Genomic DNA, 115,343 nt, shown 5'->3' with positions numbered 1-115,343 from the left:
TAAGGGTTTTAAAGAGGCGGGTGAGATTTCGGGGAGAGCTATATACCATTTCCGCCAGGTCATGGAGGGTTATTTTTTCAGACAGATGATGGGCAATATAGTCCTGCACCTGATGTACCTGGTGATTGATATGTTGCCTATGCTGCAGGTGCACACTTTGCTGCGTGGCCGTACCATCTCTGCGTATATAGATCACCATGTCTTTGGCCACTTTGTAAGCGAAAGCCGGGCCATGGTCTTGCTCCACTAAATTGAGCGCCAGGTCTATTCCTGTAGAAATCCCTGCGCTGGTAAAGATATTATCACTCTGTACAAACAGCCTGTTTTCTACTACCTGTGTTTTAGGAAAATGTTGCTGTAATGCAGCAGTGTAGCCCCAATGCGTGGTGCAGGAGCGCCCATCCAGCAGGCCGGCAACTGCCAGTGCAAAAGCGGCTGTACATACAGAGCAAACAATTGCTCCGGTGGCTGCCGCTGCCTGCACCCAGGGTATCCATTTGATATCGTCTGCACGGTTCCATTTACTGAGGTCCATGCCGGCTAGTATTAGTATATCTGTAGAGGTGATCGTTACCGCTTCCAGTGGCTCCAGGTTGGTGAATGCAAGTCCGCAAGACACGCCAGGCTGCTGATATGGCGATACATACCGGAGCTCATAAGGCTGTCCGCAGCAGCCAGATTCATAAAAAACGGTCACCGCCCCCGCCAGGTCCATCAAATGCACCTGGTCAAACAGAAAAAATATTACCCTCCTGGATTTCATAAGGCTAAGATAGTAAGTTAAATAGGTCTTAAATCATTCAACTGCATATTGGCTACATCCATTTTTAGCTTACTTTGCTTACATATTTATTTCCCCAATAACCCTGATATCAGTATTCACAACATTAATAACTGGTTTATGCGTTTCCTGGTTTTATTAATCAGCTTCCTAACCCTGGTCCGTTTTGCCAACGCACAACCCGCAACAGCGTATTACCAGCAGTTCAATGCTATCGAGCAACAACTGGACGATGCCTGGGCTACCCGCGATGTGGGTAAGATCATGAGCTTTTATACCTATAAAGCCGTCAGGATGCCGGAATACAGCCCTACGCTTTTGGGTCGCAGCGCAATTGAATCTTATATTAGGGCCTGGATGGATGCCGCTACTGTCAGCAATTGCAGCCATGAAATAAAAGATATACAGGTAATAAAAAATCATCTCATAGAAATAGGTACCGCCAAAGCAACTGTATTACTCGGAAAAAACCCTCCTTATCTCTACGAATCAAAATATTTGCATGTATGGGATATCTCCAATCCCCAACGGCCATTGCTCGTAGCTGAGATCCAGGGTTCTGTTAAAGATCTTGCCAGGAATATATTGCCAGTGATAGATATTCCGCAGAAAGCGACACCAACGCCTTCCCGGAGTAGCTTACTGCAACGCCTCAACGAAAAGAACGAAATCTTTGTGCATAATGTAATGACGGCCAACGGTGCGGCTATGGCAGCATTATATACGGCTGATGCCATCTATATGCCTTATTTCAGGGACCTGATAACAGGCAGAGAGGCTATCAACAAATACTATGTGGAACATGAAAGTCCGGCAGTGGCTAAAGATCCGGTAAAGATTAATATCTCTTCTCTCACAGACCTCGGCGATTTTGTGATCGTTAATGGCTTCTATCACGTGCACTGGAAAGACGGCGCCAATGAAGGAAATGTAGACGGAAAAAGTATTAATATCTGGAAAAAAGATGACAACGGCGATTATAAAATGTTCCGGCAAATGGTGGTACACGATTAATAGTGCTGGTACCGTTTTTTAGTTAATGGAATATGTAGAAAGTAATAAAACAGCGCCCCTCCAAAATAAGCTGCAACATCCAGCCAGTCGCCAGTATAAACGGCAGACACCCTTGGCAGGAAGCCTTCAAAAACTACCGAGGTATACAAGGCAATAAATAACAGATACCCCAGTGGATAATGATAATCCGTTCGCTTAACTACCACCCTCGCAATAAAGGCAGCACTGATATGTGCCATTACCGGTACAGCAATGAAGTCTGTCAGATGATCATTAAGCCATCCAAGGTGTATATGGGCCATGCGGCACCAATGGACGAGCATCCAGCAAAGTATATACCCCAGAAACATGGGATCTGTCAATCTCCTCATATCATAACACCAAAGCGATGGCGGTGACCAGTAGTAAACTAACACTTCCAAACATAATGGCAAATAGTACAAATCCTGAATTCTTCAGGGTACGGATCCATGCCGAATCCGTTTCTTTTACCGGCAGAACGCTGCTACGCAAGCGTTTCAGCAATGGCATTTCTTTCTCTGCGGTCTTTTCTGTTGATGTTTCCATCATCCTTCAATTTAATTTAGTACAAATGTACTAAATTTTATGCAGCATACAATTTTCTTGTACATGAAAAGAAAAACGAGGCTTTGCTTTATGACATTTTTTTCTTTTGCTTACTTTGGAATGCAAACCTCGTCCTTACGGCCACGCCTATATTAAAAAAACATTCTTTCAGCGAAAACAAACTAAAAAAAATTATTAAGGTGTTTGAATTTTAGTATCGAACGGAGTATCTTAGTAGTTGCCAGAAATTTGCTTGTAGACATTTGTAATCCGACTAATCTGTTGATGTTGATAAGGAATAAACCCTGCTGGAAGGGCGTTATGTACGCTTGATTACCTATGTGCCAATACCTGCTTATGTTTAAATTCTTTTGCTTGAGTAATAGAAAATTTTAAAAAGGGAGATATAAAAATAGCTGACTTAAAAAACCGTAATTCCTGAATCAGAAGTCCATTATTATTTGTCAGTAGCTGTAATTGACTGTAGCTGTAACAACGATAGTAGCGCTACGAATTCTCCTATGCTGATAAGTTTTAAACAGTAACCAATTATCACCAATTTCTAAAACGTTTACCATGAGAAAAAAACTCAGGTTATTAACGATCATGTCGTTAATAGTACTGCTGCTCCCACACCTGGTGTATGCCCAACAGGTGATTTCCGGCACAGTTACTTCCAGTGAAAGGGAAGCATTGCCCGGCGTTACCGTAAGGGTCAAAAGCAATAATGTCAACACCACCACGGATGCACAGGGACACTATTCTATTAAAGCAAATCCCGGCCAGGCGCTGGAATTCTCTTTCATCGGATTTAAAAATCAGACTGTCATTGTAGGCAGTACAAATAAAATCGATATTGTACTGGTATCTACAGAAACAGGCCTCAACGAAGTAGTAGTAACTGCCCTCGGCATCAAGAAAGAGCGTAAAGGACTGGGCTATGCCGTACAGGAAATCAAATCCACAGAACTGTTGAAAAACAAAGACCCCAACCTGATCAACTCCCTGAATGGTAAGATTGCAGGTGTCAACGTCACCAATTCCGGCGGCGCTCCTGGCTCTTCTGCTTCTATCATCATCCGTGGCGGCACCTCCCTGGAACGTAATAACCAGCCACTGTTCGTGATCGATGGTGTACCTATGAACAACTCCACCGGACAAGGCGATAACAGTGCTTTTGATGGTTCTGTCAATATCTCCACAACCAATAGTAACCGCGCTATGGATATCAACCCAGAAGATGTTGAGTCCATCTCTGTACTGAAAGGCCCTGCTGCGGCAGCATTGTATGGCCTTCAGGCAGCGGCAGGTGCAATTGTTATCACCACTAAAAAAGGAGTAGAAGGAAAAGCAGTTATTTCCGTAACACCAAGATTTACCACCAATGTTGTAAATAGATTACCTAAACAACAAAGCAAGTATAAACAAGGCTCCAACTACACAGGCGCTTTCACCGATCAAACCGGCCTTTCCTGGGGACCCGAATTTGCGCCAGGTGAAAAAGTATACAATAACATGGGTGACTTCTTCCAGGCTGCCCACGCGTTTGATAATAGCTTTAATATTTCTGGTGGTACCAAAAACAACAAATTTTTCCTCTCCGCCTCTAACCTGACCCAAACAGGTATCGTCCCTACCACTGGTTACGATCGCTCCTCCGTTCGCTTCAATGGCGAACAGGTATTGGGGCGCTTTACTTTTGGCGTAAATGCTACATACGCAGTAAGTTCAACGCAAAAAACCCTTACCGGTACCGGTCTTTGGGGTTCTAACGGAAGTGGATATATGGAAAGTATCATCGCATGGCCGCGCAGTGATAATATGAAAAACTGGCTCAACCCTGACGGCTCCAAACATCGCCTCATCCCCAACATACCACTGGACGATGATTCCGATAACCCGTATTGGCTTATTAATAAAAACCCTCAGTCTGACCAAACCAACCGCTTCATCGGTAGCATCTATACCAACGTAAAGGTTACTAATTGGTTAGACGCCACCTATCGCCTCGGCCTCGATAATTTCACTACCAACTTCAGAAGTCTCATCAGCCCAGGTTCTTCAGTGAAACTGGCATGGCAGAATGGTATGCTCTCCGAAACTAACAAACGTTACAATTTTGTCAACAGTAACTTCATGTTAAATTTCCATAAGCAAATCCAGGATTTTGACCTGAGCTTATTGCTGGGTCATACTACGGAAGATTACTATACTCGATCTACTTCCATCCGTGCTGAAAGCTTCATCATCCCTGGATTGATTTCCCTGAATAACGCCATCAATGCTAACCGTTATTCCAATGATAATATATATCGTCACAGGCTGATGGGCATGTATGGTGAATTCCGCGCAAGCTACAGAAGCCTGCTGTACCTAAGCGTTACTGGTCGTAACGACTGGAGTTCCACCTTACCGGTTGCCTATCGCTCCTTCTTCTACCCTAGCTTCAGTGGTAGCTTTGTCTTCTCTGAACTAATGAAAGATCACCCGGTATTATCCTTCGGTAAAGTGCGTGCATCATGGGCTGGTGTTGGTAAAGATACCGATCCATATGTAACACAAACAGGTCTGTTTGGCCCAGAGCTCACTATTGGTGGCGGCTTCCGTAACTACTGGCAACAGGGAAACCCTGCCCTTCGCCCAGAACATACCAACTCCTATGAGTTTGGTACCGAAATGCGCTTCCTTAATAATCGTATCGGATTCGACTTCACCTATTATACTATCCGCAGCGTAAACCAGATCCTCTCACCAAGAGTAAGTAACGCTACCGGCTATATCCTGAAATCTGTAAACGCAGGTCTGATCGAAAATAAAGGTATCGAATTGACTGTAACAGGAACGCCTATACGTACTTCAAAACTCAGCTGGGACGTAACCCTCAACTTATCTCACAATGCTGGCCGCGTAAAAGAGCTGCCTGGCGCAATTCCAATCCTCTATGTTACAGATGTACAGGTAGGTAATTCGAAAGCAGCATCCTTCGACAAAGGCGCATTCATGGGATTGAGCGGCTCCAAATGGGTGACTGATTCTGCCGGCCACCTCATCCTCGATGCCAAAACCGGCTTGCCTACACCTTCTACAGCCACCACTTCCTATGTAGGTAACAGAGAACCTAAGTTAATCGGCGGACTGAATAACAGTATCTCCTACAAAAATTTCAGCTTTAATATGCTATGGGATTTTCGTGTAGGCGGCGACGTATATAACGGTACGGAATGGCTGCTGACTTTCTATGGTTTAAGTGAGCAGACGCTGGATAGAGGCCAGACAACCACCTTCACCGGTGTGGCGCTCAATCAGACTACCGGCAAATATGAGCCTGTTACTAAAACAGTAGTGAAAGATGAGAAATATTACAGAGACTATTATTTGAAAAATGCGCCTTTCTTCATTCAATCTGTTAACTGGGTGCGTTTACGTTCTCTTTCGCTTACCTACGCCATGCCAGCAGAAAAACTGAAGCGTATGCCTTGGCTGAGAGGTGCTTCTGTGACCGTTTCCGGCACCAACCTCCTGTTGTTCACCAACTATAAAGGAATGGACCCTGAAACCAGTGCCGCAGGTGCGGGCGTAATCGGCTCAGGTTCTGTGGGCATCGACTATGCAGGCGTTCCTGCTACCAGAGGCTACGCTGTTGGCTTAAACTTCAAATTCTAAATCCAAGGGAATCATGAAAAAACTTATCATCATTATAGGCCTTGCCACCACTTTCACGTCCTGCAAAAAATGGCTGGACGTCAACGACAATCCAAATACGGCTACAACAGATGTACCCACCGCAGAAATGCGCCTGCCACCTTTGATCAGCCAATTTAATTACGCCTATGAAGCTGCCGGTACCAGGTCCGCATTTCTTACACAGCAATTGGCATATATTAACTCTCAAGGCGTCGCTAACTTTAAACTTACCACCTGGCTCTCTGAGTCCAGCGGTAGCGCCAACTACCCATGGCAAACCTGGTATGTGATGGCTGCAGTAAATGTTGATCCACTAATCACTGCTGCAAAAAAAGTAGAAGCCTGGCATTATATCGGCGCTGCAAAAATCATCAAAGCCTGGGGGTTTGCTACCATGAATGATTTCTATGGCATGGTAGTATACGACCAATTTGCTGATCCAAACACCTATACGCCGAGATTCGATGATGGCGCATATGTACAAACTAAAATCATGGCCCTCCTGGACGAGGCTATCGCTGACCTCCAGAAAACGCAGGGGCTTACCGCTCCTCCATTAGCCAAAGGCGATATCCTGAATAACGGTAACGTAGATACGTGGATTAAACTTGCCTACGGATTAAAAGCGAGACTCCTGAATCATCTCAGCAAAAAAACCGACTACAATCCACAAGCCATCCTGGATGCGTTGACAAAAGGCCCACAAGCCGATAATCAAAGCACTATCATGCAGTATGTCGATGAAGGCCCGGCCATTCCAGATGTATCTAAAGAAGCCCAACAATATGGCAATACCGGTCTCTCTACAAAATTTGCCAAACTATATGTTGACTACCTTAGCAATAACTATACTGGTGCACCTACCGGAGCCAATAATATGGAAGATCCCCGTATCGATACCATCTTGCCCAATATGTCTGTAGACAATGGCTGGGTGCGCACAAAAGGCGTAGATGTAAGCATCTCTGCCGGCCCTAATTCAGTAAGTTTCAACACTGCCACCAATAGCTTTACCGGCTCCCCACTCAGCGATTCTGCTTATATCACCCTGCGTAAAACACCGTATGCACCTACCGCCGGACAACGTATCCAGTCTACCGGTTCATGGTACACACGCAGAGGCGCTAAGGCATTACTCTTAACCAATGCCGAAATGCGCTTCATAGAAGCAGAAGTAAAATTCCGCATGAATAATAAAACAGAAGCATTGGCCGCGTACAAAGCAGGTATGCGCTCTCATATGAATCTGCTGGGCATCAAACCTACGGTTATCGATGCATTCCTCGCCAGCTCTTCTGTAATCCAGGACCCTGCCGCACTAACCATGAGCCATATCATGATACAGAAATTCATCGCCATGTCTTTCTCTCCTGAAAACTGGGTAGATATGCGTCGTATGGATTATTGTACTGCAAGTGGTGGCGTTTACAACGAAGCAGTAGGCATTTACAAAGGCTTCAAACGCCCGTTTGCGGTGAATGTGCAGGCATACCCTAATGCAACAGACTGGCCTCGCCGCTTTGCTGTAGCCAGCTACGAAATCAACTATAACATCGCAGAAGTACTGAAACTCGATCCTGATGCGGCAAAACCTACCTACCTCAACAAACCGGTTTGGTGGGATAAACCATAAACATCTTCATAAAAACAATAAGAAAGCCATCTCCCGAGAGATGGCTTTCTTATTATACAGAGCAATAACCGCCATCACTCAGAAATCCATAGAGATAGTTCCCGCAAATACATTATCTGAAGAAAAAGGATTAAATGCATATAATGTTCCGGTAAATCTTCCAAACAAATACTTTACCATAGGGCCTTTCTGAATATCTACAGCAGTATGATACAAGCGGGTATGTTGCCCGGATATACCCAGATATAAATTTCGTGTAACCTCATACGTTAGTTCATTCCAGGAATACAGATAACTCTCCTCCTTTCCGGTATAATTAATAATCAATTCCTGCTCTGCATAAAAATTCAACTTCCAGTAGGTAAGCGTAAACTCCAGCGCCGGCGCAAATGCATTCGTTTGTCCCATCACGAAGCCCAGCATAGGCGCAGCATCCAATCGAAGCTTGTTCCCTGCGCCCAGCCAATACCCTCCAAAAAAAGATACCGTCCGGATATCCTCATAGTTATAGCGTGTTTCCAGGTGCAGCCAATTATGATCGGCAGAAAAACCTGGCGATAATATCACATCAGTATGTGGTGTAACGGTAACAGATCCGGATACCGAAAAACTCCAGGAGCTATCAGCTTCCTCTTCCTGCGCCAGTAAAGGATTACAGGCACACAACAGCAGGCTTACTACCAGCAATATACGCAGTAATATAGTGGACAACCTAAACAACAGGGATTTTATCCACTTAAACCAATCAGCATAGCAGATTGTTTATTGCGGCTACACAGGAAAGACACCACTGCAAAAACCGCCCCGCCTAAACAATTGCGGCGAATAGGTGTAGTTTATATACCCCGTTAACTATTAAATGTTTGTTACTATGAAAATCCTACACCCATTACTGTTACTGTTGCTGATACTGTCCATTCGTACACAGGCACAGGAAGACCCGCTCCCCTCTTGGAACAACGGCCCCGTGAAAGAACATATCATTGCATTTGTAACGGCAGTATGCACCGTTGGTAGTCCTGATTTTGTACCGGTAGAAGATCGTATAGCCACCTTCGATAATGATGGTACATTATGGGCAGAAAAGCCACTCATACAAGGACTCTTCGCCATATTCCGTATTCATAGGATGGTACTGCAAAACCCTGCACTCAAAACTAAACAACCCTTCAAAGCAGTAATTGAACATAATAAAGAATATTTCGAAAAAGCAGGCATGCCGGAAATCATGAAACTCTTTGAAATCACACACTCCGGCATGACAGCCACCGAATTTAGAAATGAAGTCGCACTGTTCTTCCAAACCGTTAAACATCCAACCCTTAAAACACCACTCTATCAGTCCGTTTACAAACCCCAGCTGGAACTGCTGGAATACTTACGTATTCATGGTTTCAAAAACTTCATCTGCTCTGGCGGCACGGTAGATTTTATGCGTGTAGTTACAGACACGCTGTATAATATCCCTTCAGAACGTGTAATGGGATCTGAATTGAAGTACCAGTACATCGATAGCGCTGGTGTCAATGATATTATGAGACTGCCAGGCATGTTCGTATTCAATGACAAACAGGAAAAACCGGTGAGCATACAGTATCATATCGGTAAAAGGCCCATCCTCGCCTGCGGCAATGAAGGCGGCGCAGGAGATGTATATATGCTGCGCTTCTCACAAGGCAACCAGTACAAATCCCTGCAGCTCATCGTCAATCATGACGACGCTGAAAGAGAATTCTATTACCAGGAAAAAGATAATAAATCACTTAATATGGCACACCAATACAACTGGGAAATCATCAGTATGAAGAATGACTGGAACGTCATCTTTCCCTAATAAACACTAAGATCCGGCCTGCAACATTTTTTTCGTATACTCATAGCCGGTAGTATATATTTCATCAAATTTACTGAAATCAAACATACCAAATTTACCAAGTCCCGAAGGCTCTATAAACTCATGACACAGTGCTTTATTTTTAAGTACCGACTCCCGTATAGCCAGATGCAACGTACGTTCCAGGTTAAAAAGGAATCCGCCGGAGGTATTCAATGGCGTCAGTGGATTTACATGCACACCAATAATATTTTCATATTTTCCTTGTAAAGGCTCTATGGGCAAATTGCTGGATAAACCACCATCCACATACTGTACGCCATCCACTTCAATAGGCTGAAAAAGCATAGGTACAGAAGATGCCGCCAGCACCGCTGGTATCACTGCGCCTTTATCAAAAACTTTCTGGTCCCCGCTTCCAAAATTAGTAGCCGTGATATACAACGGCACTTTCAACTCCTCAAAATTTTTATGCCGCAAAGTCTGATGCAATACCTGCTCCAGCTTCTTCAGTGATAAAAAACCCAATTGCCAGTTCTTCCACTGCATTGATAGTCCCAGCTTAAATTCTTTGAAAATTGCCCTGATCTCATCTGTACTATAACCGTCGCAAATAAATGCTGCGGCTATAGATCCCGCGCTGGTAGCTGATATCGCCGATGGCAACACGCCCAGCTCTTCATAAGCTCTCAGCACCCCCAGGTGTGCGTAACCACGTGCACCCCCACCCGATAATACAAACGCCCGCTTTGTCGTCTCTCTGTTCATTGGTCAAATTTATCTTTTCTCCCATAAGATAATCAGATTATCGGTATCTTATATATCTACTACAGATTTCCTACAGGGATTATTAATACTTTTGTTACATGAAAGTGCTTATCATCGAAGATGAACCTGAGCTTAGGACGGCCATACAACAGTATCTGGAGCACCAGGGCTTTGTCTGTGAAATTGCTACGGATTTCAGGGATGCTATTAATAAAGTCAATGAGTTCGACTATGATTGTATCGTAGCCGATATTGGCCTGCCTTTCGGTAGTGGTCTGGATGTAGTGAAAGAATTGAAACAGATGAGCTCCAGCGCCGGCATCATTATCATATCTGCCAAAGATTCGCTGGAAGATAAACTACAAGGCCTGGAACTCGGGGCGGATGATTATCTCACCAAACCATTCCATCTTTCTGAGCTAAACGCCCGTATCAATGCCCTGTTACGTCGCAAAAACTTCGATGGTAATACGCTTATCCAGTTCAATGAAATCACGGTGAAGCCAGCCAGCAAAACAGTGCTGATCCATGATAAGTCCATCACACTTACCGGCAAGGAATACCAGCTGCTCATCTACCTGATCGCTAATCAACACCGGGTGATCACCAAATCGGCCCTGGCCGGGCACCTATGGGGCGATGCCTATGATCAGGCAGGATCCTACGATTTTATCTACACACATATAAAAAACTTACGCAAAAAAATGCTGGAAGCAGGCGGCGAAGACTATATCAAAACCGTCTATGGCACCGGATATCGCTTCGGCTGATCAATAGCTTATCATGAAACTACTGACTCGTTCTACACTCATCTTTCTCCTTATCATGTTGCCGATCTTTGCAGTCGGCGCCTTCTACCTGTTCACCAAATTCAACAAGGAAATAAAACATGAAACGGACGAAGAACTTGTGAACGACAAAATCCAGTGGCTTCGATACATCGACACCATCAGCGTCAACAACCCAATCCTGCAAGTACAGACACCGGAATTCAGTCTTACCCCCACCACCAAAGACATACAACCCAAACATAAGCTGAAAGGCATCAAACTTTATCAGGAGCCTGAAAACGCCTATGCGCCTTTCCGTCAGCTCACACAGGTAATCGACATCCATGGTCAGCACTATGAGCTGACCTTGCGCAAATCATTAATTGAGAAAGATGACCTGCTCAAAAACATTATTCATGTAATGCTGCTGGCCTTCGGCGGACTTCTCTTCTTCGTCATTCTTTCTAACTTCTTTATCAGCAGAAATATCTGGCGGCCTTTTTATCGCTCCATTGATAAACTACGTGGCCTCCAGCTTAGCCAGATGGATAGTCCACAGTTCCCCGCCTCTGATATCCATGAGTTCAATCAGCTCAATACTGTCCTAAACAGCATGACTACACGTATTTATCAGGATTATGTGAGTATGAAAGAATTAACGGAAGATGCAGCCCATGAGATGCAGACACCACTGGCCATCGTGCAAAGCAAGCTGGAATTGCTGATACAAGATGATACGCTCACTGAAGAACAGCTCAAGACCATCGCACAAAGCAGCGATGAGCTGCAACGCTTATCCCGCCTGAATCATAACCTGCTACTGCTGGCTAAAATAGAAAATCATCAGTTTACCACTACTGCATTAACAGATATTGCAGCCGTTGCAGATAAATACCTGCAATTGTTTGAAGAATTAATTAAAGAGAAACAATTGCATGTAGATGTTTCTATTGGCCCGGCACAATGGCAATTGCATCCGGCTCTCGCGGATATCCTGATCAGCAACCTCCTGGGCAATGCGATCAAATACAATAAAGAAGACGGTTGTATTAATATATTACTGCAGGAAGACAAGCTGGTCATCTCCAACACATCAGATTTCCCGGAAATACCAGCAGCCACTGTATTTCAGCGATTCAAAAAGAATAATCAGGGATATTCTAACTCTAATGGACTTGGCCTGGCCATCTCCAAAAAAATAACAGATACCTGTGGATTATCTTTACAATACAGTTATGAAGATGATCAACATATTTTCACGGTAACAGCTACACGTTAGCTGCTTCCACAGAATTACTCCAAAATCCCTTCCTTTCTTTGTATCCTAATAACTTATTTTCCTATGCGATTGCAAGCAATTTCGATGATAGGACTGACCTGTTTTTCGCTCACAGCAGCGGCCCAGCAGCCAGCGCCTAAACCTACAACTACCCCTGTTAAAGACACCATCACAAAAACTGTAGAACTGGATTCTGTTGTCATCAGCTCTACCCGTACCAACAGCCGGATTGAAAACCTGCCCATGAAAGTGGAAGTGCTGGGAAAAGAAGAAATGATAGAAGAAAGTAGCATCAAACCAGGCAATGTGGCCAGTATCCTTGGCGACCTGTCCGTCATTCACGTACAGAATACTTCGGCTATCAATGGCAACAATGCCATCCGCATGCAGGGCCTGGATGGAAAATATACCCAGCTACTCAGAGACGGATTACCCGTATATGAAGGACTTAGCGGCAACTTCGGTATACTGGCCATTCCACCGCTGGACCTCAAGCAAATCGAGATCATTAAAGGCTCTGTTTCTACCCTTTATGGCGGCGGCGCTATCGCCGGGATGATCAACTTCATCTCCAAAAATCCTGGTGCCAAGCCGGAACTCACCATATTGGCCAATACCACCACGTTGAAAGAAAATAACTTCAACGCCTATTACTCTCAGAAATGGGGCAAATTTGGTATGACCTTCTTCGGGGGCACCACCCTTCAAAATCCTGTAGACGTCAATAAAGACGGCTTCAGCGATGTACCACGCATACGCCAGTACGTAGTTCATCCCCGCCTCTTCTGGTACGCCAACCCTAATACCACTCTCCAACTGGGCTATACCGGCACCTTCGAAAAAAGAGAAGGCGGCGACATGCAAGTCCTCGACGGCCATGCAGACGCGACACACGTATATACGGAACTGAATGACAGTAAACGTAATAGCCTGGACCTCCAGTTGACACGCCGTAACCTCGGCGGTGGCGTGCTCACCATCAAAGGTAATGGCAGCTTCTATAACCTTACCAACAACGAAGGCAGCTTTATCCTCACCGGTAAACAAACCAACAGCTACGTAGAAGCTTCTTACAGCAAGGCCTCCGAGAAAAACGACTTCGTGGTTGGCATCAACAATACCTCCGAAAACTATCGCAGAGGCAATCCTGACAGCTCTCTCATCGGCAACTACTCCTATAACACCATAGGTGCTTTTGTCCAGGATGGATACCACTTCTCTGAAAAATTCCTGGCTGAAGCCGGCCTACGTACCGACTACCATAACGTTTTCGGCTGGTATGTATTACCACGACTCGCCCTCATGTACAAGCCTACAGATGATATCAACATCAGACTCAGTGCTGGTACCGGCTATAAATCACCAGCTATTTTTACCACACAAACCCAGACCATCGGCTACCGTTACGTACTACCACTGACCAACGGTATGCAATCCGAACGCAGCACCGGCGTTAACTTCGATGGCAACTGGCATACTGAAATCGATAAACTGGACATCACCCTGAACCAGGCGTTCTATTACACGCACATCAACAATCCTATCCTGCCTGTTCCAGACAAAACAAGACCAGATATGTATGTGCTGCAAAACCAACCATTTGCTACCAGGAGCCTGGGCACGGACACCTATATACGTCTCGAATACAACCATGTGGAATTATATCTCGGCTATAACCACACCTCTACCCGCTATACAGACGATCTGAAAACACATGTAGCCTTCGCCCCACAGGATAAATTTGCAGGCACCCTTGCCTATGAACTGAAGGAGAAATGGCGCTTTGGGATTGAAAACAGCTGGATAGGCAACCAATACGACTACAATAATCAGAAAACGCCAAACTACTGGTTCTGGGCCGCTATGATCTCCCGTAAAATCGGCGATCATGTCACCCTGGTATTAAATGGAGAAAACCTCTTTGATGCCCGCCAGGGTAAACACGAGCCACTGTATACCGGCACTGTGACCAATCCGCAGTTTGTACCATTATGGGGCCCTGTAGATGGCCGAGTTGTCAATTTCTCTGTAAAATTCGATCTGTAAAAAATTTAATCTTAATTTAATCCAACGGTGTACCTTCGCGCGGCAACTTTTTGAGCTAAAATGACACCTAATTTTAAAAGATATTCCGTTTTATTCGGTTATATCGCGCTATTCCTTGTACTGTCCACATTGGTCCGGGTGGCATTATTAGTATGGGCACTGCCCGACGCCGGCCTGAGTTTCGGAGGCATCATCAGCATTTTTGTGAAAGGCTTTGTATTCGACCTGGGCGTGTCCCTGTTCTTTACACTGCTGTATTCTCTGTACCTGTTAATACTACCACAAAGGCTTAACAACACTTTGTTCAATAGGATTTTCACTTACAGCGGATTTTTCCTCGCATTGCTGATCACTATATTTTCTTTTTTTGCAGAATTCACCTTCTGGGGAGAATATTCAGCCAGATTTGATTTTATCGCGGTAGACTACCTGCTGTATACCTACGAAGTAATCAGCAATATCAATCAGTCATACCCGTTACCATTGCTGATAGGCGGTGTTGTTGGATTCACCGCCCTGCTTACCTGGCTGCTGGCAAAAAGAGGCAATTTTAAAGCCAGCTTCCAATCCTATACGCCCTTCAAAAAAAGATTGCTGATGACCGCTATCCTTGCAGGTGCTAGTCTCCTCCATATTTACCTCGTCAGCAATACCTGGGCAGAAACCGGCAAAAACAGGTACCAGCAGGAATTATCCAAAGCAGGTATTTACTCTTTTGTTTCTGCTTATGTAAATAATGAACTGCCTTATGATAAATATTACCTGGAAACAGGCAATAATCAGGCATTTGCAGACATGCGTTCCTTATTGCAGACACCAGACACAAAGTTCCTGGAAGATGGCAACAGTATTTACAGAAAGATAACAGATACCGCCCAGGTAGTAGCCAGACCTAATATTATCATGGTTACTATCGAAAGCTTCAGCGCCGACTTCATGACACGTTTCGGGAACAAACAAGGAATTACACCTGTATTGGACAGTATCGCCAAACAAAGTATCCTGTTTACCAACCTGTATGCTACCGGCACCCGTACAGTAAGAGGCATGGAAGCCCTTACACTGGCAGTTCCGCCAACACCTGGGCAGAGTATCGTCAGAAGAAAAAATAATGAAGGCCTCTTTTCACTGAGTACCATCTTTGAACAGGCAGGCTACGACCGAACCTTCTTCTATGGCGGCGATGGCTACTTCGATAACATGAACCAGTTCTTTGGTAACAATGGTTTCGATGTGATGGACAGACTACGTCACCGCTTCGTAGGTGATCAATTCCCTACCAAACGTACCAACTACCCAGACAGCGCCGTTCATTTCGAAAATGCCTGGGGCATCTGTGATGAAGATATCTACACCGGCGTTATTAAAAATGCGGATGAAAAATATGCAGCAGGCAAGCCTTTCTTTGATTTCGTTATGACAGTATCTAACCACCGTCCGTTTACCTATCCGGAAGGTAAGATAGATATACCATCGCATACCAGCAGAGAAGGCGCCGTGAAATATACAGATTATGCTATTGGTGATTTCCTGAAACGTATCAAAGACAAACCATGGTTTAAAAATACCATCATTGTTTTTGTGGCCGACCATTGCGCCAGCAGTGCAGGTAAGAACGAAATAGAAGTGAGCAAATATCATATTCCGTGTATGCTGTATAACGTTCCGGAACAAACACCACGAGAAATCCCGGTAATGTGCTCCCAGCTGGATATATACCCTACCCTGTTAGGACTCCTGCACTGGTCTTATAATACAAACTTATACGGTCAGAACGTTTTGGCAGCAGATTATAAGCCAAGAGCCATGATCAGCACCTATCAACTGCTCGGTTACCTGGAACCAGGAAAGCTGGTAATCCTTAGTCCGCAACGCAAAGCGCAATCTTTCAATGTGAAAGATGAAACTAGTGATCTGCAAACCATCGCACCAGACAGCACCATGATCCATAAAGCAGTCGCTAACTACCAAACAGCCTATTCGCTGTTCAAAACTGGTGGCATGCGAAAAAAATAACATTACCAACTCTTAACATAAAAAGCTGGTCTCTATTGAATAGAGACCAGCTTTTTTTTGTTCTGTTACTTCTGCACATCTTACGCACCAGTTATGTGCAATAAAAAAAGTTGGAAGTGATTGTATTTTTAGTAAATTTATTCTCCCAAGGAAACCACAAGAATTTTTTGCAAAGGAAACCACAAGAATTTATTAAGGATACCACAGAACATTTAGCAAGGACACTAACCAATAATTCCCCGCATAACTAACTGCCTCCTTTCGGTGTATCAGAACTTGACATTTATCAATTTTCCCAGTGTTTAGGGCAAATATCACTATACGCTGCCATGCTGCGGCCGTGATTGCTTTTGAATGAAAAACCAGGCCTTAATTCAACTAAAACCAAATCGCTCATGCTGGCTTCAACCGTACCTGCATTGCTACCCATGGCTGTAGCGGAAGAAGAAATTTCTGACATTGCTGACCTACAGCTGAAGCTTACACAGCTTAACAGCATCATGTCCATGCTCTGTAGCATGCACCAAACCACGGCGCTCCACAGAAACCCCGGCGCCACCCTGGAAACATTTCTGTATAACCTGATGAGTCTTACCGGAAGCGAATGTGGTTTCGTAGGAGAAATAAAAACAGACGGCAGTCATTTCCCTTTTATTGTCACACATGCCATCAGTCATAACAACTGGGTGCGCGACATGAAAAAGAAATTTGGTAAAGAAAATGACAACGGCATTCGTTTCCTCCAAATGGAAAACTTAGCCAGGCAAGTCATTAAAACAGAACTGCCCATACTAAATAATAATCCACTCCCCGACGATCTGTTGTTGGAGTTTTCACACCATATACCGCGATTGCGGTCTTTTATTGGAATACCTGTTCTTTATGATCAACAGCTGATCGGTATCATAGGCCTTGGAAATAAGCCTGGAGGCTATTCTACTTGCACCTTTGATATTTTAAAGCCCCTAGTTCAAACCTATGCCACTTTACTTTTCGCTAATAACCAGGAAAAGGAACGCAACCGCATAGAAAAGGCCAACCGCCGCATGACCGCCGATCTGGAAGCACTCGTAAGCACTTTGGATGATATCGTGTTCGAACTCAATGAACATAAGATCTTTACCAAAGTATGGTGCAACGATGAGAAGTTTCTCTTTAAACCTAAAGACCAGGTACTGAACAGACCTATCTGTGATGTTATGGGCGAACTGGCCACCATCTTCGATTCCCTCGCAGATACCGTACTCGGTACCGGCGAACCATTAGAATATGAATACAAAGATATTCGACAGGATGTCAATCACTGGTATTGTATGAAGATGTCGCTCATCAAATCCGAACATCCTGAAGCCCCTAAACGATTGCTGATCCTCGTTAAAAATATCAGTCAACGTAAGATGGACGAACTGGCACTTCAACAGGCCAAATCCGAATTGGAAAGAAATAATCATCTCCTCAATATCAGCCAGCAAATGGGCGCCATCGGTGGGTGGGAATTCAATACCGCCACCAGTGAACTCTTCTGGACAAAACAGATATATGATCTCAGAGAAGTACCATATGACCACGACATTTCACTAGCCACCTGCTCCAAATACTACCATGCAGACGACAGGGCCGTCTTCGAAGAACATAGAAAAAATCTGTTTGAACATCATAAACCTTACTGTCTCGAATTACGACATCAATCTGCAAAAGGAACCCCTACATGGGTAAAAACAGTAGGCATGCCCATTTTTACCAATGGTAAAATATCGCACTTCAGGGGCATTATCATGGACATCACCAATCAGAAAATTACAGAACTTGAATTACTGAAAGCAAAAGAAGCAGCCGAAAAAGCAGCACATTCACGTAGTGAATTCCTCTCTGTGATGAGCCATGAAATCCGTACGCCCCTCAACGCGATCATCGGTATTGCAGGCATTCTGGAAGATAACCACCAGACAGATAATTCAGAGGTGGTACATAGCCTGCAGTTCTCCGCAAAACACCTCCTCGGACTTATCAACGACATACTCGATTTTAGTAAGATAGAAGCAGGAAAGATTGAACTGGAACATATTCCTATTAATCTACCGCAGTTGATACATGGCATTGCCAGCAATTATCAACCATTGGCAAAAGGCAAAGGCATCAAACTATTTACTGCACTGGACCACGAATTGCCACAGAATATAGTTGGTGATCCTGTAAGACTGGCGCAGATACTTAATAACCTGATCAACAATGCAATTAAATTTACTTCTAAAGGATCTGTTTGTGTAGAAGTTCACCAGGAAGAACGTCATGGCAACAGAACACATATATGCTTTACCGTTAGAGATACCGGCATCGGTATACCTGCAGAGCTGCACGACAGAGTGTTTGAAACCTTCTCTCAGGCAGATGCCGCCACTACCAGGCAGCATGGAGGTACAGGCCTTGGCCTTGCCATCACCAGGAAGCTGGTAGAATTACAACGCGGGCATATCACACTGGACAGCGCACCAGGCAAAGGAAGCTCCTTCGCCTTCACGCTGGGTTTCGATATCCCGGTTACGCATAGCATCGAACACAGATGCCAGCAATGGGCTCCCGGATTCCTACAGGATATGAACCTGCTGATAGTAGAAGATAATGTCATCAATATACGCATACTGGAAATGCAGCTGAAAAAATCAGGCGCTAAAGTAACTACTGCTACTAATGGCAAACAAGCTTTGGAAAGACTCAAAGAACAAACCTTTGATGGTATTATACTAGACCTGCATATGCCGGAAATGAATGGCTATGAGGCGATACCACATATCAAAATGATACAGCCCAATGCTTTCATTATTGTGCTTACAGCGGATATTATGCCGGAAGTTGCAGAGAAATTAGCTATGCTGCAGGTTACGGACTTGCTGCCTAAACCTTATGCAGCTTCAGATCTTTATAAAGCACTTGCACATCATTATGTATAAATAAAGCAAACCTTATTCTCATAAATGAAATCGGTCCACCAACGGTGGACCGATTTCATTTATGAGCGTAGCAAATGACAGACGCCATCAACGTCCGTCATTGCTGCTCAAGCCAGGGGCTGCATGCAAAAAGAATTACCGGCATATCCAAAAAATCCAAACCGGCACCCCCACCTTCCTCGCCCAGCACCTACCTTCGCCCCTCACCTAATTCCAACTTATGCAGCAAACATCTTTATCGGCGCGCGATCAACAGGTTATCTGGCATCCTTATACACAGATGCAGACAGCCCCGCCGCCTATTGCCATCATACGTGGAGAAGGCGCCCTCCTCTTCGATGAAGCGGGCAACAGCTATATAGACGCCACTGCTAGCTGGTGGGTCAATATTCATGGACATGCACATCCACATATTGCTGCAAAACTAGCCCAGCAAGCTTATGAATTGCAACATGTGATCTTTTCCGGATTTACGCATCCCGCAGCAGTAGAATTGGCAGAGCGCTTATTACCGATTCTTCCAGGACAGCAGCAACGTGTATTCTTTTCCGATAATGGCTCTACGGCCGTGGAAGTAGCGCTGAAAATGGCACTCCAATACTGGGATAACAAAGGCCAACGCAGGAATAAATTCCTCGCCTTCAAAAACGCCTACCACGGCGATACTTTCGGCGCCATGAGCGTTAGTGGAAGAAGTGTTTTTACAAGAGTATTCGATGAACTATTGTTTGAAGTAGCATTTATAGATCTGCCTACAGCAGATAATATCCAAGAAATAATACAGCAGATAGATACAGTAGGTGTTAATAATATTGCGGCCTTCATCTTTGAGCCGCTCATTCAGGGCGCTGGCGGCATGCTGATGTATGAAGCAGGCCCGCTCGATAAACTATTGCATCATTGTAAAGAGAAAAATATTTTATTGATAGCAGATGAAGTGATGACAGGCTTCGGGCGTACAGGCAAAAACTTCGCCATGGAAAATTGCAGCGCTACACCTGATATGATCTGCCTCTCCAAAGGCCTTACTGGCGGCAGTATGGCGCTGGGCGTTACCACATGTACCAGCGAAATTTACGAGGCCTTCTTATCCAATGATAAGCTGAAGACACTCTTCCATGGGCATTCTTTCACCGCCAACCCACTGGCATGCGCTGTGGCGCTGGCAAGCCTGGATCTGTTTACCGCACCTGAATGCATGATAAATCGTCAGCGCATAAATCTTGCTCATCAGCAGTTCATGCAGCAGCTGAAGGAATATCCACGCATTAAAAACGCGCGACTACAAGGAACTATTATTGCCTTTGACATTATCACAGATAACGCAGACGGCTATACGAATAATATCGCCGCCATGCTGCACACCTATTTCAGAGAATGCAGGGTAATGCTGCGGCCATTGGGAAACACGCTTTATATCCTGCCACCATACTGTATTACAGACCTTCAACTGGAAACAGTTTATCAATCGGTCATTACGCTGATAACATCTCACTTAAAATAAAATATAAAGCAGGTATCTATCCTTATGACAAAATAAAAAAGAGGATGTTTCTACTTAGTAGAGACATCCTCTTTTACGAACTTATTATCAGTACTTACTTTACGGGAATAGCTACTTTCGTTTCATCCCAGGCAATATCAACAGATTTAGCACCTACGGTGTAAGTCAGTTTTTCAACTGGTGCTTTCACTTTTTCAGCAGGAACCTTTACTTCCAGTACATTTTTGTCCTTGATTTTATCATAGCTGTACGCACCCCATTGTTTCAGGGTAGTGTTCAGGATGATAGTCCATTCTTTCTGTTCAGGAATGGTGAATAAGGTGTAAGTACCAGCTTTTACAGGTTTACCGCCAAAAGTAGCGTCCTTAGCAAAGGTGATTTCAGTAGCTTCATCAGCACCTGCACGCCATACCTGGCCAAAAGGTACCAGCTTACCAAAAATTTCTCTGCCATTTTTGGAAGGTTGACCGTAAACTACTTTTATATCTTTACTTTCTGCTGTAACGTGTGGGCTTTTACGCTGTTCCTGCTGAGCAAAAGCTACAGTAGCAGTTGCAGTGAAAAAAGCGGCCATTAATAATTTTTTCATTTGATTCGAGTTATTGTGGTTAGAATAAGAGGATGAACCAATTTAAATATTAATAAGATTAAATATCTGTCATTCTTGACTAATGGTAAAATAACTCCACCAATTTACTGGTTATTTTCCTTCACAAATCTGGCTAAGGGTGGTAAGTCCCTGGTCCATAGCAGGTCCAAAGATCTTATCTGCCATAAAGCCTCTCAATTTCCACCATGGTAGCATGCCCAGGTGGGTTTGCATATGCCAGAAGATGGCGGTTGCTTTCCCGTCGGCGGTAGGTTTCAGCTCAATGCCAGCATCTACTGGCTTCATATTTTTAACATCCATGGAATAGTGAATGCCTTTTTTAGGATCACTGTCGAGGATGGTGACTTTACCGCTGCTACGGCTGCCTTCCCAGGTATACCAGGCGCCAGTGCCACTGGTTTGCTGAGAAAACTGAAGCGTAGCTGTTGAATCAGGCTTAAACCAGGGATTCCATGGCTCCCAGGCTTTCAGGTCGCCAATATGTGCATAGACTACATCAAGAGGCGCCTGAATTACTCCTGTACGTTCTACAACAGCCGTTGTAGGCAGTAACAAGGAGCCGAGAAATATCAGGCCACCAAATACCACAACACTGATAATCCCTAACTTTAAAAATCTCATAATTTATTGTTTTGCTACTAATCTTGCGAGGTTGCTCAACCCTTTTTCAAAATCCTTTCCTATCCATTTGTCCAGCATCAGCCCTATCAGCTTGCGTACCGGGTGCTGGCCCATATCAGTTACAGAACTCCAGGTCACCAAGGTGCCACCAGGAGCAGGTTCGAACCGGAAATAGCCTTTGGCTACACCCATGTTCATGAAATCAGTTTCTGTGGAGATATATTGATTTTCTTTAGAAACGGTGATGACTACACTACCCTTTCCCACTTTCCGGTCTTTACTTTCCCAGCTGTAACCGGCACCTGCACCGCTGTCTTTTTCACCATAGGTGATCTTTACGTTCGGATCAATGTCTTTCCAGGGCGACCATAATTCCCAGTTCTTCATAATATTAACAAAGGGGAAAATGCGCTCCGGAGGTGCCGGGATAAGTAAAGCACGCTCGACTTTCACCGAAGATGATAATAGCATACTGAACACGAATAAGCCCAGTATCAGTACTATCAGCGCACCCAGGACAATAAAAAAAGCTTGCATCTGAAGGGTTTTAGTATAACAAAGCTAACAAAAGCCTGCTTACTCCCATCTAAATACTTTTACGGCTACCGCATATACGATAACTCCCCATAATGCCAGGATGCCGATATCGGCGCCTACATTCCACAGGTGCTTGCCTTCGTAGGCCACTTCACGTAGTGCATCAGCGAGGTAAGTTAGTGGCATGATCTTACAAATAGGCTGCAACCAGCCAGGGAATGAATCTATTGGGAAGAATGTACCCGCCAGCAAGAACTGCGGCAGGGTAATGATATTTGCGAATAAAGGAATGGTACTTTCTGTTCTGGCAATACCACTCACGATAAAGCCAAAGCCCAGGAATACAATCAGGCCAAAGGCCGACAGGGCCAGCATTTCCAGGAAGGTCACGAATCCGTTTACCAGTGTAAATCCAAATGCAAAGTGACCCAATCCGATGATTATCACAGAGCTAATCAGCTGAAACAACGTGCGGCTCAAGCCTTCCGCGAAAAGGATATAGCCTCTTTTAATAGGCGTTGCAAAGAAACGTTTCAGCACCAGCGTCTGACGCAGGCCATAAAACAGGAAAGCCGTTGTAAACACCGCACCGCTCATCAAAGCAAAGCCCAGCTGCCCCGGCAAAATGAAATCAATCGTTTTATAAATACGACCAGGCACCACTTCCGGAATAATAGCAGCCACTGATGGTCTTGGATATTCCTGGCTGTCCATACGGCCAGTAACGCCTCTCAGCGCCGACATCAGTATGTTGTTTTTATTCGCATCCGTAGCAGTGGACGTCTTTACATGCACATTATACTTCACATGCCCATCTGCACCTGTCTGGGACTCAATATTCAGAATAGCTACCAGGTTGCCTTTTTTAAGACTTTCCGCCATCTCCGCCTCACTATTATCAGTGATCAGCTTAATTGTTTTGTTGGTTTCCAACAACTTATAATATTCTGTATTGATATCCGTATGACGATCTACCCCTACTTTTATAGAAACCGTACTGTTTCCAATAAATCCAAACACAAGGATAAATACCAGCGGAAAAGCAAGACTGAATACCACGGACGACGGACTCCTGAAAGTAGCTCTCAGGCTTCCTTTTGTAATGGCAAACATGGCTCTCCACTGACTGTACTTAGCTCCATTCATCTGATCTGCATTTTTAAAAAATCGCGTAAAACTACATAAAAAAGAAATGGGAATTACGCTTCATTTCTCTGCGCAATTCCCATCTCCCTGGAGATATAATGTTTTTTTAGTAAAACTTATATTCAAAAGGCATTTTAGCCTGTACCTGACCATGCAACGCTTTCACGTCTTTGATTTGCTGGTAGATATCATAGCTTTCACCAAGTTCTTTTTTCACCATAGATGTACTTACCTTATTACCCATGCTACGCAGCACTTTGGAGATAGAAGGTTTTACTTCTGGATATTCCACCAATTGATAACTACTCAGTTTAGCCACTTTAGCGGCGCTGCTCAGTGCATCATTAATACCTCCCAGACGGTCTACCAGTCCGAGTTTTACAGCCTGCACACCACTCCATACGTGACCTTGCGCAATGCTGTCTACAATGGCTGGCGCCAGTTTCCTTCCAGCTACTACTCTTGATTTAAAAGTGGCGTAGGTAGAGTCCACACCATTCTGGATTAGGCGTTTTTCTGCGTCTGTCATTGGGCGGCCCATAGTACCCAGATCAGCATATTCGGCAGTTTTCACTCCGTCGAAAGTTACGCCCAGCTTATGATTGAAGAAATCCTGCAGATTAAACATCACACCAAATACACCGATAGAACCGGTGAGGGTGTTAGGTTGCGCAAAGATACTATCTGCCATACAGGAGATATAATAACCACCAGAAGCAGCATAGTCACCCATAGAAACAATGACAGGTTTTACTTTTTTGGTGAGCGACAGCTCGCGCCAGATAATCTCTGATGCCAACGCACTACCACCACCTGAGTTTACGCGGAAAACTACTGCTTTCACTTTTTTATCTTCACGGGCTTTGCGGATATCACGAATATAATTATCACTGGCAATGGTGCGATCACGCTCTGAATCGCCACTTACGATATCGCCTTCTGCATAGATCAAAGCAATTCTGCTATCGCCTGAGCCATCGTCTAAGGTAGTAGCATCATTATATTTAGAGAGCGACACATAACTGATCTTAGTATCTGCATTGATGTTCAGCTTAGATCTTAGCTCGGCCTGTACTTCATCGTCGTATTTAAGACCATCTACCAGTTTGTATTTCAGCGCATCGTCAGGTTCCTGAATCAAGGCCTGGTTGGCGTATCCGTGTAAGGTAGCGGTATCCAGTTTGCGATTAGCACCAATATCAGTCAGGAAGGTACCATACAGCTCACCCAGGAACTGAGTAGTTTGTGCACGGTTAGCTTCGGTCATCTGTGTTTCGCGTAATGGCTCTGTAGCGCTCTTGAATTTACCACAGTAAAAAATTTCCGGTTTGATCTCCAACCTGTCGAGCGTACCTTTCAGGAACATGATCTGGCTGGAAAAGCCATTAAAATCGATACCGCCTTTAGGGTTCAGATAAACCTTATCAGCTGCGGAAGCCAGGTAATAATCCTGTTGACCCATCACTTCTCCGTAAGCATAAACGAATTTGCCGGATTTCTTAAAACGGGTGAGTGCCTGACGAAGCTCTTCGTTTGTAGCAAAGCCATTTCCATTTCCATTTACTTTAAGATAGATACCTTTGATGTTGTCATCATCAGTAGCGTTTTCGATAAGGCGAACGGTCTGGAACAGGCCAGGAACGGTACCATCTTCACCCAGGTATTGTCCAAGTGGATTAATCTGCTGCTGCTCTTCATAGCCCTGGCTGGTTTCCAGGACGAGCACACTGTTAGGGGCTACAGTAACTTTTTCAGGGGTGATTGCCTTTCCAATCATGACCATCAGGGTTATAATCCCAATCGCTGTAAATACGAAGAATGCCAGCAGGGATGCAAGGAATACTTTAAAAAAACGCATGTTTTTAAGTTAAGTTGAAACTGGGTGGAAAGATACATTTTTTCAAAAATACGGAATATGGCTACTTTTGGGGCCTGAAATATACATGAATACAGCAATATTACTTATAGGTGGCAATCTGGGCGATCCGGAAATCAACCTGGCAAAGGCAGTACAGCTTATCAATGAGCAGGCCGGTCAGGTGGTTAAACAATCAGCCCTTTATCAAACAGCTCCCTGGGGCGTAGTGGACCAGCCTGATTATCTCAACCAGGCACTGGTGATCAATACCATGCAAGACGGACTAACGTTACTGCATACACTGTTAGACATTGAACGGACCATAGGAAGGGTGCGACAAGAGAAATGGGGTTCCAGGGTGATCGATATAGACATGATCTTCTTTAACGATGAAATCATCTCTTTCCCGGAATTAAAAATTCCTCATCCAAGAATGCATCTGCGCCAGTTTGTACTGGTACCTTTGCAAGAAATAATTCCTAACCACGTACACCCTGTGCTACATAAAACAGTCAGTGAACTGCTGCTAAGCTGCCCGGACGATCTGCCGGCAAACAAATTATAAAAGTCGATACATGCGCTATAAATTTATTACGGTTGAAGGAAATATTGGAGCGGGAAAAACAACACTGGCAACCATGCTGGCTAAACAATTTTCGGCTAAACTGATCCTGGAAGAATTTGCCGACAACCCGTTCCTGCCCCTTTTTTATAAAAGCCCGGAGCAATACGCCTTCCCGCTGGAACTCTTTTTCATGGCGGAAAGATACAAGCAACTGAAAGATATGCTGCAATCGCAGGACCTCTTCAGCGATGTCACCGTTTCTGATTATCTCTTTATCAAAAGTCTTTTGTTCGCGAAAATAAATCTGCCAGAAGAAGAATATTCGCTCTATCAAAAGCTCTTTGATATCATCAATCCTCAGCTAGTACAACCGGAATTGCTCATCTTCCTCAACGCGCCTGTAACCAAACTACAAGAGAATATAAAAAACAGGAACCGCAGCTATGAGCAATCCATTCCCGATGAATACTTGCTCAGCGTGCACGATGTATATTGGCAATATATCAAACAACACCCTGTTCGCACACTCGTAATCGATACTACCAAAGTAGATTTCCTCCGTAACCCGGAAGACTTCAATAACATACTGAAAGCTCTTGACCAGGATTATGAACCAGGCGTTCATTACCTGAAGTTTTAAATAAAAAAATCGCGATTCATTCCATCAGCAGGAATAAATCGCGATTTTTATCTCTCCATCATCTTAATTAAAAGACTGACGAAACTCCATCGGACTAACGTCCATTTTCTTTTTAAATATTCTATTGAAAGATTGAGGATGCTCAAACCCAAGTGCATACGCTACTTCAGCAGTACTCAAATCTGTATTAAGCAATAACTCCCGCGCTTTTTCTATCAGCTTGGTCTGGATATGCTGCTGGGTACTCTGCCCGGTATAAGCCCTCAACATATCACTCAAATAATCTGGCGACATATGCAACTGCTGCGCAAGAAATTGTACTGTAGGCAATCCGGTACGTTGTGCCTCCCCATCATCGAAATAGTTCGTCAGCAGCTGATCCACCTTGTCCAACAGATCATTATTAGCAACCTTCCTTGTCAGGAACTGGCGGTTATAAAAGCGATTGCTATAGTTCAGCAACAATTCAATATAGGAAATCAGTAAGTCCTGGCTAAACCCATCAATAGATGAATCTAACTCCTCTTCTATCTGCCTGAAAATATTAGTAATAATGGCTTTTTCTTTTTCAGAAAGATGTAATGCTTCCGACAATTCATAGCCGAAAAAGCGGTACTGCTTCATCTTTTGTGCCAGCGGATGTTTTGCCAGCAGATCAGGATGGAAATAGAATGCCAGCCCTGTCAGTCCATGGGAAACGCCATCATCTGTAATCACCTGATTAGGTCCGATAAAGCAAAGGCCTCCTTCTGAAAAGTCATAGTAACGCTGCCCATATCCTATCTTACTTTCAGCATGCTCAATAAAGGAGACTTTGTAAAAGTCGTACCTGATCTGCCTTTCCAACAAAGGAAAACGAGGTTGCATATCACTGAAACGGATAACCCCAATCAGCGGATGTTTGGGCGGGGCTACACCTACAGCCTTGTGCAATTCCGAGATCGAATGAAATACCATCAGTTCAGGTTTCTCTTGAGGTTTCATATGCCAAAATTAAGACGTTTATTTTTATGGTAAGATGGCGGGTCTTATCGAAGGTTTGCCATTGATTGTATTGCCTCCCTGGCCGATATTACCTGCGAATTGTAACACTGGATACGGGAAATTCAATTGTGGTACAGATACTTCGTCCAGTGAAGCTATTTCAGCTGCGGTCAGGGAAATAGTCAGCGACCGCAAGTTGCGCTGCAACTGCTCCATAGTACGTGCACCGATGATGGTGGAAGTCACACCAGGTCTGGCATTCACCCATGCCAGCGCTACGGCGGCCACGCTTTCTTCCCTTCCTGCTGCAATGGCGGCAAGGCGGTCCAGTACTACATAAGTGCTTTCGGACATTTCATGCATCATAGCCCTGTTGCTTTGCTGCTGGCCATTATTTCCGCGGGTATATTTACCAGATAAAACACCCTGTTTCAATGGGCTCCAAGGCATAACGCCAAGGCCCATTTCCTGTGCCATTGGTATCAGGTCACCTTCTACCGTTCTTTCCAGCAAAGAATATTCTACCTGCAAGCCTATAAACGAAGACCAGCCGCGGAATTCTGCCAGCAGTTGCGCCTGTGCTATCTTCCAGGCCGGGGTATCCGAAACCGCGATGTAACGTACTTTTCCGGCACGTATCACATCATGCAGCGCCGACATTGTTTCTTCTATCGGTGTAAATGGATCATAGGCATGCACCCAATATAAATCGATGTAATCTGTTCGTAGTCTTTTCAGGGAATCTTCCAGCGCTACGATCATCGCTTTCCGGCTGTTACCACCGCTATTGGGGTCGCCGGGATGCATATGGCCATAAAATTTAGTAGATAAAACCAGGCTATCACGGCGTATGCCGCTATCATGGAGGTAATCGCCTATGATTTTTTCAGAATGCCCTTTTGTATAGATGTTTGCCGTATCTATGATATTACCGCCTTGTTCCAGATAAGCAGCCAGGATGCCTTTAGCATCTTCAGGACTGGCGCCATATCCCCAATCCAGGCCAAAAGTCATAGTACCTAATGTCAGTGGGCTTACGCGAAGTCCAGATTTGCCAAGTGTCCTGTAGTTATGTAAATCCGTCATAATATCCTTTATTTTTTGACAAAGGTCTATCAGGCGGATCGCATAGCTGTATCCGTATCAGGGAATAATGTAACCGAATACGGTTTACCTACCTGGTGGAGATAGTTTTGGCGGCAATAAAGCCACTGGTCCAGGCATGTTGAAAGTTAAACCCGCCGGTAACGCCATCAACATCCATTACCTCGCCGGCAAAGAACAGTCCTGGTGCAATACGGCTTTCCATGGTATTAGGATCGATTTCACTAAGCGTAATACCGCCGCAGGTCACGAATTCCTCTTTGAAAGTTGTTTTACCTTTCACTGGAAACTCCATACCCACCAACAATTTTTGTAGTTTGTTTTGTTCTTTGGAAGGTACGTCTGCCCAGCGCATTTCTTCGTTGATGCCTGCTTGTTGGAGTAAAAACTGCCATAGGCGTTGTGGCAGCTGGAATGGATTACGGTTATGTATCTTTTGTTTGCCTAGCTCCATTCGGAGTGCAGGCCATTCTTCACGGAGGGAGTTTTCGTTGTAGGAAGGCACCCAGTTAACAATAGTGGTGAAGGTATATTGCAGGTCCTGCAATTCTCTGGCACCCCATGCCGACAGGCGTAATATGGCCGGTCCGCTCATGCCCCAATGCGTGATCAGCAGCGGGCCTTGTTGTTGTAATTTGGTACCAGCTATTTTCACCGAGGCTTCCGAAGCCACGCCCATCAAGGACGTCACTGGATTGCCGGGCATGTTGAACGTAAATAAGCTGGGAGCCGGCGGCACAATGCTATGGCCTGTCTGCTCCAGCCAATGGAATTTCCCTGCCTGGGCATAGCCACCAGCAGCGATGCATACAAAGTCAGCGTCCATATGCTGGCCGCCTTGCAACTGTAGGCGCCATTTGCCATCTGGAAGCCGTTCCAGGGCACTGACTTCCTGATTTGTTTTTATATTGACAAGATATTTATCTGCTTCACGTAGCAGACAATCTATAATTGTCTGCGAATCATCCGTAACAGGAAACATACGGCCATCCGCTTCTGCTTTGATTTTCACGCCTCTGTCGCTATACCATTGCAGTGTATCCGGCACAAAAAAATGTCCGAAGGCCTTTTTTACAAAGTTGCCTCCCCGCGGATAACGTTTAGTCATATAGGTTATATCCGGCGCATTATGCGTAACGTTACAACGCCCTCCCCCACTCACTTTCACCTTCGACAATAGCTTACCGGTTTTTTCCAGCAGCCATACTTCCAGGTCAGGAGCCATACGTGCAGCATTTATCGCGCAGAAAAATCCCGCAGCGCCGCCACCAGTGACAATAAGCCTTTTACGCTTCAAACTCATTAAATTCTTGTTAAAAACTTCACAATTTCGCGCAATAATAAGTTTAATCTTTTGAACTTGCTATTTTTAGAGATTCCTTAGCACAATTAAATGTAATTAGTAATTTGTATACAAATTGACAACCATGAAATGGAAAATTCCAATAGCACTGCTGATAGGAGTGATATCCGCCTTGGCATTTCTGCCTGCCCCAACGGATTGGTCGGACAAAATCGTGAAAGCACTGGAACAGTTTGGCAGCCGCTATCCGCAGGAAAAAGTATACCTGCATATGGACAAGGATTACTATGCCTCCGGTGAAACAATCTGGTTCAGAGCCTATATTACTCTCCAGGGTCTTCCCTCTACCCAGGCCACAAACCTTTATGTAGAACTGCTCGACAAGAATAATAATATCGTTCAAAAGAAACTCTTCGCCAGTGGCGGAGGCCTTTCTACCGGTAATTTTGATCTTCCTGAAACACAGAAGCCAGGTCAGTACCAAATTCGCGCATATACCGCCTGGATGAATAACTTTGATCCGGCGTTCTTCTTTACCAAAACAATCGAAGTCTTTGACCCTGCCAAAAAAGTAGGACCAGAAGCTGATTCGCTCGCACAGGACTTTGCCGTACAGTTCTTCCCGGAAGGCGGTAACTCCATGATAGACCAGCCTTCTACAGTAGCTTTCAAAGCTATCGACCAGAATGGCTATCCTATCGAAGTAACCGGTACAGTGAAAAACAGTAAAGGTGAGCAAATCTCCACAATCAAATCCATTCACGACGGTATGGGTTCGTTCGATTACAATCCTGTAGCCAATGAAACCTACCAGGCAACCGTGAAAAGTGCAAAAGGACAAACCAAAACTATTAATCTGCCAGCGGCACAGTCCAAAGGACTTACGCTGAAAGTATATAATAAAGGCGCCAGGATTTTCTATCAGGCCGTTCCTGCAGCAGGCAATGATACCAGCTTCAACGACCTGCTGATTCTCGCACAAATGAATAGCCAGATGGTGTATAAAGCCAATCTGGATGTAGGAGAAGGCCGTATCTCTGGTTTCATTCCTACTCAAAGCATCCCTTCAGGTATCTTACAAATTACCCTCTTTACCAAATCAGGCCTGCCTGTTGCAGAAAGACTGGTATTTGTTAATAAAAAAGATAAAGTAGAGATGGATGTTCTGGAATCAGATGTACACAGAGATCCAAGGAGCAAAAACACTTTTGTATTGCGCCTGCCAGATACTATCAATACCAGCATCTCCGTTGCTGTAACAGATGCAGAAGCTGTACCTGTTGATACTAAAAATGCCAGCAATATCATTTCTAACCTCCTGCTGACATCAGATCTTAAAGGCTTCGTATATAACCCAGCCTGGTACTTCAAAAATGACTCTACATCCACTTTACAGGCCCTCGACCTTGTGATGATGACCAACGGATGGAGAAGATTCAGCTGGGAAAAGCTCGTTAACAACGAATATCCGCAAATTAAATATCCTTACGAGCAAGGCCTCACTATGGACGGTAAAGCTACTTCCGGTACAGGCAGACCGTTGACTAACGGCCGTATTGATATGATTATTAAAATACCAGCAGATAGCTCCAGCATGTTTGCACAGGCTCCCGTTGATGATAAGGGCGAATTCCATATCACCGGCATGGTATTCCCGGATACCGCCTTCATCTACTACCAGGGTAATGATAACGTGAGAAAAACGAAGGACGTAAGTGTAAAATTCACCAACCACTTCTTCGAGAAACCTACGCTGATAAAAATTCCATTCCCGCTGCGTGTGCCGCCAGCAGTGGACAACAGCGCACTCAAAGCCTTCCTGACCAATGCGTCTGAAAGCAATAAAGTCAACAGATCCATTGCTAACAGGCAAGTATATCTGAAAGAAGTAAATGTCAACGCTAAAAAAGAAAAGCCTGCTGAAACTACCGAGAAACGCTATGTTACCGGGTTGTTCTCTGGCGGCGATGGTATGACCTTCGACCTGACCAAAGAAACGGCTACTTCGCTCAACGTCTTCCAATACCTGCAATCTAAAGTAGCAGGACTGAATATCACCGGCGACATCAACAACCCTAGCATTAGCTGGCGCGGTGGTGCTCCTGGTCTTTATCTCAACGAAATGCAGACAGATATCTCACAAATATCTACTATTTCTATGTCGGATGTAGCGTTGATCAAAGTAATTCGTCCTCCGTTTATGGGCATGGGCGGTGCAAATGGCGCCATCGCTGTTTATACCAAAAAAGGTGGCGACTCCGGACCTGTGAATGATCCTAGTGTTCGTGGCTTCGAATTATATAAGAAAGCTGGTTACAGCGTTGTGAAACAATTCTATTCACCTGACTATAGCGTGAAAAAAGAAGTACATGCATTACCTGATAAACGCCTCACACTCTACTGGAATGCAAATGTTCCTGTAGATACCCTGACGCATACTGCTAAATTTGAATTCTACAATAATGATTTTACCAAGAAATTTAGAGTAATTGTAGAAGGTATGGCAGATGATGGTACCGTAGGTAGATTGGAACAGGAGTTTTAATATTATTGACTTAATCCTCCATAAAAGCAATAGGGGCGCCAATGGTGCCCCTATTGCTTTTTATCTGATACACTATTTAATTATAATATCGTCAATGGTGTCATTATACCAATGGAAAAACGATAATTATTACCGTTCACCATTCCATAGTGCGTTTTAGCGTACTCCGTATAATCGTATACGCGACCTACCATGTTTGCATATACACGCAGGTTCACATTCTTCAGCGGATATACCTCCACACCAGGCACATAACCCCAGGCGGTACGTAGTTTCTTATCAGCGTTAGGATCTGGGTTACCATCCCAGAAAGCATAATCCACGAAGCCTGTAAAGGTAAGATGCACCAATTTGCTGATCTGTCCATCTGCACGCAGCCAGTGGCTCAAATACCGCACGCCCTGCTCAGCCACACCATTATGTACAAAGCCAGATACCAACATCTTTCTATCCAGGTTTTCCAGGCTTAACTTGAAGTCATACTCCAAAATAAACTTAGGTAGTTTCAACTGGTTACCAAAAGCAAAGTAGTTCATATACTGATGCGTGGCCTCCTTAAATAAGCTGTAAGACCAGATTGTATTCAGCTTACCATCCAGGAAGCTGCCACGCCAGTTAAATACAGCCGCAAATGGAAACTTCGCCTCAGTAATACCTGGAATAGTATCATACAGCTCATGGAAAGTTTTGGTACGACTATTCAGCAACTGTATAGTAAACTCATGATGCTTATTTGGTAGAAAACCTACACCTGCGCCTGATAGGAAGTTATCCGCAAACTCAATCATATCTGAATACTCATAAATCTCAATGGGGTTAGCATCAAACTCATAACCACCCCAGTCTGCACATAACTTACCCGCATATATCTTCCATTTATCGGTGGGGTCAAAACGCAGGAAGGCCAGGTCAGTGGATCGGCTTATATTATCAATAGATTGCGTTTCAGGATCACGTGTATAACGATCGCGGAAACGGAAGTAGAGTTTATCAGTTACCTTACCTCTTATCTCCAGTCGGAACTGTTCATTCACAAACCTGGAACCAGTATAATTTCCGTCAACAAATTCGTTTCTTTCTGCAAATCTCATATTCGCAATGAGGTCTATATTATCCAGCAGAAAGGATTTGGGAAGAGATATCAAGGGCTTATGAAGCGTATCTGAATATTCCTGCTGCTGCGACATGGCAGTAAACGACAACAATAATAAAACAGATAACAGAATGTAACGTGTATGCATTTCAGTTAGATTATGGTCGTAAGATGATTGCCTATAACATAATACTGGATAGGAAGAACCCAGCTGCGATGGTTACGCCTACGGCTACCAATCCGGGTATCATAAAACTATGATTGATGACAAACTTGCCTATATGGGTACTACCAGTACGGTCAAAATTGATGGCTGCCAGCAGTGTAGGATAGCCAGGTAATACGAAATCGCCATTAGCGCCGGGATACATGGCAACCAAATGCGCAGGGCTAATACCAAGGGAAAGTCCAAGTGGCATCAAAGCCTGTGTGGTGGCCGCCTGGCTAAACAAAAGTATACTTAACAGGAATATAGCAAAGGAGAATGTCCAGGGAGCAGATCTTACCATATCGCCTAATGCATGTTCTATCAGTGCCTGGTTGGTTTGCATAAAAGTGGCACTCATCCACACCACGCCAAATACAGAGATGACGGCAGTGGCGCCGGCAGTAAACAGACTCGCTTTTGCCACAGCAGCACTGGAAGTTTTACAGACCAGCATAATCGCTGCAGTAGCGCCAAGCATGATCAGTTCTATCATAGCCGCCATTTTGATGTTACCCAAACTATTCACCGCCATATTAGGATGGTTAGGTTCAAAGCGAGGCAGTATGCCCGGAAACGCGCCTACCAGCACAATCAGCAGCACCGCCAGGCCGAATATCATTACAGAGGTTTTAGCACCAGCCTTCAGCGGCGTTTTATCTGTGTTGGATTCTGCGTCTATGCTCTTTGCAAATTCGGGGTCTTTCATCTTCTCCAGAAACACCGGGTCTTTGTCCAGTTCCTTGCCTTTTTTCCAACATGCTACTACGCCGGCCAGTATACCAATGAGCGAAGCAGGAATGACAACCATTACAACTTTGGGCAAGGTAACGGCGCCACCCAGAATACCCACCAATGCAGCAGTAGCAGCCGATATCGGACTGGCAGTTACCGCCAGGTGAGAGGCGATTACGGAGATGCTGAGTGCTCTTTCGGGGCGTATTCTTTTTTTAGTGGACACTTCCGCGATAATAGGCAGCAACGAATAAGTGATATGCGCAGTACCAGCAAATACAGAAAAGGCGAACGTGGTTAGCGGGGCTATAAGTACGATCAGCGAAGGCTTACTTCGTAGGATCTTTTCTGCCAGCCGCACCATGAAATCCATTCCGCCTGCCGCCTGCAAAGCAGCCGCAGTGGTTACCACCGACAAAATGATCAACATCACGTCGATAGGCGGATCTGCCGGCATCATTCTAAAAACAAAAATGAAGATCAGTAGTCCCACCATGCCCATCACCCCCAATCCAATACCCTTCATCTGTGAACCGATCAAAATAGCACCCAACAGGATGGCGAACTCAATCCAGACCATAGCAATAAGAATATACAGTGATATGAAAGCGGCTATGCCGCACCAGTAATTAATACTCGAAGAAATATTGCTGTATCTGGGCAGGACTGGAAGTTTTCAGCAAAGCCAGTTGCAACAGCACACGGGATTTTTCGGGGTTGAGGTCATCAGATACAATGGTGCCCAGCGCCTTATCATCTGTTTCACCATCTAAGGTCACACGGCCGCTGACAGCACGGGAAGCTCTTACCACCACTATACCTCTGGCAGTGGCTTGTTTTACTTTGGCTTCCACGGTAGGATAAAGATTACCATTACCTACACCGGCAATAACGATACCTTTAGTGCCGTCGCTCATAAGGCAGTCTACCAGGTTGGGATCAGGGTTAGAATATCCATAGAGGATATCTACCTTAGGAAGTTCGTTTACATTGCTTACATCAAACACTGTTTGCGTAGTATGCTTACGAATAGTATTGTGGTACCAGGCTACTTTTCCATCATAGATATATCCCAGTGGGCCAGTATTTGGCGCCTGGAAGGTAGCGGTGCTGGTAGTATTTGTTTTGGTGACATCGCGGCCAGAGAAGATTTCTTCGTTCATGGCCACCATTACGCCCCTGCCTTCAGAAGATTTGCTGGCAGCAATTACCACGGCGTCATACAAGTTTTTGGGGCCATCTGCAGATATCGCAGTAGCGCTACGCATAGCACCTACCACTACTACTGGCTTGTTTGATTTAACGGTAAGATCAAGGAAGAAGGCTGTTTCGCCCTGTGTATCCGTGCCATGAGTGATAACGATCCCGTCTACATCGGCACGCTGTAAGATTTGGTTTACACGTTTAGCTAATTTCAGCCAAACACTGTCTGTCATTGCCTGGCTTCCTACGGAGGCCACCTGCTCTCCCTCCAGATTAGCTACTTTCCTCGCTTCAGGAACGGCATTGAGCAGATCTTCAATAGGCAGCTTACCGGCTGTATAACCGGCGCTGACACTGGATGTGCCTGCGCCGGCAATAGTGCCGCCAGTAGCTAAGATCACAATGTTGGGTAAGTTTTTATTCTTTTCCCAGCTTCTGTCAATAGCTTCTGCCTTTGTTGTTTCTGCCCGTTGATTCTTTTTCTTTTGTGCCTGTGCTTCCGAAGAAGTAAGCATGCCCGCACTGCAGGCTAACATAAAGCCATAAACGAAAAATGAAGAACGTAACATAATCAACTTGGTTTTATTGGATAAATTTTGGTCGGATAAGATTGTCGAAAGTGAAGATCTCATCCCATTTTTCCTGGGTGATGTATTTCTTCTCTTTCACTACAATATCATGTACAGATTTACCAGTTTCCAGTGCTTCCCTTGCCACACCGGCACATTTCTCATAACCGATGACAGGGTTCAGCTGTGTAACGATACCAATGCTATTCATTACCATCTGGCGAGTATGTTCGGCATTAGCAGTAATGCCCACCACACATTTCTCACGCAAGGTGTTAACAGCATTTGTCATATAAGAGATAGAAGTAAACAGTGCGAAGCCAAGTACTGGCTCCATTACGTTTAGTTGCAGCTGACCTGCTTCTGCGGCAAGTGTAACTGTAAGATCAGCACCGATTACATAGAAGGCTGTTTGGTTCACAACTTCTGGGATTACCGGATTTACTTTACCAGGCATGATAGAAGAACCTGGCTGCATCGGAGGCAGGTTAATTTCGTTTAGCCCTGCACGTGGTCCGGAGCTAAGCAGTCTTAAATCATTACAGATTTTAGAAACTTTCACTGCAGTACGTTTCAGCACACCAGAAAGTTGTACGTACGCACCTGCATCATAGGTAGCCTCGATAAGATCCGCTGCCAGAGAGAGATCCAGGCCCGTTACCTCACGCAAGTATTTTGTTACCAGTTCAGAATAACCTTTAGGCGCGTTTACACCAGTACCAATAGCGGTAGCACCCATATTGATTTCAGAGATCAGCCTTTTGCTTTCTTCGATCCTTGGCGCTTCTTCGCCCAGGTTAGTAGCAAAAGCCTTGAACTCATCGCCCATGCTCATAGGCACAGCATCCTGGAGTTGTGTACGCCCCATCTTCAGGACATCTTTAAACTCATGACCTTTCTTTTCAAAAGCTTCTGCAAGCTGCTGAACGGATTGTTTGTAGTTAGTCAGTTTATTGATCAATGCTATGCGGAAAGCCGTAGGGTAAGCATCGTTGGTAGATTGTGAACAGTTGACATGGTTGTTGGGATGGCAATATTGATATTCGCCTTTCTTATGTCCCATCATTTCCAAAGCAACATTCGCAATTACTTCGTTTGCGTTCATGTTTACGGATGTACCGGCACCGCCCTGGATAAGATCACTCAGAAACTGATCATTAAACTCGCCCTTGATAACACGATCACTGGCTTTAATGATATATTCCGCAATGTTTTTGTCCAGTACGCCCAGGTCGCGGTTAGCCATAGCAGCAGCTTTCTTCACATACCCCAGCGCCTGTACGAAATCAGGTTCTACTTTCAAAGGAATGCCAGTAATATGGAAGTTTTCCAGCGCTCTTAATGTTTGGATACCGTAGTATACATCCTGTGGGATTTCCTTTTCACCGAGGAAATCATGTTCGATTCTTTTTGACATTAGTTAAAAGATTTAAAACAGGAAGGTAAATGCTTTTACAACAATGCGAGGTTCAAAATTGTTTGAGAATGTGTGGTTATTGGTGATTATTTAATTTAACTTCATCAATCAACCCGTAATATTTAGCTAACTTCTATGTTTAACCGTATTTCGTTTATATTTTTTCTGATTTTTATTTTTTCGGGAGATGTCCTGCACGCACAACATCTGAAGCCTGGTTTTGATGCGGCTGAATATGAGCAGCTACTCAGGATCATCCATCGCTCAGGAGATACGCCATGGACAAAAGTAAAAGCACCACCGCCCGACAACTGCCAAATGACCTACCGTTCTCCGGTGGTAGGATTACAAAACCGCTGGGACCTATGGCTACGCAATGACTCCGTTGCTATCATTCACATCAGGGGCACCAATGGCACCGCCGTTTCCTGGATGGAAAATTTCTATGCCGGTATGATACCTGCCACGGGACATCTTCAGTTAAATGATTCCACCCGATTTGATTATAAACTCTCGGAAGATTCGCAATCGTATGTGCATGCCGGTTGGATGATAGGCCTGGCCACAATGGGGCCGGATATAGCAGCCCACGTGAAAGACTACTACCGTAAGGGCATACACGAATTTATTATTGCAGGACATAGTCAGGGCGGTGCTATCACTTACCTGGTACGCTCCTACCTCGCTTATCTGGAAAACATGCCAAAGGATATTGTGTACAAGACTTACAGCAGTGCAGCGCCTAAGCCAGGCAATCAGAATTTTGCGTACAACTATGATTATTTAACACGTGATGGATGGGGATTGAGAATAGTAAACCCACGTGACTGGGTTGTAGAGACGCCTTTCTCTGTACAAACAACACAGGATTTCACGACCATCAATCCATTCAGTGATATTAACAAAGCGCTAAAAAGTCAGAAATGGCCGGCAAGATCAGCGATGAAGTATATCTATGGAAGATTAGACAGGCCTGGACGCCGCACCAGCAGACGTATGCAACGCATCCTTGGAAAGATGCTGCATAAAAGAGTGAAGAAGGAATTACCACAATATCAGCGTCCTGATTTTGTAAAGAGCCATGGCTATATGCCAGCAGGAACACCAGTGATATTGTATCCGGTTCCAGGCTATGATGAGCGCTTTCCTTTTGATGGGAAAAATATCTTCCTACATCATAACCTGGACAATTATCTGTGGCTAACAGAAAAAATCTACGGAAAATAATTTAATCATTACTGCCGCCTTTTTCACCTATGAACCAATGTTCTTTATCGCGGAACATCACGTTGAAGGTGGTCAGCGAGCCATAGATGCGTGTGATATATTGCTGCATATTGATCTTCTCTTCGTCGGTCAATATTTTATGGCTGTTAATGTTCTGCTCCAGTACACGCAGCCTGTCGCGCAGCATTACAATTTTATGGAAGAAGGTTTCAACAGGAAGTTCCTTAGGTTTGAGTGAACTATCACCCGGCTTTAATATGATGGTACCATTGCGCCATTTATCGCCCAGTGGAACTACTTCCGTAATGCCGCCCCAGAGGCGTAGAATTTTCAGTAAAGATGTCTCCATTTCACTGGCTGTTTCTACTTCAGCCGTTACATTTTCAGCTACAAGTACTTCAAATAGAGGATCTGTTTTATCGATTAGTTTAACGCCATGGTCCATGAAGGTAACCTGGTATTGTGCATACCTGACACCAACGATAACGCCTGGGCCAAAATGTGCATGCTGTACTCTGGAGCCAACGCCTAATGTAAGTTCTTCCATTTTTTTTGATATCAAACTTAATCAATTTGACATAAAAAAACGCTGACCTCTGTTTATAGAGACCAGCGCTTTATTTTAGTTTCAACCTATAACACTATTCTTTCACCTTGTTCAGGAAATATGATAATTTGAAGAGTAATTCGTCTTGCAGGCCAGCACGGAGTTTTGCTTCATCGTCCGTGATACCTAGTCTGCGCAGGCGTTGATAATATACATAAGAACCTCCAATCAGTTCCAGACATTCCTGGATTTTATGTTTGACTTCTTCTTCTTTTGTTCTTTTTTCGAATTCTTTTTTCGTGAGAATTTTATCGACGAAGTAGAAGTTATCTTTATCTTCTACCCATTTATTTCCTTCTCTGTGTTGTGGTTTATAGACTTCCAGGTAGCAGTTATCCAGTTTAAGGACGTTTCCAAATTCTGCGCGTATATCTATTACCGTTGGTTTTTCTGCAGATGGATTTGCCAGGCGTTTTTTGATATGATTGCTGATTTCGACACCCAGGTCATCGCTGCTCATCAGTATCTGATTGAGTTCTGAAAACTCCAGGCTGATGGTAATTCTGTTGTAGTTACGACCATTCCTGATTTTACCGAAGAGGCTTGGCGAGGTATTTTCATCAAAGATGATATCTTCTACCTGTACTTTGGTAATGGTGCGATAGTTAGGTTTATAACCTTCTTCCGCTGGTGTTGGGCGTTTGTTGACCAATCGGGAAGTTTCCTGACGGCGGCTATTCTGAATAAAATCATCGATGAATCGCAGACCATGTTTTTTCAATTTGGTATACAGTTCATTGTTGGTGTAGTTATTCATTTTGCTGAGTAATGTCAGGTCGTTCCAGCTGTCATAATGCTGCATTTGTTTGAGTTCGTCGAGGACATCATTTGCGGGGATGTTCCGGCGATAGTAGAGCTCTCCGATAAGGAAGATGGCATACTCATGAGCGGGATAACCGAGTTCAGGCAATACGTCATAGGCAGATCTTTTCTGATCATAGGCGTTTTGCATCAGCTCGATATCAGATACTACGGGCGACAGCAGGTATTTTCTTGCTGCGGACCTAAGTTTCCGGCTTACATAATCCAACAGTTGGTCATTCACCTGGCCGTGGTGTACGAAATCGTGTAAAATTTGTACGAAGCGCCGCGAGGTGGGTAATCCGAACTGTGAAAGAATATCATTTTCCATGTCCAGCACATCCTCTTTTTCGAGCTCCTCTTTTCCAGGTTTTACCCGACGGTCCAACTGCTGGTAACGTTGATAGTACTCCTGTAGTTTCAGTTTAAGCTGATCCATAATATATATACAATTAAAAATTAAATACCTGTCTAAGTAGTCGTTTATTGAAGATAAAAGAAGAGAATTGTCATTTTTTTCTCTTCGGGAAAACAATTCCGGGCTAAATCAGTGCATAAGTACTTTGTATGGGTACCTGATACACCACCTTTAAAATCAACTAACTGATCTTCAATAGTTTATAAAAACGGGAATGAAATGGGAAAGTGTACAAAGATACACAGAAAAATAAAAAAATCAGGCATCTAACATTGATTATTATCTATTTTTTAAACCGCGCTGATCCTTATTCAACATGGCTTTTTTCCATAATCTATAAAGTCCTGAGAAAAAATTTGCAAAACAATTTGGAAAATAAAAATACTTTCCCTTACCTTTGCACTCCCAACAACGAAACGGACACATGTTCTAAAGCGTTGTACAGACGGTGGTTGTAGCTCAGTTGGTTAGAGCATCAGATTGTGGTTCTGAGGGTCGGGGGTTCGAGACCCCTCATCCACCCGAAAAAAAAAGGCTTCCAAACGGAAGCCTTTTTTTCGTTTATACATTTTCCATCCCATGCGCCTGCGGCGCTTTTTCTTTTTTCACACAAAGTAGCGTAAGACGCAAAGCAGCAAAGGATTATGTTTTGTTATTTTTCTCGCAAAAGCGTTAAGTACTTAAGGATTAGGTGCTGCTTTTATAATTGTTTGCAAAGAGATTAATTGCTACACAATCGTTTATTATTAGAACTAAAAATTAAACATCCGTACATAGTCCTTTGCGAGCGTTGCTCCTTTGCAAACTTTGCCAGAAAAATTCCGCAAAAAAATTTCATAACTGTTTGGAAATTAAAAATACTTTCCCTTATCTTTGCACTCCCAACAACAGAACGAACGTAAGTTCTAAACGTTGTACAGACGGTGGTTGTAGCTCAGTTGGTTAGAGCATCAGATTGTGGTTCTGAGGGTCGGGGGTTCGAGACCCCTCATCCACCCGAAAAGAAAAAGGCTTCCATTTACGGAAGCCTTTTTTCGTTTATATCTGAACGTAACTATTTATCTTTACCGACATTATTTTTTAACGCTACATTAGCCGATCATCTGTTCTAACCATTTCAAGCACTTTAGCACATGATTTATACGCTCCCCCTCATAGCCGCTGTACTGGGCTGGCTCATGAACAGCTTCGCTGTTTCAATGCTGATCAAAAGCCTCTCCCGCCGACGCGAACAACTGGCTGAGCAATTAGGGAAAATCGCAGGACAACAATTCTCCTTCGCTGTTATCAAACAAAAACTTACTGATCCGGAAAAAATAAAAAGTATTATTCCTGTCGTTGAAAAGCATCTCGACGAATTTCTCCGCACCCGCCTCCCTAAAGCAATGCCAGTACTCTCCATGTTTATTGGCGACAGCACTGTAAATCAAATTAAAGGCCACCTCATAACGGAACTGGATACACTATTTCCTGTTATGATCAATCAATACCTTGATAATGTGGAAAATGATCTCAACCTGGAAAAAATCGTCAGCGATAAAATCCGAAATATCTCTGATGAACAATTACAGCTTGGTACAAAACAATTCCTCGGCAAAGAACTGAATATATTCAAACTGCTGGGAGCCGCTACCGGCTTCATTATCGGCATCATTGCACTTATCCTTGCCTGTTATATGAAGTAAATTTAAATTGCCGGTAGATCATCCTCGGCTACCGGCCTCCTACCTCTGTTAATTACTGTTAAGACCTTTGGGCGCCCCTTTTCCCACGATTCCCCCGTATTAATTCCGCTCATCACAATATGAAACCATTCATAATGCACCCCTGATAATTTTGTTATAACCCGGAATAAAAAACTGGCTATATACACAGATGAAAAAATGCTATGCAATTATTGCTGGTATTATGTTGTGGCAGGTACATTCTTTCGCGCAGAACCCTGCAGGAAGTAAAACAACAGCCCCTCAACAGCAAGGAGCAGGACGAACTCAGGGACAAAGACCCAATATGCCGCAAATCGGACATCTTTATGGAAAACTCCTGGACGCATCTACCAACAAACCCGTAGAATACGCTTCAGTAGCCGTTCTCAAAGCCAAAGATTCTTCCGTAGTAACTGGTATGCTCACTAAATCCAATGGTGACTTCAGCCTCGAAAATCTTCCCTTCGGCCCACTCGTGATCCGTATAAATTTCATGGGCTACACCACCATCATCAAAAAAGTAACCATCACCAAAGAAACACTGGAACAAGACCTCGGCAACATTAAACTGCAGCCTAACACTAAAATGCTGAACAGCGTTGAAGTAACCGGCCAGAAAAGTGCGTTCCAGATGGGTATCGATAAAAAAGTATTCAACGTAGACCGCAACCTCACCAGCGTTGGTGGTACTGCACAAGACGTTCTTAAAAGCGTTCCTTCCGTAAACGTTGACCTGGACGGTAACGTAACAGTACGTAACGCCTCCCCTAATATTTTTGTAGACGGTAAACCTTCTACACTCACCCTCGACCAGATCCCTGCTGACGCCATCGAAAGCATTGAACTGGTAACCAACCCTTCTGCAAAATATGATGCGGAAGGCATGTCAGGTATTCTCAATATCGTGTTGAAGAAAAATAAAAAAGCAGGTTTCAACGGCTCTGTAAATGCAGGTATTGGCAACAACAATAAATACAATGCAGGCGGTAACATCGCTGTGCGCCAGGGAAAATGGAACGTATATGCGAACTATAATCTAAACGCCAACCAGAACTGGGGCGAAGGAACAACCAATCGTACCAACTTCGGTACCAAAGGTGATACCAACTACCTCCGCCAGCAAACCAACAGCACCAGCAAACCGCTGTTCCAGTTCGGACGTATCGGCGCCGACTTCTCTATCGACAACAGAAATACCATCTCCCTTTCACAAAACATCGGTGGTGGCGATTTTAAAACAGATGAAGATCTGCAAAGCTTCTTCTCTGGCAACGATAAAATACTTAATAGCAGAAACGAAAGGCTCAACAACAGCTCCATGAGTTTCCGCAACTACACCACAGCACTGAATTATCGCCACGCCTTTGCTAAACCTAATCAGGAACTGACCGCTGATTTCAACTTCAACAAAAGTAATAACAGCAGAATTGGTGACTATATCACCCAAGCACAAGATCCTGCAGGAAACGCACTAGGACAGTCTGTACGCCAGAATAATACTACCAATGGCCACACCACTTTCATCACCATGCAGTCCGACTATACCAATCCAATCGGTAAAAACGGCAAACTGGAATTTGGTGCGAAAGCCACACTCAGAAACTATGACAGTAAATACGATGTATTCAATCAGGATACTATCACCAATACTTTCCCGCATATAGATTCATTGTCTACCAACTACTCCTACAAAGAACAGATCTATGCAGGTTATGCCAACTTCGCCAATACCATTGGCAATTTCGGCTACCAGGCAGGATTACGTGTAGAACAATATATCTATGCCGGCGAAAACCAGGGCGTTACCTACAAGCCTACAAAAGCCACTCCTGGCTTCTTCCCGAGCTTGTTCCTTTCTCAGAAACTGCAGAAAGACCAGGAATTACAATTGAATTATTCAAGAAGAGTAAATCGTCCGAACTTCTTCCAGCTCATTCCTTACAGAGACTACAGCGATCCGCAAAACCAGCGTGAAGGTAATCCTAACCTGAAGCCGGAATACACCAACAGCCTGGAGTTCTCTTATGTGAAAAACTGGAAAAACGCTAACTTCCTCGGAAGCGTATACTTCCGTAATACCAATAACCTGATCACTACACTCAGTACACCGATCGGTAAAGATACCCTGCTGACGCAGTTCACCAACGCCAACAGAAGCAATTCCTATGGTGCGGAACTGACCATGAAAAACCAGATCATTCCGGGATGGGACCTTACTACTAACGTAAACCTTTACCAGACTGATATCCAGGTTACAGATGGTGATCACACCTTTAACAACAGTGGTTTCAGCTGGATGGGTAAAATCAATTCAGAAACAAAACTGCCCGCAAATATTACGTTACAGATTAATGCTACTTATCAGGCGCCAACAGTTGCCCTACCTAACAATGGCAATGGCGGCGGCGGTGGCGGAGGCCGTGGTGGCGGCGGCGGCGGGATGATGATGATCCCTACTTCTGCACAAGGTACCATTAAAGGTTTCAGTATGGTGGATGTAGCGGTTCGTAAAGACTTCCTGAAAAACAAAGCCTTGTCTGTAACTGCCAGCGTATCTGATATCTTCAATACCCGTCAGTATGAGCTGGATCAGGTAACACCAACATTTGCACAGGATTACATTCGCAAACGCGAGTCAAGAATATTCAAAGTCAATGTGAGCTATCGTTTCGGCAAACTCGATTCGAATCTTTTCAAGAAGAAAAAGCGCAGCGACAATGGCGATAATCAGATGAACGATATGCAAGGATTCTGATATCAGTAAAGATGATGGATGCAACCAATAGCCGGCAAAGCGCTACCACAGCGCAACGCCGGCTATCATTTTTTGTATACCATTCATCACATACCCCCGAAATTTATAATAGTAGCGAGTACTTTTGAAACGATCAAACCAAAAGAATAAAGCTAGTATCCTGCATGCGAAAACACTTATCACTGTTGTTGGTGTTGCTGCTGTTGTTATTTAACGTTTACGGACAAACGACTACTCCCCAGCCATTGAAAATCTCCGGGAAAATTGTGGATATGACTACCACAAAGCCCGTGGAAATGGCGTCCGTAGTGTTACTCAACAGCACCGACTCTACACTCGTAACCGGTATGTATACCAACGCTACCGGCAATTTCAGCTTCAATAATGTTGCACCAGGCGTATATGTTATACGCGTTACTTTCATGGGCTATGAAAAATTTGAAAAAGCCGTTCGCGTAAGCGAAGGCAAAAATACTTTTGCCGGTACCCTTCACCTGAACAGAGCTGGTAAAGAACTGAATACCGTTGAAATCAAAGCGGAGAAGCCTGCTTTTTCTATGCAGATAGACAGACAGGTATTTGATGCGGGAGATATGATCAACGCGGAAGGTGGCACTGGTACAGATATACTGAAAAATATACCTAGTGTAGATGTTGATATAGACGATAACGTTACCTTGAGAGGTAAGAGCGTTACTATTTACGTAGATGGCAAACCCTCTCCTTTCGGTGATGCTAAAACAGCACTGCAGATGATTCCAGCTGAAAGCATTGATCGGGTGGAAGTCATTAATAACCCTTCTGCTAAGTTCGAAGCCCAAGGTGGTGGCGGTATTATCAATATCGTTCTGAAAAAAGATAAAGCAATAGGCTATAACGTTATGTTCAACGCCGGCGCAGCCAGCCGCGGACAACTGAACGGTAGCGCCAATGCCAGTCTGCGTATCAAACGTTTTAACTTCTTCGCAAACTATAACGGCCGATACGAAGACCTTAGCGGCAGTGGTATCAGCCGCAGGGAGAACCTCATTGCCGACACCGCAAACACCCGCTATTTCACACAAACAAGCCGCAACAATAACTTCAACGGCAACAACGGCGGACGCTTCGGACTCGATTATTTCCTGGACGACCACAATACCATTACAGTAGCACAAGGCCTCAACTATAGCTATGGCGGCAGTTTCGATAATATCAACCTGAATAACCTGGATGATAAACGAAACCTCCTCACCTATGGCCTGCGTAATAATAACAGTCATTACCACAACAATAACAATAATACCAGCATCAGCTATAAACGCACTTTTGCCAAACCAAACCAGGAGCTGACAGCCTATATCAGCTACAGCGATAATGGTAGCAATAACAACAGCCAGTATCTGAGCAATTATTATCATGCCAATGCAGATACCGCCTATCGCAATAGCAACCAGCAGAATACAGGCCTGAATGGTAATAAATTCTGGAACCTTCAATCAGATTATACCAGCCCAATGGGTAAGAAAGGTAAGCTGGAAACCGGCGTGAAAGCCACTATGCGTAGTATAGATAACGACTACCTCGCCCTGTTGTATAACCAGGACAGTCTTGCTTTTGTTCCCAGCCTGGACCTTTCCAATAAATATAATTATGAAGAAGATATCTATGCAGGCTACTTTAACTTCGCCAACGCTATTGGTAATCTAGGTTACCAGGTAGGCGCAAGAGCAGAGCAGTCGTACCTCAGAGGGTATTCATTTACAAAATCTTCCAAGGTAGACAGATCATTCTTCAACATCTTCCCCAGCGTTTTCCTGAAATATAATCTGCCAGCGAATCAGAACCAGAACCTGGTATTTAACTATAGTACACGTATAGACCGTCCTAACTTTGATCAGCTGCTGCCATACATCAACAACAGCGATCCACAGAATATTCGCACAGGCAATCCGGAGCTGCGCTCTGCGTTGACCCATAAATTTGAAATGAACTATTCGGCCTGGTATCCGCAAACCAATAATTACCTGAGTACAGGCATTTACTTTGCGCAAACCAACGACAACATAGATCGTATCAGTACTTTGGATACCGTTACTGGTGTAACTACCACCAAACCTATGAACCTGGCTACTTCCAGGAATATGGGCGCTAATTTTAGTTATAGCTGGAAGATTACCAAATGGTGGAAGTTCAACTCTAATGTAAACCTGGAATATAACACCATCAATAGTGTCAGCATTAAGAACGAAAACTTTACGCTGGGTCTCAGTGGCAATATGCAGTTTCGTTTACCCCTTCGGTTTACTACTGAGCTGAGTGGGCATTACCGTTCACCGCGTATACAGCCGCAGGGTACTTTCAAAGCGATGAACGGGATAGACCTGGGTATACGTAAAGAAATGCTGAAAGGCAACAGGCTGGTCATAGCCGTAAACATCTCGGATGTATTGAATACACAGCAATATAATTCCCATTACGAAACACCTACGTTCATCCAGGACTATGACCGCAAGCGGGCTACACGCTTCATTCGCCTGAACGTCCGTTATCGCTTTGGTAAAATGGACCCTAACATGTTCAAGAAGAAAAAGCATACTGAGGAAGAGGAGAAGCAGGAAGAGGAGCCACCAAAACCAAATCCAGAGAGAGGAAGATTATAATAGCAGAAAAGAAAGAGGAAGTTGCACAAGTAATATCAAGGTGATTAATTACTTATGCAACTTCCTCTTTCTCTTTATAGTAATTTGGACAAATTTTTATTTCTTTCCCGCCAGCATAGGCACAAAGGAGAAGTTATCAAAGAGTTCCTGTTCTATTTCTGTGTCGCTGACCTTAGTGATACGTAGCATACGTTGCACTTCCTGTCCTCCAACAGGAATTACCATTTTACCACCTATTTTAAGTTGCTGTACCAGTTTTTCAGGGATCTGCGGAGCCGCAGCTGTGACCAGCACTTTATCGAATGGCGCATAAGAAGGCAGGCCTTCGTAGCCGTCGCCATAAAAGAAACGGAGGTTAGGATATTTGGATTTAAACTGGAAATTTTTCACCTGGTCGAAAAGGCGTTTTTGCCTTTCTATGGTGAATACATTTGCTTTCAGTTCTGCGAGTACACAGGCCTGATAAGAACTTCCTGTGCCTATTTCCAGTACTTTTTCGTAAGGCTTAATTTCCAGGAGCTGTGTTTGATACGCCACAGTATATGGCTGTGAAATGGTTTGGCCCTCACCAATAGGAAAGGCCCTGTCTTCATAGGCTGCCAATTCAAAAGCTGTATCAAGAAAGAAATGCCTGGGAATATTGCCGATAGCTGCAAGTACGTTCTCATCAGTTATTCCTTTCTGGCGGATACTCTCTACTAATTGCCTGCGTAACCCTTTTTGTTTATAGGTATCTTCATACTGCCTCATAGCCGCAAAATTAACCAATACCTGCGATTTTCAATGAATTCAGGATTTTGAATTTCCCACATTGGTTTTTTTATTTTTACTTTACAAACTATTTGAGCCGTACCGGCTCCTAAAAAAGACTACCATGGATATTAATATTCAAAACAAAGTAGCGCAATGGCTGAATGGCAATTATGACGCTGAAACTGTTGCCACGTTGAAGAAAATGCAGGCGGAAAACCCCGATGAACTCACTGATGCTTTTTACCGTAGCCTGGAATTTGGTACTGGCGGTTTACGCGGTGTAATGGGTGTTGGTACCAACCGTATGAATAAATATACCGTTGGGATGGCCACTCAGGGCTTTGCTAACTACCTGAAAGAGAGCTTCGAGGGAGAGATTAAAGTAGCCCTTGCTCACGACAGCCGTAACAATTCACGTTTCTTTGCTGAAACTGCTGCCAATGTATTTGCTGCCAATGGTATCAAAGTATATCTTTTTGAAAGCCTGAGACCTACACCAGAACTCTCTTTCACCATCCGTCACCTGCAATGCCAGGGCGGCGTGGTTTGTACAGCCTCCCATAACCCACGTGAATACAACGGTTATAAAGCATATTGGAATGATGGCGCCCAGCTGATACCGCCTCATGATAAAAATGTGATCCGTGAAGTAGAAAAGATCACCTCCCCAGACGAGGTGAAATGGACTGGCGGCGAAGCCAATATTACCATCATCGGTAAAGAAGTGGACGAGGCATACCTCCAGGAACTGAAAGGCCTCAGCATCAATCCGGAGATCTGTAAACAACAGCACGACCTTAAAATCGTTTACACACCTATTCATGGTACCGGTATCACCATGGTGCCTGAAATCCTGAACAGATACGGCTTTGACAACGTTCATATCGTAGAAGAACAGGCCACTCCTAACGGTAACTTCCCTACGGTTGTATACCCTAACCCGGAAGAATCTGAAGCCATGAGCCTGGGCCTGAAAATGGCTAAGTCGCTCGATGCCGATATCCTCCTGGGTACAGATCCTGATGCAGATCGTGTAGGCATTGCCGTTAAAGACAACCATGGCGAATGGATACTTCTCAATGGTAACCAGACCGCCGCACTGCTCTTTAACTATATCGTTGAAGCCCGTAAGGAAAGAGGCCTGCAGGAACCACAGGATTATATCTGTAAAACAGTGGTAACCTCCGATCTGATCGATGTTTTCGCTGCAAAAAACAATATCACCTGCTATAATGTACTGACCGGTTTCAAATGGATCGCTGACCTGATCCGCCGTAAAGAGCCACAAGAGCACTTTATCTGCGGTGGTGAAGAATCATATGGCTATATGATCGGACGCAACGTACGTGATAAAGATGCGGTAGCCTCTGTAGCAATGATCTGCGAAATGGCCGCAGTGGCACGTAGCCAGGGCAAAACCCTCTTCGACCAGCTGGTGAGCATCTACATAAAATATGGTTATTATAAAGAATCCCTGATTTCCATTACTAAAAAAGGAATGAAAGGCGCCGATGAAATCGCAGACATGATGCGCGGCTACCGCGAAAATCCGCCTGCTACCATCAATGGCTCTCCAGTGGTAACCCTGTTCGACTACCAACTGCAACAGATTAAGGATATCAAAACCGGTGAAATCAAACCGATTGATCTGCCAAAATCAAACGTACTGCAGTTCTTACTGGCGGATGGCAGCAAAATTTCTGCACGTCCTTCCGGTACCGAACCTAAAATTAAATTCTATTTCAGCGTAAACGCGCCACTGGCAAGTGCCGCCGACTTTGATAAAGTTACTGCCGAACTGGATGAAAAAATAAATGGTATTATCTCAGACATGAAACTGAAATAATACAACCTTAACCGCAGTCCTGAACGGACTGCGGTTTTCTTTATGTTTCTATGATTCGCCGATTTTGCATATTACCTATCCTATTTCTGTTGCAGACCGGCAAGGCACAGCAGCACCCTTCCTTTTTTTCCTTACCTGATACCACCATCCCCGCCAGAGTGGCCATGCTAAGTGGAGCTACCGCCGTTGTGTACGGCAGCAGCCTGGTAGCACTAAATGCCGCCTGGTATAAAGGTTATCCCAAAAGCTCCTTCCACTTCTTCAATGATATTCATGAATGGAACCAGATGGATAAGATGGGACATATCTTCAGCGCCTATTTTATTGGTAAATACAGCAGGGAAGCCTGGCGATGGTCAGGATTGCCGCGCAAAGAGCAGATCTGGATCGGCGGCCTTAGCGGGTTTGCATTTCAATCTGTCATCGAAGTGCTGGATGGTTATAGCAGTGAATGGGGATTTTCCTGGTCAGACATGGCCGCCAATACCATTGGTTCAGCACTGTTGATTAGCCAGGAACTGGCGTGGAATGAACAACGTATTCAAATCAAATTTTCCTCTCACCTGCAAAGCTACGACGACCCCGTACTCAGAGACAAGGCCCGGCAATTGTTTGGTGGCTCGCTACCAGAAAGGATTCTTAAGGATTATAACGCACAAACCTACTGGCTGTCTGTCAACGTTCACTCCTTTGCAAAAACGAGCAACTGGCCCCGTTGGCTGAATGTTGCCATCGGTTATGGCGCAGAAGACATGCTGGGAGGTACGGATAATTTCTGGACAGATAACCAGGGAATGTTGCATGACTACTCGCATATCCGCCGCTACAGGCAGTTTTATCTGTCGCCAGATATCGACTTCACGAAACTTCGAACCAAAAAGAAAGGTGTAAAAGTATTGTTTCAGGTATTGAACATGATAAAATTCCCTGCCCCTACTTTGGAGATTAACAGTAAGGGCTATATGAAATTACATGCCTTATATTTCTAGACAGCAGCATGTTTCAGCCACGCAGCCGCCAAAGCTGAAACATAAATATCTGAGACGATCAGGTAAATGATGGAGTTATTGCAGATAAGCAGATAAGATCTCCTCTCCTTCCATATCTACCATCACAGTATCTTGTAAAGTGGTAGCTAAAGAAAAGCCAACAAAATCAACAGAAAGCGGGAATGACTTGTGTTTTCTATCTACCAGCACAGCAGACTGGATTTTTGCGGGTAGAAAGTCGAGCAATGGTTTCAACGCATACAGCATGGTACGGCCGGAGTTGGCCACATCATCGATTACAACGACCACTTTACCATTAAAATCAACTTGTTCTGAAACAGTTACCGTTCCAGGGTGTTGTTTATCCAAACGCAGTTCGATAATATGTGGTTTTAATGGAGATATCTGTTGCAGGATAGCGGCAATCTTACGGGCGATCACCAGGCCTCTGTCCCAGATACCCGCTAAAATGATTTCGTTGCCATCGCTGTTGTGCTCATAAATTTCGTAGGCGATGCGTTCAATCTTCTTCTGTATGATGTCTTTAGTAAGAATTACGTTCCTGCTTTCCATGGGTCAAAAATAGTGAAAATACCCATCTGCGTTATACGATCAAAAAAAAACATAAATTCGAGAGTCAAATCTGAAATAATGCAAATTGTACAAGAGTTGTTATTTGTAATTGCTTTTGGGATAGCAGTTTATTTGTTCTCCCAACAGGCGCGGCAGATAAGGAAGAATATTCTGCTGGGGCGGGACGAGGACCTTAACGACCATCCTGATCAGCGTTGGAGAAACGTATTATTGCTGGCTTTCGGGCAGAAGAAAATGTTCCGTAACCCACTGGTGGCCGTGCTTCACTTCTTCGTGTATGCCGGTTTCGTTATCATCAACCTTGAGATCCTCGAAATTATCCTGGATGGTATCCTGGGCAAACATCGTTTATTCGTGCCCGTATTAGGAAGCCTGTATCCTGTATTGATCGGATTATTCGAAATACTGGCAGTATTGGTATTTGTATCCTGCGCCATTTTCCTTATCCGTAGAAACATTCTTAAGCTCAAACGCTTTATCAGTAAAGATTTAGATGGTTGGCCACGTTCAGATGCCAACTACATCCTGATTACAGAAATTGTACTGATGACCCTTTTCCTGACCATGAATGCCGCAGACCAAAACCTGCAACTTCGCGGTTCAGAACATTATGTGGCAACCGGCCACTTCTGGGTATCAGGGATGTTTGCCTCTGTATTTAATGGCATGTCCGATGCATCTGTGATCGCAGTAGAACGCACCTGCTGGTGGCTTCATATATTAGGTATTCTCGCTTTCCTGAACTATCTCCCCTACTCCAAACATCTGCATATTATTCTGGCGTTTCCCAATGCCTATTATGCCAGCCTGGAACCTAAGGGCGAAATGGAAAATATGCCTGCCATCCAGCGTGAAGTACAGTCTATGTTACAGCCGGAAATGGCCACAGAAGCGCCTGCAGAAGGAGCCGAAATTCCTAAATTTGGTGCTAAGGACGTCCAGGACCTTACCTGGAAAAACTTGCTGGATGCCTATAGCTGCACAGAATGTGGCCGTTGCTCTGCTGCATGTCCGGCTAATATCACCGGCAAACTGCTATCTCCACGTAAAATCATGATGGATACCCGCGACCGTGTAACGGAAGTAGGCAAAAATATAAAAGCCAATGGTGGCACTTTCCAGGACGATGGTAAAGCGCTGTTGCGTGATTACATCTCAGAAGAAGAACTGAGAGCCTGCACCACTTGTAATGCCTGCGTGCAGGAATGCCCGGTGAGTATCAGCCCACTCGATATTATCCTGCAACTCCGCCGCCACCTGGTGATGGAAGAATCCAGCGCACCAGCAGAATGGACAGGGATGTTCAGCAATATTGAGAATAATATGGCACCATGGAAATTTGGTCCGGATGATCGTGAAAACTGGATCAACGAAATGAATAGTTAATAATAAAATTATCAGGGATGCATATAAAGACAATGGCAGAATATGCCGCCAATGGAGAAACACCTGAAGTACTGTTCTGGGTGGGCTGCGCCAGCAGCTTCGACCAGCGTACACAAAAGATTACCAAAGCTTTTGCTACCATACTAGATAAAGTAGGCGTAAAATTCGCAGTTTTAGGCCGGGAAGAAAGCTGCACCGGCGACCCTGCACGCAGGGCCGGGAATGAGTTCATCTTCCAGATGATGGCACAGAGCAATATACAGGTGCTGAACATGTACGAAGTGAAGAAGATCGTTACTACCTGTCCGCATTGCTTTAATACGATCAAGAATGAATACCCTGCATTGGGTGGCAATTATGAAGTAATCCATCACACCACCTATCTGCAGCAACTCATAGATGAAGGAAAGATCAAGGTGAAGGAAGGTGGCAGCTTTAAAGGTAAAAAGATTACCTACCATGATTCCTGCTACCTGGGAAGAGCCAATGATATTTATGAGGCTCCACGTAAAGTGCTGGAAATCCTGGATGCTGAGCTGGTCGAGATGAAGCGTTGTCGCAGTAAAGGACTATGCTGCGGTGCTGGCGGTGCACAGATGTTTAAAGAAGAAGAAAAAGGCACCAATCGTATCAACTTTGAGCGTGGACAAGAAGCAGTGGATACCGGCGCCACCGTAGTAGCGGCCAACTGCCCTTTCTGCATGACTATGCTCACCGATGGCGTGAAGGAAGCTGGCAAGGAAGATACAGTACAGGTGCTGGATCTAGCCGAAATCATCGCAGAAAGCCTGAAATAGTGTTGAATTGCCTAATTTTGCAGTATGATGAACAAGATTAATTTCCCTGAAGGATTTTCTCCAGCTTCCAGGGTTTGGATATACCAGAGTAACCGACCATTCAACGAAAGGGAAGTATTGGAGATCAACGAACAACTGGAACAGTTTACCAGCCAGTGGAACGCTCATGGCGATCCAGTGAAGGGCTGGGGCCGTGTGATCATGGACCAGGTCATCGTGATAATTGCCGATGAAAGCGAGGTTACTGTTAGCGGATGCAGCACCGACAGCTCTGTTCGTGTTATCAAAAGCCTGGAAAGACAGTATGAAGTCAATCTCTTTGACCGTTTGCTGTTAGGCTTTGTGGTGAAGGAAAAAGTACAGCTGTTGCCAATGGCACAGATACCTTATGCCCTTGAAAAAGGATATATTGATGAGAACACGCTTTACCTGAACAATACGGTGCTCACCAAAGCCGACCTCGATAGTAAGTGGCTTATTCCACTGAAAAACAGCTGGTTAGCTTCCCGTGTAGGGATTACCGCGTAAGATGATCTTCTAAAGATTTTTTTTAGAGACTGGTTTGCAAAAGCCAGTCTCTTTTTATTGCCAATATTTTTAAGAAAATCAATCGTCTTATTCCATCATTAACTCAATAGTAATCTAATGACAATATGTCATTTTTCGCGTTTTATTCCTTATGTTTGCCGTCTTAAATTTGAGAAAAGGAATGCTGGATCAGATCACAAAAGAACACGACGAAGCTCGCCAGGGAGAAGCATTCTCCCCTGTTGCCAACCAACCTAATACATATAATAAAAAATTTTATATAGAAAGCTATGGCTGTGCGATGAATTTCAATGACAGCGAGATTGTAGCGTCCATACTCAATGAAGAAGGTTATGGTCCCACCCGTAATATGGAAGAGGCCGACCTTATCCTGGTAAACACCTGTTCTATCCGTGAAAAAGCGGAACAGACTGTTCGTAACCGACTTAAAGAATATCGTTTTCACAAGAAAAAGAATCCCGGCATGCTGATAGGGGTGTTAGGCTGTATGGCTGAACGTCTGAAAGCTAAACTGCTGGAAGAAGAACACCTGGTAGACCTGGTGATTGGGCCAGATGCATATCGCAGTTTGCCGGCCCTCATTGCGGAAGCGGAAGGCGGACAGAAGTCAGTGAATGTATTGTTGAGCCGCGAAGAAACTTATGGTGATATCAGTCCTGTCAGACTTGATAACAATGGAGTGACCTCCTTTGTGTCTATCATGCGTGGCTGTAATAATATGTGTACCTTCTGTGTAGTTCCGTTTACCCGTGGCCGTGAGAGAAGCCGTGATGCATACAGCATCGTGCGTGAAGCGCGTGAGCTGTTCGACAACGGCTACCGTGAGGTAACACTGCTGGGACAGAACGTTGACTCCTACTACTGGACCAACGATTCCGGCGAAGAAACCGTGACTTTTGCTCAGTTGCTGGAGAGAGTAGCACAGATAGATCCTTTGCTGCGCGTGCGTTTCAGCACATCTCACCCTAAAGACATTACAGACGAGGTATTGCATACAATCGCAAAATATGAGAACGTCTGCAATTACATACATCTGCCGGTACAAAGCGGCAGCACACGTATCTTACAGCTGATGAACCGTACGTATACCCGTGAATGGTATATGAAGAAGGTAGAACGAATCCGTGAAATACTGCCTGATTGTGGCATTTCTACTGATATTATCACTGGCTTCTGTACAGAAACAGAGGAAGAACATAAAGAAACGATGGACATGATGGAATTTGTCCGTTATGACCTGGCTTATATGTACTTCTATTCCGAGCGTCCGGGAACACTGGCTGCGCGCCGCTATCAGGACGATATTCCGGAAGAAGTAAAGAAAAGAAGACTGGCGGAGGTAGTAGGATTATTCCGCAGGCATTCCCTTGAAAGTATGCAACGCGACCTTGGCCGTACCTATAGGGTACTGGTAGAGGGTACTTCCAAACGCTCAGACGAAGAGCTCTATGGCCGTAATGACCAGAACAAAGTAATCGTCTTTCCTAAAGAAAACTTTAAGAAAGGTGATTACGTTATGGTAAAAATAGAAAGCTGCACCAGCGGCACCCTGAGAGGTGTGGCAGTGTAAGCACTGATTTTATTACGTCCGGGCGTATTTTAAACAATCCAAAAGAGGCTTAATCAGATATGGATATACAGGCGATAAAAAACAGATTCGGCATTATAGGTAACAGCCCTGCGCTGAACTACGCGCTCCAGGTGGCAGTACAAGTGGCCAACACTGATCTCACCGTGTTGATCAATGGAGAAAGCGGCGTTGGTAAGGAAGTATTTTCTCAGATCATCCATGCATTAAGTGCACGTAAACATAATCCGTTCATTGCGGTAAACTGTGGTGCAATCCCGGAAGGGACCATCGATTCAGAGCTTTTCGGCCATGAAAAAGGATCTTTTACCGGCGCCGTAGATAACCGTAAAGGTTACTTTGAAACCGTAAACGGTGGTACCATATTTCTGGACGAAATCGGCGAAATGCCACTGGGAACACAGGCCCGCCTCCTGCGTGTTTTAGAAACCGGCGAATATATCCGCGTAGGTTCTTCCAAAGTGCAGAAAACCGATGTACGCGTAATTGCAGCCACCAACAGAGACCTGCTCGAACGCACCCAACAAGGAAAATTCAGAGAAGACCTTTACTACAGGCTCAACACCGTACCTATCCGGGTACCGGCACTGCGCGACAGAAAAGAAGATATCCCACTGTTGTTCCGCAAATTTTCTGTGGACTTCTCCGAGAAATATAAAACACCTTCCATCCAACTGGAAGATGAAGCACGTAATATTCTTGTCAATTACCCATGGAGAGGTAATGTAAGAGAACTCAAAAATATTGCTGAACAGATATCTGTATTATCTACCGATAAACTGGTAACAGCAAATGACCTGAAACGCTTCCTCCCGGAACAACCGGAAATCAACAGACTCCCAATGCTGGCAACACCGCAACAGCAACAGTCTGGAGGCGATTTCGCCAGTGAAAGGGATATCCTCTATAAACTCTTTTTTGATATGAAAAAAGATGTGACAGAGGTGAAGAAAATGTTTTTTGATATTCTGCAAAATCCAAATGTGGCGCATAACCACGACTACCATCCTGCAGATAATCATGTGTTGCATAGCTACCCTGCCACGACGGATATTACGCCACAAGCGCCGGTTATCAATAATCCACAGCCCATCATTATACAGGACAATAAGATAGATCATCACGAAGAAGTGGAAGAAACACTTTCTATTGCCGATAAAGAAAAAGAGCTGATCGTAAAAGCCTTGAAAAAACATAAAGGCAAACGTAAAGATGCCGCTTTAGACCTGGGTATTTCCGAAAGGACCCTATACAGGAAACTGAAAGAATATAATATCGCAGAATAGGCAGATATTCAATAGCCAATAACTAATTATTTCATGAGGAAACTATTTCCATTATTATTCGTTGTTGCCATTGCTACTATATTTAACGGTTGCAGTGTATCGTATACTTCGTCTGGTGCAAGTATCGATAAAGACGCAAAAACAGTAAATGTGCGCTTCTTTGAAAACAGGGCGCCACTCAATAACCCAACGCTGGGTCAGCGACTGACACAAAAACTGCGTGACAAAATTCAGTCACAGACGAAACTGGTGCAAGTAAGCGAAACCGAACCACGCGCGGATTATGAATTCAGGGCACAAATCACCAGCTATGTATTTTCCAATGCCGCTGTTACCGATGTTGATAAATCATCCCGTTCAAGGCTTACCGTAACCGTGAACGTACAATTTATTAAACGTATCAACGATAAGAAAGGATTTACACAATCGTTTACCCGCAGCGCCGACTTCCCTGCTTCTGCACTCGCCAGCAGCGTGGAAAATGGACTGTTAGATAACGATATCATTCCAAACATTACTGACGATATATTCAATCGCGCCTTCGCCAACTGGTAATAGAGATTTCCGTATATAAATTTATACATTTCGGAATTTTATTATATTAGCAGCTTATGACGCCAAACAGGATCATCGAACAAATCTTTCATGTACCTGACTTACACCAGGTAGAGGAAGCAGCCTTACAGAAGCTGGTAACGGAACATCCATATTTTTCCACTGCCAGGGTTTTGCTGGCAAAGAAAGATTATAGTCGCTACAGCAACCTTGGAAGTCAGGCCGTGAAAACGGGAAGTCTTTATAGTCAACCTGCTCACCATTACTATCATTTTATTACTGCATCGCCGGTATTAACAGAGATAGAAGAGCGGATACCGGCCATTTTGCCAGACTATGATATGCGTGTTCCTGTTGCTGCACCTGCGCAGGAAACGCCTGTGGAAACAGCTGTTGCTAATGTTCCTGATGAAGATCCTGTTGTTGCGCTGAGCGAATCAGTGGCATTACCACCAGAAGTTCCTACTGCGGCTCCATCAGAACCGCTGGCAGATGAATTGAATGTGAGTCTTACGCCTGCTGCACCAGCAGCGGAAATCACCGAAGCACATTATCCGAAAGTGCATGTAGTAATGCCTGGTGCTAATACCACAGGTATACAGCAGGTAGATTTAATACAAGCCAATATAGCAGCGGAAGAAGCAGTCGCCTCTCCATTGCCGGATTACATAGGCAGCGAGGTACAGGCAGCACCAGTAGCAACAATTATGGACGCTGCCGCCACTAATGCGCCATCCGAAGAAGAGCAGCTGACTATCGAAAATAGCGCAGCTACCGAAACTGCAGCAACAGCAGACATGGAAGCCACTTATTCAGAAGAAAACGTGGTTACAACAGAACAACATACAGTGCCAGCAGCAGTGACGGAAATATCCGACACTCCGGTGAATGCGCCTGAGGCAGAAACGGCAGTCGAAGGTTTAGCGCATACATCGGGGGAAACCGAGCCGATTAGAATTTTTCCTTTGGAATTACCTACAGAAGAAGCAACAGAACTCGTATTTCAGCCATTATTTACAGATGATTATTTCGCATATAAGCGCCTGAAAGATCCTGGAGAAGCAGATGAGTTGAGTATTCAGGGAGAAGCAGAAATGAAAAGCTTTACTTCCTGGTTACGTCTTATTAAAGACAATTTTACTGGTAAAAACAGTAAAGACTGGTACCACCAGCAGTTACATAAGATCTATGATGAAGAAGATGAACCAGAAATCTCCGCCACAGTGGAGAAGATGGCGATGAATTCCATCATTATCAACAATGATATTGTTTCTGAAACATTGGCCGAAATATGGGTAAGGCAGCAGCAGTATCAGAATGCCATTCAGATATATAAAAAATTAAGTTTGCTTAATCCCGACAAAAACGCTTATTTTGCGCAAAAGATAAAAGAATTAAAGTCACTAACTGACAAAAATAAATAGTAGTTTCTATGCTGATAGTTTTTGGTATCCTTATCATCCTGGCCTGTGTGTTATTAGGTCTCTTCGTTCTGATCCAGAACCCTAAAGGTGGTGGTTTATCCGGTTCTTTTGGAGGTATTGGTAATCAGGTGATTGGCGTACGTCAGACTACGGATGTGCTCGAAAAAGGTACCTGGGTCCTGGCGGCAATCATCGCAGTACTCTGCCTGACTTCTCCGCTCTTTATTGGTAAAACTTCTACCGCTGCAAGAATGGAAAAAAGTGCGTTAGAAAAATCCATGGGTAACCAGCCAGCACCTGTTCAACAGGCTCCTGCGCCTGCTCAGGCTCCACAGGGTACTCCTGCGCCTGCGCCTACCACTCCTTCTAAATAATATTATTTATAAGTAATATAACAGTAAACCTCGCCGTTAAAAGCGAGGTTTTTTGTTACCACTACTATCTATGGCAAAAAAGAAGCAATCTGGAAAAACCTCCGGCCTTACCAGGCGAATCCTGTTAATTGCAGGCTGCCTTATCGCCGGCATTCTCGTCTATGTCAGCTACCGCGTCTTTGGCCCTAATACAAAAGCGTTTGGCGACAACAAGTATTTTTATGTTCGTACCGGCAGCACCTATAAAGATGTGCTGCAAGGCCTGCAAGACCAGGGTATCGTCCGCAATACCAGCAGCTTTAACTGGCTGGCAAAAGAGCTGGGATATCCTTCCCGCGTAAAAGCCGGTAGGTATAAGATCGCCAGAGGTATGAGCAATTTTGAAATCGTAAAACTGCTGCGCTCCGGTAAACAGGCACCTGTAACGCTGGTGATTAATAAGCTGCGTACCAAAGACGATTTCGTAAGGAAAATCTCCAACAACCTCGAAGCCGACTCCAATGCATTACGCGCTATCCTCCGCGACCAGGTCTATCTCCGCCAGTTTGGCCTCGACACCAACACCGTGATGTGTGCCGTAGTACCCAACTCCTACGAGTTTTACTGGAATACCAATGCGGAAACCGTTTTCAAAAAACTGGAAAAAGAAAGAGAAGAATTTTGGACAGATGAAAGAAAAGCCAAAGCAGAAAAACTAGGCCTCACACCTGTACAAATCACAATTGTAGCCTCTATTGTAGAAGAAGAGACTAACAAGAACGATGAGAAACCTCTCATTTCCAGTGTATATATCAACAGACTTCGCAAAGGCATGCGCCTTCAGGCCGATCCTACTGTCAAATTCGCATTACAGGACTTTGGCTTGAAACGTATACTTGAAAAGCATACGCTGTTTGATTCTCCATACAATACCTATCACTACTCAGGATTGCCTCCAGGCCCTATCTGTACGCCATCCGAAAAATCTATTAATGCGGTATTGAACACACCAGATACAGATTATCTTTATTTTTGCGCCAGAGCCGATTTTTCGGGTTACCATGCTTTTGCAGCCACTTATGCAGAACATCTGGAAAACGCGCGAAAATATCAGGCAGAACTCAATAAAAGAGGATATTAATCGATTCATTCATCATACAACAATACTATTTTGGCATTTAAACCTGAAAACCTCATCTTCAGATCTTCCCCTTACAAAAAGCTGGTTAACCGCACAAAAACGCTTATTCTACCCGGCTTTGAAGGCATGCCATTGTATGATGTACTAAAATATTTCGGCCAGGAAGTTAAAAACAGAGGCCTCGGCGACAGAGCCAGGGCCATCTCTTTTAACTTCCTGCTGGCCGTACCACCTTTCTTTATCTTCCTTTTCACATTGGTGCCCTACATACCTATGAAGAACATAGAGCCTACGCTGTATGATCTTGCACAGGACCTTACGCCCAATTATAATACCTACATGATCGTCAGAGAAATGATCCACGACTTCCTCCATACGCAACGTAATGGATTGTTGTCTGTAGCCTTCCTGATGGGTTTCTTCTATTCTTCTAATGGAGTAATGGGTATTTTGCGCTCCTTCAATAAAATGGAGCGTAGCGGCTTCCGTAAACGTAAATGGTGGCAGACCAGGCTTATCGCCTTACAGCTCACAGGTATCGTAGTATTTATCCTGCTGTTGACGGTAGTTCTCACTATTATTCAGGGCTCTATTTTACGCAGCACCTTCAACTGGCTGGGTATCCATAATACATTTATTCGTGGCCTCGCGGAATATGCCAGGTGGCTGATCATCATCATGTTGTTCTATTCTGTAAATGCGGTATTATACCGTTTTGGACCAGCAACGCTGAAGCGCTGGAGATTTTTTACTGCCGGCGCCACAGTAGCCACTGTAGGCATGATCCTGGTAACCGTGGGCTTCTCCTACTTCGTGAATAATTTTAGCAACTATAACAAAATCTATGGCTCCATTGGTACCATCCTGGTACTCATGCTCTGGGTATTCTTTAACTCCTTCTTTCTACTGGTAGGCTTTGAACTGAATGCCAGTATCCATCACATCAGCGATGAAAAACGCTTGAACCGCCCAGAACAGGCCCATCCGGCAGTAGCCAGATAAGGCAAGCATCTCCCTATATTAAATCTATTTAAACAGATATTATTTTTTCTGCAAGTGTTGCCCTACATTTGTAAAAATCTTGTCGAGAGATTAACCGGGGAGCTGCTATTATTTCCATATCCTGACCACTAACCAGGTCATTGCCAGTTGTCCTATTGGTTAATCTCGCCAACTCTGAACTATGCGTATTCCGAATGAAAAGCTGGCATGTATGGCACGCTGCCTGATACTGCTGTTATGTCTTATCCTTCCCTTAGTGAGCAAAGCCCAACAACCTCCCGTTACCTTACCGGTTGTGGTCCACATCATCTCTGACAATCCACAGAGCATCACAGATGCGATGATCATACAGGGCATCAAAGAACTAAATGAAGCATATAGTGCAACTGGCGCATTTACAGGAGGACGCACTAATACTGGCATACAATTCTGCCTGGCACATACTGCGCCTGATGGTAGCAGTACCACAGGAATAACGCGTGTAAAATCATACCTCACGGACTTTGATGATGACCTGGAAGCAGATCGTATTACTAAGCTTGGCCGCTGGGATGCCAGCAGGTATATCAACATCTGGCTGGTGAGTGATATCAAGTCAGAATTCATGCAATTATTTGAGTGTGGTCAATGGACAAGATTAAAAAAAGGCGGCTATGCGGGGCCTGGTGGCGATGTAGTTGTATCCTCCATGGGAGCGGGAATTCTGGCGCATGAAATGGGACATTACCTCAACCTCCTGCATACCTTTGGTAACATGGACTGTAAAAATGACGACTGTACTATAGATGGCGACCAGGTTTGCGATACTCCTCCTGATAAAACTATTACTGGTGGCTACACTTGTAGCAATCCACCTAACTCTTGCAGTACCGACACCCTTTCCGGTTTTGGTACCGATGTACCAGATCTTCCCGATAACTTCATGGACTATGGCAATGGCACCGGGTGTATACTTGGCTTTACACAAGGACAGGCAAACAGAATGCATGCATTCATAAACAGCAGCCTGACCGGAATGATCAACAGCACGTTATGTAATGATCCATGTGCTGGTGGCGTGGTAGCGGCATTTACCAGAGATAAGGATTATCCACTTCTTGGCGATAATGTCAGCTTCACCAATACCAGCGTGGGCAGCGCTTCCTGGCAGTGGCTAGTTGACAATGTTCCCGTTTCTACGGCTGCCAATTATGTACTAAATGTAACGGATAAACGTAATTACTATGTAACGTTGAAAGCTACTTCCGGCGGTTGTAGCACACTATATACCGACGTGGTAGAAGTGAGTTGCGGCGTGGTAGCCAGGTTTACCCCAAGTAAAAGAAAAATTGCATCCAAAACCAGTGAAGAAACAGATCAGATAACATTTACCAACAGGTCAAGAAATGCAACTTCGTACAAATGGTATATGAGTAGCGACAGCGGGATGCCCGAGCAGATAATTTCTACCGATCAGGATTTCACATATACTTTCCCGGAGCCAGGCATTTATGATGTATGGCTGATAGCCACAGATGGGCATTGCACGGATACTACGAAAACCTTGCATGTAACAGTTGATGATCCGACACCGGACGTAGCTGTTTATGTTACCAAAGTAGAATGCTATCAGCAGGACCAACTGAAAGTATCTTTTTTCCTGCATAATTTCGGGTACAAAACCATCAGCAAAGGTATGCCTATTGCGTTTTATGATAGGAAACCTACTGATCCCGGAGCCATACAACTGGGCAGCTTATACTTAATGCCAGGTGATCTTACAGGCAAATGCAGTACCCCGCTTTATACAACCACTGTCAATGCCGGAATCGCCGGATTAGATAGCATCGTGGTGGTGGCAGCAGATAATGGCAGTACCAGTCCTTTAGTGTTGCCCAATACCGGATTAACAGAACAGAAGTACACCAATAACATTGCTACCTTCAAAAATATTCGCTTTAAACCAGTACTGGATGCTGCGGACGTATTTGTCAAACCATTGGCCAACATAGATCTTACCGCTCATACAATACATGGTACTGCCAGCAGCATGAAGTGGATACCAACGGATAACCTGAGTTGCGATAACTGCAGCACGACTACTTTTACGGCGCCATACAGACAGGATACTGTAACCATCCGACAAGTAATTGCTTTCAGTAACCAAGGTTGCTATGATACCGCTACTGCAACTATTCATATTCCCGTCGCGGATGATTATACTGCTAAAATAGATCAACTGACATGTGCCAGCAACAATAGGCTGCACGTACGTTTCACAATCTGTAATAATTTCATTCAGGGAACTGTGCCAGCAGGATTAGTCATTCGCTTTTATGATGCAGATCCTGATCTCGGCCTTGCACATCAGCTGGGCAATGATTTCACCACTACAAATTTCAGCACCACGGCATGTAATACTTACGAACACTTTATCAGCAATGCTGCTACAGGTAAAGTTTTCGTGAAGATAAGCACGGACAGGTTATTGAAATATCCTGTAGCATCAGGATTAGAAGAAACAGATTACGATAATAATACTGGCAATACAGATTACACACCTCCGGTGCTAAATCTGATGCCTGCTGATACTACAGTATTCAGGAAAGATCAATTCCCTTTATATTTCAACACAACATTAGATCTTCCTTATAATATTGCATGGTCGCAGGCGCCTGCCTATACACTGACTTGCAATAGCTGTGCAACGCCGCTAGCTGCTATGAAAGATAGTGATCTTATTCATGTTGCGTTAACGAACCAGTATGGATGTGTCTTGAGAGATACTGCCAACATACATATTTTCCCTCCAGACTTTATTGTTGAATTACAGGATGCACAATGCTTTGATGATTCGAGGATAATAGTGAGTTTTAAAATTTGTATGCACAATGGATATGACAGTGTTTTTGCTAAACTGCCGGTTGCATTTTATGATGCCGGAACTGGTAAGCTTTTAGGAAATGTTTTTTACACCATGTCTCGTCAGGCAGGCAACTGTTATGTGTATACACACCTGCTTCCCAAGCCGCAAAATGGCACAAAAGTAGTAGCTGTTGTAAATAATAATGTGCAGATAAATGAATCCGGAATTCCGGAAACAGTTTTTAAAGAAACTGATTACAACAACAATTCAGCTAATACACTTTATATTCCATTTAGTGTAAAGGTGACACCATCGATTAGCGATGTATTACGTCCGGCGCAGGTGCCATTGGTTACCACTGTTACCGGCGGCACACCATTCTCCTATAGCTGGACGCCTGCAGAAGGTTTGTCTTGCACCACTTGTCCGCAACCAACAGCTACGATTAAATCATCCTTGAGTTATCAGGTGGCGGTGCAAAATGCTTATTACTGTATAGCCACTGCTGCAACGGCTTTCCAGTCATCGATTCTTGAAAGAACCAGTATGCCGACAGCGTTTACGCCTAATGGAGATGGGCAAAATGACATCTTCTATGTGATTGGTTCCAGAGATATTGTGATGGTAAAAAGTTTCAACATTTTTAACCGTATGGGCAACAAAGTATTTGAGGCCAGCAACACACCAGCCAATGATAAAGCCTATGGTTGGAATGGTATGGTAAATGGTCGTCAGGCGAATATGGACAGCTATGTATACTTTGCATTGCTGACTTTTACAGATGGTACAACACAGTTAATAAAGGGATCTTTCGTGTTATTGCGATAAAAGACAACTTGAAATATATATTTTTACATAGCGGTAAGCAGGATTCATATTGTAAATCAATCATTGTTTTCTAATTGCCGGCACTGTGGATATTTATCTGCAGATTTTAACCTATCTTTCTGTTAATAATTGTCACCGTTTAACACCTTTTGTTGGACCTGAAAATAATTTTTTATGTTTAAGTCCGCCCTGTATTTATCTCTATGTACTGTCATTCTTACCTCATTCCGATCTGGCCGTGATGCCAATCTGGATCTGGGGGCGCCGATTCCTAAAGCGGAACTGCGGCTAACCGATATTTCGGGTAAAGAAATTTCATTAAATGCGGCGAAAAGCAGTAACGGGTTACTGGTAATTTTTGTAGCCAACCAATGTCCGTATATGCTACGCAATAAAGAACGCCTGCAAACAGTTTGCGCTTTTGCACAAAAGAATAATGTTGGTGTAGTCATGGTTAATTCTAATGAGGCCAACAGGGCTGAAAGTGAATCACTGGCTGCCATGAAAAACTATGCTGGGCAACACCAGTTTTCCTGGTATTATCTACTGGATAAAAATGCAGAACTGGCAGATGCTTTTGATGCCAATCACACCCCTGAATGCTTTCTCTTTGATAAAGCCGGTAAACTGGTGTATAAAGGAGGAGTAGATGATAGTCCGGGTAATGCTGATGCCGTTAAAGCACATTTGTTGCGCAATGCCATGAATGATATGCTGGCGGGAAAAGCAGTGAGTATTGCTTCTTCAGCTGCGCTGGGCTGTAATATCAAGCGTAAGTTATAAAATAAGTTTTTGTTAGAAAGATATTTGAGGCGCCTATCTGGCGCCTTTTGTTTTTTATGCAGATGTTTATGTTTTGCTGTTAGCACTTTTTTCAACCATGTCTTCGGCATGGTTGAAAAAAGTTTGGGGATTTTCGCGCCACTTCGTAGCGCGAAAATCCCCAAACCCTGTGTTATATCTTTCTTATTCTCCTACAAAGAAAACTGCGTTGGAAAACAACAACTTCCCATTCTCCCAGAAGCTTCTGAATAAAGGGTTATCTGCTAAAATCACAATACTGCCACTACCCATTTCCTTTACACCAAATACCAGTCCATCTACTAATTGTTTGCGTGTTTCAGTACCGACAAAACCACTGAGATAATTATCTCTTTTCAGGGCGCCTACGTTCCAGCCGTCGCCCTGGAAGAAATCATAGATTTTATTATCCTGCTTCAAGGTATAATACCTGGAAGGAAATCCGAACGCCAGTGGATGTGTGGTATCCAGGTCTACGCGGTAAATGGCGCCAGGAATGAACTGCTTTACGCTTTCTCTTTCACGGTTAGCATAAGCCTTCAGCTCTTCATAGTTTTTGGATTTATCGGCAGAAAAGTCTGCTTTTTCTTCACTTTTCTTTAGCTGAATGCCCCAATCTGGTGTTGCTAACTGACTGGCAGCATTTTCCAATGCGATCAGTTTTCCGCCTTTCTTAACCCAGCTCCGAAGCGATTCTGCAGCTGTTTTATCATTCAGCAGCGAATAGTATCCATCAGGTAAAATCAATACATCGATATCCTGCCAATTGACATCATTCACATTTCGTTCATTCACCAACGTTATAGGATAATCCAGTTGCTGTTCAAAGAAATGCCATACTTCACCTACTCCCAACGAGGAGGTGTTATCGCCTACCAGCATCATTACGCGTGGCGGTTTGATATAGCGGATCTTATCAGAACCGAAGTCGGTGCCCTTGTCTACAAATCCTGTACTCACTGCATCCAGCGCGATTCGGAAATGATTAGCTTCTGAAGTGACGTAGTTATCAAAATCCAAAGCAGCATTACCGTTGCCATTGCGTGTAATGATCAGGGTGCCTGCAGGGAAATCTTTACCAGTGGCAGTAAAGCTGGTTTCGCTGAATCTTACTTTTATATTATGCTGTAGTAAGGCAGATAAAAACTTCGCATCACGCACACTATTCCACTGCGCTAAATAAGCATATGGTTTTTGTGCTGCCAGCGGCTTATTATTCTTTACTGTGGGCGAATCGTTTGCTGGTGTAAGTGTTTGTTTCACTGCATAGGAAGGAAGGCCATATGCATAAGGTAATGCCCACGCAGTAATATCATAGGTAACAGAATCGGTGAGATGAGAAACTGGCTCAAACAATACACGTAGCAAGGTGGAATGCGGCTGGTATGCGCTGATTACTACATCTTCTTTATCGATGGTAAAGTTCTCATTTTTACCATTGAAATAATTGAAACCATTGGCAGCGCCTACTGTGGCGCCATAGCCGAATACGATATTGTTCTTTTTCAAAAGATCTGTCAGACTGTTTAGCTTTTCCGTATTTCCTGCTGCTTTTACCACATAGGCTTTGTAAGTGCCCTGTGGGTTTGTTTTAGCATCCTGGTAAAAGCGTTTATACTCGCTTAGTATCCTTGCAGATTGTGCTGCCGCTACTTCAATGGTAGACATCCCTGTTGTAAAATGATGCGCGATTCTGTCGCTCAGCGTGAGCGTATCGCCATCGTTTTTCAATACGGCCACGCCTGCGCGGCCGCTACCACCCTGTTCATAGGTCATGCCGATAGCTCCATTGTACATGGGGTAGGTATCTCCATAACTAGGATAAAACAGGTCAAAACGTTCTTTGGTAAAATATAGCCATCCTTCCTGATCGAAATATTTAGCATTATTTTTTCCGATCATTACCTGTAGTTCTCTTTGCCATGGCGTGATTACATCATGGAATGGTTCCGCTGCCGGTGCAAAATAATAAGGTGCTTCAATCTCTTGTTCATGAAAATCTACATGCAGCTGCGGCATCCATTGATTGTAGGCAGCCAGTCGCTGCTGCGATTCCTGTTGCGTTTGCCATGCCCAGTCGCGGTTCAGGTCAAAATAATAGTGATTGGGTCTTCCGCCAGGCCATGGTTCATTATGTTCCCTGGAATATCGTTCTACATTAGGTTTGCGGTTCCTGTTGGCGTTGTAGAAATTAACGTATCTATCGTGGCCGTCAGGGTTCAGGCAAGGATCCATGATCACCACTACGTTGTGTAACCACTGCTGCGTTTGTGCGTTAGCGTTATTTACCAGTTCATATAATGTTTTCATGGAAGCCTCCGTGGAAACAGCTTCATTCCCATGCACATTATAGCTTAACCATACGATCACCGGCTGGGTAACCACTGTAGTAGTTTTTCCTTTGGAGATATCTACGCTTTGCTGGCGTATCTGGTCTAGTTTTTCAAAATTTTCAGGGGCGGTAATGACTGCGATAAATAGCTGCCGGCCTTCGTAGGTAGTACCATACTGTTCCAGCTTCATATTTTTGACGTTGGCCGCCACTGTTTTAAAATATTCTGCTACCCGGTACTGTGGTGTAAACCGGGAGCCTAGCGGGTAACCCAGAAATGCTTCGGGAGTGGGCACCTGGGCAATGGCAGGCAAAACACTGCATATCATCACTACCAGCAAAATGTATTTACGCATAGAAAAAGGAATAAAATATCAGGTAAAGTAGCGTAATTTCATGAAATTCGCCTCTAATACTAAATTAAAGAGATTTTTCGATGCGTTTTCTGCTTATGTTCAGCGTCGCCATTGGCGGCATGCTCTCCGCCTGTGCCCAGCAAGGGAATGGTATACACCCATATAATTACACTATTACCAAGAATATAGCGGTGCCTAAAGGCGCGGTAGTATCCGCACATCCGCTGGCCAGCGAGGCAGGCACCTATATCCTGCAGCAAGGCGGTAATGCGGTGGATGCAGTAATTGCCACACAGTTGGCCTTAGCCGTGGTATATCCCGGCGCTGGTAATATCGGCGGTGGCGGATTCCTGGTCGCGCATCTCAAAAACGGTAAAAATATCGCCATCGATTATAGGGAAATGGCTCCTGCAAAAGCCAGCAGAGACATGTATCTCGACAGCGCCGGCAACGCCATCACCAAACTCAGTTTGGATGGTCACCTGGCCGCAGGCGTGCCTGGCACCATTGCCGGATTGTTTGCCTCTATGAAATACGCACGTCTTCCCTTTGCCAAACTGATAGCCCCAGCCATCCAGCTGGCAGAACAAGGGTTTGTCATTTCTGCACAGGAAGCAAAAAACCTGAATGATACCAAAGAAGAATTTCTACAACTCAATACCGCTCCTACAGCCTTTGTAAAAGATCAGCCCTGGAAAGAAGGTGATACCTTATTCCAGCCCGAGCTGGCGCATACGTTGAAATTGATCCGTGATAAAGGCATGGCAGGCTTCTACGAAGGTGAAACTGCCGCCAATATCGTTGCGGAGATGCAGCGCGGCCACGGCATCATGACACTGGCCGATCTCAAAAACTATAAAGCCAAAGAAAGATCAGCGCTTACTTTTAACTACAAAGGACAAACGATCGTTACAATGCCATTGCCATCTTCCGGAGGCATTTGCCTGGAGCAAATGATGATGATGGTAGAAAAATTCCCAATCGCCAGCTGGGGATTCCAGTCGCCACAGGCCATGCAACTGATGATAGAAGCGGAAAGACGCGCCTATGCTGACAGAGCAGCCTTCCTCGGCGACCCCGACTTTGTAAAAGTTCCAGTAGCTCAGCTGCTGAATAAAAAATATATCGCCACGCGCATGGCTGATTATGTGCCGATGAAAGCTGGCAATAGCGATAGCACAAAAGCCGGCCTGTTCAAAGAAAGCGAGCAAACTACCCATATCAGTATCATGGATGCGGAAGGCAATGCGGTTGCAGTAACCACTACGCTTAATGGACATTATGGCTCCCGCACCGTTGTCGGTAAATCAGGATTTTTGTTGAATAATGAAATGGACGACTTCTCTGTAAAACCCGGCGTACCTAATATGTACGGCCTTGTAGGAACAGAAGCCAATGCCATCGTGCCGGGCAAACGTATGCTCAGCTCCATGACGCCCACCATTGTGTTGAAAAATAACCAGGCCGTATATACGCTTGGCACACCAGGTGGCTCTACTATCATCACCTCTGTGTTCCAGACGTTGATGAATACTATGGAGTTTAATCTTAGCCCAGATGATGCGGTGAACAAACCTAAATTCCATCACCAATGGCTGCCAGATGTGGTATACGTAGAACGAGGATTCCCGGAAGAAGGAATCAAAGCACTGGAAGGTATGGGGTATAAAGTTACTGTACGCGGCCCTATTGGCCGTACAGAGCTGATCAAAAAATCTGCAATTACTAAAAAACTGGAAGCAGCCGCCGATAAACGTGGTGACGACAGCGCTGCCGGTTACTAAAAATAATATTATGTCTATCGGTACTATCTATCTGGAAAGCATTCAAAAACGCTTCCTGACACACAAAAACCTGGGCGACAAAACCCTTGCCAGACTTGATAACAAACAGCTACATTGGCAGCCCGAAGGAGAACCAAATAGCATCGCAATTATCATCAAGCACCTTCATGGTAATATGATATCAAGATGGACAGACTTCCTCACCACCGACGGAGAAAAGCCTGGCCGCCACCGTGATGCGGAGTTTGAAAATGACGCATATTCTAAAGAAGAGCTGATCACCTTGTGGGAAGCTGGCTGGAAATGCCTGCTGGACACACTGGCGGGGCTCACAGAGGCCGACCTGGAAAAAACAGTGTATATCCGTCAGGAACCACATAGCGTTATTGATGCTATTAATCGTCAGCTGGCGCATATCCCCTATCACGTAGGACAAATCGTTTGGATAGGCAAGGCCTTGCTGCAGGATCAATGGGAAAGCCTGTCTATACCAAAAGGAAAATCTGAAGACTTTAACAACACTAAGTACGGTAAACGTTAGTATGAAAACAGCTTTAAATTTTCGTATATTGATTGCCGTTATATCCGTCGTGATACTACAAGCCTGCAATACCGGAAAAACGAATGACTTACTCCTTCACAAAAAGTGGAGAGTATATGATGTGAAGGTCCCTAAAAATGATCCTTACAATCTGACCCAGGTAACGCAAGCCAAAGATCTGAAAAATGGATACTACAGTAATGTATACTATCAATTCCTGGACAACAACGTATTTGTAGCCACCATCGATAATAAACCCGATTCTGGCAAATACCAGATTCTTAGCAATGGTAAAATGATTTCGGTAACGGCCTCCAATGGCGACCGCAAACAAGAGAACCTGGTAACAGTAGAGCAATTGGATGACACCCATTTTGATATGAAGGTGGTATCTGGTGATTATCACTTTATACTTTGCACCAGGAAGGAGTAGTAATTAAAACTACGAACTATGATGCATACTGCGCATACTCCAGGAAGAACAGTGCTGATGGAGGATCGTCAATGCCTGTTTTTTTCAGGCTTTTCTTATCTTGGCCTGCATCAGCATCCTACCTTTAAATCCTTTATGTTAGAAGGTATAGAGCAATATGGTACCCTATTTCCTTCTTCCAGGGTTAGCAACTTACGTTTAGGGCTGTACGAAGAAATTGAATATGCGCTGGCCGCACAGCTGGAGCAGCAGGCTGCAGTAGTTTTCAGCTCCGGCTACCTTTCAGGGCAGGCCGCTATTCATTATGCAACCACTTGCGGAGAGCTGCTTTATGCGCCTGGCGCGCATCCTGCCATCTGGCACCATACACCTGCGCTGCCAGTAGTATCCAGAGTGGAGTGGGAACAACAAACCATCTCTCAGGTAAATAATCACCCAGACAATACTTATGTAATTGTCAGCGATACTGTAAATCCAATTACTGGCACCGTTTTTAATTTCGACTGGCTGCAACAGCTTCGCAGCAAGGTGTTGGTAATATTGGACGATTCTCATGGCATAGGCATACTAGGACCACAAGGAAAAGGAAGTATACACCAGGTGCCAGGAACAGATTATGTACGCTATCTTGTTACTGCTTCGTTGGCAAAGGCTTATAGTGTAGAAGGCGGCGTAGTAGCCGGATCAGCAGCAGATATTGCAGGCTTGAAGCGTACACCTTATTTCACCGGCAGCACGCCTATGATGCCTGCCAACGCCCATGCATGGCTCCAGGCCACCTCATTGATCCAGCAACAGCAACACCAGCTTAAAAAAAATATACAGACAGCAACACATTACCTGCAGGATATCCCGCATGATCATCATCCCGAATTAGCCATCTTTATTTTCCCGCAATATGATAACAGGCCTTCACTGGCAACTTATCTGGCAGACAAGGACCTGATCATTTCCAGCTTTCCTTATCCCCTGCCGCATCATCCGCCGGTGCACAGAGCGATTATTTCAGCACTACATCAACAAAAAGATATAGAGGTATTATACCAATTCCTGCACAGTTACTATCACTGATTATCTTTCAGGCTTTGATGGTATAACCCCCAACTTCTCAGCTCTTCTATCATTGGCTTGATCGAAGTGCCTACTTCTGTTAGTCGGTACTCCACCGTAACAGGAACCGTTGCAAATACTTTTCGCGCTATCAATCCATCTTCCTCCAGGCTTCTCAGCTGGGTAGTGAGCATTTTTGGCGTGATGCCGCCCAGCATTCTTTCCAGTTCCTTGAACCTTACCACCTCGTTTGTAGTCAGGGCATTAATAATAGGTAGCTTCCATTTTCCACCTAAAAGGTCAACAGAATATTCAACCGGACAAATTATTTTATTTTTTTTCATTGCTAAAAGTTAGGCTACTAAAAAAAGTATACAAAAGTATACTAATATACTTTGTATATACTACTTTCAAAAGTATACTTTTGGATTTACATTTGCATTGTAGAATTAGAAACGCAGGAAAAAATAACTGCTATTAACCTTAACCGACTTAAACTCAAATACAATGATTACCCAAACTATAATTGCTAACGAAGAAATGACCCTTGTAAAAAATGATAGAGCATTTTTTGAAACCCTTGGTCAAAATTATCCAGTTCACCCTCAGGTAACCGTTACAGAAACCAGCGTTGCCAATGTAAAGAGCTTCTGGTTTAAACCTAAAAATGAAAAAGGAAATAACCTCGTTATATACTTGCATGGTGGTGGATTTATGATGGGAAATATCAATTCCCACAAAGCGATGGTCAGCCATTTCGCTAACGCGCTCGGATCTACGATTCTTTTTGTGGAATATTCTCTTGCGCCGGAACATCCATTCCCTACTGCTAAAAACGAAGTATTAGCAGTGTATGAGGAACTCCTGGAACGCTTTCCAGAACACAGGATCAGTTTTATTGGCGACAGTGCTGGCGGAGGTCTGACGGTTACCACCATATATGATATAATCCAGGCACAGTTAAAGCTACCTGCCACCGTTTCTTTAATCTCTCCATGGTTGAATATGAAAGCTAACACAGAGGCCTACAAGACAAGAAAAGAACTCGACCCGATCATCAATGAGAAAGAAGTACGCAGATATATTAATTACTATGCTGCCGAAGCCGGTAGTCTGGCTGATCCTGATGAAATGGACTTTGATAAGTTCCCTCCTGTTTTCTTGCTGGTAGGTACCAACGAAATTCTATTTGATGACGCAAAGAATTTCTATGCGTATATCAAAACAGTGCAGCCCAAAGCCCAGTTTAAAGAATATGAAAACCAGCTGCACGTATGGCCGCTGGCAGATATTAACAGTGAGAAAGCAAAAGCAGCGCTGCAAGACATTGTTACATTTGTAAATAACTAATGCCAACCATGTTTTTGCATAATATTTCGTTTGAACTTTTTTGCTAAATTTGAAACCGCTCATAGCAATGGCTTTATTAGAACAAGCCACAAAAGCCGTTCATGCCAAAATTCAAACAGCAACATTTTTCAAACATAACTTCATCTATGCAAAATTCAGACAATTCCTTAAAGCGTAAGTACAATTTCTTATTCTACTATACCATTATAAGCTCTTCGCTCTTTTTAATCTTTATTCTTTCTTCCTTCGTTGGGAAAGATAAAAATTTAACCGCTGATGAAATTACCGTAAAAAGAGTAACGGTAGTTGGTGAAGATGGTCTGCCAAGAGTGGTTATCAGCAATGAAACCAGGCAACATTCAGGAAGAATGGATGGCAAAGATTACCCTAAAAGAGAAAGACCTGCTGGTATGATTTTCTTCAATAACCAGGGAGATGAATGTGGCGGATTGGTATATGCTGTATCAAAAGAAAAAAACAGTACCAACTCAGGTATGTCATTTACCATGGACAACCATCGTGATGACCAGGTTATCCAGATACTGAATGATGAAACCTACGAAAATGGTAAAGCAAGAATCCAACGTGGTATCACCATCAATGAATATCCGGTAGGTTCCAGCATTGAAGAAAGAAATGCAAAACTAAAAGCACTGGAAAGCATCGCAGATCCTAAAGAAAGAGATGCAAAAATGGAAGAAGTGTATGATAGAGAAGGATCTAAAAAAAGATTATTTATCGGTAGAAGCAGAAATAATGACAATGGTTTATTCATCTACGATTCAAAAGGGAAACCTAAAATGAAACTCTATGTCGATAAAAATGGCAATCCTAAAATTGAAGTAGTAGACTCCACCGGACAAACAAAAAATATTATCCAGTAAGTTTATATTTCAAGCTTATATAAAAGGCTGTATCAGCAATTATTCACTGCTGATACAGCCTTTCCTCATCTTAAACAATCAGTGTTACAACAAGCGTATAGCCGTTACTGATAGTATCATCAAACTTCTTTTTTCTTCAAAAATTTATTCTGATTTTTATTTGCTAATTTCGAATAGTGCTTTGTAGCAATGGCAAATAAATTATCTATGCCCACATGCTATCCCCAATCCGATTACGCCCAAATCAACCCATATATAAATTAAAAACATCACCATCATTTATGCAAACCTCAGACAATTCAATGAAACGTAAGTTCAACTTTGTTTTCTATTATGCCATTATCAGCACATCCGTTTTTTTGCTGTTCCTACTTTCTTCTTTTGTGTCAAAAGACAAAACCTTAACCGCCGACGAGATTACTGTGAAAAGAATTACGGTAGTCGGAGAAGATGGCACTACGCCAAGAGTGGTGATCAGCAACGAAACCCGGCAGCACCCCGGAAGAATAGACGGTAAAGATATACCAAAAAGACAAAGAGATGCCGGCATGATTTTCTTTAATAACCAAGGCGATGAATGCGGCGGACTGTGTTTTGGCGCAAATAAAGAAAAGAATACCCTGGAACATGCCGTATACATGACAATGGACAATCACCGCAACGACCAGGTTATCATGCTTCAAAATGATGAAACCTACGAAAACGGCAAGCAGCAAATCTATAGAGGTCTTCAGATCAATGAATACCCTGCTGGTGCAATGCCACTCATGGAACTGGTGGCAAAGGAAAAAGAACTTGATAGCATTAAAGATGCAAAAGTTAGAGAAGCAGCACTCAATGCTGTCCTGGAAAACCATGGCCCTAAAAAGAGACTGTTTATTGGAAGAAATTATAATAATGATAATGGACTTTTCCTCTATGATTCCAAAGGAAATCCCAAAATGAAACTCTATGTTGATAAAGACGGCAACCCAAAAATTGAAGTAGTAGATGCCAGCGGAAAAGCCAAAAATATCATTCAATAATCAATTAAACTCCCTGCTATACATATGCAAACATCAGACGCTTCAATGAAACGTAAGTTCAACTTTGTTTTCTATTATGCTATTATCAGTACATCCGTTTTTTTGCTGTTTATCCTTTCTTCTTTTGTATTAAAAGATAAAACCTTAACCGCGGATGAAATTACGGTGAAAAGAATAATGGTTGTCGGAGAAGATGGTACTACGCCAAGAGTGGTGATCAGCAACGAAACCAGGCAACATTCAGGAAGACTTGATGGTAAAGATATGCCGCCAAGACAAAGAGATGCTGGTATAATTTTCTTTAACAATACCGGCGAAGAATGCGGTGGTCTGTGCTTTGGTGTAAAAAAAGAAGATAACACCCTCTATCACGGTGTATACATGACCATGGATAACTATCGTAACGATCAGGTTATCTTTATTCAGAATAGTGAAACCTATCGCAACGGCGAACGTGAAATCTCGAGAGGTATTAACATCAATGAATACCCTGCTGGCGCCCTGCCACTCGGTGCTGCTATTGAAAAACTTAAACAAATTGATAGCATCAAAGATCCAAAAGAAAAAGAGGCGCAATTCAACGCTTTCATTGAAAAAGACGGCCCTAGAAGAAGACTGTTCTTAGGAAGAACCGAAAATAACAACAACGGACTATTTCTTACTGATTCAAATGGTCATCCGAAACTGGATCTATATGTAGATAAAAATGGTAATCCGAGAATTGATGTGATTGACTCCACAGGACATAGAAAAAATATTCTCCACTAAGGTCAGGCCTGCACTTGATAAGAGGCTGCATCAAAACTCGTTTTTTGAGGCAGCCTCTTTTTCTTTATATTTATTGAATGGTACGATATATGTGTATTCGTAACCGTTAACAAAGGGTGTTTGTAATCCCGCTCTCTTAATCACTTTAATACTTGTATGAAAAAAATAGTATTGTTCCTCCTCTGCCTCGCTGGCCTGCAAACCCAGGCACAGCAGTCCTCCCTATTATGGAAGGTAACCGGCAATGGAATCACAAAGCCATCCTGGTTGTATGGGACTTATCATCTGATATGCCCTGAAGACCTCCATATTTCCGACGCTGCCAAGACAGCCCTTAAAAATGTAGATTCGCTCTACCTGGAAATTAACATGGAGAACCAGCAAGATCTGCTGGCAGCACAGCAAATGATGATGCCAGATCCAAACTTCCAGCTTAAAAGCACCATGTCTGCAGATGATTATACCTACCTCGTCAGTTATATCCAGGACAGCCTGCATATGTCTGAAGCACTGATAACGCATTTGAAACCAGCAGTAATGATGATGTTACTGGCAACAAAAGATATCAAGTGCCAGGCCAGCAGCGTAGAAGAAGCACTGACTATTCTCGCCAGAGAAGCGGCCAAGCCACAGAATGGCCTGGAAACCGCCGTATATCAATTGCAGTTACTAAACCAGATTCCTGATTCTGTGATTATGAAAGCTGTTATCGACGATCTGAAACATGACAAGGAAAATAAAGAAACCCTGAGCAAGATAACTAAAGCATATGCACGCGGGGATCTCAACGAACTCTATGAAGTATCGAAAAGCGAGCCTTCTTTTAAACAGATAGAAGAAAAGTTATTAAAGGAAAGAAATAAAAACTGGATTCCTCAGATAACCAGTGCGGTTAAGCATTCCAGCCTCTTTATTGCGGTAGGAGCCGGCCATTTGCCTGGCCCCGATGGAGTCATCAGCTTATTACGTAAGCAAGGATATAAAGTAGAACCAGTACTATAATATTCGTAACGAAAATCATGAATTTCCAGCACTATCGTTATCGGATATACGAAGTTTTCAAGTTGTATTATTAATTTTGGTAAATGGTAAATGATACAACTTACTTCGATACTGCAGTAGCGTTTATTCGTTCGTTAGGAATTACAGTAAGATTCGAAACTTTACCGGCAGATACTTTCCTGCCGGGGATCTTGATAGCCCAGGGAGAAATTATTGCAGATAAAAATCAATTATTATTTCCGGGCGACATACTCCATGAAGCGGGTCATATAGCCGTAGTCCCTGCAGCGGAGCGGGCTACTTTGCATAATGACAATATTGCCAATCGCCCTTTTCGCGAAGCCGAAGAGATGATGGCTATTGCCTGGTCATTTGCAGCAACGGTGCATCTTGGCATTCATCCTTATTTCGTTTTTCATGAAAATGGTTATAAGGGTGGTGGTCCGCAAATGGCGGATGAATTCATTGCCGGCCGCTATTTGGGCGTGCCTATGTTACAATTTGCGGGCATGTCTGCCGAACCACACCAGGCTTTCCATTTAGGTCGGCCAGCATTTCCCCAAATGGCAAAATGGCTGCGGGACTAAATTTCATTAACCCATTAATTCAATTGCTTTCCACTTAGGAAAGCATTTGTTATTCTTTATAGATAGCTACTTCAATTTTTCCATCAGCCGTTACCGTGCCGCGATACATGCCGGCAGTATTGAATGGCATTGCAATATTACCATCCTTATCGATCGCAATTAATCCGCCATCACCGCCAAGTTTAGGCACCTGCTTCATAATCATCTCAGCAGATGAAGCTTCCACACTCATTCCTTTATACTCCATCAGGTCACTTACGGTTTTAGCTACTACCAGGCGGATAAAGTATTCGCCCCAGCCCGTACAGCTGATAGCGCAGGTAGCATTATTAGCATAGGTACCAGCGCCAATAATAGGACTATCCCCAACACGGCCGAACTTCTTGTTGGTCATACCTCCTGTAGAAGTAGCAGCAGCAAGGTTTCCCTGCTTATCTACTGCCACGGCGCCCACTGTGCCAAATTTATGGTCTTTGTTCTCAATGCCTAATTTCGCTGCTGGTTTTCCTACCGCAGAATCGTGGTCCAGCTGCATCTGTGACGAGTCTGCTGCACGTACTTTAAGTAAAGACTTCCAACGGTCTTCTGTATAGAAATAAGAAGGATCTACGATTTCGCAGCCCGCCTGTTTAGCAAATTTTTCAGCGCCAGCACCCACCATCATCACATGCTGGGATTTGTCCATCACCGCTCTGGCTGCAGTTATTGGATTACGTACTGTCGTTACACCGGCCACAGCTCCTGCCTGTAATGTTTTACCATTCATGATGGCTGCATCCATTTCGTTGCGGCCTTCATTAGTAAATACGGCACCTTTACCGGCATTGAAGAGTGGATTATCTTCCATCACTTTTACGGCTGCCTCTACCGCATCCAAACTACTTCCACCCTTGTTCAATACGATGTAACCCGCTTCCAGGGCTTTTGTCAGGCCTGCCTTATACGCTGCTTCCTTTTCAGGGGTCATGGTTGACTTCAGAATAGTGCCCGCTCCACCATGGATCACCATTACGTAGCGCACTTTTTGTGCAGTAGAATCTTTCTCATAAACAGCTGCCTTTGCAGCAGCACTGCCCAATCCCAGCAAGACAACGGGCAACAGCAAACGCTTAAACATATCTTGTGATTTGTAGTAAATGTAGTAAAATCCGGTTGCTACTCCTTATCAAACGAATATAAATCCCCATTGACCAGCAACAGCGATGGTATGCTATCCCTGAAACTAACGGCCACGGCTGATGTACGGCCCTCCTTCTCTGTGGAAGTGAAGACCAGCGAATCCCCCTTCATGGCAAACTTCAGAAAATCCATGCCCACATATCTCCCATAACGTTTGTTGTCAACAATAAACCATAGCTGATTATTTGCATGCGGGCAAAATGTACTGGCAAAATAAGCCCTCACCTGTACTAAAGCCATAGACGCCTTTTGTGAGCTGGCCGCTATTCTTCCTATGTATCTAACATAAAAGCCTATAGTATCACCTGCAAAACTTGTTGCCGCATAATAGCTGGTGTCATTTTTGCGTTCTTGCAACGCAGGATCTAATGCCACATGCAGTATACTGTCTGAAATATCATGATATGGATCGGTTACAACAGCAGGTCGCTGTTCTTTCTTTACAGCTGGGCTACAGCTTATCAGCAATAGCAAGGCTAACAGGAGTGGGAGGTTCATGGTAAATGCTAACTTAGATGAATATACGAAGTTCATATAGCTCCACAAAAACCATCTACATACATTAAGATAAAAAAAATATAACTGTAATATGGTGATATTGGCAGATTCTTATATTCTTTTTATCGGTGGCTGCATGTCGGCTAACAACTATTAATTATTTTTGCCGGATAAACTTAACCGCCTGAAAAAAATACGGAAAATATTATCAGTTATTCTGTTCTGTTTGTTGGGCCTCATCATACTAATCGGGATACTGGTAAACATCCCGCTGGTACAGAATTTCCTGGTAGGGCAAGTAACCAGTCGATTGTCGGAGCAGCTACATACGAAAGTTGAAATCCGTCATGTGAACATCCGGTTATTCAATAGCCTGGACCTGGAAGGTGCATTCATAGAGGACCATAACAAAGACACCCTGCTGTATGCCGGCAGGTTGCAACTCCGTATTACAGACTGGTTTTTCTTTCAGGACAAACCCGTTATCAAATTCATTGGCCTCGACAGCGCACAGGTAAACTTGCTGCGCCCGCGTAATGATTCTGTCTGGAACTATGAATTTATTGCACAAGCCTTTGGCGGCGGTCAAACCAGCAGCTCGAAACAAGGCGGCAACCTCTCGCTAGACCTGAAAAAGCTTGACCTTCGCGATATACGTATTAACCAGGTAGATAAATGGATTGGTGAAGATATGTATGGCCACGCCAAACGTATCTATATTGATGCTAAAAACCTGGACCTGGAAAAACATAATATCGATATCCAGGAAGTTTCACTGGACCAGCCCAACTTCATCCTTACCAGTTATTCAGCCTCTCCCCTGCGCCATCGCCGGCCAAGAGTAGATACCACTGTGGTATATGATACCTCCAAACTACGCTGGAATGATGCTAACTGGAAACTGATCGTGAAAGAGATCTCTATTAAAAATGGAACTTTTGGGGTGGACTACCCAGAGGATACCACCAAAATTGAACCAGGCTACTTCGCTCCACAACATATACGTTTCGAGAAAATTAACCTCGCGCTTACCAATACCAGTCTTGTTAAAGACAGTATCATAGGAGATCTTACCTTCTCCACCCGCGAGCGTAGCGGCTTTGAGGTAAAAAAATTAACCAGCAGGTTTAAGATGTCGCCAGTAGAAATGGAGTTCTCCCATCTCGACCTGGAAACTAACAAGAGCCATATCGGAGATTACTATACCATGGAGTATAACGATTTCGAAGATATGAGCGATTATATCGACCTCGTTACCATGCGGGCGAATTTTAAAAATTGTACGGTTTCTTCAGACGATATCGCCTACTTCGCACCATATCTCTCTTCCTGGAAAAAAGAAATTAAAATCAGTGGTCATGCCCGAGGCCCGGTGAGCAACCTGAAAGCACGTGATATCGACCTGCAGGCAGGTAATACCACCCGCCTTAAAGGCTCCCTGGAAATGCGTGGCCTGCCTGATATCTTCGAAACCTACATCGATTTCCATGCAGACGACCTGGTGACTACCGGCGCCGATGTCATGCAAATAGTGCCTGAAGCAAAAGATATCAACTCTTCTGTACATATAGATAAACTGAGTAACATCCGCTTCCAGGGAAGTTATACAGGGTTTATCAATGACTTCGTAGCCTATGGTAAATTCCAGACCAACCTGGGTACAGTTAATTCAGATATCAACTTTAAAACCAATAAAGACGTGCCGGTATATTCCGGTAGTGTCAACACTAATGCCTTTAATCTCGGCGCTTTGCTGGGTGTCAGTGACCTTGCCGAAATTACAGCCAACGCGAAAGTGAATGGTGCAGGCTTCAACTTCAAAACACTAAAGGCCTCTCTGGACGCTGATGTACAAAGTATATCTCTCTATGGATATACTTACCAGAACATCAAAACCAAAGGTGATATGAGCCGGAAATTCTTCAATGGTTCCCTCACTGCCAAAGATCCTAACCTGGACATGGACTTTGCTGGTACCATCGATTTCAATACTGCCCTGCCCATATTCAACTTCAACTCAGAGATCCGTAAGAGTGACCTGAAAGCCCTCCATATCGTTGACGACAGCATCACCCTGCAAGCCAAACTGGACCTCAACTTCGCTGGTAACAACATCGATAACTTCGAAGGTAGCGCCAGAATGCATGAAGTTTCTGTTTATAAAGATGGGAACCGACTCGAGTTCGACTCGCTCGCACTAACCACAGATCTACAAGGCGATCAAAAAACGCTAAACATAGCAGGGAGTGAAATACAAGGCTTCGTAAAAGGAAAATATAGCTTCCTCGAATTGCCGGATGCCTTCCAGGCACTGCTGTATCGCTACTACCCCAGCTACTTTAAAGAACCTAATAGCAATAATATTCACGAAGACTTCAATTTCGAATTCAAGTTCGGCAATGTTGCCAAACTCATAAAAGGCTTTACCACTAAAGTGGCCGGCTTCGACCAATCCGTTATCACGGGTCATATGAACACAACTACCGGCGACCTTGGACTCAACATCATGGTGCCGGAGGCATCGTTCATGAACTATCACCTGGTAGACTGGCAAATCAAAGGAGATGGTAATGCCCGGAAAGTCAACCTCAGTAGCAGCGTGGGTAAGTTCATGAATGGCACCAATACCATTCTGGAAAATCCGTTGATACTCGCCAGTTCTGAAAACGATACTTCTTATATTAAGATGGATATGCAGGCACAGGATACCAGCTCATTGGATGGATTCTATGCACGCGTCATCACTGTGCGGGAAGGCATCAAAGTCAATTTCCTCAACAGTGCCTTTACCGTAAACGAAAGACAATGGAACGTTACCCCAGGTAATGAAATTTACTGGAGCAAACACTTCCTCACGGTGAAGAACCTACGCGTTACCCGCAACGATCAGAGTATTACCGTTGAAACCAATGAATTCAACCCCGACGAATCCAGGTTTATCATCACGCTCAAAAACCTGAACCTCGCAGATGTAATACCATCGCAGCTGGTAGCCACCCGTATAGAAGGTATCACCGACGGTACCATCAATATCTCCGATCCTACCCAAAACCTGGATATAGATGCGGCCCTGCGCACCCGCGAACTACGCATAGACAATGACTCTATAGGTACTTTAACGGTAGACGGCAGCTATCAGCAGCAAACCGGCGCAGTCAATTTCTCCGTAAAATCTAATAATGAAGGGAGGAACTTCCTGGCCGAAGGCCGCGTAGGACTTTCTTCTACAGATAAAAACCTCGATGCCAACCTTCGCTTTGGCGGCACCGATGTTAGTCTGCTCAATAAATACCTGGTTGGTTACGTGTCAGACCTGAAAGGCTCTGTTACAGGAACCCTGGCGGTAAGTGGTACCACAGAGCTGCCTAGTATCAGGGGCCAGCTGGCCCTGGATTCTGTCGGTATCACCGTAGATTACCTCGGCACCAGATATAAGATTCCTAAGCTGAAAGTCAATGTAGACGATAACCTGATAGAATTTGGGCAGTTTACAGTGATAGATAAATATGGTACCAAAGGCGTTGCCAATGGTTATATCAGCCATGACCATTTTGAGAAACTCAACTTCGATTTCGATGTGACCGGCCGCAAGTTCGTTTTCCTAAATACAAATGCAAACGATAATGATTTGTTTTATGGAGATGTAATAGCGGATGGTAAAGTATATTTTTCCGGACCACTGAATGATTTGCAGCTGCATGTACTCGCACGCCCCGTAAGTGGAACGCATTTCTATCTCCCTATCTCCGATAGTAAAGATATAGGCAAGTACGATTATATTACTTTCAAGACCTATGGTACAGAGATAAAAGATAATAAAAGAAAGAAAGACAATACCAAGCTGACCGTCAAACTGGACATCGCAGCCAATCCTGATGCACAGATCGATGTTATCCTTGATGCAACCACGGGTGATGTGATTTCTGCTAACGGTACCGGTAACCTTCAAATCATTGCCAATACTGACGGCGATTTCAGCATGTTTGGTAACTATGAGATTAGTAATGGTTCTTATAACTTTACTTTTCAGCGAGTAACCTCCTGGAAGTTTGACATTGAAAAGAACAGTAGTATCAGCTGGAATGGTAATCCTAGTGATGCCAAGATGAATATCACCGCCAAGTATTCATTGCCGAAAGTGAGCCTCTATAACCTGGTAGGCCAGGCTGCTACATTGGCCGCGAATGATAAACTGGCTACCCGCCAGGAAAAGGTGGATGTATTGATCAATCTGCGTGGTGCGCTCATGAAACCGGACATCACTTATTCTATTGAGTTGCCGGATGTGGGTACCATGTCTTACGAAAGTGGAGTGGCCGCCAAACTTAAAGAAATCAATAACGATCAGAACAAGGCGCTGTTGCAGATTTATGGTCTGTTGATCGCTAACCAGTTCCTGCCGGATGATGCAGGCGGTGGCGCCAATGTGGGCATTACCGGTAAAAACAGTGTGGGCCAGGCGATATCTGCGCAGGCATCTGCTATCCTTAATAATATTACCGGCGCGCTGCTGAAAGGAAGTGGTATAGGCATTAACGTTAACTACCGCGCTTACAACGTAGGCGGTTTGCCAGATAACTCCTCAGTGGATCGTAACCAGGTAAGTGCTGGCGTTACCAGTACCTTATTTAATAACCGTTTCAGGTTGTATGCTGGTGGCGACTATGACTGGGGCAAAACCGCCGCTTCTGCCAATACCAATCGTTTTGCGGGTGACTTCCGTATAGAGTACTTGCTGACGCCTGACGGCCGTTTCCGTATCAATGCCTTCAGTAAGTCCGATTATGATGTATATAACCTGAACAACCGTACGAAATCAGGTTTGGGTATCAGCTATATCCGTGAATATGACCGGTTCCTGGAGTTATTCAATAATAACCGCCGCCATGCACGGGATTCTATCCGGAAGCAGGAGACTGAAAAAGATTCCACCACTCATCCTGTTGGAGAGCTGGCAGTACCAGATAGCAGCAAGCATATAAAAGAAACTGCGCAGCAGGAGAATGCGCGTAAGAATAAATAATAGTGGGAGATTTCCTGTAACGACATAAAAAAAAGCAGATCATATAATATGATCTGCTTTTTTATTTAGATAGAAATATGATTAGCCTTTGAGGATTTCATGTCCCAGTTTATCTCTTTTTGTTTTGAGATAATTTTCGTTGTGTGGGTTTGGATGGATTTCGATTGGAACGTTTTCCACGATTTCCAGACCATAACCCAGGAGGCCAGCGCGTTTGCGCGGGTTGTTGGTGATGAGGCGAAGTTTGCAGATGTTCAGATGGCGTAAGATCTGAGCACCAACACCGTAATCACGTTCATCCATTTTAAAGCCCAGCTCGAGGTTAGCCTCAACGGTGTCGCGGCCTTCTTCCTGGAGTTTGTAAGCGCGGAGCTTATTCATCAGGCCAATACCACGACCTTCCTGGTTCATATAAAGAATAAGGCCTTTTCCTTCTTTTTCCACCATTTGCATGGCGGCGTGGAGTTGTTCACCACAATCACAGCGGAGTGAATGGAGGATATCACCGGTAACGCAGGAAGAGTGAACACGTACGAGAACTGGTTCATCTTTTTCCCAGGTACCTTTTTTCAGGGCCATATGGATTTCTCCGGTATTTACCTGTTTGAAGGCGATAAGTTCGAAGTTACCGTATTTGGTAGGCATTTGAACGCTTACTCCTTCTTCAATAAGGGTTTCCTTACTGAGGAGGTAAGTGATCATGTCTTTTATACTAATTAATTTCAGGTCGAATTTAGTGGCGATCTCGCGGAGTTCCGGGAGGCGTGCCATGGTACCGTCTTCGTTCATTATTTCGACGAGTACGCCAGCAGGTTCAAAACCGGCGAGGCGGGCCAGGTCGATGGTGGCTTCGGTATGTCCGGAGCGGCGTAAAACGCCACCGCTTTTAGCTTTCAGCGGGAAGATGTGTCCAGGTTTTCCGAGGTCTTCCGGTTTGGTAGCCGGGTCGATCAGTGCCTGGATGGTTTTGGCTCTGTCGTGCGCCGAGATACCGGTGGTGCAACCATGACCAAGCAGGTCGATGGAAACGGTGAAAGGCGTTTGGTGTAGTGCAGTATTATCTTTAACCATGAGGTCGAGACCGAGTTCTTCACAGCGTTCTTCCACAAGGGGAGCGCAGATGAGGCCACGGCCATGCATGCTCATAAAGTTGATGATTTCAGGCGTTACGTTTCGGGCGGCAGTGATGAAATCTCCCTCATTTTCGCGGTCCTCATCGTCCACAACAATTACCAGTTTACCGTTTTTTATATCTTCTATTGCAGCTTCAATTGTATCTAACATAAAATTTCCTTCTTCGATCAAGTAATAAAGAATGGCGCAAAGTTACGACTATTAAGTGAGGAAAACCCAAGCGATATGCGTTGGTTTCTGTCTAAAAAAACTGCTGTTTTTATGAAGATTATGCAGGAAAATTTTAAAACATATTTTTTATCTCGTAATTGAGGTCAGTGTAACAATCTTAACTTAATGAAAGTTCAGTAAAAAAGATGCCTTTATGCATTACCAAATAACTGTATTTGACGGCTGCTAAATTTTAGCAGGAATATTGGACAAACATAATGCAGGAATTTACTTTTATAAAATGCTTTCAAATTTTTAATGTTGCTTTAAGTTTTCCACAATGGGCTTAACAATTAGTTAATATTGAGTTAAAGTTTAACGCGGAGAATGTCGCATCTTTGCGCCATGAATCAAAATTCTCACATCATGGGATTAAGAAAATTACTTTTAACATTTTCTTTAGTACTTCTCGCGATTGTCAGCTTTGGACAGGTAACCACTTCCTCCATGCAAGGAAGGATCAAGGATGACAAAGGCCTCGGCTTAATCGGAGCTACAGTAAAAGCCACACACGTTCCTTCTGGTACAGTGTACGGAACAACAACAAGAACCGATGGTAACTACACTATTCCTGGCATGCGTATCGGCGGCCCTTACAAAGTGGAGATCAGCTACATCGGTTACAAAACCATTGTCTTGGAAGGTCTGAGCCTTAACCTGGGTGAACCTTTCACACTTAATCAAACACTGACCAGCGGTCAGGATTTACAGACTGTAAATGTTGTCGGCAGCAAAGCTGGCGCTATCAACCAGAACAGAACCGGTGCATCAACTGTAATCGGTCTGCGTCAACTGCAAACACTGCCAACTGTTTCCCGCAGTGTAACCGACTTTACCCGCCTCACTCCTCAGGCTAACGGTAATGGTTTCGGTGGCCGTGATGGTCGTTACAACAACTTACAAGTAGACGGTGCTAACCTGAACAACAACTTCGGTTTAAGTTCTGATCCACTTCCAGGTGGCGGTGCATCTCCTATTTCCCTGGATGCTTATGATCAAATTACTGTTAATATCGCGCCTTACGATGTAAGACAATCAGGTTTTACCGGTGCTGGTATTAACGCTGTTACAAAAAGCGGTACCAACGATTTCCATGGTAGCGTTTATGGTTACTACCGTGACCAGAGTTTCAACGGTAAAAAAGTGCATGATAACACCCTCCCTGTAACTTCCAGCGAAAACAAAATTATCGGTGGAACCTTCGGTGGTGCTATCATCAAAAACAAATTATTCTTCTTTGTAAGTGGTGAGTACGAAAAATCAAGCACTCCTGGCATTACCTTCAATCCTAGCCCTGCAGGTTGGGACCCAACAGCTAAACTGCCAAGTGGTCAATCTATCACCAACATCGATTCAATGATAAAATTGCGTAACTACCTGATCTCCAAATATGGCTACGATCCAGGTGCTTACAACAATTTCCCTGCATTCCAGCAGAAAAACCACAAAATCCTCGCTAAAATCGACTGGAACATCAACGCGATTCACAAACTGACTTTAAAGTATAGTGATTTCAGTGGTTCAGATAATAGCCAGGAAAATGGTAGCAGTATCCCTAACTCCGGCGCAGGCTTAATGACTGTTCCAGGTAGAGCAGGTACTATCTCCAGACTTCCAAACAACAGATTCAGTGCTGGTTCTATGGCATTCAATGGTTCTAACTATGGTACAGACCATATCTCCAGAACTGCTACTGTGGAGTTGAACAGTAACTTCTCTCCTAAAATGTCTAACCAGTTACTCCTGACCTATACCAAAAACCAGGATACCCGTTTCTCTTTCAGCGATCCATTCCCTACAGTGGATATCTTCGATGGTAAAGGAAACAACTACATCTCTTTTGGTACAGATCCTTTCACCCGTAACAACGACGTAATCAACAATGTATGGTCTGCAACTGATAACTTCACTTATTATGCAGGTAAACATACCATCACTGCTGGTTTAACTTACGAATACCAGAAAGTAGGTAACATGTTCATGCCTGGTGCTGCTAGCTACTATGCATACGGTTCCCTCGCTGATTTCATGAACGACAGAGCGCCGATTTACTACGCTAACACCTACACCCTGGTGCCTGGCGATTCATCTATATACTCTGCAAACCTGAAAATCGGTCAGATCGGTGCTTACATTCAGGACGAATTCCAGGTTAGAAACAACCTGAAACTGACCCTGGGTCTGAGAGCTGACGTTCCTACCTATATTGGCAATCCACTGGAAAACCCAGTATACACTCCACTCGATTTCGTAGATCAAAGCGGAAACAATACTCACTACACTACTGGTGCATGGCCTAAAAGCCGCCTGATGCTGTCTCCAAGATTTGGTTTCAGATGGGATGTGAAAAGTGATAAATCCCTCATCGTTCGTGGTGGAACCGGTATCTTCACTGGTAAAATTCCTTTCGTGTTCCTGACTAACATGCCAACTAACTCAGGTATGTATCAGAACGGCGCGGTATTAAATACTCCAGCGCAACTGGCTAACGTAAACTTCCAGCCAAATGCAAACTACTGGTTAGGTAACCCTGCTACTAGCAACTACTTCCCAACCAAACCTGCATCTACAGTTACTGGTGCTCCTGTATTCATCTCCAGAGACTTCAAATTCCCTCAGGTTTGGAGAACAAACATTGGTGTGGATAAAACCCTGGGCGCAGGCTTCACCGCTACATTCGACGCGATGTTCACTAAAGACATCAATGCTGTTAGAATGTTCAACGGTAACCTGAAAAACCCAACCGGTAACATGAACAACAACGGTGATAACAGACCTTACTACCCAGCAACTCAAACAGGTGCTAATAAATACCCAACTCCTGCTCTGAGCACTGTAGTAGTAATGGACAACACCAGCAAAGGTTACTCTACCTCTCTGACCGCTCAACTGACTAAATCTTTCAGCAACGGTCTGTATGGTTCCGTAGCTTACACCTTCACCAAAGCTGAAGATGTAACCGGTAACCCAGGTAACCAAGCGACTTCTGTTTACCAGTCAAACATCACCCGCAACGGTGCTAACAGCATTGAACTGGCTAACTCTCAGTACGCAGTTCCTCACCGTGTTGTTGCCAACGTTTCTTACCGTAAAGAATACGCTAAACACTTCGCTTCTACCCTGTCCCTGTTCTACGAAGGTCAGGCTTCAGGTCGCTATAGCTTCATCTATAACGGTGATCTGAACGGCGATGGTTTGAGCTCAAATGACCTGATGTTCATCTACGCTAAAGGTTCTGATATCAACTTCGTTCCTTACACCAGCGGTACTACTACCGTTACTGTTGCTCAACAACAGGCTGCTTATGATGCATTAGTTGCAGGTAACAAATACCTCTCTAAACATAAAGGTGAATACGCAACAAGAAACGGTGCACTGATGCCTTGGTATAACAGATTAGATGCCCGCTTCCTGCAGGACTTCTACCTGACTTCTAAAGGTGGTACCCGTCATACACTGCAGTTCAGCGTTGACGTACTGAACCTGCCTAACCTGATCAGCAAAAACTGGGGTATCAGACAGCAGGCTTACACCAACAGTAACTACGTGAACCCACTGTCTACTGCGGGTGTTGATGCAAACGGTGTTGCTTCATTCAAATACAGCAACATCACCCAAACTACTGCTACACAGGATATCAAGTCTAACTTGAGCACCTGGGGTATGCAGCTCGGTCTGAAATACAGCTTCTAATATTTAGAACTTAATCATACCATACTAAAAAGGCCGTCTCTACTCAGTAGAGACGGCCTTTTGATTTATAGCTTTATTATCTATAGTACTGCCGGTAAAATATAAGTCTCCATCATCCTGTCTACCTGTGGATGCGCATAAGGTTGCCCATATGCACTAGCGGTAACCACTATCACCAACGGCTGATCTTTAAATACAAATATCTTGTTACCTCCATTGCCCGTACAATACCAGGTTTCATAAGCCTTCCCTCCTACATGATACTGTTTGTTCCAGAAAAGATAACCATAGTATTCCCCTTGCTTTCCAGGAATTTGCTCGTATTTAGTAAAAGTCTTGTCCACCCATTCCTTCGGTAAAAGCTGCATTCCATGCCAACGGCCACCATTTTTATACAATAACCCATACCGCGCAAAATCCAATGCACTCAAACGAATACCACCCGCAGTATTAGGAACCTGCTGTGGCGTATACTGCCACTGATACCGGATGTTTAACGGACCAAATAACTTTTCCTCCGCATATTTCTCCAGGCCACCAGGAATCGTTTTATTGAGTACCTCTCCCAATACCACCACGCCTGCTGTGAAATAATGCCAATGGCGTTTATAATCCTGCTGGAATGGTAAACCCAGCGCAAATTTCACCCAATCATCTGTTGGATACATGTTTTCTTCATTTCCCGGAGAATCACCATCATTGTCATCGCCATCAAAAGGAGCATCCATGGTTAGCAAGTCCTTAATAGTTACTTTTTCTTTCTCAGATGAATAATTGGCAAAAGAGGATACCTGATAGAAGTCCTTCAATGGTAACAATTCATTTTTAAAATAGCCATCACGTATAGCCATACCGAATATCGTGGAGGTGAATGATTTGCCCACCGACCGCGGATCATGTAAGGAATCCCTCGATTCGCCATTAAAGTATTCCTCTACCAATATCTTCCCATTCTTTATAACAATAATGCTGTTGATCTTCTTAAATTCTCCCGCTTCTACCCTGGCTTTCAACTCTTTTATTTTGTCCTGCTGGAATAATTCTCTGGATGCAATAAGACCTTTATAAGGCAGGATAGGACTCAACCTCACCTTTGTCACATCAATTACTGGATGCCTGTTAACATTCAGTAGTAGATCTCCCGCTGCAATAAGTCCGCCCACTGTATCTTTCAGATATGCGCGGATTTCCAGCCGTAATACATGATGTCCGTCAGTAAGCGCGCTGTCGCCACCATTATATAAAAAGCGCATCCAGTAAAACTGCGTCCACCACACGCCTTCATGCGCGTTGTCAATTAAAGGCATATGAATGACCGTTTCATTATTCCTCACTGCCGGCAAAGGCGCCCCAAGAATCCTGTTCCTATATATCACGCGCTGGTCAAGGAGCAGCGAGAATTCATAGCCGCCAGCTTTTTGTAAGCTATCAATCGATAATCCCGGCCCAAGCTGATGGATATTGTTGGTCAACGAATGCGCCATAAACGCAGTGAAATACAAATCATTTTTGTTTGTCAGCTCATAAGTTTGGAGAAAATCATGGGCAGACATGGCCGCTAAAGGGATAGGCTGTGCCGTAAATACGATACGGCCAATATTGTCTTTATGCAAGGGAGAAGTTATGCCAGCATCTGGCAGAATTTCCTGTGCTGGCGATTTTCCGGGCATCAAAAACAATAGGAACAGAAAAAAACAATGCTTCATACTTCAAAGCTATAGCAGGGTATATTGCTAAAATAGAATATTCTTAACATGAACGCTTTCCTGTCAATAATTTCCGGAACTGTAACGGCGTTAGGCGATGGTAGCTTTTAAAGCAGCGAATAAAATGGCTCTGGTCCGAAAACCCGCAGGCATAAGCGATGCCTGTAAGTGAAAGATCATTATCCGACAAAAGCCTGATTGCTTTTTGCATCCGGATGTTTCGTACATAATCACCCAGCGACATGCCGTAAAACCTGGGGAATTCACGCGACAAATGCACTGGATGCACATTTGCAGCAGCAGCGAGGTATGTCAAACTGAGTTCTGTTGATGATGCATACAGTATCTCTTCTACTTTATTTAACCACCCTGGCTTTTGTTTTTCAGATACAATATGCATCTTCCCTAACCTGCTGAATATTTGAAGTAGCAAGGCATCAATGGCAAGCTGCGCTCCGGCGCCTGCCAGCTTCATTTCCCGGAAAATTTCGTACATCCAGGTTTTAATCGCAGGATCATTGACACGCATACTGCCCTCCTTTACATCACTGCTGATATCGAGGTGATCAAACCATTTCTCTGTTACTTCTATATGTACTCCACGGGTATAATTATCAGAAGCGATATTATAATGGGCATCATCCCAGTTGTGATAGAGCAAATCACCGGAAAGGCATTCGTAGGAATGTTTCTTGTTGGCCTCTGTCATGCCTCCTTGCAGCAGAAAGGTAAAATAGCGGTTTTCATGATAATGCCAGGGCACTCTTTTCTGGGTGTACTCCGTATCTGTAAGCGTAAGTCCACGAAGATGAATTGTTTCATTCGTCAAACCATAGAACTTTCCAGTAGGAGATATTTTCATACTAAAAGTTACGATTTCTGGCAGAAAAATAAGTTCATCTGCCTGTAAAATAAAAAACGAGTAACTTATTGTTACTCGTTTCAACTGTATCTCAATGATTTATTCTCAAATTCGACAATATCAATCCACAGGTGGAAAAGCCGACTACTGCTATCACCAGGCTGGACAACAGCATCACCTTTCCCCATTCATTTTTGTCGTTGACCAGTACAGTTATGAGGCCGCCGAAGAAATAGACCGCACAGACCACCAGCAACAATATACCTGCCCCTAAAACGCCATCTGGCGGAATAAGACAGATCAACAGTAAAACGCCGATTGTAATTCCTGTCAATTGCAGGAATTTTTTGGTAAAACTGCTCATAGCGAATTATTTTAATTGCCCGTTTATTACTTTACCTATTGGAGATATTACGGCCTCACGCTCTGCCTGCAACTGTTTCAGGTATTCTTCCTTATCATCTCTATAAAATAAATTCATCGTCTCGAAAGGTATAATGCGTCCATCTTTATGAACAATATGCACACATGATTTCTTGATTGCTCTCACATCAAAATCATAGGCATCGAGGAAACGCATGATCACAATCCGGAACAGGTTGGTGTAATCCAGTCCTGGCGCCTGTACCTGCGGCAGGCAACATAGCAGCGACTGCATATCATTCACGGCAGCATCTGTAGAAATACCTGTACTGAATATTTTCAGCACATGCTGATGTAATCTTTCATCCTGTTCATAAACGATGGTATTCTTGCCATTGTTCAGCAATACCGCCGGATCTACATATCTGGTAAGCGGAAATACCTGTCCGTCTATTTTCAGCGCATAGGCCATGGCTAAGGCATCTGGGTTACAAGGTACCGGGATGATATCATTGCCTTTCCATATCGGCGACTGTTCCAGGATACGCTGACGTACTTCCGTTAACGTTATACGGTCAGTAGCAGGATTAAATTCATCTGTACGGCCGGCTACCTGCACCGGCTGGAACGTAACACCTCGCACACAAGGCTGTTTCAACGCATAGTCAATGATAGCACCCATTTCATCATCATTCTGGCCTTTCTGTAAGGTAACGACCAAAGTAGTGCTGAGGTTCGCTTCATTCAGGTTTTCCAAAGCCTGGCGCCGCGTTTCCGTCAAATCCTTTCCACGCATGCGTTCCAGCACTTCAGGCTTAAAAGAATCGAACTGCAGATAAACTTCGAAATTAGGCATATACGTAGCCAGCTTCTTCGTAAATTCTTTGTCTTTCGCAATACGGATACCATTGGTATTTATCATCAAATGCCTGATAGGCTTACGTTTGGCAATATCCAATATCTCAAAGAACTGGGGATGCAGCGTAGGCTCGCCACCACTCAGCTGTACCACATCTGGTTGTCCTTCATTAGCAACGATGATATCGAGCATCTGCTCAATCTCTTCCAACGTCCTGTGGCGGCCATAATGCGGTGATGACATGGCATAACAGGTAGGACAAGTCAGGTTACAACGGTCTGTCAGTTCAATCACACTTAAACAGCTATGCTGCTCATGATCCTGACATAAACCGCAGTCATAAGGACAACCATAATGGGTTGCTGTATTCGTTTTTAAAGGCGCCTCAGAGGGCTTGTTATAGTTACGGGTATTTTTGTAATAGTCAATATCAGTAGCGATCAGCACTTTCTCACGGCCGTGTTCAGGGCAATGCTTTACCATAAACACCTTATTATCTTCAAAAATCACTTTGGCATCCACTCTGCGCAAACAAGTGCTGCAGATACTTACTGTGAAATCATAATAGGTGTAATTCTTTTCAGGCATAATGCTCTTTTTTTAATAATCGTGAAGGGAAAATAATTACAGGTGCATAATAAAGTAATCCCAGCAAACAGGCGATCTGTATGGAACCTAAGCCACCTGGAAACCTGTAACCTGGCTTGATAAAATCCAGTAGAAACCTGAATAACAAATAGGCTATCATAAACAGTTTAAACAGTGCGCCGGATTGTAATTCGAACCGTTTATTTATCGAGTAAAGCGATATCCATAAAATTATCAGGAAGAGGATTTCATACAGTGCTACCGGATGCCTGGCGATGTTATCACCCAGGTTCATGCCCCATGGAAAGGTAGTGGGTAGCCCGTAGGTTTCTTCATAAACGCCCATGGTAAAGCATCCTATCCGACCTATCATGATGGCGAGTATCAATGGATATACGAATAAATCACCTGTAGAGCTTCGTTCTCCTACTAATTTTTTAATGCTTTCTACCCCTATTAGTCCACCGAGTAGCCCTCCAACAATTGTTTTGCTTTTGTAGATGTATATAAGGAGATTATCGGCAGATATGAACCCTGGCGGATATTCCAGCGCTCCCAACACACGGCTGCCCAGCAATGCACCAAACATCGCCCCAATAATGGCCCAGATACGATTGGAGTCTACCACCTGATCGCCCTGGCGACGACGTAAATAAAGGAAGTAACGAAAGCCCAGGAACATACCCAGTGTTTCCGTAATAGTGTGCAAGGGCAACTTCAACTCAAATAAGGATATCGTTACAGGAAATTCCAAAAAAATTATAGATTTAATTACAATTTATGCATTTTGTACTCAATATGAACGGATAATAAACTAAACCTCCTATCCGTTATTTACCAGATCAACCACGCTGTATGAAAATTCTGCTGGCAACACTTGCCCTGACAATAGCTTGTAATATGCTCTCTGCACAAGTTTCGCGTGTAGATGTACAAGGCAGCTACCAGCGTCCGAATATCATCTTATTCCTGGTAGATGATATGGGCTGGATGGATACCTCTCAGCCATTCGGCGATTCTGTCATGCCTTTGAATAAAAGGTTCCATACACCAAATATGGAACGTATGGCAAAAGAAGGGCTGTTGTTCCATCAAGCTTACGCCAATCCCGTATGCACGCCCACCCGCACCACATTGATCAGCGGCATGAGTGCAGCCCGAACGCATATTACCAACTGGACATCTATTACGCCCAATCAGGCTACTGATTATAAAGATGATCAGCTCGAAGCCCCACATTGGAATGTGAGCGGCTTCAGCAATGCGGCTGAACCCAATACTTATCTCTGTAAAATGCCTTTACCACAATTGCTTAAAGATGCTGGTTATTTCACTATCCATGTCGGAAAAGCACATTGGGGTAGTCTGGGTACGCAAGGCTCAGATCCAACGAATTTAGGCTTTGTGGTGAACATTGCAGGTTCATCATTGGGGCATCCTCAAAGTTATTACGGTGAACAAAACTTCGGAAATATGCCTGGAAAAACCACCTTTAATGCGGTTCCCGACCTTCAGGCTTTTTACGGTAAAGAAACATTTCTAACGCAGGCACTCACGCAAAAGGCTATGGCAGCCATGCAATATCCCATCGACAATCATCAACCATTCTTTTTATACCTGGGACACTATGCTGTGCATCTTCCCATACAACCTGATAAAAGATTCCTTGATAAATACCTGGCAGCAGGACTTGATTCTACCGAAGCTAATTATGCTACGCTGATCGAAGGCATGGACGAGAGTCTTGGTCAGATTATGCAATTCTTAAAAGAAAAAGGTATTGAGAAAAACACAGTGGTCATTTTTATGTCGGACAATGGCGGCCTTGCCAATGCTGGCAGAGGTGGTGTACGCAATACTCAGAATGCACCATTACGCGCTGGTAAAGGCTCTCCGTATGAAGGTGGCGTCAGGATTCCGATGATGGTTAAATGGCCGGGAGTAGTGCCGGCAGGCGTCCAAACCAATAACTATGTGAGCGCGGAAGACTTCTTCCCTACAGTACTTGATATTGCGGGAATTAAATCAACAGGTGCTGTGGATGGCAGCAGTTATCTGCCTGTGATGAAAAATCCCGCAGTAAAAATTAAGGATCGTCCGTTGCTGTTCCACTATCCCAATCGCTGGACAACCAATGAAGACGAAGGATATGCCTGGTCTAGCGGTATGCGTTTCGGTAAATGGAAAATCATTTATCTGATGAAACAACAAAAACTCGAGTTATATAATCTGGAAGAAGATCTGGGAGAAAAGCATGATTTATCACTGTCTAATCCCGAACAACTTACTGCATTGGCCCGGATGTGGACATTTGTTTTAAAACAAAGAGGCGCACAGATGCCTGTTTGGAAAAATACCGGAAAGTCAGTAGCATGGCCCGATGAGCTGATTAAATAAATCCTAATGTATCGTACCCTATGAAATCCATCCTGATCACTGTTTGCGTACTGTTATCCAGCATATTGCAGGCACAAAATCTCATCCCTAATCCTGGTTTTGATGAGGTAAATATCTGCATAGAATATACCGCTAAATGCGCCCCAAAAGCCTGGACTCCCACGGCGCCGTTTTTCAGTAAAATACTTTACGATGGCGACAAGCAAACCATCAATCACATGGTTACACTACCCATGGAGATTTCAACAGACCCTAATAACCGGCCGTATTATAAAACCCAGTTGCTCAACACGATGCAGAAAGGCACCCGCTATAAAGTGGAGGTCTATGTACTGGATAACAAATACACACCCACTTTCCTGGACCTGCAGCTGGATACCGCAGAAACCTTCCAGGATTTGCCGTTGCGACTAACGTCCAGGCCTACACTACATTTCGATAAAAATGATAGCAATACCAAATGGACATCTGCCGGGAAGATCTTTCTGAAATTCGAACAAACGATCAAGGCTGAAGATAATTACAAGTATATCGTATTGGGAAATTTTCATGAAGGCAATACGGTGAAAGCATCTTACAATATATACACCTATATTGATAGTATTGCTATCTCTGCACTTGACAACCAGCCATTCGCGGAACATACCGCTGATAGTATCAAACAGCTGCTCTATAGTGACCACTGGCGGCATTCTTATAGTCGCCCTGCGATGCCGTTACAATCGGGGCAGCTGAGAGCAAAAATTGTATTACCGACAAGAGTCATACAGCACAGCGGGCGCTGTGATACAGTCGTATTAGCATCTGAATTTTTTAGGGGCAACCGCAAGGATATCAACTCCGTATATGCGGACCAGTTAGGTAATACGTTTCTCCTTAAACCAGAAAATGTAAAAGAAAAAATCATCATCTCCGGCTATTCTTATCTCAAACCCAATTCGCGATACAATGAAATCATCGCTACTGACAGGGCCAATGAAGTAGCCACTTATCTTGTTTATAAAAAAGGTTTCAGCTTTGATGACTTTATCATAAAAGGCTACAGCAAACCCAGAGAGGGCATGGATTCTGTTGAGATGGTAGAAATAGTAAGCTGCCAGCCAGCACCAGAACTACCTTCTCCACCTGTTACCAAAACAGATACACTGCTTATACCGGATGTACTGTTTAAATTTGATAGCAGTGCCCTTAACCAGCGCCTGTATGCATCGCTGGACAGTATACTCACGCATATCCCGAATAAGCCAGGAATACAACTAGCGATTACTGGTCACACAGATAATAAAGGCGGTAGCGTTTATAATGAGGAATTATCCTATAAGAGAGCCTATTCTGTGGCGGGTTATATACGTAAGAAGAAGCCAGGTGTGGAGATATTGACAATAAATGGGATGGGCGAAGCCATACCAGTGGCGGATAATAGTACTGCGCAGGGACGTCAGAAAAACAGGCGTGTGGAAATCATTATTTTCTATCCCCCGGAACAGGATTGAGAAAAGGAAGGCTAAGCATCTCTTCCAGGGCCAGTTTCCAGGTCAGCGGATGATGGCGGCCGCCCTGAATTTCGAGGTAAGCGATATCCGTATGCATCTCATAGCCTTTGGCTAGTAGTTCGGTTATCAGGTCTTTTGTATCATCGATACTGTCGATAATGCCATTATTGTTACGATCAGATAGTTCATCTGCGGTACCGCATTCAAAGAAGAATTGTAAACCCGGCTTGAAGTCGCTGTTGCGGATAACCCGGTGCATGATCCTGTCGGCAGCATCGCTGTAACCATTACCTAGCGGCTTATCCCGCCACCAGAAGGAGCCAGACATAGCGCCTGCAAAGAAAAACAGGTCTGCATGGTTCCAAACGATGTCCAGGGCGGATAATCCACCGAGAGACCATCCGGCAAAGCCCAGTGGAAGTGTTTTCCAATCAGGTTGCTGTTCATAAAGGGCTGGTAACAACTCTGTTGTTATAAACGACGTATAGGCATCAGCTGCCGCACCTTCCCCCTGAAAGTTAGGAATACCTGCTACCCCATATTCCTGAATGCGTTGTGGGCCGGCATGAATTCCAATGACTACCACAGGTACGTCCATATTAATTAATAATGAAGAAATGTCCATATCGCGCAGGTCCTGGCCGTCGTTCATAAGTAGTACAACAGCCGGTTTCCGGGTATAATCGTAGATATCCACCATCACATCCCGCTTGAGTTGCGGCGCATAAATGAAAACATTCCTGGTCATAATGGAAAGGTAACAAATATCAAATCACGAAACTTTTTTAAATTTAAGCAAAGGTAATCCCGTGATCGAAAACTTCTATAAATGGCATTCCCCTCATCTTGACCGGGAATTTGAAATGCTGACATTCGGGCATAGTGGTATGCCCTTGCTGTTATTTCCCACCTCTATGGGCCGGTATTACGAGAGTAAGGACCGTGGTTTAATAGCAGCCATACAGTGGTTTATAGAAGAAGGGAAGATTAAGGTCTACTGCCCGGATAGTTTTGATGCCAGTAGCTGGTATAACGTGAACGTATCTCCTGCAGAAAGAGCGTATAATCATACCCGTTATGACCGCATGCTGATAGAAGAAGTACTTCCGCGCATGCAGGAAGAAACAGGCCATCAGCGGATAGTGGCCGCAGGGTGCAGTTTTGGAGGCTTTCATGCCACGACTTTCGCCTTCCGGCATCCGGAAATCGTTTCCTACCTTTTTAGTTTAAGTGGTACGTTCGACATCAAATCCAGGGTAGACGGGCATTATGATGAAAATGTGTATTACAGCAATCCGGCGGATTTTATGCCAGAGAACCAGCAGGAGGCCTTGTGGCGCATGGGTATCATTCTTGGCGTACCTTCCAATGACGTCACCCGTACGCAAAACGAAACCATGTCGGGTATCCTTGCTGCCAAAAACATCAGCCACTGGCTGGATGTACGGCCTGAAGGCACCCACGATTGGCCTACCTGGCGCAGTATGCTGCCAGGCTATCTCTCATTAATCAGATAAAAACATGAAAAAGATCGGCATTTTATTCGGCCAGGAAAATACCTTTCCACAGGCATTTGTAGACCGCATCAACCGTAAAAATCCTAGTGGCATCTTCGCAGAATTTGTCACGCTAGATAAAGTTATTCAAGGACAGGCAAGTGAATATGCAGTCATCCTGGATCGCATTTCACAAGATGTACCTTTTTACAGGGCATTCCTGAAAAATGCAGCGGCTACCGGCACTGCAGTAATCAATAACCCATTCTGGTGGAGCGCGGATGATAAATTCTTCAATAATGCACTGGCAGAGCAGATAAATGTACAGGTGCCAAGAACCGCCCTCCTGCCCTCTTATCAACATCCGGATAATACTACCGATAAATCTTTTCGTAATCTCATCTATCCACTGGATTGGGTAAGCATCTTCGATTATGTTGGCTTTCCTGCCTACCTCAAACCCTTTGACGGTGGCGGATGGCGTAATGTTTACCGCCTTGCCAACAAAGAAGAATTCTATAAAGTGCACCAAGAAACCGGCCAGCTGGTAATGATGCTCCAGGAAGAAATAGATTTCCATGCTTATTACCGCTGCTATTGCATTGGCGGCAAAGCGGTGCATATCATGCCTTATAATCCCAGGCACCCACACCAGGAGCGCTATAAGGCCAGTTTCGAGATCGACAAGACGGTATTAGCAGAGATTGAAAGAGCCACCATCGCCCTGAATCAATACCTCGGTTATGATTTTAACACGGTAGAGTTTGCCGTAAAGGGAGATGTGCCATACGCTATTGACTTCTGTAATCCTGCGCCAGATGCGGACATACACTCCATCGGGCCTGAAAACTTTGAATGGATAGTAGAAACCAGCGCCCAATATGCCATAGAAAGAGCCATGGCACAAGATTGGAGCAAGGATAACCTCACCTGGGGTAAATTTATATCTCCCGGTATCCTTAAAAAAAATTCAACCGAATAAATTAGCAACATACATTTGTAGATAAATTAAAAAGTAAGGAGCATTATGCACAATGCGTTCACGCTGGGTATAGAAGAAGAATACATGGTAATGGACCCCGTTACCAGAGAGTTGAGATCGCATGAACAGAAGATCGTGGAACAAGCCCATAAGGTGATCCGCGACCAGGTTAAAGCGGAATTTCATCAGGCGGTAGTAGAAGTAGGCACACAGATATGTGCCAACATCCATGAAGCCCGGGAAGATGTAGCATTGCTTCGTAGAACCATCAGCCAGATTGCTGGCGATCTGGGCTTCAGCATTGGCGCCTCCGGCACCCATCCTTTTAGCCACTGGCAGCAACAGCTGATAACCGACCATCCGCGCTATTTCGAAATCGTAAATGAAATGCAGGATGCAGCAAGGTCTAACCTCATCTTCGGCCTGCATGTACATGTAGGTATGGAAAATAGGGAGATGGCCCTGCATATCGCCAACTCTGTCCGTTATTTCCTCCCCCATATCTTTGCACTAAGTACCAACAGCCCTTTTTGGGAAGGTCGTAACACCGGCTTTAAATCGTTCCGAACAAAAGTATTCGATAAATTTCCGCGTACCGGTATTCCGGATTATTTCGCCAGTATAGAAGAATATGATAATTACATCAAACTGCTGGTAAAAACCAACTGTATCGATAACGCCAAAAAAGTATGGTGGGACTTGCGTGTCCATCCGTTCTTCAATACGGTGGAATTCAGGATTTGTGACGTGCCGATGACCCTCGATGATACCATCACATTGGCAGGACTCTTCCAGGCGGTATGCGCAAAAATTTATAAACTGCGCATGCAAAACCTCAATTTCATTATCTATAACAGGGCACTCGTCAATGAAAATAAGTGGCGTGCTTCCAGATACGGTATTGATGGTAATCTCATCGATTTCGGTAAAGAGATGGAAGTAAATGCCCGATCCCTCATCTATGAACTGCTCGATTTTATTGACGACGTAGTAGATGATCTGGGCAGCAGAGAAGTCATAGATGCCACTTCCCGCCTCATGGAACGCGGTACCGGCGCCGACAGACAACTGAAAAAGTTCGAAGAAACCAATGACCTCGTTGCTGTCACAGACTACATCCGTGAACAGTTCCTCGTAGGCTGTTAAATATTTTTCTTGCATTGTAATTGCCCTCTGCCGCAAGCCGGGTGCGATCACAAAAAGGGCAGATGCTGAAGGCGTCTGCCCTTTTTATATACAAAAAAATCAAATAATATCATACGAAATTATACAACGCCTCACGAGAAAAAGAAGGCACTACCGCCGCATATTTTGTAATTTTGCAGTATGCGAACCATTAAGATAGCAGTACTGGATATGTATGAAGGCGTGCCCAACGAGGGGATGCGATGTATCCGGGAGATATTGGCAAAATATGCAGAGATGCATTCGCTGTCTCTGCAGTTTGATGAATTTGAAGTAAGAATAGCCAGGCAGGTACCAGACACCAATTATGATATTTATATCTCTACTGGTGGCCCTGGAAGCCCGGTGGATAGTGAAGGATCAGCATGGGAAACAGCGTATTTCTCCCTGATAGAAGACCTGATGAAATGGAACCGTGAAGAAGCTGTTAAAAAACCAGTGTTGTTTATCTGCCACTCCTATCAGATCATGTGCAGATATTACAAACTGGGAAATGTATGCAAACGTAAATCACCTGCCTTTGGCGTATTTCCGGTGCATAAAACAGCAGCTGGCATGCAGGAAAAAGTTTTCAGCGCGCTACCAGATCCTTTCTATATCGTAGACAGTCGCAACTGGCAAGTCATTGAACTGAACGAGGATAATCTTCAGGCAATGGGCGCACAGGTACTGGCCATCGAAAAAGAAAGGCCACATGTACCATTAGAACGCGCTACCATGGCCATTAGGTTCAACGATCATTTCATCGGTACGCAATTTCACCCGGAAGCAGATGCCGCCGGTATGCAGATGTACCTGCTCCAGGACGAGAAAAAAGAACAGGTAATATCTCATCACGGTATCGAGAAATATGAAAGTATGATTGCACAACTGGAAGATCCTGATAAAATCATGCTCACGCATGACCGCTTTATCACCGCTTTCCTGGACTATGCTATCTATGGTGAACTATCTGAGCGACTCGCTGCCATTGAAAGAAGTGTGCAGGTAGCTGCTCATAATGATGATGAAAATACTTTCTTCTAAGATTTAATTCTTATGATCCCATCAATAAGAAAAGCCTATAACGCAAGCTTTAGTGATGCGAAATACCGCCAGTTCCTGGATGCTATAGCGGAAGAAGCCGGCATTGCCCCTTCTTTCCGGGTAGCCGAAACACCCGTGTTCGTACCTGCGGACCTGACCGCAAAACTCGTACAGGCATGTGAAGAAGTGGTCAACGTAATATTACGCCCCGACTTCAAAGATATCACTGAAAGCTCGATACCACATGGATTGAGAGTACCTAACGAAAACGACCATCCGCACTTTATCGTTATAGACTTCGCCGTAACAAAAAATGAAGCAGGTATACTGGAGCCTCAGCTCATAGAGCTGCAAGGATTCCCTACCATGTTTGCATTCCAGCATGTGATGGCAAAACAATTCAGGGCGAACTTTAATATACCAGCTCATCTCAACAATTATTTTAATGACCTGGATGATGAACAGTATTATGATCTGTTAAGAAAGATGATCATCGGGGAACATCAACCTGAAGAAGTGATCCTGCTGGAAGTGAAGCCGGAAGAGCAGAAAACTAAAATTGATTTCTATATTACTGAAAAATACCTGGGTATACATCCGGTATGTATCACCAAACTCATTAAAGAAGGTGAACACCTGTTTTATATGAGAGATGGTGTGTTGACGCCAGTAAAACGAATATACAACCGCATCATCTTTGATGATCTGAAGCAACAGGAAGAAATTCTTGGCCCCCATGTAGATCTTTTTGATGACCTGGACGTAGAATGGATTACACACCCCAACTGGTTTTACCGCATCAGCAAATACACCATGCCACTACTTCATAGCGAATTCATACCAAAAAGCTGGTACCTGAATGAGCTGCCGGTAGTACCTGCAGACCTGGAGAATTATGTACTGAAACCACTGTTCTCTTTTGCAGGCAAAGGCGTTAAAATCGATGTTACCAGGGAAGATATAGATGCGATTGAAGATCCGGAAAACTGGATCCTGCAGCGTAAGGTGCAATATGCTCCTGCCATCGAAACACCAACAGGCCCTGCTATCTGCGAAATACGCATGATGTACATCTGGCCTGACGACGCAGCAAGGCCTATACTGGTGCATAACCTGTCCAGACTTAGCAAAGGCAAAATGATTGGCGTAGGCTTCAACAGCAGCGACACCTGGGTAGGTGGTAGCTGTTGCTTTTTTGAGTCTTTGCCAGCTTAATGCGCAGATAGCCTGCACCCTACTATCCTAATTTTGACCCAAATACCTGTGAAATGTTTAGTAACCTTGCCATTGACGTTGCTTTAGGGCTTGTATTCATTTTTTTGTTGTACAGCCTCTTCGTAACAATATTACAGGAAATGATCGCCCGCGCCTTCAGCCTGAGGGCGCGCATCCTTACCAAAGCACTCAGACGCATGCTGGACGGCGATCCCCGGCGAAACGACCTCGGATTTTTTGGAAGATTCACCCTCTTCTCCTGGTTCTATGAACGCGGCTGGAGTGTAGTACACTACTTCAGTCCATTTAAAAACAGCCCCGTTCTCAAACAGTTCTACGACTCCTCTTCGATTCGTTATCTCGGCGAAAATACTGCGGCATCCAGGCCTTCTTATATCAGCCCTGCTATCTTCTCTCAAACCATGGTACACCTCCTGAGAAACAGTACCACCGCCAGAGAAACGGACCAGCTAACCATTCAGGCTTGTCTAGACGAAAATCCATTACATTTTAATATAGCAACCCTGACGTATATACGAAATATCTTCACCGATGCCGGCGGCGATATCAATAAGTTTCGAGCCCAACTGGAAGACTGGTTCAACGAAACGATGAGCCGCGCCAGTAGCTGGTATCGTAAGCATACACAAAGCTGGTTACTGATCATCGGTTTTTTCATCGCAGGCATCTTTAACGTTGATACCATCGCGATTGCAAGAATATTAATGAAAGATAAAACGGTCCGTCAGGAAATGGTACAACTGGCTTCCAGTCGCAGTTACACCATGGCGCCCATAGTAGATACCTTGCAGCAGAAACAGGTAATGTACCAGGATAGCTCCTTCTTTAAAAGAGATAGCTCACTCCGTATATTCGTTGGCGATACCTCGCTAATAGGCGTCTACGCTATGTTACGCAACGATGCCAGTGATGCACGGAATGTTTTGGGCATCCATCGGGAGTTCAGTGCAGCCCATCCTTATGGGCTATCGCACCCCTTTCAGCAAAATGGTTGGATAGTGCTGGCAGGCTGGCTGATGACAGCCATGGCCATTTCTTTAGGCGCTCCATTCTGGTTTGATCTTTTAGGGAAAGTCGTAAAATTCAGGAATACACCCGTTGATAACAGCGCCGGCAGCATGCCATCTAAACCGTAAGAAAACAACGATAATTAATAACTTTGTAAAAAATAATACCATGACAAGAACAAACTATTCTTCCGGGGCTACGTGGGAAGACAAAGTTGGTTATTCAAGAGCAGTAAGAGTAGGAAATATCATTGAAGTTTCCGGCACTGTTGCAGAAGATCAGGGTAAAGTAGTGGCTCCGGGTAACGCCTACGAACAAACGAAATTTGCGCTCGCAAAAATAGAAGCTGTTTTAACACAGGCTGGTGCAACCTTACATGATGTTGTAAGAACACGTATGTTCGTTACCGATATTAGTCGTTGGGAAGAATATGGACGTGCACATGGTGAATTTTTTGCGGCTATTAAGCCTGCTACTTCCATGATAGAAGTAAGTAAGCTGATCGATCCGGGATACCTGGTAGAAATTGAGGTAACAGCTGTTCTAAGAAGCTAAACTTAAGAAGTCTCATATAGATACAGCATGAGTTGCGGTTAGCTTTATGCTCCTCACCACTCATGCTGTTTAATATGTATGCTATTTCTTTTGAAGTTCCGATACCTTAGCTTCCAAAGCCTCGATTCGTTTATTCTGCGCTATGATATATAACGTTAGCTCTTCAATCTTCTGCATATGGAGCCGCTGCATTTCTCCGAGATCCAATCCTTTATCAGCAATAATTTCAGCAGAAGGAATTGCAGGAAGATGCTTATGAATATTTATATATTGTTCTACTTCATGTAATGAAGGCAGCTGATAATTTTCTGCAAATACATAATCTGGCCAGCTAGCAGTGTTAGTACTTACTCTTACTTTAGTCGCTAAAATATCACCCTTTACGGCCAGTTTAGCCCCAGGACGTGAGGTACCAATTCCAACATTTCCATCATCTGTTAAAACCATTCTGGCTTGACATAATGATCCACCACATCCATTTATGTCATAGTTCCAGAATTGTAAACTATTTCCATAACCACCCGACATATTATACAAGACCCACTCCCGTCCTTCGCCTGGTTTACTCTTACCAGGATCAACAAGATGTAATGCTCCTCCTATATTACTACCCTGCTTTACGCCATTAGGATCTATCCAGGAACCAACAATGGTACTTACCAAAGCCCCATCAATGGAAGCATTACCAGTTACGGTCAATTCTCCTGTTACATCTAATACTCCACGCGGATTGGTAGTACCTATACCCACCTTGCCAGCTGGACTAACAAAGAGCCTGGAAGCTCCGGCGGTAAGAAAGTTCAACGGAGCAGCATTATAAGTGCCAATATCCACACCTTTTGTTCCGGCATATTGGGAAATCCCAAAATAGTCAAGCCCCATCGCATCTCCACCATTGGCATCCAATACAAGTGCACTTCGGCCTCCTTGTTCTTCATCCATAATAAACTGCATTCCTCTTGTAGTAGCACTAGCAGTATTTTGAAAGATGAAAGGCTTTTGGATATCAATCACTGTTTGATCTGCGAAAATAGTTAAGGGCAATCTCTTTTGTAAACCTGCGTCTAAGGATAGTATGAAGCTCTTTTTGTTAATAGCATCATGATTAAACAATAGGCCGGTTCCAGTTACAGGTGCCATACCTGAACCAGTGATAAAAATATGATTACTGGTCGTATTGCCAGCAGTGGTCACCTGATTTAAGGAAGGTGTTTGTCCTTGCAGTATTAAACAGGTTGGCAGTAATGTAAGCAATGTGCAGGTTAACTTTATCAGTTTCATAGTATAGAGATATTACAACATTAATATGCTGTAATATAAAAAAACCGATAAGCAAATTGCAAATCGGTTTTCTCTTGATAATTATTTTAATATGGTTATTATTAACCGTAGATTTCTCTCCATTTTAGCATACCGCCAACCAGGTTGTTCACATTAGTGAAACCTTGTGTTTCCAGGAGCATGGCAGCCTGACCACTACGGTTGCCACTGCGGCAATAAACAATTACTTCTTTATCTTCCAGTCCTTCCAGTTCATCGATTTGCATCATCTGGATCTGGCCCAAAGGAACATGGATGCCGCCGATATTGAACTCTTCACGCTCATGTGGTTCTCTTACATCCACCAGGTTCAGTGTTTCACCTGCGTCCAGGCGTTTTTTTACTTCTTCAGCTGTTATGTTTTGCATAAAAATTACCTTTTTAATGATTGTTCCGACAAAATTAACCAATTCTCACTATTCCTGGGCAGGTTGCTGTTGGGCAGCGGAGTCTTTTACAGGTTTAGTGGCACTGAGGTAGAGGTCTACGGTTTCACCAGATCTTACCATATTAAAATCTCCGATCTCGTTTTTACGTGTCGGGAATTGTTTATAGATAAAAGCATTTGCGGTATCGCTCACACCCGGATCAATGATCACCGTACCCACACCCAGGCTGCTGGCGCTGAGTATTTCCTTCGCCTCTGCATAGGTAAGCCCGATAAAGTCAGGAACGGGATTTTCGATATTACCACGGCCACTACTGAGGATCAGGGTGATATTAGTTCCTTCAGGGATCATAGTACCTGGTTTCAGTGGTTTGCCATTCAGCAGCTGTTGTAATACAGTGTTGGTGGCAAAGTCGGGCTTATAAATGGTATCTCCAACGTTCAGACGAAGGCTTTTCAGCATCATTTCGGCGCTGCGGAATGTCAGGCCTTCCAGTTCAGGCATCGCTACCATTGGTGCTACCGTTTTGTTTACGGTAAGATGAATGGTACGACCGATCTTTACTTCTGCACCTTTATCAGGTGTTTGAGCCCATACTGCCAGTGGAGGGATACTATCGATAAATATAGAGTCTCTTACTTCTGCATCAAATCCGGCCGCTTCCAGCTTAGCTATAGCCTCTTTGATGTTCATACCCTTTACATCAGGCACGGTCATGCTTTTACCGTGTTTGGTAATAATACCCAGCAAAGAGAAAAATATGATCGCCAACAGGAAAAACAGTACAATTACTGCTATCAGATTGACTATAAAGGAACGTTTCGTAATAAAATCAAACACAGTTTATTACATTAAAAGTGATAAATCAGATACAGGTTAATGAGCCATTGCCTCTTCCACAAGTGCGCCATAAAACTCTTTCAGGGTTTTACCTGCAGCACGTACCTGCTGTGGTACCAGGCTGTTTTCAGACTGGCCAGGCATAGTGTTCGCCTCCAGGAAAAACAGTTTGTCATTTGCCTCGTCCCAGATAAAATCTATACGAACGATACCACGGCAATTGAGCATATGATAAAGCTTGGAAGCTGTCTGCTGTACCAAATTCTTGATATTCTCAGGAACAGGTGCAGGAGTGATTTCGTTTGTTACACCAGGTGTATATTTAGCTTCAAAGTCGAAAAACTCTTTCGTACTCACAATTTCAGTAATAGGCAGTACATGCAGATCATTGCCTGTACGATACAGGCCTATTGTCAGCTCACGACCTTTGATAAACTCTTCGATCAGGATCTGTGAATCTTCCTTGAACGCCTTATCAATGGCTGGCTGCAGCTCTTCAGCTGTTTTTACTTTAGACATGCCAATGCTGCTACCACCTTCTGCAGGCTTAACGAATACGGGTAAACGCAGTTGCTGCAGGATATCTTTTACATCATAAGGCTGATTGCTGAAGATATGTGCAGATTTGGAAACATTTACTACATTAAGTGCTGCCACTACTTTATTGCAATAGCTTTTGTTGAAGGTAAGCGCAGAAGTAACCATACCACAGCTGGTATATGGAATACCCAGCATTTCGAAGTAACCTTGCAGGCGGCCATCTTCACCCGGCGTACCGTGAATGCCGATAAATACGCAATCAAATTTGATTTTATTGCCGTCTATCAGCAAAGAAAAATCATTCTTATCAATTTCATATATTTTGCCATCGGCAGCGGTATGCGTCCAACCTTCTCTGGTCACCACTACTTTATAAACTGCGTACTTGCTGCTATCCAGGTTGTTTTCGATGGTAACAGCACTTTGTACTGAGATTACATATTCTCCGGAATATCCGCCGGCAACTAAAGCAATATTTTTCTTCATAAGATGTCTAAGCAATAAAGCGGGTAAAGTTAAGGAAAGTTTTCGGCCGTACAAGAGGCGGCTTTCCACGGCCAAATAAAATATATAAGGCCGTCTCTACTAGGTAAAGACGGCCTGAAAGTAGCTGAAAAATGTCTAAGCGTGCAGCTTTTCCTTCTTTTCAAGTAATGCCGCTACTGTTTCCTGATACATTTCATCGGGTACGCAGCAATCTACTGGACATACGGCCGCACATTGGGGTTCCTCGTGGAAACCCTGACACTCGGTACATTTATCGGGCACAATGTAATAATAGTCATTACTGATCGGGGAATGTATGCTACCGGCAGCTGTGGTAGTTCCATTTTGCATTGTAAAGGGGCCCTGGAGTGAAGTTCCGTCTGCCATTGCCCATTCCGTCCCTGGCTCGTAGATAGCGTTATCGGGACATTCCGAGATGCATGCATTGCACACGATGCAGTCGGACGTGATTGTAAGTGCCATAGGGAATAAGATTTAGTTATTAATCTATGTCGGGGCCAACGATACAGTAAATACAGAGAATTCTACGTGGCAGTATATACGAAATGGGGCATTAAAAAAATAAAAAAGCCGCTCCGGCAACACCCGGAACGGCCTAAGCTTCCTTGAATATACTAATTAGATATGCAGTTTTTCTTTCTTAGCCAGCAGTTCATCTACTGTTTCCTGGTACATTTCGTCAGGTACACAGCAGTCAACAGGGCAAACAGCCGCACATTGTGGCTCCTCATGGAAACCCTGGCATTCGGTACATTTATTTGGAACTATATAGTATGTATCAACGCTCAGAGGGGCATTACGATCATCAGCATTCATAGAAGTGCCATCCATAAGGGTGTAGGCACCTTTTACGCTAGTACCGTCAGCAATGGCCCATTCCACTCCGCCTTCGTAAATTGCATTGTTTGGGCATTCAGGTTCGCAAGCGCCACAGTTAATACATTCGTCTGTTATCTTAATTGCCATAGAGTAAACTTTTTATTTAAGTAGTAAGCCATTAATTTTGTGGACAAAAATAAAATATTCCCGGTTTAATCAAGCCATTATTTATAAAGATTCATGAATATAGCAGAAAAAGAAACAGCGCTGGTACGTTTGGGCGAATATCTGGCCGGAAACAGCCCTGAATGGGAAGAGGTTAAGGAGAGGGCTTACAGCGCCAACGGATGGTTTATCCCGGCATTTCTCAATAATGCGCTGGAAAATATCTGCCAATACTTCCTGGAACCCACTGCCCTCAAGCAGTGGCTGGCAGCTTATCCCGCGGTAGCCAATGAAAGAACACCTCGCAAAGTAGGTATCGTCAGTGCCGGCAATATACCACTGGTAGGCTTTCACGACTGGCTTTGCGGCTTCATCAGCGGACACCAGGTAAAACTGAAACTATCAAGTAAAGATGATATCCTCCTGAAACATATCCTCCAGAAAATGGAAGAATGGTATCCGGAAATAGCCGGACAAACGGAAGTACTGGATATCCTGAAAGATTGCGAAGCCTATATCGCCACAGGCAGCAATAATTCTGCCCGCTATTTCAACTTCTATTTCGCTAAATATCCGCATATCATCCGCCATAACCGCACTTCTGCAGCCATCCTTACCGGCCACGAAACACCGCAGGAACTGGAAGCGCTGGCTGATGATGTAATGCTTTACTTCGGCCTCGGCTGCCGTAACGTTACCAAAATATTTGTACCGGAAGGCTTTAACTTCCAGCCACTCCTCGAGGCACTCAATAAATATGAGTACCTCATGGACTTCCACAAATACAAAAATAACTACGACTACCAGCTGGCCCTCCTGTTGTTAAACAACAGTCCATATATTACCAACGGCAGTATCCTGCTCCATGATTCGCCAAGCCTGTTCTCTCCACTGTCTGTATTACACTACAGCTACTACACCGATCAACAAGCACTCGCTGCAGAATTAGGACAGGACGAAGTGCTGCAATGCCTCGTAGGAAAGGATTTCACGCCCTTCGGACAAGCGCAGCAACCTAGCCTCAGTGATTATGCCGATGGCGTAGATACCATGGCCTTCCTGCTTGGACTCTGATATCCAATTACATAATTATACATACTTCGATTTCTGCCCGGACACTAACAAAATGTCCGGGCAGTTTGTTATCTTGACATATAGTAAATGAAGCATTGTCAGCCCACTTTCCATTACGTTTAAAGTAAATTAACGATTGATATAAAAATCTGTTAAAGTGAAGGTTATCTTGGATATTTCATTAAACACGACCATTAAATTTGCATCGAAGGCATATAAATTGACCTGACAGAAGCGTACAAATTTTAGTCTTAGCTAAACACACTATAATATGAAATTCAAGCAAATTGTTACAATTGTCCTTATCAGCTTTGTGACTGCTTCTGCCTCCATATTTGTGTACAGCAAATATTTCCAACCCAGGCAGACAGGAATCTTTCAGAATGGATCTAACGATGTCCCTGTAAACTATGCCCGGTACATGCCCGGCACTGATAATGCAGCAACAGTATTGGCACCTTCCGACTTCACAACCGCGGCTAAAACGGCCGTTCCGGGAGTAGTGCATATCAAAACGAAAATCAACCCACGCCAGGTAACCAATGGTAACAATCTGCAACGCAGACGCTCCATTTTACAGGACCTTTTCGGTGATGATTTCTTCGGCGATGAATTTAATGGTGGCGGAGATGGCCGCAAATACTACATTCCAGGCCAAATGGCATCCGGCTCCGGCGTCCTTATTTCTGATGATGGCTACATCGTTACCAATAATCACGTGATCGATGACGCAGACGAAATCTCCGTATCGCTGTCCAACAGCAGTAAAACCTATACAGCCAAACTGATTGGGGCGGATCCCAGCACCGATCTCGCAGTCATTAAAATTGAAGGTGCCGGATTTCCTTACCTCATGTATGGCAACTCCGACAACGTTGATATCGGACAATGGGTGCTGGCTGTAGGTTATCCATTAAACCTGGATGCAACTGTTACTGCTGGTATCGTGAGCGCCAAATCCCGCACCATCGGCATCAATAAAGGCCGTAATGGCGGAAAAAACACCGGTATCGAATCCTTCATACAAACTGATGCCGCCGTAAACCAGGGCAACAGTGGTGGCGCATTGGTAAATACCAATGGCGATCTGGTAGGTATCAACTCGGCCATCGCCTCTCCTACCGGCTCCTATGCAGGCTACTCCTACGCTATCCCGGTAAACCTGGTGAAGAAAGTAGTGAACGACCTGATGAAATATGGTAACGTACAACGTGCATACCTTGGCGTTACCTACATGCCTAGTGCCGCAATTGCCGCCTTCACTGATGATCAGCTGAAAGAGATGGGCATAAAAAGAGACGCTCCTGGCGTACAGGTAACCGAAGTAGTGGATAATGGCTCTGCTAAAGCAGCCGGACTCAAAACCGGTGATGTCATTACCAAAATCAATGGCGTCGTTATCGCTGGTCCTTCCCAGATGACAGAGCAAATCGCTCGTTATAAACCAGGCGATAAAATCAGCATCACTTATCTGCGTAATAACAAAGAATATACTTCTGATAATGTGGTACTGAGAAACCTCCAGGGAAATACCGATGTGGTAAAAACAACTTCATTAGATAAGCTGGGGGCAGAGTTGAGTTCCTTGGATAAAGTGGACGCAGGCAAGTTAGGTGTTCGTGGTGGCGTATGGGTAGGTAATATCAGCAATGGTATCCTGAAAAAACAAACGACGATGGCGCCAGGTTTCCTGATACTCAAAGCCGGCGACATACCAGTGAGCAGCCCTGAAGAACTGGCCAAAGTACTGGATAAAAAAGGTAGTGTGCAACTCATAGGACTCTATCCTGAAAAAAGCACCAACATCTATTATTATAATATCCGTACTGGTACCAACGGCAGCGAAAGCTTCTAACACCAACAAACATATTCCAATAAATAAAGAAGGCGCTCAATCGAGCGCCTTCTTTATCTTAAGCAATACCTGCTTTGCTTGAAAAAACTTTACAGGCAATCAGCCATATCTATGAAAACCCATGGTCAAAATAAGATATATATATGATAAATAGCATCCATTTCCGTAAACGCTGTTTTTCGGCTAGGGAATGCACAAAAAAGCCGGTTAATCGTTATGATTACCGGCTTTTAAATATTTTTAAAAAATATAAATTATAGATTAATTACACCTTTTAATTGTGTAAAGAATTCATCTTTCTTACGGGAAGAGATAGGAATATTCTTTTGATCACTCATAACAACAGCGGTACCCAGGCCTTTTATGATCTTAACAATATGATGAATATTGATAAGGAAAGATTTATGTACACGATAGAATCCTTTATCAGAAAGCATTTCTTCGTATTCCTTCAATGACTTACTGATAAGGTGAGATACGTTATTAATGAGTTGTATTTTGGTGTAGCTATCAAAGGCTTCGCAGTAAATAATGTCTTTCAGATCGATCACATTGTAACCATCATTTACTGGGATTACAATTTTGGAAAAGGCATTGTCATTGTTCTTTACATAGTCTTTCAGGATAGAAGCCAGTTCATTGAGGCGACCTTTCTTGCTTTTCTTTACTTTTTCCAGGGCATCCTCTACCTCACTGACTTTGATCGGTTTCAGGAGATAATCCAATGCAGCAAACTTAATCGCCTGCAGGGCATATTCCTGGAAGGCAGTGATAAATATTACTTCAAAGTTCAGGACAGGGAACATTTCCAATAGCTGGAAGCCATTGTGCGGTGGCATTTCAATATCCAGAAAGAGGACATCAATGGGGTTGTTCTTAATCATTTCTGCCGCTTCATGGATATTCTGCGCCTCTCCAACTACCGTAACATCTTTACAGTAGTTTTCCAGAATGTTGCGCAAAATATGAATGTTGCGGACTTCATCGTCGACAATGGCAGCTTTTATATTACTCATAACATCTTAACAATGGGAATCAGGATCTCAACTAAGGTACCTTCCTTATTGCCAAAACCTGATTTGAATTTATCAATAATTTCTAATTTACCATTATTTCCATTAAAGGACTTAATTATCTGCAAACGCTCTCTGATTACGCTCAGCGCGGTTGATTCATGCTTTACAAGCCTTGAGCTCTTTAATGTATTGGACTTATCCCAGCCTATTCCATCATCGTCTACGGAGCAGTACAACAAATCCTGCACCATTTCAAGTCTGATCTCCAGGCATCCACTACTATTTTTTGGTGCCAGCCCGTGTTTGATCGCGTTTTCCACGATGGGTTGAATAATCATCGG

The 115,343-nt window shown here is 44.1% G+C and carries 94 protein-coding genes and 2 tRNA genes (2 of these 96 only partly in view); 56 read left to right on the top strand and 40 right to left on the bottom strand.

Annotated features, from left to right (window positions below):
- A protein-coding gene (locus ACE38W_RS06470) for a GlxA family transcriptional regulator (RefSeq protein WP_375829587.1) crosses the window boundary here: on the bottom strand, nucleotides 1-763 show its 5' portion. The gene continues 170 nt to the left of window position 1, outside the view; the window shows 763 of its 933 coding nt (coding positions 1-763); its start codon is at nucleotides 761-763; its stop codon lies off the left edge, out of view.
- A gap of 138 nt (nucleotides 764-901) precedes the next feature.
- Here ACE38W_RS06470 and ACE38W_RS06465 point away from each other — a divergent pair, with 138 nt between their 5' ends.
- On the top strand, nucleotides 902-1,795 hold the full coding sequence (locus tag ACE38W_RS06465; RefSeq protein WP_375829586.1) for a YybH family protein: 894 nt from the start codon (nucleotides 902-904) through the stop codon (nucleotides 1,793-1,795).
- Here ACE38W_RS06465 and ACE38W_RS06460 read toward each other — a convergent pair.
- Nucleotides 1,792-2,097 (bottom strand): hypothetical protein, encoded by a 306-nt coding sequence (locus tag ACE38W_RS06460; protein ID WP_375829585.1) that lies wholly within the window; start codon nucleotides 2,095-2,097, stop codon nucleotides 1,792-1,794. The genes ACE38W_RS06465 and ACE38W_RS06460 overlap by 4 nt on opposite strands.
- Nucleotides 2,098-2,167: 70 nt before the next feature.
- Nucleotides 2,168-2,362, bottom strand: coding sequence for a hypothetical protein (locus ACE38W_RS06455; protein ID WP_375829584.1), 195 nt, complete (start codon nucleotides 2,360-2,362; stop codon nucleotides 2,168-2,170).
- A gap of 576 nt (nucleotides 2,363-2,938) precedes the next feature.
- Between ACE38W_RS06455 and ACE38W_RS06450 the strand changes: the two genes are divergently transcribed.
- The gene (locus tag ACE38W_RS06450; RefSeq protein WP_375829583.1) at nucleotides 2,939-6,025 is read left to right on the top strand and encodes a SusC/RagA family TonB-linked outer membrane protein; all 3,087 of its coding nucleotides are present in this window, start codon (nucleotides 2,939-2,941) and stop codon (nucleotides 6,023-6,025) included.
- A 13-nt stretch (nucleotides 6,026-6,038) separates the two neighbouring features.
- Complete coding sequence (locus ACE38W_RS06445; RefSeq protein ID WP_375829582.1) at nucleotides 6,039-7,679, top strand: SusD/RagB family nutrient-binding outer membrane lipoprotein; 1,641 nt, start codon at nucleotides 6,039-6,041, stop codon at nucleotides 7,677-7,679.
- A gap of 78 nt (nucleotides 7,680-7,757) precedes the next feature.
- Here ACE38W_RS06445 and ACE38W_RS06440 read toward each other — a convergent pair whose 3' ends face one another.
- Entirely contained in the window at nucleotides 7,758-8,390 is a 633-nt protein-coding gene (locus ACE38W_RS06440) for a hypothetical protein (protein ID WP_375829581.1), read from the bottom strand.
- Between the two features lie 160 nt (nucleotides 8,391-8,550).
- Here ACE38W_RS06440 and ACE38W_RS06435 point away from each other — a divergent pair, with 160 nt between their 5' ends.
- Nucleotides 8,551-9,513, top strand: coding sequence for an HAD family hydrolase (locus ACE38W_RS06435; RefSeq protein WP_375829580.1), 963 nt, complete (start codon nucleotides 8,551-8,553; stop codon nucleotides 9,511-9,513).
- A gap of 6 nt (nucleotides 9,514-9,519) precedes the next feature.
- Here the strand turns inward: ACE38W_RS06435 and ACE38W_RS06430 are convergent, their stop codons facing one another.
- Complete coding sequence (locus tag ACE38W_RS06430; protein ID WP_375829579.1) at nucleotides 9,520-10,281, bottom strand: patatin-like phospholipase family protein; 762 nt, start codon at nucleotides 10,279-10,281, stop codon at nucleotides 9,520-9,522.
- 98 nt (nucleotides 10,282-10,379) lie between these two features.
- On the opposite strand from ACE38W_RS06430, the gene ACE38W_RS06425 reads away from it, so the two are divergent.
- The 6 genes from ACE38W_RS06425 to bioA all read left to right on the top strand — a co-directional run bounded on the left by ACE38W_RS06425 (nucleotide 10,380) and on the right by bioA (nucleotide 20,844).
- Nucleotides 10,380-11,051 carry a response regulator transcription factor gene (locus ACE38W_RS06425; protein ID WP_375829578.1) on the top strand — a complete coding sequence of 224 codons (672 nt, stop codon included), beginning with the start codon at nucleotides 10,380-10,382 and terminating at the stop codon, nucleotides 11,049-11,051.
- A gap of 13 nt (nucleotides 11,052-11,064) precedes the next feature.
- A complete protein-coding gene (locus ACE38W_RS06420) occupies nucleotides 11,065-12,330 on the top strand; it encodes a sensor histidine kinase (RefSeq protein ID WP_375829577.1) in 1,266 nt (421 codons plus the stop codon).
- A gap of 63 nt (nucleotides 12,331-12,393) precedes the next feature.
- Nucleotides 12,394-14,376 carry a TonB-dependent receptor plug domain-containing protein gene (locus ACE38W_RS06415; protein ID WP_375829576.1) on the top strand — a complete coding sequence of 661 codons (1,983 nt, stop codon included), beginning with the start codon at nucleotides 12,394-12,396 and terminating at the stop codon, nucleotides 14,374-14,376.
- A gap of 60 nt (nucleotides 14,377-14,436) precedes the next feature.
- A complete protein-coding gene (locus tag ACE38W_RS06410) occupies nucleotides 14,437-16,392 on the top strand; it encodes an LTA synthase family protein (RefSeq protein ID WP_375829575.1) in 1,956 nt (651 codons plus the stop codon).
- Between the two features lie 395 nt (nucleotides 16,393-16,787).
- Complete coding sequence (locus ACE38W_RS06405; RefSeq protein ID WP_375829574.1) at nucleotides 16,788-19,340, top strand: ATP-binding protein; 2,553 nt, start codon at nucleotides 16,788-16,790, stop codon at nucleotides 19,338-19,340.
- A 220-nt stretch (nucleotides 19,341-19,560) separates the two neighbouring features.
- Entirely contained in the window at nucleotides 19,561-20,844 is a 1,284-nt protein-coding gene (bioA, locus tag ACE38W_RS06400) for an adenosylmethionine--8-amino-7-oxononanoate transaminase (RefSeq protein ID WP_375829573.1), read from the top strand.
- Between the two features lie 94 nt (nucleotides 20,845-20,938).
- Here the strand turns inward: bioA and ACE38W_RS06395 are convergent, their stop codons facing one another.
- The 5 genes from ACE38W_RS06395 to sppA form a co-directional block, all read right to left on the bottom strand.
- Complete coding sequence (locus ACE38W_RS06395; RefSeq protein WP_375829572.1) at nucleotides 20,939-21,433, bottom strand: DUF2911 domain-containing protein; 495 nt, start codon at nucleotides 21,431-21,433, stop codon at nucleotides 20,939-20,941.
- A gap of 111 nt (nucleotides 21,434-21,544) precedes the next feature.
- Nucleotides 21,545-22,075: an SRPBCC family protein gene (locus tag ACE38W_RS06390; RefSeq protein ID WP_375829571.1), complete on the bottom strand. Its 531-nt coding sequence runs from the start codon at nucleotides 22,073-22,075 to the stop codon at nucleotides 21,545-21,547.
- A 3-nt stretch (nucleotides 22,076-22,078) separates the two neighbouring features.
- Entirely contained in the window at nucleotides 22,079-22,612 is a 534-nt protein-coding gene (locus tag ACE38W_RS06385; RefSeq protein ID WP_375829570.1) for an SRPBCC family protein, read from the bottom strand.
- Between the two features lie 39 nt (nucleotides 22,613-22,651).
- Entirely contained in the window at nucleotides 22,652-23,758 is a 1,107-nt protein-coding gene (locus ACE38W_RS06380) for an ABC transporter permease (RefSeq protein ID WP_375829569.1), read from the bottom strand.
- A gap of 106 nt (nucleotides 23,759-23,864) precedes the next feature.
- Nucleotides 23,865-25,616, bottom strand: a complete 1,752-nt coding sequence (sppA, locus tag ACE38W_RS06375; RefSeq protein ID WP_375829568.1) for a signal peptide peptidase SppA — start codon at nucleotides 25,614-25,616, stop codon at nucleotides 23,865-23,867.
- A gap of 85 nt (nucleotides 25,617-25,701) precedes the next feature.
- On the opposite strand from sppA, the gene folK reads away from it, so the two are divergent.
- A complete protein-coding gene (gene folK, locus ACE38W_RS06370) occupies nucleotides 25,702-26,181 on the top strand; it encodes a 2-amino-4-hydroxy-6-hydroxymethyldihydropteridine diphosphokinase (protein ID WP_375829567.1) in 480 nt (159 codons plus the stop codon).
- A gap of 10 nt (nucleotides 26,182-26,191) precedes the next feature.
- Nucleotides 26,192-26,821, top strand: coding sequence for a deoxynucleoside kinase (locus tag ACE38W_RS06365; RefSeq protein ID WP_375829566.1), 630 nt, complete (start codon nucleotides 26,192-26,194; stop codon nucleotides 26,819-26,821).
- A 63-nt stretch (nucleotides 26,822-26,884) separates the two neighbouring features.
- Here ACE38W_RS06365 and ACE38W_RS06360 read toward each other — a convergent pair whose 3' ends face one another.
- The 3 genes from ACE38W_RS06360 to ACE38W_RS06350 all read right to left on the bottom strand — a co-directional run bounded on the left by ACE38W_RS06360 (nucleotide 26,885) and on the right by ACE38W_RS06350 (nucleotide 30,212).
- Nucleotides 26,885-27,805, bottom strand: coding sequence for a helix-turn-helix domain-containing protein (locus tag ACE38W_RS06360; RefSeq protein ID WP_375829565.1), 921 nt, complete (start codon nucleotides 27,803-27,805; stop codon nucleotides 26,885-26,887).
- A gap of 24 nt (nucleotides 27,806-27,829) precedes the next feature.
- The gene (locus tag ACE38W_RS06355) at nucleotides 27,830-28,891 is read right to left on the bottom strand and encodes an aldo/keto reductase (RefSeq protein ID WP_375829564.1); all 1,062 of its coding nucleotides are present in this window, start codon (nucleotides 28,889-28,891) and stop codon (nucleotides 27,830-27,832) included.
- A gap of 88 nt (nucleotides 28,892-28,979) precedes the next feature.
- Nucleotides 28,980-30,212 carry an NAD(P)/FAD-dependent oxidoreductase gene (locus ACE38W_RS06350; RefSeq protein ID WP_375829563.1) on the bottom strand — a complete coding sequence of 411 codons (1,233 nt, stop codon included), beginning with the start codon at nucleotides 30,210-30,212 and terminating at the stop codon, nucleotides 28,980-28,982.
- Between the two features lie 124 nt (nucleotides 30,213-30,336).
- Between ACE38W_RS06350 and ACE38W_RS06345 the strand changes: the two genes are divergently transcribed.
- Nucleotides 30,337-32,757, top strand: coding sequence for an MG2 domain-containing protein (locus tag ACE38W_RS06345; protein ID WP_375829562.1), 2,421 nt, complete (start codon nucleotides 30,337-30,339; stop codon nucleotides 32,755-32,757).
- Between the two features lie 80 nt (nucleotides 32,758-32,837).
- Here the strand turns inward: ACE38W_RS06345 and ACE38W_RS06340 are convergent, their stop codons facing one another.
- The 4 genes from ACE38W_RS06340 to aspA are packed head-to-tail and all read right to left on the bottom strand — an operon-like array spanning nucleotide 32,838 to nucleotide 37,979.
- Nucleotides 32,838-33,998 (bottom strand): porin, encoded by a 1,161-nt coding sequence (locus ACE38W_RS06340; protein WP_375829561.1) that lies wholly within the window; start codon nucleotides 33,996-33,998, stop codon nucleotides 32,838-32,840.
- A 31-nt stretch (nucleotides 33,999-34,029) separates the two neighbouring features.
- The gene (locus ACE38W_RS06335) at nucleotides 34,030-35,370 is read right to left on the bottom strand and encodes an anaerobic C4-dicarboxylate transporter (RefSeq protein WP_375829559.1); all 1,341 of its coding nucleotides are present in this window, start codon (nucleotides 35,368-35,370) and stop codon (nucleotides 34,030-34,032) included.
- Between the two features lie 49 nt (nucleotides 35,371-35,419).
- A complete protein-coding gene (locus ACE38W_RS06330) occupies nucleotides 35,420-36,562 on the bottom strand; it encodes a type II asparaginase (protein WP_375829557.1) in 1,143 nt (380 codons plus the stop codon).
- Between the two features lie 13 nt (nucleotides 36,563-36,575).
- Nucleotides 36,576-37,979: an aspartate ammonia-lyase gene (gene aspA / locus ACE38W_RS06325; protein WP_375829555.1), complete on the bottom strand. Its 1,404-nt coding sequence runs from the start codon at nucleotides 37,977-37,979 to the stop codon at nucleotides 36,576-36,578.
- Nucleotides 37,980-38,114: 135 nt separating this feature from the next.
- On the opposite strand from aspA, the gene ACE38W_RS06320 reads away from it, so the two are divergent.
- Complete coding sequence (locus tag ACE38W_RS06320) at nucleotides 38,115-39,206, top strand: lipase family protein (RefSeq protein ID WP_375829553.1); 1,092 nt, start codon at nucleotides 38,115-38,117, stop codon at nucleotides 39,204-39,206.
- 1 nt (nucleotide 39,207) lies between these two features.
- On the opposite strand, the gene ACE38W_RS06315 is transcribed toward ACE38W_RS06320, so the two are convergent.
- Together ACE38W_RS06315 and ACE38W_RS06310 are read right to left on the bottom strand one after the other, a co-directional pair.
- Nucleotides 39,208-39,753: a hypothetical protein gene (locus tag ACE38W_RS06315; RefSeq protein WP_375829552.1), complete on the bottom strand. Its 546-nt coding sequence runs from the start codon at nucleotides 39,751-39,753 to the stop codon at nucleotides 39,208-39,210.
- A 94-nt stretch (nucleotides 39,754-39,847) separates the two neighbouring features.
- Nucleotides 39,848-41,053 carry a hypothetical protein gene (locus ACE38W_RS06310; protein ID WP_375829550.1) on the bottom strand — a complete coding sequence of 402 codons (1,206 nt, stop codon included), beginning with the start codon at nucleotides 41,051-41,053 and terminating at the stop codon, nucleotides 39,848-39,850.
- Between the two features lie 427 nt (nucleotides 41,054-41,480).
- Here ACE38W_RS06310 and ACE38W_RS06305 point away from each other — a divergent pair.
- From ACE38W_RS06305 to ACE38W_RS06285, 5 genes are all read left to right on the top strand, one after another.
- Nucleotides 41,481-41,554: transfer RNA gene (locus tag ACE38W_RS06305), tRNA-His, on the top strand.
- Between the two features lie 401 nt (nucleotides 41,555-41,955).
- Nucleotides 41,956-42,029, top strand: a tRNA-His gene (locus tag ACE38W_RS06300).
- Nucleotides 42,030-42,165: 136 nt separating this feature from the next.
- Nucleotides 42,166-42,717 carry a DUF445 domain-containing protein gene (locus tag ACE38W_RS06295; protein WP_375829549.1) on the top strand — a complete coding sequence of 184 codons (552 nt, stop codon included), beginning with the start codon at nucleotides 42,166-42,168 and terminating at the stop codon, nucleotides 42,715-42,717.
- 190 nt (nucleotides 42,718-42,907) lie between these two features.
- Complete coding sequence (locus tag ACE38W_RS06290; RefSeq protein ID WP_375829547.1) at nucleotides 42,908-45,493, top strand: TonB-dependent receptor domain-containing protein; 2,586 nt, start codon at nucleotides 42,908-42,910, stop codon at nucleotides 45,491-45,493.
- A gap of 164 nt (nucleotides 45,494-45,657) precedes the next feature.
- Nucleotides 45,658-48,135, top strand: coding sequence for an outer membrane beta-barrel protein (locus ACE38W_RS06285; protein WP_375829546.1), 2,478 nt, complete (start codon nucleotides 45,658-45,660; stop codon nucleotides 48,133-48,135).
- 96 nt (nucleotides 48,136-48,231) lie between these two features.
- Here the strand turns inward: ACE38W_RS06285 and ACE38W_RS06280 are convergent, their stop codons facing one another.
- A complete protein-coding gene (locus ACE38W_RS06280) occupies nucleotides 48,232-48,885 on the bottom strand; it encodes a protein-L-isoaspartate(D-aspartate) O-methyltransferase (RefSeq protein ID WP_375829545.1) in 654 nt (217 codons plus the stop codon).
- 124 nt (nucleotides 48,886-49,009) lie between these two features.
- On the opposite strand from ACE38W_RS06280, the gene ACE38W_RS06275 reads away from it, so the two are divergent.
- Both ACE38W_RS06275 and ACE38W_RS06270 read left to right on the top strand, forming a co-directional pair.
- Complete coding sequence (locus ACE38W_RS06275; protein WP_375829544.1) at nucleotides 49,010-50,734, top strand: phospho-sugar mutase; 1,725 nt, start codon at nucleotides 49,010-49,012, stop codon at nucleotides 50,732-50,734.
- 89 nt (nucleotides 50,735-50,823) lie between these two features.
- Entirely contained in the window at nucleotides 50,824-51,723 is a 900-nt protein-coding gene (locus tag ACE38W_RS06270; RefSeq protein ID WP_375829542.1) for a DUF2279 domain-containing protein, read from the top strand.
- A gap of 75 nt (nucleotides 51,724-51,798) precedes the next feature.
- On the opposite strand, the gene ACE38W_RS06265 is transcribed toward ACE38W_RS06270, so the two are convergent.
- Nucleotides 51,799-52,296: a phosphoribosyltransferase family protein gene (locus tag ACE38W_RS06265; RefSeq protein WP_375829541.1), complete on the bottom strand. Its 498-nt coding sequence runs from the start codon at nucleotides 52,294-52,296 to the stop codon at nucleotides 51,799-51,801.
- Between the two features lie 78 nt (nucleotides 52,297-52,374).
- Between ACE38W_RS06265 and ACE38W_RS06260 the strand changes: the two genes are divergently transcribed.
- The 12 genes from ACE38W_RS06260 to ACE38W_RS06205 all read left to right on the top strand — a co-directional run bounded on the left by ACE38W_RS06260 (nucleotide 52,375) and on the right by ACE38W_RS06205 (nucleotide 66,854).
- The gene (locus ACE38W_RS06260) at nucleotides 52,375-53,703 is read left to right on the top strand and encodes a 4Fe-4S dicluster domain-containing protein (RefSeq protein ID WP_375829539.1); all 1,329 of its coding nucleotides are present in this window, start codon (nucleotides 52,375-52,377) and stop codon (nucleotides 53,701-53,703) included.
- Nucleotides 53,704-53,720: 17 nt separating this feature from the next.
- The gene (locus ACE38W_RS06255) at nucleotides 53,721-54,500 is read left to right on the top strand and encodes a (Fe-S)-binding protein (protein WP_375829538.1); all 780 of its coding nucleotides are present in this window, start codon (nucleotides 53,721-53,723) and stop codon (nucleotides 54,498-54,500) included.
- 24 nt (nucleotides 54,501-54,524) lie between these two features.
- Nucleotides 54,525-55,028 carry a hypothetical protein gene (locus tag ACE38W_RS06250; RefSeq protein WP_375829536.1) on the top strand — a complete coding sequence of 168 codons (504 nt, stop codon included), beginning with the start codon at nucleotides 54,525-54,527 and terminating at the stop codon, nucleotides 55,026-55,028.
- Between the two features lie 181 nt (nucleotides 55,029-55,209).
- Complete coding sequence (miaB, locus tag ACE38W_RS06245) at nucleotides 55,210-56,619, top strand: tRNA (N6-isopentenyl adenosine(37)-C2)-methylthiotransferase MiaB (RefSeq protein ID WP_375829534.1); 1,410 nt, start codon at nucleotides 55,210-55,212, stop codon at nucleotides 56,617-56,619.
- A 59-nt stretch (nucleotides 56,620-56,678) separates the two neighbouring features.
- Nucleotides 56,679-57,923 (top strand): sigma-54 interaction domain-containing protein, encoded by a 1,245-nt coding sequence (locus tag ACE38W_RS06240; RefSeq protein ID WP_375829533.1) that lies wholly within the window; start codon nucleotides 56,679-56,681, stop codon nucleotides 57,921-57,923.
- A 33-nt stretch (nucleotides 57,924-57,956) separates the two neighbouring features.
- A complete protein-coding gene (locus ACE38W_RS06235) occupies nucleotides 57,957-58,478 on the top strand; it encodes an LptE family protein (RefSeq protein ID WP_375829532.1) in 522 nt (173 codons plus the stop codon).
- A 56-nt stretch (nucleotides 58,479-58,534) separates the two neighbouring features.
- The gene (locus ACE38W_RS06230) at nucleotides 58,535-59,902 is read left to right on the top strand and encodes a hypothetical protein (RefSeq protein WP_375829531.1); all 1,368 of its coding nucleotides are present in this window, start codon (nucleotides 58,535-58,537) and stop codon (nucleotides 59,900-59,902) included.
- An 8-nt stretch (nucleotides 59,903-59,910) separates the two neighbouring features.
- The gene (secG, locus tag ACE38W_RS06225; RefSeq protein ID WP_375829530.1) at nucleotides 59,911-60,276 is read left to right on the top strand and encodes a preprotein translocase subunit SecG; all 366 of its coding nucleotides are present in this window, start codon (nucleotides 59,911-59,913) and stop codon (nucleotides 60,274-60,276) included.
- 70 nt (nucleotides 60,277-60,346) lie between these two features.
- On the top strand, nucleotides 60,347-61,396 hold the full coding sequence (mltG, locus tag ACE38W_RS06220) for an endolytic transglycosylase MltG (RefSeq protein WP_375829529.1): 1,050 nt from the start codon (nucleotides 60,347-60,349) through the stop codon (nucleotides 61,394-61,396).
- Nucleotides 61,397-61,426: 30 nt separating this feature from the next.
- The gene (locus ACE38W_RS06215; protein ID WP_375829527.1) at nucleotides 61,427-62,398 is read left to right on the top strand and encodes a YihY/virulence factor BrkB family protein; all 972 of its coding nucleotides are present in this window, start codon (nucleotides 61,427-61,429) and stop codon (nucleotides 62,396-62,398) included.
- A 181-nt stretch (nucleotides 62,399-62,579) separates the two neighbouring features.
- A complete protein-coding gene (locus tag ACE38W_RS06210; protein ID WP_375829526.1) occupies nucleotides 62,580-66,071 on the top strand; it encodes a M43 family zinc metalloprotease in 3,492 nt (1,163 codons plus the stop codon).
- A 174-nt stretch (nucleotides 66,072-66,245) separates the two neighbouring features.
- Nucleotides 66,246-66,854, top strand: coding sequence for a redoxin family protein (locus tag ACE38W_RS06205; RefSeq protein ID WP_375829525.1), 609 nt, complete (start codon nucleotides 66,246-66,248; stop codon nucleotides 66,852-66,854).
- A gap of 183 nt (nucleotides 66,855-67,037) precedes the next feature.
- Here the strand turns inward: ACE38W_RS06205 and ACE38W_RS06200 are convergent, their stop codons facing one another.
- Complete coding sequence (locus tag ACE38W_RS06200) at nucleotides 67,038-69,560, bottom strand: M14 family metallopeptidase (protein ID WP_375829523.1); 2,523 nt, start codon at nucleotides 69,558-69,560, stop codon at nucleotides 67,038-67,040.
- A gap of 80 nt (nucleotides 69,561-69,640) precedes the next feature.
- Between ACE38W_RS06200 and ggt the strand changes: the two genes are divergently transcribed.
- From ggt to ACE38W_RS06180, 4 genes are read left to right on the top strand one after another with little or no spacing between them, the layout of a single operon-like run.
- Nucleotides 69,641-71,344 carry a gamma-glutamyltransferase gene (gene ggt / locus ACE38W_RS06195; protein WP_375829521.1) on the top strand — a complete coding sequence of 568 codons (1,704 nt, stop codon included), beginning with the start codon at nucleotides 69,641-69,643 and terminating at the stop codon, nucleotides 71,342-71,344.
- Nucleotides 71,345-71,354: 10 nt separating this feature from the next.
- A complete protein-coding gene (locus tag ACE38W_RS06190) occupies nucleotides 71,355-71,885 on the top strand; it encodes a DUF1572 family protein (RefSeq protein ID WP_375829519.1) in 531 nt (176 codons plus the stop codon).
- A 1-nt stretch (nucleotide 71,886) separates the two neighbouring features.
- The gene (locus ACE38W_RS06185) at nucleotides 71,887-72,318 is read left to right on the top strand and encodes a hypothetical protein (RefSeq protein WP_375829518.1); all 432 of its coding nucleotides are present in this window, start codon (nucleotides 71,887-71,889) and stop codon (nucleotides 72,316-72,318) included.
- Between the two features lie 18 nt (nucleotides 72,319-72,336).
- On the top strand, nucleotides 72,337-73,389 hold the full coding sequence (locus ACE38W_RS06180; RefSeq protein WP_375829517.1) for an aminotransferase class I/II-fold pyridoxal phosphate-dependent enzyme: 1,053 nt from the start codon (nucleotides 72,337-72,339) through the stop codon (nucleotides 73,387-73,389).
- On the opposite strand, the gene ACE38W_RS06175 is transcribed toward ACE38W_RS06180, so the two are convergent.
- On the bottom strand, nucleotides 73,383-73,712 hold the full coding sequence (locus tag ACE38W_RS06175; protein ID WP_375829516.1) for a winged helix-turn-helix transcriptional regulator: 330 nt from the start codon (nucleotides 73,710-73,712) through the stop codon (nucleotides 73,383-73,385). The two genes, ACE38W_RS06180 and ACE38W_RS06175, sit on opposite strands and share 7 nt — an antisense overlap.
- 163 nt (nucleotides 73,713-73,875) lie before the next feature.
- Between ACE38W_RS06175 and ACE38W_RS06170 the strand changes: the two genes are divergently transcribed.
- The 6 genes from ACE38W_RS06170 to ACE38W_RS06145 all read left to right on the top strand — a co-directional run bounded on the left by ACE38W_RS06170 (nucleotide 73,876) and on the right by ACE38W_RS06145 (nucleotide 78,984).
- On the top strand, nucleotides 73,876-74,718 hold the full coding sequence (locus tag ACE38W_RS06170; protein ID WP_375829515.1) for an alpha/beta hydrolase: 843 nt from the start codon (nucleotides 73,876-73,878) through the stop codon (nucleotides 74,716-74,718).
- A 146-nt stretch (nucleotides 74,719-74,864) separates the two neighbouring features.
- Nucleotides 74,865-75,602, top strand: coding sequence for a hypothetical protein (locus ACE38W_RS06165; protein WP_375829513.1), 738 nt, complete (start codon nucleotides 74,865-74,867; stop codon nucleotides 75,600-75,602).
- A 302-nt stretch (nucleotides 75,603-75,904) separates the two neighbouring features.
- The gene (locus ACE38W_RS06160; RefSeq protein WP_375829511.1) at nucleotides 75,905-76,627 is read left to right on the top strand and encodes a hypothetical protein; all 723 of its coding nucleotides are present in this window, start codon (nucleotides 75,905-75,907) and stop codon (nucleotides 76,625-76,627) included.
- Between the two features lie 24 nt (nucleotides 76,628-76,651).
- A complete protein-coding gene (locus ACE38W_RS06155; RefSeq protein WP_375829510.1) occupies nucleotides 76,652-77,395 on the top strand; it encodes a hypothetical protein in 744 nt (247 codons plus the stop codon).
- 156 nt (nucleotides 77,396-77,551) lie between these two features.
- Entirely contained in the window at nucleotides 77,552-78,397 is an 846-nt protein-coding gene (locus ACE38W_RS06150) for a TraB/GumN family protein (protein WP_375829509.1), read from the top strand.
- A gap of 83 nt (nucleotides 78,398-78,480) precedes the next feature.
- Complete coding sequence (locus ACE38W_RS06145; protein WP_375829508.1) at nucleotides 78,481-78,984, top strand: hypothetical protein; 504 nt, start codon at nucleotides 78,481-78,483, stop codon at nucleotides 78,982-78,984.
- A gap of 49 nt (nucleotides 78,985-79,033) precedes the next feature.
- On the opposite strand, the gene ACE38W_RS06140 is transcribed toward ACE38W_RS06145, so the two are convergent.
- Together ACE38W_RS06140 and ACE38W_RS06135 are read right to left on the bottom strand one after the other, a co-directional pair.
- Entirely contained in the window at nucleotides 79,034-80,101 is a 1,068-nt protein-coding gene (locus tag ACE38W_RS06140; RefSeq protein WP_375829507.1) for an isoaspartyl peptidase/L-asparaginase family protein, read from the bottom strand.
- A gap of 38 nt (nucleotides 80,102-80,139) precedes the next feature.
- Nucleotides 80,140-80,661, bottom strand: coding sequence for a hypothetical protein (locus ACE38W_RS06135; protein WP_375829506.1), 522 nt, complete (start codon nucleotides 80,659-80,661; stop codon nucleotides 80,140-80,142).
- Nucleotides 80,662-80,824: 163 nt separating this feature from the next.
- Between ACE38W_RS06135 and ACE38W_RS06130 the strand changes: the two genes are divergently transcribed.
- Complete coding sequence (locus tag ACE38W_RS06130; RefSeq protein ID WP_375829505.1) at nucleotides 80,825-85,684, top strand: translocation/assembly module TamB domain-containing protein; 4,860 nt, start codon at nucleotides 80,825-80,827, stop codon at nucleotides 85,682-85,684.
- An 81-nt stretch (nucleotides 85,685-85,765) separates the two neighbouring features.
- On the opposite strand, the gene ACE38W_RS06125 is transcribed toward ACE38W_RS06130, so the two are convergent.
- Nucleotides 85,766-86,968, bottom strand: a complete 1,203-nt coding sequence (locus tag ACE38W_RS06125) for a bifunctional 3,4-dihydroxy-2-butanone-4-phosphate synthase/GTP cyclohydrolase II (RefSeq protein WP_375829504.1) — start codon at nucleotides 86,966-86,968, stop codon at nucleotides 85,766-85,768.
- A gap of 426 nt (nucleotides 86,969-87,394) precedes the next feature.
- Between ACE38W_RS06125 and ACE38W_RS06120 the strand changes: the two genes are divergently transcribed.
- Complete coding sequence (locus ACE38W_RS06120) at nucleotides 87,395-90,721, top strand: TonB-dependent receptor domain-containing protein (RefSeq protein ID WP_375829503.1); 3,327 nt, start codon at nucleotides 87,395-87,397, stop codon at nucleotides 90,719-90,721.
- Between the two features lie 80 nt (nucleotides 90,722-90,801).
- Here ACE38W_RS06120 and ACE38W_RS06115 read toward each other — a convergent pair whose 3' ends face one another.
- The 5 genes from ACE38W_RS06115 to ACE38W_RS06095 form a co-directional block, all read right to left on the bottom strand.
- Complete coding sequence (locus ACE38W_RS06115; protein WP_375829502.1) at nucleotides 90,802-92,427, bottom strand: serine hydrolase domain-containing protein; 1,626 nt, start codon at nucleotides 92,425-92,427, stop codon at nucleotides 90,802-90,804.
- 43 nt (nucleotides 92,428-92,470) lie between these two features.
- The gene (locus ACE38W_RS06110) at nucleotides 92,471-93,289 is read right to left on the bottom strand and encodes a helix-turn-helix domain-containing protein (RefSeq protein ID WP_375829500.1); all 819 of its coding nucleotides are present in this window, start codon (nucleotides 93,287-93,289) and stop codon (nucleotides 92,471-92,473) included.
- Between the two features lie 91 nt (nucleotides 93,290-93,380).
- The gene (locus ACE38W_RS06105) at nucleotides 93,381-93,653 is read right to left on the bottom strand and encodes a hypothetical protein (RefSeq protein WP_375829499.1); all 273 of its coding nucleotides are present in this window, start codon (nucleotides 93,651-93,653) and stop codon (nucleotides 93,381-93,383) included.
- Between the two features lie 6 nt (nucleotides 93,654-93,659).
- Complete coding sequence (locus ACE38W_RS06100) at nucleotides 93,660-95,099, bottom strand: radical SAM protein (RefSeq protein WP_375829497.1); 1,440 nt, start codon at nucleotides 95,097-95,099, stop codon at nucleotides 93,660-93,662.
- The gene (locus tag ACE38W_RS06095; RefSeq protein ID WP_375829496.1) at nucleotides 95,092-95,853 is read right to left on the bottom strand and encodes a prolipoprotein diacylglyceryl transferase; all 762 of its coding nucleotides are present in this window, start codon (nucleotides 95,851-95,853) and stop codon (nucleotides 95,092-95,094) included. The genes ACE38W_RS06100 and ACE38W_RS06095 overlap by 8 nt, the downstream gene beginning before the upstream one ends.
- Before the next feature lie 101 nt (nucleotides 95,854-95,954).
- Here ACE38W_RS06095 and ACE38W_RS06090 point away from each other — a divergent pair, with 101 nt between their 5' ends.
- Nucleotides 95,955-97,496, top strand: a complete 1,542-nt coding sequence (locus ACE38W_RS06090; protein ID WP_375829495.1) for a sulfatase — start codon at nucleotides 95,955-95,957, stop codon at nucleotides 97,494-97,496.
- Between the two features lie 20 nt (nucleotides 97,497-97,516).
- Nucleotides 97,517-98,989 carry an OmpA family protein gene (locus ACE38W_RS06085; RefSeq protein WP_375829494.1) on the top strand — a complete coding sequence of 491 codons (1,473 nt, stop codon included), beginning with the start codon at nucleotides 97,517-97,519 and terminating at the stop codon, nucleotides 98,987-98,989.
- Here the strand turns inward: ACE38W_RS06085 and ACE38W_RS06080 are convergent.
- Nucleotides 98,961-99,737, bottom strand: a complete 777-nt coding sequence (locus ACE38W_RS06080) for an alpha/beta hydrolase (RefSeq protein ID WP_375829493.1) — start codon at nucleotides 99,735-99,737, stop codon at nucleotides 98,961-98,963. The two genes, ACE38W_RS06085 and ACE38W_RS06080, sit on opposite strands and share 29 nt — an antisense overlap.
- 61 nt (nucleotides 99,738-99,798) lie before the next feature.
- Here ACE38W_RS06080 and ACE38W_RS06075 point away from each other — a divergent pair, with 61 nt between their 5' ends.
- From ACE38W_RS06075 to ACE38W_RS06045, 7 genes are all read left to right on the top strand, one after another.
- The gene (locus ACE38W_RS06075; protein ID WP_375829492.1) at nucleotides 99,799-100,506 is read left to right on the top strand and encodes an esterase family protein; all 708 of its coding nucleotides are present in this window, start codon (nucleotides 99,799-99,801) and stop codon (nucleotides 100,504-100,506) included.
- A gap of 4 nt (nucleotides 100,507-100,510) precedes the next feature.
- Nucleotides 100,511-101,467: a RimK family alpha-L-glutamate ligase gene (locus ACE38W_RS06070; protein WP_375829491.1), complete on the top strand. Its 957-nt coding sequence runs from the start codon at nucleotides 100,511-100,513 to the stop codon at nucleotides 101,465-101,467.
- 45 nt (nucleotides 101,468-101,512) lie between these two features.
- Nucleotides 101,513-102,613, top strand: coding sequence for a carboxylate-amine ligase (locus ACE38W_RS06065; protein ID WP_375829490.1), 1,101 nt, complete (start codon nucleotides 101,513-101,515; stop codon nucleotides 102,611-102,613).
- Between the two features lie 180 nt (nucleotides 102,614-102,793).
- On the top strand, nucleotides 102,794-103,678 hold the full coding sequence (locus ACE38W_RS06060) for a type 1 glutamine amidotransferase (RefSeq protein ID WP_375829489.1): 885 nt from the start codon (nucleotides 102,794-102,796) through the stop codon (nucleotides 103,676-103,678).
- A 12-nt stretch (nucleotides 103,679-103,690) separates the two neighbouring features.
- Entirely contained in the window at nucleotides 103,691-104,893 is a 1,203-nt protein-coding gene (locus ACE38W_RS06055; RefSeq protein WP_375829488.1) for a hypothetical protein, read from the top strand.
- A gap of 53 nt (nucleotides 104,894-104,946) precedes the next feature.
- Nucleotides 104,947-106,050 carry a hypothetical protein gene (locus tag ACE38W_RS06050; RefSeq protein ID WP_375829487.1) on the top strand — a complete coding sequence of 368 codons (1,104 nt, stop codon included), beginning with the start codon at nucleotides 104,947-104,949 and terminating at the stop codon, nucleotides 106,048-106,050.
- Between the two features lie 40 nt (nucleotides 106,051-106,090).
- Nucleotides 106,091-106,477 (top strand): RidA family protein, encoded by a 387-nt coding sequence (locus tag ACE38W_RS06045; RefSeq protein WP_375829486.1) that lies wholly within the window; start codon nucleotides 106,091-106,093, stop codon nucleotides 106,475-106,477.
- Between the two features lie 81 nt (nucleotides 106,478-106,558).
- On the opposite strand, the gene ACE38W_RS06040 is transcribed toward ACE38W_RS06045, so the two are convergent.
- The 6 genes from ACE38W_RS06040 to ACE38W_RS06015 all read right to left on the bottom strand — a co-directional run bounded on the left by ACE38W_RS06040 (nucleotide 106,559) and on the right by ACE38W_RS06015 (nucleotide 111,039).
- Complete coding sequence (locus ACE38W_RS06040) at nucleotides 106,559-107,758, bottom strand: hypothetical protein (RefSeq protein WP_375829485.1); 1,200 nt, start codon at nucleotides 107,756-107,758, stop codon at nucleotides 106,559-106,561.
- 101 nt (nucleotides 107,759-107,859) lie between these two features.
- Entirely contained in the window at nucleotides 107,860-108,165 is a 306-nt protein-coding gene (locus ACE38W_RS06035; RefSeq protein ID WP_375829484.1) for a rhodanese-like domain-containing protein, read from the bottom strand.
- A 48-nt stretch (nucleotides 108,166-108,213) separates the two neighbouring features.
- Complete coding sequence (locus ACE38W_RS06030; RefSeq protein WP_375829483.1) at nucleotides 108,214-109,026, bottom strand: PASTA domain-containing protein; 813 nt, start codon at nucleotides 109,024-109,026, stop codon at nucleotides 108,214-108,216.
- A gap of 36 nt (nucleotides 109,027-109,062) precedes the next feature.
- Nucleotides 109,063-110,052 carry a D-alanine--D-alanine ligase gene (locus tag ACE38W_RS06025; protein WP_375829481.1) on the bottom strand — a complete coding sequence of 330 codons (990 nt, stop codon included), beginning with the start codon at nucleotides 110,050-110,052 and terminating at the stop codon, nucleotides 109,063-109,065.
- Nucleotides 110,053-110,187: 135 nt separating this feature from the next.
- Complete coding sequence (locus ACE38W_RS06020) at nucleotides 110,188-110,535, bottom strand: 4Fe-4S dicluster domain-containing protein (RefSeq protein ID WP_375829480.1); 348 nt, start codon at nucleotides 110,533-110,535, stop codon at nucleotides 110,188-110,190.
- A gap of 156 nt (nucleotides 110,536-110,691) precedes the next feature.
- Nucleotides 110,692-111,039 carry a 4Fe-4S dicluster domain-containing protein gene (locus ACE38W_RS06015; RefSeq protein WP_375829478.1) on the bottom strand — a complete coding sequence of 116 codons (348 nt, stop codon included), beginning with the start codon at nucleotides 111,037-111,039 and terminating at the stop codon, nucleotides 110,692-110,694.
- A gap of 93 nt (nucleotides 111,040-111,132) precedes the next feature.
- Here ACE38W_RS06015 and ACE38W_RS06010 point away from each other — a divergent pair, with 93 nt between their 5' ends.
- Entirely contained in the window at nucleotides 111,133-112,131 is a 999-nt protein-coding gene (locus ACE38W_RS06010) for an acyl-CoA reductase (protein WP_375829476.1), read from the top strand.
- A 271-nt stretch (nucleotides 112,132-112,402) separates the two neighbouring features.
- Nucleotides 112,403-113,986: a trypsin-like peptidase domain-containing protein gene (locus ACE38W_RS06005; RefSeq protein ID WP_375829475.1), complete on the top strand. Its 1,584-nt coding sequence runs from the start codon at nucleotides 112,403-112,405 to the stop codon at nucleotides 113,984-113,986.
- Between the two features lie 254 nt (nucleotides 113,987-114,240).
- Here ACE38W_RS06005 and ACE38W_RS06000 read toward each other — a convergent pair whose 3' ends face one another.
- Both ACE38W_RS06000 and ACE38W_RS05995 read right to left on the bottom strand, forming a co-directional pair.
- Nucleotides 114,241-115,002, bottom strand: a complete 762-nt coding sequence (locus ACE38W_RS06000) for a LytTR family DNA-binding domain-containing protein (protein ID WP_143309987.1) — start codon at nucleotides 115,000-115,002, stop codon at nucleotides 114,241-114,243.
- Nucleotides 114,999-115,343: the 3' end of a histidine kinase gene (locus ACE38W_RS05995; RefSeq protein WP_375829473.1), read on the bottom strand. Its footprint extends 2,589 nt past the window's final position; only the last 345 of its 2,934 coding nucleotides appear in the window; the start codon falls outside the window, past its right edge; its stop codon occupies nucleotides 114,999-115,001. The genes ACE38W_RS06000 and ACE38W_RS05995 overlap by 4 nt, the downstream gene beginning before the upstream one ends.

Origin of the sequence: Chitinophaga sp. Hz27, assembly GCF_042263525.1 — a bacterium.
Classification (GTDB): Bacteria; Bacteroidota; Bacteroidia; order Chitinophagales; family Chitinophagaceae; genus Chitinophaga.
This window is presented reverse-complemented; position numbering and strand designations above follow the sequence as displayed.

Coding starts and splice junctions, on each gene's coding strand:
- ACE38W_RS06160 (WP_375829511.1), top strand. CDS start 75,905: ATGAAACGTAAGTTCAACTTTGTTTTCTATTATGCCATTATCAGCACA.
- ACE38W_RS06450 (WP_375829583.1), top strand. CDS start 2,939: ATGAGAAAAAAACTCAGGTTATTAACGATCATGTCGTTAATAGTACTG.
- ACE38W_RS06295 (WP_375829549.1), top strand. CDS start 42,166: ATGATTTATACGCTCCCCCTCATAGCCGCTGTACTGGGCTGGCTCATG.
- ACE38W_RS06330 (WP_375829557.1), bottom strand. CDS start 36,562: ATGTTACGTTCTTCATTTTTCGTTTATGGCTTTATGTTAGCCTGCAGT.
- ACE38W_RS06025 (WP_375829481.1), bottom strand. CDS start 110,052: ATGAAGAAAAATATTGCTTTAGTTGCCGGCGGATATTCCGGAGAATAT.
- ACE38W_RS06020 (WP_375829480.1), bottom strand. CDS start 110,535: ATGGCACTTACAATCACGTCCGACTGCATCGTGTGCAATGCATGCATC.
- ACE38W_RS06405 (WP_375829574.1), top strand. CDS start 16,788: ATGCTGGCTTCAACCGTACCTGCATTGCTACCCATGGCTGTAGCGGAA.
- ACE38W_RS06260 (WP_375829539.1), top strand. CDS start 52,375: ATGCAAATTGTACAAGAGTTGTTATTTGTAATTGCTTTTGGGATAGCA.
- ACE38W_RS06145 (WP_375829508.1), top strand. CDS start 78,481: ATGGTAAATGATACAACTTACTTCGATACTGCAGTAGCGTTTATTCGT.
- ACE38W_RS06050 (WP_375829487.1), top strand. CDS start 104,947: ATGTTTAGTAACCTTGCCATTGACGTTGCTTTAGGGCTTGTATTCATT.
- ACE38W_RS06390 (WP_375829571.1), bottom strand. CDS start 22,075: ATGAGATTTTTAAAGTTAGGGATTATCAGTGTTGTGGTATTTGGTGGC.
- ACE38W_RS06210 (WP_375829526.1), top strand. CDS start 62,580: ATGCGTATTCCGAATGAAAAGCTGGCATGTATGGCACGCTGCCTGATA.
- ACE38W_RS06040 (WP_375829485.1), bottom strand. CDS start 107,758: ATGAAACTGATAAAGTTAACCTGCACATTGCTTACATTACTGCCAACC.
- ACE38W_RS06135 (WP_375829506.1), bottom strand. CDS start 80,661: ATGAACCTCCCACTCCTGTTAGCCTTGCTATTGCTGATAAGCTGTAGC.
- ACE38W_RS06380 (WP_375829569.1), bottom strand. CDS start 23,758: ATGAATGGAGCTAAGTACAGTCAGTGGAGAGCCATGTTTGCCATTACA.
- ACE38W_RS06430 (WP_375829579.1), bottom strand. CDS start 10,281: ATGAACAGAGAGACGACAAAGCGGGCGTTTGTATTATCGGGTGGGGGT.
- sppA (WP_375829568.1), bottom strand. CDS start 25,616: ATGCGTTTTTTTAAAGTATTCCTTGCATCCCTGCTGGCATTCTTCGTA.
- folK (WP_375829567.1), top strand. CDS start 25,702: ATGAATACAGCAATATTACTTATAGGTGGCAATCTGGGCGATCCGGAA.
- ACE38W_RS06205 (WP_375829525.1), top strand. CDS start 66,246: ATGTTTAAGTCCGCCCTGTATTTATCTCTATGTACTGTCATTCTTACC.
- ACE38W_RS06045 (WP_375829486.1), top strand. CDS start 106,091: ATGACAAGAACAAACTATTCTTCCGGGGCTACGTGGGAAGACAAAGTT.
- ACE38W_RS06315 (WP_375829552.1), bottom strand. CDS start 39,753: ATGGAAGAACTTACATTAGGCGTTGGCTCCAGAGTACAGCATGCACAT.
- ACE38W_RS06460 (WP_375829585.1), bottom strand. CDS start 2,097: ATGGCCCATATACACCTTGGATGGCTTAATGATCATCTGACAGACTTC.
- ACE38W_RS06010 (WP_375829476.1), top strand. CDS start 111,133: ATGAATATAGCAGAAAAAGAAACAGCGCTGGTACGTTTGGGCGAATAT.
- ACE38W_RS06155 (WP_375829510.1), top strand. CDS start 76,652: ATGCAAACATCAGACGCTTCAATGAAACGTAAGTTCAACTTTGTTTTC.
- ACE38W_RS06200 (WP_375829523.1), bottom strand. CDS start 69,560: ATGCGTAAATACATTTTGCTGGTAGTGATGATATGCAGTGTTTTGCCT.
- ACE38W_RS06090 (WP_375829495.1), top strand. CDS start 95,955: ATGAAAATTCTGCTGGCAACACTTGCCCTGACAATAGCTTGTAATATG.
- ACE38W_RS06100 (WP_375829497.1), bottom strand. CDS start 95,099: ATGCCTGAAAAGAATTACACCTATTATGATTTCACAGTAAGTATCTGC.
- ACE38W_RS06175 (WP_375829516.1), bottom strand. CDS start 73,712: ATGAAAAAAAATAAAATAATTTGTCCGGTTGAATATTCTGTTGACCTT.
- ACE38W_RS06265 (WP_375829541.1), bottom strand. CDS start 52,296: ATGGAAAGCAGGAACGTAATTCTTACTAAAGACATCATACAGAAGAAG.
- ACE38W_RS06465 (WP_375829586.1), top strand. CDS start 902: ATGCGTTTCCTGGTTTTATTAATCAGCTTCCTAACCCTGGTCCGTTTT.
- ACE38W_RS06110 (WP_375829500.1), bottom strand. CDS start 93,289: ATGAAAATATCTCCTACTGGAAAGTTCTATGGTTTGACGAATGAAACA.
- aspA (WP_375829555.1), bottom strand. CDS start 37,979: ATGTCAAAAAGAATCGAACATGATTTCCTCGGTGAAAAGGAAATCCCA.
- ACE38W_RS06120 (WP_375829503.1), top strand. CDS start 87,395: ATGGGATTAAGAAAATTACTTTTAACATTTTCTTTAGTACTTCTCGCG.
- ACE38W_RS06055 (WP_375829488.1), top strand. CDS start 103,691: ATGATCCCATCAATAAGAAAAGCCTATAACGCAAGCTTTAGTGATGCG.
- ACE38W_RS06035 (WP_375829484.1), bottom strand. CDS start 108,165: ATGCAAAACATAACAGCTGAAGAAGTAAAAAAACGCCTGGACGCAGGT.
- ACE38W_RS06150 (WP_375829509.1), top strand. CDS start 77,552: ATGAAAAAAATAGTATTGTTCCTCCTCTGCCTCGCTGGCCTGCAAACC.
- mltG (WP_375829529.1), top strand. CDS start 60,347: ATGGCAAAAAAGAAGCAATCTGGAAAAACCTCCGGCCTTACCAGGCGA.
- bioA (WP_375829573.1), top strand. CDS start 19,561: ATGCAGCAAACATCTTTATCGGCGCGCGATCAACAGGTTATCTGGCAT.
- ACE38W_RS06435 (WP_375829580.1), top strand. CDS start 8,551: ATGAAAATCCTACACCCATTACTGTTACTGTTGCTGATACTGTCCATT.
- ACE38W_RS06185 (WP_375829518.1), top strand. CDS start 71,887: ATGAAAACAGCTTTAAATTTTCGTATATTGATTGCCGTTATATCCGTC.
- miaB (WP_375829534.1), top strand. CDS start 55,210: ATGCTGGATCAGATCACAAAAGAACACGACGAAGCTCGCCAGGGAGAA.
- ACE38W_RS06065 (WP_375829490.1), top strand. CDS start 101,513: ATGCACAATGCGTTCACGCTGGGTATAGAAGAAGAATACATGGTAATG.
- ACE38W_RS06105 (WP_375829499.1), bottom strand. CDS start 93,653: ATGAGCAGTTTTACCAAAAAATTCCTGCAATTGACAGGAATTACAATC.
- ACE38W_RS06250 (WP_375829536.1), top strand. CDS start 54,525: ATGATGAACAAGATTAATTTCCCTGAAGGATTTTCTCCAGCTTCCAGG.
- ACE38W_RS06340 (WP_375829561.1), bottom strand. CDS start 33,998: ATGCATACACGTTACATTCTGTTATCTGTTTTATTATTGTTGTCGTTT.
- ACE38W_RS06415 (WP_375829576.1), top strand. CDS start 12,394: ATGCGATTGCAAGCAATTTCGATGATAGGACTGACCTGTTTTTCGCTC.
- ACE38W_RS06285 (WP_375829546.1), top strand. CDS start 45,658: ATGCGAAAACACTTATCACTGTTGTTGGTGTTGCTGCTGTTGTTATTT.
- ACE38W_RS06230 (WP_375829531.1), top strand. CDS start 58,535: ATGACGCCAAACAGGATCATCGAACAAATCTTTCATGTACCTGACTTA.
- ACE38W_RS06085 (WP_375829494.1), top strand. CDS start 97,517: ATGAAATCCATCCTGATCACTGTTTGCGTACTGTTATCCAGCATATTG.
- ACE38W_RS06310 (WP_375829550.1), bottom strand. CDS start 41,053: ATGGATCAGCTTAAACTGAAACTACAGGAGTACTATCAACGTTACCAG.
- ACE38W_RS06060 (WP_375829489.1), top strand. CDS start 102,794: ATGCGAACCATTAAGATAGCAGTACTGGATATGTATGAAGGCGTGCCC.
- ACE38W_RS06165 (WP_375829513.1), top strand. CDS start 74,865: ATGCAAAATTCAGACAATTCCTTAAAGCGTAAGTACAATTTCTTATTC.
- secG (WP_375829530.1), top strand. CDS start 59,911: ATGCTGATAGTTTTTGGTATCCTTATCATCCTGGCCTGTGTGTTATTA.
- ACE38W_RS06395 (WP_375829572.1), bottom strand. CDS start 21,433: ATGAAAAAATTATTAATGGCCGCTTTTTTCACTGCAACTGCTACTGTA.
- ACE38W_RS06425 (WP_375829578.1), top strand. CDS start 10,380: ATGAAAGTGCTTATCATCGAAGATGAACCTGAGCTTAGGACGGCCATA.
- ACE38W_RS06140 (WP_375829507.1), bottom strand. CDS start 80,101: ATGTTTAAGCGTTTGCTGTTGCCCGTTGTCTTGCTGGGATTGGGCAGT.
- ACE38W_RS06350 (WP_375829563.1), bottom strand. CDS start 30,212: ATGAGTTTGAAGCGTAAAAGGCTTATTGTCACTGGTGGCGGCGCTGCG.
- ACE38W_RS06445 (WP_375829582.1), top strand. CDS start 6,039: ATGAAAAAACTTATCATCATTATAGGCCTTGCCACCACTTTCACGTCC.
- ACE38W_RS06410 (WP_375829575.1), top strand. CDS start 14,437: ATGACACCTAATTTTAAAAGATATTCCGTTTTATTCGGTTATATCGCG.
- ACE38W_RS06170 (WP_375829515.1), top strand. CDS start 73,876: ATGATTACCCAAACTATAATTGCTAACGAAGAAATGACCCTTGTAAAA.
- ACE38W_RS06385 (WP_375829570.1), bottom strand. CDS start 22,612: ATGCAAGCTTTTTTTATTGTCCTGGGTGCGCTGATAGTACTGATACTG.
- ggt (WP_375829521.1), top strand. CDS start 69,641: ATGCGTTTTCTGCTTATGTTCAGCGTCGCCATTGGCGGCATGCTCTCC.
- ACE38W_RS06125 (WP_375829504.1), bottom strand. CDS start 86,968: ATGTTAGATACAATTGAAGCTGCAATAGAAGATATAAAAAACGGTAAA.
- ACE38W_RS06360 (WP_375829565.1), bottom strand. CDS start 27,805: ATGAAACCTCAAGAGAAACCTGAACTGATGGTATTTCATTCGATCTCG.
- ACE38W_RS06235 (WP_375829532.1), top strand. CDS start 57,957: ATGAGGAAACTATTTCCATTATTATTCGTTGTTGCCATTGCTACTATA.
- ACE38W_RS06190 (WP_375829519.1), top strand. CDS start 71,355: ATGTCTATCGGTACTATCTATCTGGAAAGCATTCAAAAACGCTTCCTG.
- ACE38W_RS06255 (WP_375829538.1), top strand. CDS start 53,721: ATGCATATAAAGACAATGGCAGAATATGCCGCCAATGGAGAAACACCT.
- ACE38W_RS06115 (WP_375829502.1), bottom strand. CDS start 92,427: ATGAAGCATTGTTTTTTTCTGTTCCTATTGTTTTTGATGCCCGGAAAA.
- ACE38W_RS06080 (WP_375829493.1), bottom strand. CDS start 99,737: ATGACCAGGAATGTTTTCATTTATGCGCCGCAACTCAAGCGGGATGTG.
- ACE38W_RS06005 (WP_375829475.1), top strand. CDS start 112,403: ATGAAATTCAAGCAAATTGTTACAATTGTCCTTATCAGCTTTGTGACT.
- ACE38W_RS06355 (WP_375829564.1), bottom strand. CDS start 28,891: ATGACGGATTTACATAACTACAGGACACTTGGCAAATCTGGACTTCGC.
- ACE38W_RS06275 (WP_375829544.1), top strand. CDS start 49,010: ATGGATATTAATATTCAAAACAAAGTAGCGCAATGGCTGAATGGCAAT.
- ACE38W_RS06420 (WP_375829577.1), top strand. CDS start 11,065: ATGAAACTACTGACTCGTTCTACACTCATCTTTCTCCTTATCATGTTG.
- ACE38W_RS06365 (WP_375829566.1), top strand. CDS start 26,192: ATGCGCTATAAATTTATTACGGTTGAAGGAAATATTGGAGCGGGAAAA.
- ACE38W_RS06290 (WP_375829547.1), top strand. CDS start 42,908: ATGAAAAAATGCTATGCAATTATTGCTGGTATTATGTTGTGGCAGGTA.
- ACE38W_RS06335 (WP_375829559.1), bottom strand. CDS start 35,370: ATGGTCTGGATTGAGTTCGCCATCCTGTTGGGTGCTATTTTGATCGGT.
- ACE38W_RS06240 (WP_375829533.1), top strand. CDS start 56,679: ATGGATATACAGGCGATAAAAAACAGATTCGGCATTATAGGTAACAGC.
- ACE38W_RS06000 (WP_143309987.1), bottom strand. CDS start 115,002: ATGAGTAATATAAAAGCTGCCATTGTCGACGATGAAGTCCGCAACATT.
- ACE38W_RS06070 (WP_375829491.1), top strand. CDS start 100,511: ATGAAAAAGATCGGCATTTTATTCGGCCAGGAAAATACCTTTCCACAG.
- ACE38W_RS06345 (WP_375829562.1), top strand. CDS start 30,337: ATGAAATGGAAAATTCCAATAGCACTGCTGATAGGAGTGATATCCGCC.
- ACE38W_RS06280 (WP_375829545.1), bottom strand. CDS start 48,885: ATGAGGCAGTATGAAGATACCTATAAACAAAAAGGGTTACGCAGGCAA.
- ACE38W_RS06320 (WP_375829553.1), top strand. CDS start 38,115: ATGTTTAACCGTATTTCGTTTATATTTTTTCTGATTTTTATTTTTTCG.
- ACE38W_RS06180 (WP_375829517.1), top strand. CDS start 72,337: ATGATGCATACTGCGCATACTCCAGGAAGAACAGTGCTGATGGAGGAT.
- ACE38W_RS06455 (WP_375829584.1), bottom strand. CDS start 2,362: ATGGAAACATCAACAGAAAAGACCGCAGAGAAAGAAATGCCATTGCTG.
- ACE38W_RS06015 (WP_375829478.1), bottom strand. CDS start 111,039: ATGGCAATTAAGATAACAGACGAATGTATTAACTGTGGCGCTTGCGAA.